The following is a 115343-nucleotide window of genomic DNA, read 5'->3' on the forward strand; positions in this document are numbered from 1 at the left end:
ACAGTTTTTTGATTCGTAACCATAAAGAACCGGATTTTATCCGGTTCTGAACTGTGGTGTTCCTTAACTTAATGACATTGGCCGGTATCCGCTACTATCCCTAACGCTGAGAATTCTGTTAATCCACTCTCCACCACGCCATTGCGAGGCACGAAGATGGAAGCGGAGGTTATTATTATATGTCCGCGTTTGTCTGTAAGCATTTGACACAGGGCTACGGACGGACGGCAACATCCCACCAACTCTACCAGGTAAAGACAAATAAAAACGCCATTGCTACGTATTCCTATGGCAATGGCGTTACTAAGAAATGGCCTTAGCTAAATACTATTTACTTATCTCAATATGCTTAAAGTTTTTGCTAAACTTAAACTCTACCGTTTTATCATCGTTGATCTGGAACTCTTTTACGCTCTTGCCATCTACTGTTATTTTTGATGGTGCAAATGGTAAACCTATCAGGTTAAAGTGGTACCCGTCGTAACGTGGTGTGTACAAACCTTCCAGGCTTTGATCAATAGTAACTGATCTTGAGCTTCCGTTTACCACAAATTTCTTTTCAAGGTAGATATCCTGCTCGTAGGCAAAAGTTTCGCCGTAATCTTCAAACAGGAAGGAGTTTACTTCATAATCTGTATAGTAAATATTCAGCTTTACTTCTTCAATCTCTTTTTGACCAACGTATTGCATTACAGGATATTCAGGAATAACCGAACCTGCTTTTACAAATACAGGCATGGTTTCAAGCGGAGTATCAACTGATACTTCTTTTCCTCCGTCAATAACCTCATAAGTCCAGAAGTTGTACCATTTACCTTTTGGCAGGTATACATTACGCTTAATCTGGCCTGGTTCCATTACCGGGCAAACCAATATCTTATCGCCATAAGTAAACTCATCCTGGCGGAAATGGTTCAGCTGTGTATCCTGCTCATGCATCACTATCGGCCTCAAAATAGGGAAACCGTAGCGGTGATGCTCCCAAAAAGTTGAGTACAGGTAAGGAATCAAACGGTAACGTAGTTCAATGAATTTACGGTTGATAGCAGTGAACGGTTCACCAAAGCTCCATGGTTCACGCTCTTTGGTATCACCTGCGGAGTGTGCACGCATAAAGGGCGAGAAAGTTCCCATTTGGATCCAGCGGGTAAACAGTTCGCCATCAGGCTCACCACTAAAACCACCGATATCTGTACCGCAAAACGGGATTCCGGAGATCGACAGGCGCTGGCACTGGATATTACCCAGTTTCAGGTGTTCCCACGATGCTACGTTGTCACCAGTCCAAACTGACGAAAAGCGTTGTACACCCGAGTAACCCGCCCTTGTAATGGTAAAAGGGCGTTTATTTTTCATGATCTTACGCAAACCTTCGTAGGTTGAGCGTACCATCTGCATACCGTAAATATTATGCGCTTTACGATGCGACCCACGGTGGCCATCATATTGGTGGCGTACATCATCAGGAAAAGTACCTGCGCCAAATACAGCAGGCTCATTCATATCGTTCCAAACACCGGCAACGCCCATCTGCACCAACTCGTCAAACAATCCTCCCCACCACTCACGTACTTCGGGATTGGTAAAATCAGGAAACTGACAGCGGCCCGGCCATACGTGGCCTTCCATAAAGTAGTCATCACTACGGCGGCAGAAATATTTTTTCTCCTTACCTTCTTTAAACACCCAATAGTTATCATCCACGCGGATTCCCGGATCGATAATTACAACCGTTTTAAAGCCATCGGCGGCAAGCTCGCTGATCATCTTTTTAGGATCGGGGAAATACTTGCGGTTCCAGGTGAAGCAGCGGTAACCATCCATATAATCGATATCCAGGTAGATACCATCGCATGGGATCTGGTTTTCGCGGAAACCTTTGGCAATTTTCCTAACCTTAGCCTCGGGATAATAGCTCCAGCGGCATTGGTGGTAGCCCAGCGCCCAAAGCGGCGGCATCGGATGTGTACCGGTTAGAGTATGGTAGCTTTTTACCACGTCCATCATGTGCGGACCGTGGATGTAATAATATTGCAGCTCGCCGCCATCAGCCCAGAAACTTGTTTTAGTCCTGTCTTCGGCACCAAAGTCAAACTGCGCTTTAAATGTATTATCAAAGAAAATACCGTGAGCTATACCATCATTTACACTGATGTAAAACGGAATGCTCCGGTAAAGGGGATCCTGGTTCCACTGGAAGGAATAGGCGTCGGTATTCCAGTTTTTAAGTCTTTTACCACGCAGGTTAAACTCGGTAGGTTTATCGCCTAAGCCAAAAAAGCTTTCATCAGGAGCGCAGGTTTTGGTACAAAATACGTAGTAACCACCTGCCTGCACGTTCTCTTCCCAGTGCATGGGTACGGCGTCCATACTGGTTACATGGTTGTTGCTATCCGAAAAAGAGATAAAAAAATCCTTTTTGCGGATATGGCAATTTACCTTATAAGTTGAAACACGAAACTCGTTTTCATCCTCATGCAAGGTAAAACCTGCGGCCTTGGTTGGCAGCTTAGGTACACCATATGAAAAATCTTCCAGAAAAACGCTGTGCGGTGCAAGCCTTACACGGATGATCTCGTCGGTAACAACTATAACTTCAACCTTGGCATCGCCATCGGTAAAATAGAACTTGTTCCCCAACTGATCGGCGTGGTTGGGTATGCCGAGATACTTTTTTACAACCGGCTTAATACCATCGGCAGGGTTATTAAGGTGGTGAAACTCCTCTTCTTCTTCCAGTAAGTTTTCTACTTCAACTAACTTACTTGTTATCAGCTCAGGATTTGGGGTATTACTTTCCATTCAAATAAATTAGTGGTTCTGCAAATATGTATAAAGTGTCCTTACTACGCAATATACAACAATTGAATTAACGAAAAACCATTAACCGTGCCAAATCCTTAATTTTTATTCAACTTGCAGCCTCAATAATTTGGATTTTCTTACCATCCTGAACAAAAAGTACAGCTATCGCCGCCAAAAACATAAAAACACCCGCCATTACCAGCGCGTATATGGCGTGCCCGCTGTAAGCATACTTAACTATCGGTCCGCCAATGATGCCATTTACAATTTGAGGAAAGGTGATAAAGAAGTTAAAAATACCCATGTACACGCCTATCTTTTTGGCTGGTATTGAGCTTGATAGGATTGCGTAAGGCATGGCAAGGATACTGCCCCAGGCCAGGCCTATACCCACCATTGATAATATCAGCAAATGCGGATCAGAGATAAAGAATATAGAGATCAGCCCCAAACCACCCATAGTTAATGAAAATGCATGTGCTTTTTTACGGCTCAGCTTTTTAACTATGCGCGGCAATAAAAGTGCATACACTGCCGATACTAAATTATATACACCAAATAATACATTTACCCAGTTAGCGGCATCATTATAAGCCGATGACGAGGTATCCCTTGCCGGGATGTGGTAAACATGATCAACAACTGCCGGGGTGGTAAATACCCACATAGAGAAAAGTGCGAACCAGGAGAAAAACTGTACCAAACCCAATTGCTTCATGGTTTTAGGCATATTGGCCAGATCGGAGAAGATCTCCAGCAAGCCTCCCTGATGACCAGATTCGGTTTCGTCCTTTTCATGAAAGGTTGCATAAACCTCGGGAGGGTATTCTTTAGTACGGATCACCGTCCATAAAATAGCCCCTATCAGCACAGCCGCACCGATATAAAAAGAATAAAGCACATTATCGGGCACGATACCCCGGTTGGCTGTTTTGGCTATCCCAAACCACTCAGCAAAAACATAAGGCAACCATGAACCTATCACTGCTCCTACCCCAATTAAACAGGTTTGCATAGAAAAGCCTGTAGTATGCTGGCTATCGGGCAGGTTATCGGCCACCAACGCCCTGAAAGGTTCCATAGCCACATTGAACGATGCATCCATGATCATAAGCATCCCTGCTCCTACTACAATAGGCGGGATCAGCGCTGCCAGCATGGATGAGTTTGGCATAAAAAACAATGCCACGCCCGAAAGGATTGCCCCGGTTAAAAAATAAGGGCGGCGGCGACCAAGACGGTTCCATGTCCTGTCGCTGTAATGACCAATTATAGGCTGAACAACCATACCTGTTATAGGTGCAGCTAACCAAAACCACGACAGATGCTCTACATCGGCACCAAAAGTTTGCAATATGCGACTGGCGTTACCTGTTTGCAGGGCAAAGCCAAACTGGATACCCAAAAAGCCGAAGCTCATGTTAAAGATCTGCCAAAAACTTAATCGTGGCTTTTGCGCGATGGTTGGTTTATTTTTGTTCATTGGTTCATTGGTTCAATAGTTCATTGGTGGCAGCTCGTATATTATCCACCATGTTATTGCGAGCACAGCGTGGCAATCGCATGCTATACAGAGCGGCTCTGTACAGTATGCGATTGCTTCGTTGTTCCTCCTCGCAATGACATATTGTAAGTGGCTAAAACTCCAGCAACAATCCGCTCATGGCCGGAAGGCTTACTTCAACACCATTACGTATATCATCGGTATTAAATTTAGCTCCGCTAAGTAGGTCGGTGAATTGTTTATGGCCGCTTTGGTTTAATTTTGTTAACAGGTCTTCGGGGAGTTTTACGGTTAGTTTACGCTCGCTCCGGTTAAAATTGGTTATTACTAATATACGCTGGTTATTGGTATAACGCACATAGATATACAAACGGGTATCAAATCCCGGCTGACGCTCGTTGGCCATCATCAACTCATAAAACGCGCCCGATTTAAGAGCCTCGCTGTTATGCACCGCCGTAAGCAGATTGTGGTAAAAACCACGGAGCTTTTGCTGATCGGCAGATAACTGCGCACCATCATACTCATGGTTATTCACCCATTTTTGATGCTGAGGTACTCCCCAGTAGTCAAATATAGAGGTACGACCATCATTGCCGCTAAAACCTTCGGTACCGATGGCGGGCTCCCCTACTTCCTGACCAAAATAAACCATTACCGGACCAGTGTTCAGCGTAGCTGTAACAATCATACCCGGAACAGCCAGCCATGGGTTACCTGCAAAATCATTTGAGGCGATGCGCTGCTCGTCATGATTTTCCATAAAGCGGAGCATGTGTTCGTCGATACCTTTGCTATCGTGGTTCCAAACAGCGTTAATTTCCCAGGTTGATGAATTGTGCTCATCGCGAGTTAAGCGCTTGATGGCATCATACAGGCCCACCTTATCATACAGGTAATCAAACTTGCCTTTAAAAATATAATCGGCGTATTTGCCTTTGTCATAAGCTTCGCCAATGAATACCAAACCGGGGTGCTCGGTTTTCAGTTTAGGAATCACCCATCCCCAAAACTCAATCGGAACCATTTCCACCATATCGCAGCGGAAACCGTCAACGCCTTTTTCGCTCCAGTAATGCAGGATATCATAAACCTTGTTCCACAGCGGTGGAATGGGGTCAAAATGACCGTGGCGATGATCCATATAATCAACTCCATAATTCAGCTTCATGGTCTCGAACCAATCATTAATAGATGGCGCAGCGCTGAACACATCGTTACCGGTTGCCTTAGCAGGATTTTCATCAAATTTCCCATCCTTCAGCGCGCTTTTAAATTCGTCGCCACCTGGGTTATATCCCGCCGGTACCACAAAAGGCTGACCGGGCATATAGTAAAAATCGTTAGCAGCGCTGAAAGCTTTGCCTTTATCATCATCCTCACCAAAATCGCGTACACCGGCAGGTTTAACATCCGATCCATAAGTGCGGGCAACGTGGTTAGGCACCAGATCCATCAGTACTTTTAAACCATTGTTATGGGTACGTTTGATGAGCGCTTCATACTCGCCGATGCGGTTTTTAACATCAACCGCCAGATCGGGATCGATATCGTAATAATCCTTAATGGCATAAGGAGAACCTGCCCTGCCTTTCACGATATCCGGATCATCAGCTTTGATACCAAATTGCGAATAATCCGTCATGGTAGCGTGCTCAATTACACCGGTATACCAAACGTAGGTAAAACCCATCTTTTTAATTTCCTGAAGGGCTTTATCGTTGATATCATTCAGCTTGCCAACACCGTTTTCTTCAACAGAACCATTGGTTTTATTAAGCGTTTGCGTATTGCCGAATAGTCGGGGTAGTAACTGGTATATAATGAGCTTGTGATTGGTAGTTTGTTCCATGCTGTTTTTCTTTTTGTGATGTTTTACCTGTGCCAACGTAATATACGGCAATATTGTTGCAGCAATAAAAAAGACAAAAACACAATTCTTTTTCATTATGCTTCAACCAGTAATTCATCATTGGCTTTCACCAACTGCTCTTTTCCGTAAACCAGCACAGTTGTTTCCACGTCAGATGCATTCTTGATCTGTACACCTTCCTTGCTTACTTTAATGTTTAGCAATGCACCACGGAAACCGATATGGAACGAAAACGACGACCATTTTTCAGGAATAAACGGTTGGAATGAAAGCTTATCATTACTTACACGCATACCACCGAAGCCTTCTACTACAGACATCCAGGTACCTGCCATTGATGTAATATGGCAACCATCCTCAGTATCGTTATTATAATCGTCCAAATCTAAACGGGCAGTGCGTAAGTAAAACTCATAGGCACGGGCCTCGTCGCCAAGTTTAGCCGCCAAAATAGCGTGTACGCATGGTGACAATGATGACTCATGTACCGTACGCGGCTCGTAGAAATCAAAATTGCGGCGTATGGTATCTATATCATACTGATCTTCAAAAAAGTAGATCCCCTGCAATACGTCGGCCTGTTTAATGTAGCATGAACGCAGGATCCTGTCCCAGCTCCATTTTTGGTTGATAGGGCGCTCAGAGGCAGGCAGGTCTTTCACCAGGATCTGTTCTTTATCCAAATAGCCATCTTGCTGTAAAAACACCTGACGTTTCTCGTCGTACGGGTAGTACATCTTTTGTACAATATCCCGGAAACGGCCAAACTCAGTTTCTTCATCCAGGTTCACTTTGCTTACCAACGCTGCATATTTTTCAGGATCTGTTGCTTTTATTTTTTCGGCAACATCAACGGTATATTGCATGCACCAGGTAGCGATGGTGCTGGTGTACCAGTTGTTGTTTACGTTATTCTCATATTCGTTTGGCCCGGTTACGCCCAGCATTACATACTGTTGCCTATCATCCGACCAGTTAACCCTTTGCGACCAGAACCTGGCTATACCCAGCAATACCTCAAAACCGTAATCACCAAGGTATGTCTCATCGCCGGTATAACGCACGTAGTTATAAATAGCAAAAGCAATAGCCCCATTACGGTGGATCTCCTCAAAAGTGATCTCCCACTCGTTGTGGCATTCGGTGCCATCCATAGTAACCATAGGGTACAATGCAGCACCATTTTTAAAGCCCAATAGCTGTGCGTTTTCTATTGCTTTACCCAATTGCTTATAGCGATATAGCAGCAAATTGCGGGTAACCTTTTGTGGTGCTGTTGAAAGGTAAAAAGGCACACAGTAAGCCTCGGTATCCCAATAAGTTGAGCCTCCATATTTTTCGCCGGTGAAACCTTTTGGGCCGATATTTAAGCGGTCATCCTCTCCGGTATAAGTTTGGTTAAGCTGGTAAATATTAAAGCGGATAGCCTGTTGTGCCGATACATCGCCATCAATAATGATATCGTTATGTTTCCATTTTTCGGCCCAGGCGGCAGCTTGCTCGTCCAGCATGGTATCAAACCCCTTGGCGATGATGCGATTTAATGTAGCGTTTAACTGATCAACCAGTTCTTCCTGTTTATAATTTTGTGACGACAGGTTAGCTGCATACTTAATTACTGTAATGCTTTCGCCTTGTTTTGCCTCTAAGCTAAACTTAGCGGCCACGTATTTCTCTTTTTCGATAGCCTCGGTAGTTGGTTCAATAGCAACACCATTTTGCAGGATGTTAAACTTCATGCCGGTAGCAACCACAAAACCAGTCTTTTTGGTACGCATCACAATGTAACCACCATCAGCTTGTGTGGCTTTGCTTACCTCATCCCAAAACTTTTCGTCGTAATTAGAGTCTTTGTTCACCACATCACCATCAATAGATGGCGTTAAAGTGATAGCACCGCTGAAGTTTAACGGGGTAAGCGTGTATTTAATGGCGCCTGTTTCGTCATCGGCCATGCTGCAGAAGCGGATGGCTTCTACCTTAACTTCTTTACCTGATGCTGTTTTAGCATGAAAATCGCGTTTCAGGTAGCCATCTTTCATGTTCAGTTCCCGACGGAAGCTCAACACTTCGCATTTAGCAAGGTCAAGTTGCTCACCATCAATTACAACGTCGATACCAACCCAGTTGGCAGCATTCAATACTTTGGCAAAATATTCGGGATAACCGTTTTTCCACCAGCCTACGCGGGTTTTATCAGGGTAGTAAACCCCTGCTACGTAGTTGCCCAACAGGGTATCCCCACTGTAAGCTTCCTCAAAATTGGCACGCTGGCCCATACGGCCATTACCCAAACTGAATATACTTTCAGAAATCTTGTTATAATGAGCGTCGAAACCTTCTTCAATTATCTTCCACTCATCAGCTTTTATGTAGTTTTTCATTTAATCACTTTATTTAACCACGTCATTGCGAGGAACGAAGCAATCGCGAACTGTACAGAGCGAACATACAGAGCTGCTCTACTTATTGGAGATTGCTTCGTTCCTCGCAATGACGTTTCTTTAATAAACATCTTACAACTTATACAATTTATCCAGGGTCATCTCATCCAAACCTTTTATAACCAGGTTGGCTCCTGTAAGTACATCTGGCGAGCCGATGCCTACCACCTTCATGTCACCTGCTACGGCGGCTTCAACCCCGGCAATGGCATCCTCAAATACCACACACTCTTCGGGCAACACGCCCAATGCTTGCGCACCGGCTAAAAACACTTCGGGATCGGGTTTGGCTTTGCTTACTTTGTTGCCATCAATCACCGCATCAAACATATCGGTGATACCGATTTTCTCCAATATGGTCATGGAGTTTTTACTTGCCGAACCCAGTGCCGTTTTGAGGCCTACCTTACGGCAGGTTGTTAAAAACTCTTTAGCTCCGGGCAAAATCTCTTCGGGTTTCATCTGGTTTACCATTTCCATATACCATATGTTTTTTTGGGTAGCCAGTTGCTCCTGCTCAGCTTCGGTTTTGGTAACCCCGCCCCAACCCAATATCAGTTGCAGCGAACGTACCCTACTTACGCCTTTCAGTTGTTCGTTCTGATGCTCGGTAAAATCAAAACCAAGCGAGTTGGCCAGCCTTTTCCAGGCTTTATAGTGGTAAACGGCAGTATCAACAATTACACCGTCCAGGTCGAAAATACAAGCTTTTATAGTATTCATTTTCTTGGGTAAAACACAGGGAATTAGTCCCCTAAAGATATTATTTTAATGAGTAACGCCGGGTATCAATTCTAATACTAAAGTTGTCTTGGCAGGTATTGTTACTTTATCCAGACCAACCATTTCATCTGTTAGTACATTCTTTGCTTTTTTGGCATCGCCAATACGCTCGAAATATCTTGAGGTAGTGGTTTCCTGATCTTTCTCACTGCTGTTAAACATAATCATCACAGTTTTTTGGGCATCGTACCTGAAATAAACATAAATGCCATTTTCGGGTACAAACTGCATCATTTTACCGGTTTGCAGGGCCGTAGTACCTTTACGGTAATTGGCCAGCTTGCTCACATAGCTATAAGCATCATTCTCCTTTTTATCGCGGCCTTCGGCAGTAAACTTGTTTTGTTTATCGCCGGCCCAGCCACCCGGGAAATCCTCGCGCACCAGGCCATCCGGGTTTGAGTAGTTTTTCATCAGGATCTCATCGCCATAATACATTTGCGGTACACCACGCATGGTAAGTAGCATAGCCATAGCCGATTTATATTTGGGAATGTCTTCACCCACCATAGATAGCAAACGGCTCATATCATGATTATCCATAAATATGGTGTTGCGGGTAGCATCCTGGTATAAAAAGTCTTGTGCTACTACAGAGTATAAGCGGCCAACACCGTCTGTCCATCCATCTTTACCGTTGATAGCTTCGTAAATAGCGTCTTTTAAAACTCCGTCGGTCACACCGGGCAGTTGGGTATCAAAGCCGCGGTTAACGGTATTACCCTGTGTAAAAAATGCCTGGTTAGCAGCCGACCATACCAGCGTTTCGCCAAAGATGGAAAGCTTAGGGAACTCGGCTTTAACATCTTTGGCCCACTTGGCCATATAAACAGGCTCATTATAAGGATAGGTATCCAACCTGAAACCATCAATACCAGCATACTCCACCCACCAGATGTGGTTTTGGGTGAGATAGTTTTGCACGTAAACATTGTTCTGATTAAGATCGGCCATGCGATGGTCAAACCAGCCATCCTGCATCAACTTGCGGTCCATTGGCGAAGCATGCGGGTCCATTACCGCCGCATCACGGAAATTTGATTTGGTATACGTTGGCCATTGGTGCACCCAGCTTTTCATCGGCATGTCCTGTATCAGGTAACCTTCGGTACCGGCGTGGTTATGCACCAGGTCTTTAATAACCTTCAAGCCCATGCTGTGGCATTTTTCAACAAACTTTTTATAAAGATCATTGGTGCCGTAACGGGGGTCTATCTTATAATAATCGGTAACCGCGTAACCGTGGTATGAAGCGTGCGGCTCATCGTTTTCAATTTCGGGAGTAAGCCAGATAGCGGTAACACCTAAGTTTTTCAGATAATCGAGATGATTCATGATCCCCTGCAAATCTCCCCCATGACGGCTGAACATCGAATCGCGGTGAATACCCTGCTCACGAAGGTTATTGAATGAGTCATTAGCGGCATCACCGTTGCTAAACCTATCAGGCATAATCAGATAGATCAGGTCTTTGCTGGTAACACCCTGCGCCCGGCCCACCGACTTGTCGCGTTTGTTAAGTGTGTAGCTATAAGTAAGATCTTTTTCACCGGCTTTTTTAAATTTTATCGGGAACGTTCCCGGAACAGCCGATGAAAAAACTTGCAGGTCGACAAATAAATAATTTGAATTTTCGACTTTATGCACTGCTTTAAGCTTAACACCCGGATAGCTTAAGGATACACTGCGCGATGCGATGTTGCTGCCATGAACCACCAGTTGCAGATTAGGATTGCTCATGCCAACCCACCACGACATAGGCTCAACGCGCTCAAGTGCAGGCGTTTGTGCCTTTACACCCAAAGCAGCCAGCAAGCAGCATAAGGTGGATAGTAAGGTTTTTCTCATATAAAAAAATGATAAAAGGATAATTGGTTGGGTTACAGATAAGCCAGCAACCACGCTTCAAATTTATAATAAAATTAATTGCTTGTATGAAAAAGTTACAGATAAGTTAATTGATGTTGTATTCCAACAAACATTGTGCTTTTATAACTTACACCGTCGCCCTCTTGGCCGGGCGGGGCCAGTTACTTTACCTTAGATGCAAAGTAACCAAACATCAAGACAAAAAAATGCTTCCCCCCACAGGCTATACTCCCAGGCCCGCTTTTTTGTCGGGCTCACGCACTTTTGTTTTGTTCTTCATTTTTTGATCTTCAAATATTATGTCATTGAGGAGCGGCATGGGCACGAGCAGGGCACGACGTAGCAATCTCTTAGCTATACAAAGCGGCAATGCATTGGCTGCGAGATTGCCACGCTTTGCATTACATGATTGTAAATCTTACTGTCTTATTTCCTGACTCTTGCCGTCTTGCTTCTTTCCCCGCCTGTTAATAATTTTTTTCTATGTTTATTTGGATTGATTACAAATAATACCAATATTTGTACCCGTTATATGATTGCGACCACCGAACTAACTTTATGGACCGACGTTTTCAGCACCAAAACAGGTGCAGTTTACCAGTGCGATGCGGAGCGTTGCTGGTATGTTGATTTCGCCGGTAAGGTTGCCCGGTTTGACCATCGTAATTTCCTGAAACTGCGCAAAGCAGTTTACGCTATCGACATTGAGGAAAAACTCCTTACTACTACTACCGATCCGGATGTGGAGATCATTTTTATCTGCGCCTGCGATCATTGTTATGTACTTTCCCTTGCTCAGATCATCAACCTGAAAGAGCTTTTAGAAGGTACTTTTGTGATGCTGGAACTCAACCATATTATTCACGACCGCCTTTACAGTAACTCCCTGTAATTTAGACCAATTCTTGTTATAATTTAGATTAATTTCATATTATCTTTAATTTAAACTAATATGCTTTAACTGCATTATTATTGCATTATAATTTACCGTAAAGTCATATAACGTTTAATTTATCGAGATCATGAAAGACCTACTCCGCATAAAAAGCCTGATATCGGCAGATATCGAATTGCTTTTAAACCAGCAAGTTAAGAAAGAAGCACTTTCTTCATCAATATATTTGGCCATGGCTTCATGGTGCAACCGTAATGGTTATGATTTTTCATCCGAATATTTTTTCAAACAAGCCGATGAAGAACGCCATCACCAGTTAAAATTTTATAAATATATTCTTGATATGGGAGGCAATGCTGTATCACCAGAGGTTACCGGCATTAAACAGGAATATAACTCATTCCGCGAAGTGTTTGAAGAGGCGCTTGACCAGGAGATCAGCGTAACTAACGCTATCAAAAACATCTACGCCCGTTGCATGAAAGAGCAGGATTTTGTTACTATGGAGTTCCTGAACTGGTTCCTGAAAGAACAACGCGAAGAAGAATACAAAGCCCGTCGCGCTCTTGAACTATTCGAAGTTATTGGCGAAGAAGGCACCGGCAGATGGCAGATTGACAAGCATGTTGGTCAGATAAAATATGATAGTGAGGCGTAAAACCTCACCCCGCCGCTCTCCAAAGGAGTGAGTTCAATAAAAAAGGGTCCTTTTGCAAGTGCAAAAGGACCCTTTTTTATTATTGCCTATTTGTTGAATTTTTTAATCTATCAGATCCATCAGCTTCAACACCTCTTTTGGATGATATTCTTTTAGCCAGGTATTCCCGGGCTGAATACTGCACACCGGAGCGTATTTGCACCTGTCGGTACATTCGGTTTCAATAACCTCCAACTCTTCACGGCCGTGGTGGTGTTTGATATACGATTTAGCCAGTTTGTACATGTCTTTACCGCCACGTTTGCCACATTTACTGCCTACGCATACGTACAGCACTTTATCAGGTATGGTAAATTTGCTCATGATGCTATTTGTTAAAGTTGCGTTAATAAATAGCAAAGTTAATGCTAAAACAATGCAAATAGTTGTCTGAACCGCGATTTATTGGATTTATGAGATTAAGCGGATTTTTCCTTTTATACTCATGCCTGCTCTCTTAATAAGTTGGCATGCCTCATCGTTCCCATCCTTTATATGAGGTTCGATATTACTATGCTATTCCCTTTCAATTAAGCACACTGCATAAGCTACAACGCCTTCTTCGCGGCCGATAAACCCCATTTGCTCATTGGTAGTAGCTTTAATGGAAATATCTTCTTCACTAATAGCCGCAGCTTCGGCTATATAGGTTTTCATTGCAGGGATATGTGGATTGATCTTCGGGGCCTCAAGGCACACCATGGCATCAATATTGCCAATAACAAAACCTTTTTCTTTGATAAGGGCAACAACATGTTGTAAAAGGATCAAACTGCTGATGCCTTTCCATCTGTCGTCCTTATTTGAAAAGTGAAAACCTATATCACGCAGGTTCGCTGCGCCAAGCAAGGCATCGCAAATTGCGTGTAACAACACATCGGCATCTGAGTGACCGTAAGCACCGGCGTGGTGCTCAAGTTTAACTCCGCCTAAAACAAAGGGGTGATTTTCTTTTAACTGGTGTACATCAAACCCAAAACCTACCTTAATTTTACCCATTATCTTCTTGAAGCATTTGTTGTACCACCAAAACTTGCCGACAAAGTGAAGCGCAAAGTATTGGCCAGGGCACTATTTTGCTGGCTGGCTGCCAGGTATGAAAAATCAAAATCAAAAACACTGTATTTAAACCCTATACCCATGGTAACATAGTGCCTGTCGCCTTTGGATGGGTTTTCATAAAAATAGCCTGCCCTTACAGCAAACTGCTTGTTGTACCAGTACTCAACGCCTGGCGAAAAGCTGATCTCTTTCAACTCTTCGCTAAAGCCACCCGGTGCATCACCAAACGATTGAAAAAGGCCGGCGGGCACAGATACATTATCATCTTTTCCTTTTATAATATTACCATTCACATCGCGCAGCGGCGGAGTTGGTACCAGTAGCTTGTTAATATCGAAGGTTGCTGTAAACTCATTGACATCGTCCAATTGCCAGGTGTTGGCTACGCCTAATTTTAAATTGGCTGGTAAAAAATATTTATTACCAACATCGCTGTAGCTGATCTTTGTGCCAATATTTGAAATGTGTGTTCCAAAGGCAAAAGTGTTGCCATCGCCATATGGCGCTGTATAATATAACGAAACATCGGCAGCAAAGGCATTGCCCGCTTTTGCAGCCTGGCTTGATCCGGTAGCAAACGAGATGCTTGATATGTTAGAGTGAATGTACCGTGCAGTTAAGCCCAATGAAAAGTTATCGCCAAACTTACGGGCAAACGAAACATCAAGCGAATATTCATTAGGTGTGTAAGTACCCTGATCGTTTGTGTTATCGTCTGTAAGCTGAATAGAACCGTAGTTAAAATACCTTAGTGATGCTCCGATGGTATTCCGTTCATCAATTTTGTGCGCATAGCTCAGGTACGACAAGCTGATATCGGGCACGAGATGCCTTAACCATGGGCTGTATGATACCGATAGCGCATCATTACTTTCCAGGAATGCAAGCTTTGACGGGTTCCAGAAGTTTGCATTTACATCCGGCGATAAAGCTACGCCTGCATCCCCCATAGCCCCCGAACGTGAATCTGGAGAAATGTTTAAAAAAGGGACTTCAGTGGGAATTGCATTGACATTACTTCCGTTAGTATTTGTTTGTGCTGCTGCTGCAATTGGCAATAAAAAAGGGGTAATTATAGCAAGGCCTCGAAATGTAAAAAACTTCATTTGTAGGAATTAGGTTATAACAATTTGTATTTTATAAAACAGGATCATGACTTGTTTTACCTTTTCAAGCCTGTGCCTATGCTGAAAGTTAAATCAAAAATTTAAATCAACGCAACTAATTTCATCAATTTTTCGTTAAAACCCCTGATAACTGTACTATTTATTTCTAAATAATGGTTCATAAGCATAAGCACTGTATCCATTTTTTTATAAATTTACCACTTAATATAACTGTAAAAATATGAAAATACTTTTTACTAAAACTGCTTTGGGATTGTTGGCTTTAGGGGCCGTGCTGAGCAGCTGCAGTAAACGTGAACAATCGCAAAAAACGGGTATAACTTATAACGATAAAAACAATGGCGGTTATGAGCGTTTCAGGCAAAGCCACCCATCTCCGGGGCCTGGATTAGTACCTATTGAAGGCGGTACATTTGTTATGGGCGGCAGTGCCGATCAGGACATCACCTACGATTATAATAATGTGCGCCGCAGGGTTACTGTTCCGTCTTTTTACATGGACGAAACCGAGGTATCAAACCAGGATTGGCTTGATTACCTGCACTGGATCAATATTACTTTCCCACAAGATCGCGAGTTATATTATAATGCCGTACCTGATACATTGGTTTGGCGGCACCCATTATCGTATAACGAGCCTTATGTAGATAACTACCTTCGCCACCCGGCTTTTCAGGACTACCCTGTTGTAGGTGTAACCTGGGACCAGGCGCAAGCTTATTGCTCATGGCGTACCGACCGTACCAACGAAAACATTTTACGTGAAACCGGAAAACTGGTAGCATGGAAAGACCAAGGTAAAAAAGGCGGCGGCGGTGACGCGGGTATTGCAGCTAACGGCCAACCTTTCAACACTGATATTTACCTGAACGGTCAAATGACGGGTGCAGGTGTAGATGGTAAAAAAATGATGCCAAACCTGAGCCCTAACGCTCAGGCCGGAACTGGTAAAGGCGGCAAAGCTGTTAGACCGGTACGTATGGAAGATGGTATCCTGAAACAAGCCTACCGTTTACCATCCGAAGCAGAATGGGAATATGCAGCGTTAGCCCTTGCAGGCAACACACAGTTCGAAAACATCGATGATGGCAAAATGTATACCTGGAACGGTTTAGGCGTACGTTCGGCAAAAAGAAAAACACGCGGCTTGATCATGGCCAACTTTAAACGCGGCAGTGGTGATAATGCCGGTGTAGGCGGTTACCTGAACGATAAGGCAGACATTACTGCTCCTGTACGTTCTTACGCACCTAACGATTTTGGTTTGTACAACATGGCAGGTAACGTTAACGAATGGGTTGCCGATACTTACCGTCAAACATCATTTGAAGAATTTGAAGACTTCAACCCTTTCCGTGGTAATGAGTTCTCAAACAAACGTATGGCAGATCCAAGCAAAGGGCTTTATGCCAAAGATAAATACGGCAAGCCTATTAAAGATCCTGCACACTCCAATAAAAAATTAAAATACAGCGAACTTTTAGCGTTACAACAACAAACTACAGCTGCACAAAGTGCTAATCCAAATGCGCCGCTTGCTACTTCGCAAACAGGCTCGCTTCCGGTTGATTCGTTATTACCTAAAAACTCGGGTAAGGCTTACACTCCTGATGCAAGAGGTGAAAAGGATGAAGTTAACAAAGCCCTTTATGGTACAACCACCCTGGTTAACGACCACTCTAAAGTATACAAAGGCGGATCATGGAACGATATGGCATTTTGGTTAAATCCAGCTACACGTCGCTTTATGGATCAGGATGAGGCAAGTGCCGAAATTGGTTTCCGTTGCGCTATGACTTTAGTAGGTGCACCTGAAATTAATCCTAATGGCAAACCTCATTATCCGGTTAAAAAAGCTAAACCTTTTAAAGCAAGATAATTTTCACAACAGATATATAGATAAGGCCTTTCAGCAATGAGAGGCCTTATTTGTTTATAGACAACCAATCCAAATACACTATCACAAATCCGCGTTGATCTTGCAACAACAATGCGCTATCCGTCAATCTGCTCAACCCATTGACTTCGCCAGGCAGGAGCTTCAAAGGGGTCGGCGAAATACTGCGTTTCATGCACTACCTTATCCCCGCTAAATTCCATAATACTCACAGTGAAAGCCTGCCGTTCCTGATAGTTGATAGTATATTCTGTAATCCAGATATCACCTTTTCCGAGGATCCGCCTAACGCGAAAACCTGATGGCTTACCGGGATGATGCCCACGTAAGGCCTGCAAATTACTTCGTCCAAAAATTCGTTCGCCCGACTGCGGATAATCGCAAATAACATCATCATCATAAATGTCATGCTCCGCATTAATATCGCCGGCTGCCGATGCCTGCCAGTGCGCATTCAGGGCGTCAAGTATTTGGTCATCTTCCATGGTTGTTGAAATTTGATATCTTAGTTCTTAGGTTAAACAAAAAATCCCGGTGAATATTAATCACCGGGATATATGTATTTCAAACATTATGACTGTTGTTAATAGCCTTCATTTTGTACCAGGTTTTTATTAGCTAAAAGCTCGCGCTGTGGCACAGGAAAAACCAAGGCCGGCGAATTATATTGGACCGAACCTACCTTTTTAAGTTCTAATCGCTTAGCATCCTGGAGGGCAAACCCTTCAAAATGTAACTCAAGTATCCGTTCCCTGATTATGTCGCCCAGTTTCACAGTCCCAATAGGCGTTGCACCGGCCCTTACCCTTATTTTATTCACATCTGCCGTTGGAGTTGCACCTATAACGGTTCCATTACGAAAATTGCCTTCTGCACGGATCAAATACATTTCTGCTAAACGTACAACATGGGCATTACCTAATGAATTATTATATTTTTTGGTACGATAATATAAAGGATTACCATCACCATCAGTTGTAGCAGTAAAAAACTTGCCCCTGCTGTCATTTGTGGCAAATGAATCGGCCACAAATGTTGTTTTAGCCCTTACATCTCCCCGGCCGCCAAAACCCGACGAAGCAAAATAAGTATTGAATGAGTTTACACCCTGCTGAGAGGTTACCTGTATAGCAAAAATATCTTCAGAAGTATTGTCGAAATGCGCTGCACTGGTACCGTTTGGAAACTCAGCTGCATATGTTGCATTTAAACTATAATTACCTGATGAGATTACATTATTAGCTTCAGTAACCGCTAAAGTATAATTTCCCTGTTGTAAATAAAGCCTCGCTAAAATAGCTTGCGCTGCGCCTTTGGTGGCCCTGAATGAATTCGTTTCGGGAAGTTTGGCTTCTGCATCGGTTAAATCACTTATCGCCTGGTCATATACAGCTTTAACCGTAGCCCGTGAAACATATGATGCATCACTAACCACTGTTGTTGGGGTCAGCACAATTGGCACCGCTAAATTCGAAGAAGGAGTACCATCATTGTAAGCTTTGCCATAAAGCCGTGCCAAATCAAAATACATTAAACCACGTATAAATTTAGCCTCACCCTCTGTCCTGTCCTTATCATCAGCAACAACCTTGTTTAAATTAGCCAACACGTTATTTGCCAAATTAATAACCTGGTATCCTCTGAGCCAGGTGTCTTGCACAAAACCGTTATCAACAAGAATCTTTTGGTTAACCATTTGGGTTAGCTCCTGGAAAGTACCCGTCCAATTGACGATTGTTTGGGTAGCCATAAGATCTGAGTACATAAATATATCACCAGCGTACAGATCTGATTGCGCCATTCTGTTATAGGTGCCTACAAGGGTACTTTGAACATCTTTTGCAGTCAATATAGCCTGGCTTTGATCAATGGAACCAGTAGGCTTTATATCGAGTGCTTTATTACACGCGGCTACGCTTACAGTAAGCGCAATTGCAGCAGTATATAAAAAATATTTTCTTTTCATTTCAGTAATTTTAATGTTATAAACCTACGTTAATACCAAATGTGATTGTGCGTGGCTGAGGAGCCGAGTAAAAGTCAACACCCAGGTTAATATTACCTGCCTGGTAATCGGAGTTAACCTCGGGGTCCCATCCTTTATATTTGGTAATTAAAAATAAGTTATATGCATTTGCAAACACCCTCACTTTTTGTAATCCCAGCTTACTTATCGCTTTTTTAGGTAAGGTATATCCTAATGTTGCCGTTTTTAAACGTACATAAGAACCGCTTGATAAATACCGGCTTGACGGACTAACACCATTACCGTAAAACAACCTTGGCTCGGGTACATCGGTGATATCACCAGGTTTATCCCAATATTTTAACTGATCAACAGTTTGGTTATCGAAACCGTTACCAGCACTTGAGCTCATGTATTGGCCCGCACTATTGTATATTTTATTACCAAAAGATCCCTGAAAAGTGAATGATAAGTCAATACCCATATAACTAAATGAGTTAGTAAAGCCACCAATATACTTAGGTGTTGGATTACCCAATACCACATTTTGTGCAGCATTAAAATCACTTGTTTTGGTGCGATCAAGACTGCCATTGGCTTGTTTGGTATTCAGATAGTACAAAGCATCGCCATTGGCTGGGTCAACACCCGCATATTCACGGCCGTAAAACACACCTATTGGCTGCCCTTCAATTACACGGTTTAAATCATTTGTTCCTAAAACCTGCCCATTAACATAAGTTATTATATTTTTATTATAGGCAGCGTTTAAAGAGCTTGTCCATTTAAATTTACCCACAAAAATATCGCCCGATAACTCAAGCTCAAAACCATGGTTGGATAACTTACCCAAATTTTGAACTTGTGTTGAAGAAGGTATACCTGTTGGGTTGGCTACTCCCAAAGTTCCCGGAAGATTGACATTCAATAATAAATCGCGGGTATTTTTCTTGTAATATTCAAACGTGCCGGACAGGCGATTATCAAAAAATCCAAAATCGACACCAAAATCAAGTTGTGCAGTTGTTTCCCACTTCAAATTAGGATTACTGATCTGTGTAAATTGCTGACCCGCTGTTCCGTTATAATTTGCAGGAGCAAACAAGCCTAAAGAAGGGAAATTACCTATTTCGGCGTTACCTGTTAAACCATAACTGGCCCTTAATTTCAAGTTGCTGATCAACTTACTATCTTTTAAGAAATCCTCCTGAGACAGGATCCATCCCGCTGAACCTGAAGGGAAAAAGCCGTAACGATGATTAGGCCCAAATCTTGATGAACCATCGGTCCTGGCACTTCCCGAAACCAAATATTTTCCTTTATAAGCATAGTTGGCCCTAAAGAAATAAGAAAGGAAACTGAAGCCGGTACTCAAAGAAGAACCATCGGTTTTCACTGCCGCAGCCGACAGCTTTTTATAAGCATCAGACGGAAACTGATTTCCCTGGATGTCATTACCTGTAGTTGTTGATTTTTGGTAACTTGTACCCAAAACCATATCAAGTGAATGATCTGTGCCGAACAGCGTTTTATAGCTGAAATAATTATTAGTGTTATAATTTAAAACCTGTGTAGTTGTGTTTTCGCCAAATCCATTGTCAGTGGCGGTATTACGAAAAGTCAACGCTCCGAAATAGCTATCTTCAGCCTGGTTCAATTGATCTATGCCAAATTCCGAGCGGAAAGTAAGTCCCTTAACTATATCCCAGTTGGCATAAACATTACCTATTGTACGGTAAACGTTAGCTTTGTAAAAAGCATTATTTTTACTGATCAAAGGATTATAATACAGTGGAAAATCTTCTGCTTCGCCTGGTAAGGTACCGCTTATTAAACCGCTACGAGGGTCAATTACCGGCGTAATTGGTGATAGGGCAACGATTTGCAATGGTGTGCTAAATGCGTTATCGTTGGATACCCTGTCGTTGATGGTATTGGCGAAGCTAAGGTTCATACCTATGCTTAGCTTTTTATCCATTTTAGTATCCAGGTTTAATCTTCCCGAATATCTTTTAAAGTGGTTACCTATTAATATACCTGTTTGATCAAGATACTGGCCGCCTAAATAGTAGGTGGTTTTTTCGTTACCACCTGATATATTGAGATCATATTGTTGTTGCGGGGCGCTCTGAAAAGCCTCTCTTTCCCAGTTTGTGTTGATCTTACCGGTTTTCCAATCATCTGTGCCGGCAGATAAAAAAGTAAGGTTATCCTCAACATATGACTTATAATCGGCTAAGGCATCATCAAGTGTATCATAGTCGCCATTTGCAAAGTCCTGTTTAGCGGCACCAACGCCTGCACGTTCTTCAATCTGAACAAATTGCTTTGCGTTCAGGAAATCCCTGTGTCTTGAAGGATTGCTTTTGCCATATTGAGCAGTAAAGTTAATTTTAGCACTGCCGGCCTTTCCTTTTTTTGTGGTGATTACCACTACACCGTTTGAAGCACGTGCACCATATATGGCAGATGCAGAAGCATCTTTCAGCACCTGTATCGACTCTATATCATTAAAGTTAAGATCGGCAAGCGGGCTTGTTGCAGCTGAAGTACTTGAAAGGTCATTAGTGGTGATAGGCACACCATCCATAATATAAAGCGGCTGGGTACCTGCAGATACAGACGACGTACCACGAACACTTATCTTGATACCCTGTCCAAGCTTTCCATTATCAGCCTGAACCAAAACACCAGCCGCCCTACCTTGTATGGCTTGTTCAACAGATGTTGTTGGTATACCTTCTATCTCTTTTGAAGTTACAGATGCAATAGACCCTGTAATATTAGCCTTCTTTTGCGTACCGTAACCAACCACCACAACTTCTGTCAGCTGCTTTGAATCACTTGTTAGCTGAGCATCAACAACGTTACCGCTAATTGGTTGCTCGGCAAGTTTATAACCTAAAAAATTAAATGCTAAAACTTTTGCAGTGGCCGGTACGCTAAGCTTATACCCGCCATTAATATCGGTTTGGGTGCCCAATCCGGTAACTCCTTTTACGGTTACGCTTACCCCTGGTAAGGGCGAGCCGTCTTTCTGATCTGTTACTTTACCTGTAATAACCCGGTTTTGAGCAAAACCAAAGGCAACACAAGTACATAACAACAGGATTGTTAGTAGATGTTTCTTCATAAAAGTTAATATTGTTAATTAAGAAAGTAAGTTCGTAAAAAAAATATGCAGAAACAACAAAAACCTTAAAATTACGTTGCGTTCCTTACAAAAATGTTATTATCGCACATTTAAACAATAACGGTAAGTTAAAACAACATTAAAATCTGCCCTTTTTCAACTTTATCACCGGGCTTTATTAATGTCTTTTCAACTGTTACATCGGCCGGTGCTTTGATAATGTTTTCCATTTTCATAGCCTCAAGCACAAAAAGATTGTCGCCCTTTTTAACGACATCTCCCTTATTTACAAATACTTTAAGAACCAGGCCCGGCATGGGGGCTTTGATTTCGCTGATCCTGGCACTGTTTAAATCACTAAACCCAAGCTTATCAAGCAGTATATCAAACTGATCTTTAGCGGTAACGTTATACAGGTGATTATTAACTTTTATTTCAGCTGTTTTTTCGTTACCGTTAAAATTAATTACCTCCACGTTATACGAACGGTTGTTTTCAATAACATGGTAAACACCTGGTTTTATCTGTTTGATATCAGCGTTTTTCCCTTCCCCGTTAATAAGCAATCCCGCCGCGGCTGTTCTCCCGGTTTCAATACTATAGTGGTCATTAATACTGAATTTATACATAGGCTTTAGATTTGAAGATAAGCGGTTTATATATTATTGTTTAGGGATTGGTATAAAGCTAAACATATTATTATTAACCACAAAGGTTCAATAAGCAAAGCAAACCCTAAATTGACAGTTTTAAGAAAAAATCACCGCGAAGGACGAGAGTAATAAGGATACCTATTGAGTGAAGATATACTGAATTAAATTTGCGCCCATTTTAAGGGCTTTTTGGCGGGCTTCCTGGGTATCGCCTGCGTAGGTACCATAATCTTCCCAACCGTTGCCTAAATCGCACTCATAGGTGTAAAAACAAACCAATCTGCCTTTGTATATCAATCCAAAACCTTGTGCACGCTTACCATCGTGTTCGTGAATTTTGGGCAGACCATTCGGGAAGTCATATTTTTGATGGTAAATGGGATGATTAACCGGTAACTCAACAAAATCCAGCTCGGGGAACACCTTCTTCATCTGCGGGCGAATATATTGATCAAGCCCATAGTTGTCATCGATATGCAAAAAGCCACCACCTGTAAGGTATTTGCGCAGGTTACGGGCTTCCTGATCGGAGAAAATCACGTTACCATGGCCCGTCATAAACGTAAAGGGATAATTAAATAATGAAGCACTGCCTACTTCAACCACCTCATCATCGTCGTCGAAATTGGTTTTCAGGTTTTCATTACAAAACTTAATCAGGTTAGGCAAGGCTGTACGGTCGCCATACCAATCGCCTCCGCCGCTGTATTTGAGGCGGGCAATTTTATAGGCAGGGGCATTAAAGCTGCTCATTGCCATAGCCGCAAACAAAACAACCAATGCTAAGCTTATCCTTTTCATCACCTGTTTAAAAAGTTCGCCTCAAAGCAAGCCTCCAACGCGGCGGTCTCCGTACGCAGGCGGCTTGTGCCTAAAGATATTGGTTTAAACCCATTTTGTAAAGCCTTATCAATCTCTGCAGGAGCAAAATCACCTTCAGGACCTATCAGTATTAAATAACGCCCCTGCGGGGCTATTTCGTCTTTTAAGGCAAATTTCTCACCCGGTTCGCAATGAGCTATAAATTTTTGTCCGTCAAAAGGTTTATCGAGTAGTTGACTTAGTGTTAAAGGCTCGTTTAATAGCGGGTGATACGCTTTCAGAGATTGTTTTATGGCGGCCGTGATAATTTTGTTCAAGCGCTCTACCTTAGCTTCCTTGCGTTCTGATCGCTGCGCAATGATCAATGACACTTCATCGATACCGATCTCTGTAGCTTTTTCCAAAAACCATTCCAAACGTTCGATATTTTTGGTTGGCGCTACCGCGATGTGCAGGTAATGATTGCGTTTTTCAAACCCGGTGGTTACCGATGTTATTTTAAGAATGGTGCGCTTTGGATGTGCATCATGGATCAGGGCGGTATATAACCCTCCCCTTCCGTCAATCAACTGCACTTCGTTGCCTGTTTCCAGGCGCAGCACACGTATAGCATGTTTGCTTTCTTCTTCGCTCAGAAAGTATTGGGGATGCGAGGCATCAATATCAGGAGTGTAAAAAAGTTGCATTATAGATAAGCAGATTAATGTAAATCTACTGTATCTTCTTCATTTATCAGTAATTCGAGTTTAACTGATTCAATATTCTGGTCAGATTTTTTCAGTACGGTGATGTTATAGCCGTTTGATTCCTTTTGTTCGCCAACATCAGGGATTTTACCAAAAATATCCCCAAGCCAGCCCGATACGGTGTCAAAGTCGCCATCTTCAGGTAAGTCATGAGGTAAATGCTCATTCACATCATAAATAGATGCAAGGGCGTTTACAACAAACTCACGCTCATTGATCTTCTCAACTATAGGCTTTTCTTCATCATACTCATCCTGAATCTCCCCTACGAGTTCTTCTACTATATCTTCCAGCGTAACCATGCCGGCGGTACCGCCAAATTCATCAAGCACAATGGCTATCTGAATACGCTTTTGCTGCAGCTCGGCCATCAGATCGTTAATCTTTTTTGTTTCGGGGATGAAATACGGCTTGCGAATAATATCTTTCAGTACAATCTCCTCATTACGGGCCAATAAGGGTAAAATATCTTTGGCATGTACAATACCGATGATCTTATCTATTACATCGTCATAAACCGGCATCCGCGAGTAGCCTTCATTAATGATCATATCCAGCAACTCTTCCTTGGTTGAGGCAATATCCACGCCCGAGATCTTGGTACGCGGTACCATAATGTTTTTTACCACCCGCTCGTTAAAATCAAACACATTCTGGATAAGTTCGTGTTCATTAGAGTCGAGCGCACCAGTTTCTTTACCCTGCTCCAGCAGATATTGCAGCTCTTCAGAACTGTGATGGGTTTCGCCACCTTCAACAGCACTTATGCCCAATAATTTTAAGATAAAATTGGCAAAGTTATTAAGCACCCATATAAATGGCCTGAAAACAACAAAGAAGAACCTGAGCGGCAAGGAAACAGCCATTACCGTACGTACCGATTTTTGGATAGCCAGCGATTTGGGCGCAAGCTCGCCAAAAACTATATGCATAATGGTAATAACGCTAAAAGCTAAGATATGACTGGCCGTAATATAACCCTGAGAAAGTGTGATCCCCACAGCCAGGAAAGCCCGGATCACGAGATTGGTGGCAACCTCTTCGCCCACTACACCGAGTGCCAGTGAAGCAATGGTAATACCCAGCTGCGTGGCAGCCAGGTATCCATCTAAATTATGCAGTATGCCACGGGCAACTTTGGCTACGCCGCTGCCCCCTTTGGCTTTAATTTCAATTTGCGAACCCCGAACCCTCACCATGGCAAACTCTGCAGCTACAAAGAAGCCATTGAGTAAAACCAAAAATATGGTAGCGAAAATGTAAAATAAACTAATCTCGTAATGTGCGGGGTCCATTTATTTTTATGATTGATACACTGGGAACGTCGACTTATACAGCTCCAAACTCTCGGTTATTACTTTATGTGCATAACGTACACCTAACAAATGTTCGATAGTAACGTTTTTGCCTTCCAATTTTTTATAATCTTTGAAGAAACGAACAATTTCAGTCATTGCATGCGGAGGCAATTCATTTAAGTCGTTAATGTAATTTACCGACATGTCATTCTTAGCCACAGCTATGATCTTATCGTCCTGCTCACCATTGTCAACCATGTGCATTACACCTACAACCTTTGCTTCGATGATAGACATAGGGAAAACGTCAATTGAGCAAAGTACAAGGATATCCAGCGGGTCTTTATCATCGCAATAAGTTTGAGGAATAAAGCCGTAGTTAGCCGGGTACATTACAGATGAAAACAACACACGATCAAGCTTTAACAAGCCCGATTCTTTATCTATTTCATATTTCGCTTTTGAACCTTTTGGAATTTCAATGATAGCGTTTACTACTTCAGGAATATTATCACCTGGAGAAACCTGGTGCCATGGATGTAGAGTACTCATTTATCTTTATTAAAATTATAATATATAAAATTATTAACTAATCTGTATTCTCGTTTTTTTCACGAAACTGCTTCTTTACGTAAGCAATAACCAGCGGAATTGTTGTAACTACAATCAACCCAAGTATAATATATTGCAAATAGTCTTTTAATTGAGGAAACTTTCGCCCTAAAAAAAAGCCGCTTAAAGTAAATACACAAACCCAGGTTACGCTGCCGATAAGGTTATAAACCGAAAACTTTTTGATATCAACCTTAACAACTCCTGCAAATATAGGAGCAAATGTTCTAACAATAGGGAAAAATCTCCCTAAAATAAGCGCCATCCCTCCATGCTTGTTGTAAAACTCGCTGGCCAGCACCACGTAGCGGCGCTTGAAAAAAAGCGAGTCGTTTTTATTGAACAATACAGGCCCCGTTCGGTAACCAAACCAATAACCTGTAAAATTGCCTAATATGCCGGCCCCGATCAACGATAATACCAGCGTAGTTATCGAAACATCAACCTTACCAGCGGCGCACAATAAACCAGCCATAAACAGCAGATAGTCGCCAGGCAAAAAGAAACCAAAGAATAAACCAGTTTCAGCAAAAACAACAATAAGCAGGAGATAAAAACCACCCCTGCTTATTATGGATTGAGCGTCCGTTAAATTTTGAAGGTATTCCCAAAAACTTTCCATTCACTATATCTGTAAAACTACAAATATTATATCAATTTGCAGTTATGAATACCGATTATATGAAACGGGCTATAAGATCGGGATAAACACCTATAAGAATTGTAGCCAAAGCCGAAAGTGCAAATACAACTTTGTAGTAAACCGGCACAGTAAGCTCAGCACGTTCATCGGCCCGGAAATACATAGCAATGATAACCCTGAAATAGTAGAAGATACTAATGATAGCATTAATTACAGCTATAATAACCAACCCGATATGGTAGCGGCTTACCGCTCCCGAAAACATAAAGAATTTGCCAATAAAACCTGCAGTAAGCGGGATACCTGCCAACGAAAGCATGGCCACAGTTAATACAAAAGCCAGGAATGGGTTCTTTTTTCCCAAACCGTTAAAGCTTTCAAAGTTATCGCTGCCGCCTTGTTGTTGTACCAGGATCAAGCCGCCAAATGCAATAATTGAAGCAATTGAATAAGCAGTAGCGTATACAAATACCGAATTGCCTGAAGCAGCACCTAACGATACGATTGCAAATAACAGGTAACCGGCGTGCGAGATACTTGAAAACGCAAGCATCCTTTTAAAGCTTTGCTGATACAGTGCAGTAATGTTACCGATAAACAGGGTAATGATAGTAACAACAAGTAATATCGGTGTCCAGAAATCAGATAATGGTTGAAAACAAGCAGAGAACAAACGCAGGAATGCTGCGAAACCAGCCGTTTTAACCACTGTAGACATGAAGGCAGTGATCAACGTAGGGGCACCTTCGTACACATCCGGAGTCCAGAAATGGAAAGGGGCAGCACCTACTTTAAAGCATAAACCAACTATAATAAGGGCTATGCCGGTATAAAACATAGGGTCGATATGCGGATGGTTAATTACATATTCCCTGATGGTATCAATGTTAAATGAACCTGATGATCCGTATAGCAGGGCCATACCAAACAGCAAAAAGCCGGTTGAAAAAGCGCCCATTAAAAAGTATTTCAATGCAGCTTCATTTGAAGCGAAATCGCTCTTTTTAATACCGGCAAGGATGTACAAACTCACCGACATGATCTCGATGCCGATAAACAGCATCACGAGGTTATTAAACGACACCATTACGATTATACCAGTCAGTGAAAACAGGATAATAGCATAATATTCGGCAGTGTGCCTGCTGATGCGCTCAAAGTAACCTTTTGACAATAACAGGATCAGGATTGTAGATATAATGGTAACGCTTGAAAATACAACTGAAAAATTGTTGAACAACAGCATACCGGTATAAATCGGCTCAGCTGTATCTTTTGAAGTCCATTGGCAAATTGCAAAACCTAAAGCAGCCAGTAAGCCTATAACGGTAACAGGCAATAAAGCTTTTTGCGCTTTATATAACCCTAAATACAAAAGCACTATAGGTAAAACAGATATGATGATTATAGTATTCATTCTTTTCTTTAAAATCTTAAACCTACATTGTAAACTTTGAACCTATCTGATTTACCAGTTGCGTTACCGCAGCTTCAGAAATATGCAGAATAGGCTGAGGATAAATACCTAATACAATAACCAGGACACAAATTAAACACAAGGTAAACTTTTCGGTACCGCTAACGTCGGTGAAAGTAGCTGTAAGCGGATTAGTTTCGCCCTGCATTACATTTTTGTAAAGACGTAACATATAAACTGCGCCAAATATAATGGTAAGGCCTGCAACCGCAGCCAGTACCAAATTTACGTAATGCTGTACGCTAAAATCAAATACACCTTTCAGCAATAAAAACTCGCCAATAAAACCATTGGTAAGCGGTAAGCCTACTGTACCTAATAATATGATCAGAAAACCAATTGCAAATTTAGGAGCAACTTTAGCAATACCCCCCAGTTGGCTAATCTCACGGGTGTTTAGCCTGCGGCTGATGATATCCCAGATAAAGAACATACCAACAACGTTGATACCGTGGTTAAGCATCTGAATCATCGCCCCCTGAACACCTGCTATATTCCAGGCAAAAATACCGGCGGCTATTAGCCCAACGTGACCAATTGAAGAATAAGCTATCAGACGCTTGCCATCTTTTTGTTTAAAGGCAATAATTGAAGCATAAACCACTCCTATTACACCAAGGATCATAGCCAAAGACTGGAAATGAAAGAAACCAAGCGGAGCATTAGGGATCATCCAGCGAATAACACCATAAATACCCATTTTGAGCATGATACCTGATAGCATCATGGTACCACCTGACGGAGCTTCCGTATAAGTATCCGGCTGCCAGGTATGGAAAGGGAACAAAGGCATTTTGATGGCGAAAGCCAGGAAAAACGCCCAGAAGATCCAGCTCTGATGTTTAACATCCAAAGTCATTTTATAGAAATTGTGGATGTCGAAAGTTTTATCAGGCGATTGCAGGTACAGGTAAATGATACCAACCAGCATGAACAACGAACCTGCAAATGTGTAGATGAAAAACTTGATGGTAACGCGGATGCGGTTTTCGCCTCCCCAAAGGGCACATATAAAGTAGATCGGGATCAATGCTGCTTCCCATCCAACGTAAAACAAAAATCCGTCGAGGGCAGTAAACACAACCAGCATACCTGCCTGCATAAACAGGATGAGGCCATAAAAGGCACCTTCGTTTTTATATTGGTGCTGATAGGTTGTTAAAATTATTAGTGGTACAAGTACCGTGGTCAATAAAACCAGTACCATGCTAATGCCGTCGATACCGGCACTAAAGTAAATTCCATAACTGCTGATCCATGGCACATCAATAACAAACTGTGTTGATGCATCCGGAACAAATTTGCTTAAAAATATAAGCGCTATTACCAGTTGGGCAACAGAGAAAAATAATGCTGCATGTTTAGCTATCCCGTTTTTAAGCAGGGCAGTTATAACAGCGGCAACTATTGGCAAAAAAAGTAATATACTAACGGTCATTTTTATGTTGCTAAACGCTTATCGTTTATATTTTAGTTAATCCAAATACGCTATACAGAAGTACCGCAATAATTCCCAGTACCATGATGAATATGTAGAAACCTACATTACCTGTTTGCAGCAGGCGAAGGCCTTTACTGGTTTCAATTGTTCCTCTGCCTATGCCATTCACCAGGCCATCTATACCCAAACGCTCTATTATATTATAGAAGAAGTCAGAAAGCCAGTCGAGCGGTTTACGAACAATCAGGTCATAAAGCTCATCAAGGTAAAACTTATGGTATGAAATGCTGGTCAATGCCGGACGCTCTTCAGTATCAGCAACAGGTACACTACCATTTTTAGCATATTTAACATAGGCATAGGCCATAGCAGCTAAAGCAAGTACTACCGACGTACCCATTAATGCATACTCAAGCGATTCAGACAAATGATGCTCGCCCAAAATCTCATTTGATTTATGGAAAACAGGCTCAAGGAAATGTGCGAGTTCATGGTGTCCGTGTAATACTTCCGGCACACCTATAAAACCACCTACTATTGAAAGGATAGCTAACACAATAAGCGGAATAGTCATTGTAGGAGGCGATTCATGCAAATGATGCTCTTGCTCATGGGTACCGCGGAATTTTCCATAAAATGTAAGGTACATCATCCTGAACATGTAGAATGAAGTTAACATAGCGGTTAATACACCTACAGCCCAAAATATAGGGCTATGTGCGTAAGCATGTGCCAGGATCTCATCTTTCGAAAAGAAACCTGCCAATGGCGGGATACCCGCAATTGCAACAGTGCCAATCATCATGGTGGTGAAAGTAGTTTTGATCTTGCCTTTCAAGCCACCCATTTTACGCATATCCTGCTCACCGCTCATAGCGTGGATCACCGAACCTGCGCCAAGGAATAATAAAGCTTTAAAGAAAGCGTGTGTTAACACGTGGAAGAAAGCGCCTGTATAAGCGCCAACACCTAAGCCTAAAAACATATACCCCAATTGAGATACAGTTGAATAAGCCAATACCTTTTTAATATCTGTTTGTGTTAATGCAATAAGTGCTGCAATAAGAGCCGTTGCCAAACCTACATAAGCAATGATCTCCATTGTATCCGGAGATAAAGTATAGAATATGTTTGAGCGGGCAATCATATAAATACCGGCTGTAACCATGGTAGCAGCGTGGATCAAAGCCGAAACCGGGGTTGGGCCGGCCATCGCATCCGGTAACCAGGTGAACAAAGGCAACTGTGCAGATTTACCGCAAGCACCAATGAATAACAATATTGTAATGATAAACAGCGGACCTGCACCTGATTTCATGGTAGCTGCCTTAGGGAAGACCTCCGCAAACTGGATACTGCCGAAAACATAAATAATGGTGAAGATGCCTAATAAGAAACCAAGGTCACCGATACGGTTCATCACAAACGCTTTCTTCGCTGCATCTGCATAGTCAGGGTTAGTAAACCAGAAACCTATAAGCAGGTATGAGCATAAACCTACGCCTTCCCATCCGATAAACATGATGAGGTAGTTTGAACCTAAAACCAACAACAACATGAAAAACACGAACAGGTTGAGGTAAGCGAAAAACTTTCCAAAACCTTCGTCGTCATGCATGTAACCGATAGAGTACAGGTGGATCAGGAAACCAACCCCTGTAATGATCAGCAACATGATTGAACTTAACTGATCAATAAGGAATGCGAAAGGGAATTTCAAGGCGCCAACCGCAAACCATGTAAAGTAGTTAACGTTGATGGCTACACCGGTTGATTTTACCTGAAAGAAAACGGCAAGACTTAAACCAAATGATACCAGTACCAGCAAGCTGCCGATAAAGCCAATTACGCTTTTTGATAATGAATTACGGCCAAGTCCGTTTATAACAAAACCGGCTAACGGTAGTATAGGAATAAGCCAGATATATTTATCCATGTTCGATGTTGTACGTTTTACGTGTTACGTTATACGTTTTTAATTATCTAATCGCCATTGCGGGAAAGGGGCAACAACGTTTGTTTTATTACTAATCAGTTATTACAAATCCGAAATTGAAATTCCGAAATCCGAAATAACTATTACCACTTCAACCTGTTCAGTACGTTGATATCAATTGAATTGGTGTTACGGTAAATCATCACGATGATAGCCAAACCAACTGCAACTTCGGCAGCGGCCAGTGCCATGATAAAAAACACAAACACCTGCCCGGTAGCATCACCCCTGTATACAGAAAACGCGGTAAGCAAAAGGTTAACCGAGTTAAGCATTAACTCAACCGACATGAAGATCACGATAGCATTACGGCGGATCAATACGCCCATTACGCCTATAGCAAAAATGATTGTGCTTAACAATATGTAATGATTAAGCGGCACGGCGTGCATTGTATTTGTTAAACTTTCCATTATGCTGCTTTAGGTTCTTTTTCTTTAGTGGCCAACAATACCGCGCCTACCATTGCTGATAACAACAATACCGACGATATTTCAAACGGCAATAAAAATTCGTTGAACAATACTTTACCTAAGTTTTTTACAAGTCCCAGATCAGGGTTTTGTAATAACACAGGGTTTGATGCGCCAATAAGTTTTAACGATGATGCAACTGCAACAGCTAATATACCACCGCCAAAAACACCGGCTATTTTAACCATGAAAGGCTTTACAGGTTCCGACTCCTTGTTAAGATTGATGAGCATCAGTGTATACAGGAACAATACCAGTATAGCGCCCATGTATACAATGAAATTTACAATCGCCAAAAATTGCGCGTTAAGCAAAATATAGTGGATGGTGAAAGTAAAGAAAGTGAGGATCAGATATAGGATACTATGTACCGGATTTTTGGCCGAGATTACCAATATCGAAAAGAATATGGACAAAAATGCGATGAAGTAAAATGTACTCATGTTTTTATTTACAAAATACCTTTACCCTTTTAGGCAGGGCAAAGGTATAAAACTTCTTTATTGATTTAAGGGCGCTTCTACTAATTTGTCTTTACCGTAAATAAAATCCTTCCTTAAGTAATCGGCAGGTACAATATCTCCGTCAAGATAAATAGCTTCTTTAGGGCAGGCCTCTTCACACAAACCGCAGAAAATACAACGCAACATGTTAATTTCATAAACAGCAGCGTATTTCTCTTCGCGGTATAAATGCTCTTCACCTTTCTGGCGCTCTGCAGCTGTCATAGTGATAGCTTCCGCAGGGCATGATAATGCACAAAGGCCGCAGGCGGTGCAACGCTCTTTACCGTTTTCATCGCGCTTAAGCGAGTGCATACCACGAAAGTTTTCAGAAAACTCGCGCTTTTCTTCGGGATAACTGATGGTTACCGGCTTTTTGAAGAAGTGTTTCATTGTTGTGGCCAAACCGCCAACAATAACAGGCAGGTAAGCACGTTCCAACAAGGTAAGTGGCTTAACTTCCAGTACTTTTCTTTTATTGCTTAATGATTCCATTTGATTAATATCCAAAGTGTGTAAGTAATGTGCTGCCTACGCCGGTAAGCACTATATTGGCAATTGCCAGAGGTATTAATATCTTCCAGCCCAGATCCATCAACTGGTCATAACGGAAACGAGGGATTGTCCAGCGTACCCACATGAAAAAGAAGATAGAAAAGAAGATTTTACCGAATAATATAACAACACCAACTATCGCCGCTGTATTTGGACTGAACCATACAGCCATATCATCCATAAAAGGATAGTTATAACCGCCCCAATAAAGGGTAGCCATTACTGCCGATGAAATAAACATGTTGATATACTCAGCAAAAAGGTAAAAACCTAATTTCATTGATGAGTACTCGGTATGGTAACCGCCAACAAGCTCGGTTTCGCACTCAGGTAAGTCGAAAGGTGAGCGGTTGGTTTCAGCAAAGGCACATACCAGGAACAGGATAAAACCAAGCGGTTGTCTCCAAACATTCCAGTGAAAGCCATGCTGTTGTTCGGCAATTTCTTTAAGGCTCAATGTACCGGTAAGCATCAGCAACGCGATGATGGATAAACCCATCGAAATTTCATAGCTGATATTTTGTGACGCAGCACGGATAGCACCTAACAACGAATATTTATTGTTTGATGCCCAGCCACCAATCATGATGCCATAAACACCTAATGATACTACGCCAAAAATGTAAAGTACACCTACGTTGATATCAGTAACCTGTAAATCAAAAGTACGGCCGCCAATTTGAATAGCTGATCCCCATGGAATAACAGCCGAACCTATACAAGCGGTTAAAATAGCCAGCGAAGGGCCAACAATGAACAGGAAGCCGGTAGCGTTGGTTGGGATGATTTCTTCTTTCAAGAACATTTTACCACCATCTGCAAGGGGTTGCAAAATGCCCCATGGACCGGCACGGTTAGGGCCTACCCTATCCTGGAAAAATGCTGCTACTTTACGTTCGGCATAGGTTGAGTACATAGCCACAACCAGGCTGATTGCAAAAATCACAACGATCAATACGATTCTGAATATTAAATCTGCAGTTTCCATTATAAGCGTGTTTCCCTTTCAAATTGGTCTTTATTTGCTGCCTGCAATACCGGGTTGGTTTTAACAACCGGCAATGGTGTAAACTCGTAATGGTTTGCACTGATCACTGATTGGTGCGATACCTTACGCGGGCCTTCAATAACCCAATCGGCAGTTTTCTTTTTGTCGAAGCGGCAGGTGTTACAGATAAATTCTTCAACCTCGCCATAAACATCTTTACGGCCGGTTACCCTGATCACATCTTCACCTTTGTACCATAAAGTAACTTTACCACAGCATTTATCGCAATCGCGGTGTGCCTCAACTGGCTTAGTGAACCAAACACGGTTTTTAAAACGGAAGGTTTTATCAGTTAATGCACCTACAGGGCAAACGTCAATCACATTACCAGAAAAATCGTTATCAACCGCTTTGCTGATATAAGTAGAGATTTCTGAATGATCGCCCCTGTTCAGGATACCGTGTAAACGGGTATTAGTGATCTGATCGGCAGTGAATACACAACGGTAGCAAAGGATGCAACGGGTCATGTGCAACTGGATCTTATCACCGATATCGATTTTCTCGAATGTACGACGATCGAACTCGTAGCGGGTTTTAGCAGCACCGTGCTCGAAGCCAAGGTCCTGCAGGTGGCATTCACCAGCCTGATCACACACAGGGCAATCAAGCGGGTGATTGATCAACAGCATTTCTACCACACCTTTACGGGCTTCAACAACCTCGGGCGAAGTGATATTTTGTACCTCCATCCCATCCATAACACCGGTACGGCACGAAGCCACCAGTTTAGGCATAGGGCGCGGATCTTTTTCAGATCCTTTGGTAACCTTAACCAAACAGGTACGGCATTTACCGCCACTACCTGCCAGCTTGGAGTAATAGCACATAGCAGGCGGAACAATGTCGCCACCTATTTGCCTTGCGGCATTCAGGATGCTTGTTCCGGGTTCTACATCAACGGTTATTCCGTCTATTGTTACTTTCATTGACATTTAATAATAACGTCGTTTGTTAATTTCTAAACCTTTTGCTTTCATCCTTAAGGCTGAAAACTGCCGTCATTGCGAGGAACGAAGCAATCCCCGATTTGCAGGTACGCCCTGTATAGTTAGGGATTGCTTCGTACCTCGCAATGACGCTTTATTATTTACGCCGTCTCAACAACTTTTAACGGATCAGCATAGTGTGCTATACCGTAATTTCTTGAAGTTGCTTCGCTTGCGTTAGTTACGTGCCACTCAAATTCATCCCTGAAATGGCGGATAGCACTGGCCACCGGCCATGCTGCCGCATCACCCAGCGGACAAATAGTATTTCCTTCTATTTTCTTAGATACATCAACCAGCAGATCCATGTCGCTCATTTTGCCATGGCCATACTCCAGGCGATGCAATACTTTTTCCATCCAGCCGGTACCCTCACGGCAAGGCGAACATTGTCCGCAGCTTTCGTGATGATAAAAACGGGCAAAGTTCCAGGTATTACGTACAATACAGGCATCTTCATCATAAGCGATAAAACCGCCCGAACCCAACATGGTACCGCTTACAAAGCCACCATCTGATAACGATTCATAGCTCATCAAACGGGCTTCGTTATTGATAGTTTTCAGGATCAGGTTAGCCGGCAAAATAGGCACTGATGAACCACCCGCAACAACAGCCTTTAAGCGTTTGCCATTGGCGATACCACCGCAATACTCATCCGAATAAATAAATTCTTCAACAGGTACACCGAGTTCAATTTCATAAACACCCGGCTTTTTAAGGTTACCACCTGCCGAGATCAATTTAGTACCTGTACTACGGCCGATACCTATTTTAGCGTACTCGTCACCACCTTCGTTAATGATAGGCACAACAGCAGCAATTGATTCAACGTTGTTAACTACGGTTGGGCAGCCATATAAACCGGCAATAGCCGGGAATGGTGGTTTAATACGCGGATTACCACGTTTACCTTCCAATGATTCCAGCAATGCAGTTTCTTCACCGCAGATATAAGCACCACCACCAGGTTGAACATAAAGTTCAAGATCGTAACCGGTACCCAATATATTTTTACCTAAAAAGCCTTTCGCTTTTGCTTCGGCGATAGCTCTTTCCAGGATCCTCACCTGTGGCATCATTTCGCCGCGCAGGTAGATATACGATGTACTGGCACCAAGCGCAAAGCTTGATACAATCATACCCTCAATTAATAAGTGAGGGATATAGGTCATCAAATAACGGTCTTTAAAAGTACCAGGTTCCGATTCATCACCATTACAAACCAGGTAACGTGCTACGCCTTCGGGTTTAGCCAAAAAGCTCCACTTCATACCGGTAGGGAAACCTGCACCACCACGACCGCGTAAGCCTGATTTTTTAACCTCTTCAACAATCGCCTCGGGCGACATGGTTTTTAATGCTTTCTCAACAGAAGCATAGCCACCTTTTGAACGGTAAACATCAAAAGTATTGATGCCGGGTACGTTTATATGTTCTAAAAGTAATTTCCGTCCCATAACTTAATTCTTAGCTTTCGCTTTTAAATCACTGATCAATTTATCTACCGACTCGTTGGTCAGGTTTTCATAAAAAGTATATTCAGGGCCAATTTGCAATACAGGGCCAAAACCACAGGCCGCAAGGCACTCCACTCCTCTCCAGCTAAATAAGCCGTCGGGAGTAACTTCACCTTCTTTTACGCCAAGCGTTTCCTCAATATGATCCATGATCTTTTCGGCACCTACCAGGCAGCAGCCGCTTGTACGGCAAACTTCCAGTACGTACTTGCCTTGCGGGCGTAAAAAGTACATGGTATAAAATGTAGCAACCTCATATACCTCAATAGGCAGGATGCTCAAATATTCGGCAACCTTATCCATTGCAGGTGCGCTTACCCAACCAAACTCGGCCTGAACCAGGTGAAGGATTGGCAATAAGCCCGATTTTTGTTTTCCCTGCGGATAACGGCTAACTATTTCATCAAATTTGCTGATCAGTGCCGGCGAAAATTCAACCGGTTCCTGAGCTTCGTCAACTCTAAGCATCTAACTCTCCGGCTATAACGTTTAAACTACTCATGTTAATAATAGCATCTGATAATAACATACCGCGGCTCATTGGGGCATACATCTGGTAATTGATGAAGCTTGGCCTGCGGAAATGCAAACGGTAAGGTGAACGGCCACCGTCATTAACCAGGTAAAAGCCCAGTTCGCCGTTAGTGCCCTCAACCGAATGGTAAACCTCGGTAGTTGGGGTTGGAATTTCGCCCATCACAATTTTAAAGTGATAGATCAAAGCTTCCATGTTATTATATACTTCCTCTTTCGGAGGCAGATAAAATTCAGGTACATCAGCATGGAAAATGTCGCCCGGTTCCTTATCAAGCTTGACAAGCGCCTGCTCAATAATCCTTAAGCTTTGCCACATCTCTTCGTTACGAACCAAAAAGCGGCTGTAAACATCGCCATTGTCGCCAACCGGCACTTCAAATTCAAAGTCCTCGTAAGATGAATACGGGTTCATTGCCCTTACATCGTAATCAACACCGGCGGCACGTAATAACGGGCCTGTCCAGCTATAGCTCAACGCAGTCTCTGCAGTTACAGCGGCTACGTCGCGTGTACGGTCAACAAAAATCCTGTTACGGTTAAACAAGCCTTCAAACTCTTTAAGGGTTTTAGGAAAGCTCTTTAAAAACGCACGTAATTTATCAAATGCACGGCTGTTAAAGTTACGCTCAAAACCACCTATACGGCCTATATTGGTTGTAAGGCGTGAGCCGCAAACCTCTTCGTATATTTCATAGATAGCCTCACGTTGCTCCATCATGTAAAGGAAGCCGGTAAAAGCACCGGTATCTACGCCTAATACACCGTTACAAACAATGTGATCGGCAATACGGGCAAGCTCCATTACAATTACACGCAGGTAATCAACACGTTTAGGAGTTTGGATATTCAGAAGCTTTTCAACCGTCATGTGCCAGCCCATGTTATTGATGGGTGATGAACAATAATTTAAACGGTCGGTAAGTGGGGTGATCTGGTAAAAAGGCCTATGCTCGGCAATCTTTTCAAATGCGCGGTGAATATAACCAATGGTTGATACACCGCTAACGATGCGTTCGCCGTCAAGCTGAAGCACGTTTTGAAACACACCGTGCGTAGCAGGGTGTGTTGGGCCCAGGTTAAGGGTTGATAGCTCGCTTTGCGGATCGTTATCTGTATATACAGGATGATTTTGCATCAGTATTATTAATTAGAGTCAGGAATCAGGAAGACAAGAATCAAGATGAAGCTTATTCTTACTTCTTGATTTCCTGGTTCTCGATTCTCAATTTCTTGATTCTATAGTATGTTATCTTCCGAAATAAAAATCTTTCTTGTCAACACGGTTAGGGTCTTCCAAAGGAAACTCTTTACGCATTGGGAAAGCAGTCATATCGTCAACATTTAAGATACGACGCAAATCCGGGTGCCCGTCAAAAATAACCCCGAAAAAGTCGTATGTTTCGCGTTCCATCCAGTTAGCACCTTCCCAAAGCACAGTAGCTGTCGGTATGTGCACATCGCCATCGGCCAAAAACACTTTAATCCTGATACGGGTATTGGTGGTTAAGCTGTGCAGGTGATATATTACACCTATTTGCTTTTCCTGCTCAGGATAGTGAATACCGGTAATATCTGTTAAAAAAGTAAATTTAAACGAGGGATCGGTTTTCAAAAACGTAAGCAGATCGATGATCTGTTCGCGACCGGATTCAACAGTAAGCAAGCCATATGGTTCACCAATAACTGTTACTGCATCGGCAAATTTATCGCCTATTGCTTTTACTATGTCTTCGTTTGGTATAGCGGCCATTATTGAATCCCGTATTTAGCTAATAATTCCTGGTACTTAGGCTCGTTTCTGCGGCGCAGTGATTCTGTCTTAACCAGTTCCTGAATATTCATAAAACCATCAATAATAGCTTCCGGCCTTGGAGGGCAACCCGGTACGTAAACATCAACCGGAATCACTTCATCAATACCCTGCAAAACTGAGTAAGTATCAAATATACCACCACTTGAAGCACAGGCACCTACAGCCATTACCCAACGGGGCTCGGCCATTTGCAGGTAAACCTGGCGCAATACAGGTGCCATTTTCTTAGCTATGGTACCCATAACCATCAGCAAATCGGCCTGACGCGGTGAAAAACTCAAACGCTCGGCACCAAAACGCGAAAGATCATAGTGAGATGCCATAGTAGCCATAAATTCGATACCGCAGCATGATGTGGCGAAGGGTAAAGGCCACAATGAATTTGAGCGTGCTATACCTATTACTTTATCAAGCGAGGTAGCAAAAAACCCGGCGCCTTCAACTCCGGCGGGGGCATCAACTAATTGAATATCACTCATTGAACTAAATTGATAGAAAAATCATCGTCCACTAAATGTGGATAATGGGAGCAAATTTACAATAATAACGATGTAAAATGTACACTATAGGGGCACAGGGAGTATATTTAGAATCAATCTAAATTTAATCCCAATCTAAAGCGCCCTTTTTTATTACGTAGATAAAACCCAGTAAAAGCGTAGCCATAAAAATGAACATTTCAATAAGGCCGGTGGTACCTAAAGCCTTGAAATTTACCGCCCATGGATACATGAAGATCACCTCCACGTCAAACAGCACAAACAAAATGGCTACAAGGAAATACTTAATGGATATTGGTGTACGGGCATTGCCCACCACCTCAATACCTGATTCAAACGGGGTCAGTTTATCTTTTGTTTTTCTTTTAGGACCTATTTTGTGTGTTACAAACATTGTTGTTACTACAAACCCTAATGCCACCAACATCTGAAATATGATGGGCAAATAATTAACCGGTAAACTTTGTGCTTCCATGCTGCAAATATACTAATGCCTTAATAATAAAAAAGTGTGTTTTGCAAGGTTGTTAATCATTTCTGCTATTCATTATTAATCTTGATAGCTAATTACCTCGGTAAAATCAATTCCCAAAATCCGGCAAACAAAAAAGGCCTCTTTTTCAAGAGGCCTTTTATATCAATTTGATATTTTATTATTTGCTTTTACCGGCTCCGCCTTTGCGTTGGAAGAATGCTACCGCCTGTTTATTGGTAGGATCATTTTCCCTTGCTTTGGTGAAGTTCTCAGTTGCTTTAGCTTCGTCTTTTTCTTTGTACTCATAGTAAGTACCTAAGTAAGCGTAAGCGTTTGCAAGGCTCTTTTTAGTTTTATCGTCTGCGGCACCTTTAGCAGTTACAAGCTCGATGAATTTTTCATAAAATGGTTTAGCATACCCCACGATGTTGTTACGATCTTTCTCTTTCATATCGTTAACATAAGCACGGTAAAGATAGCCATCCGCTGTAGTTGGGCTCTTTTGGTTTACATAGCTAAATGCTGAATCGGCTCTTACAAGCAATGAATCTGCATTTGGTTTCTTTTCGTCGTAACCAAAGTAGTAGCTGATACCTTCGTAAAAATAGTCAGTCAATTTTACGTTACGGCCGGCTTTTAAAGTAACCTGACGGTAAGCATCACCTGCCTGCTCGTATTTTTTCTGATGATATAAAGCTTTAGCAATTTCACCGTAAACATCAGTTTGAGTACTGTCAAGCTCTAACGCTTTTTTCAGGGTATTGATACCTACTGAATCCTGACCGGTAGCCATCTGCAAACGGCCCTGGTATAAATAGTCACGAGGAATGATACGTTTTGGATCAGCTTTCTGGAACCAGGTGTTGATTGCGGTTAAGCCGTTTTGATAATCTTTGTTTTCGAAAGCCGCGTAAGCTAAATAACGGTAAACCCTTGCATTTGAGCTTGCCGATTTTGATAGATCGGTAGTAACCTGCTGTAACGTTTTGTAATCGCCAGCAAGGATCAGGAAGTCGGCATAACGCATTTGTGACTCTATAGACTGATCTGTTAAACTAAGGAATTGCTTGTAATGTTCAACAGCTTCTTTAATTTTAGCTGAAGCCATTTTAGGATCAGTGTACGCCCAACGAAGATCAGTTTCAGCCCATTCGCGGTAAGCCGGACCGTAGTTTGCGTTGATAGCCAATGCATCTTTAAATTGCTGCTCAGAACCATCAAAGTTATTAGCAAATTTATATAATACACCTGTTGCAACCTTAGCAGCTGGGTTTTTCGGATCAAGTGTTGAAGCGTCAGAATAGTTTGAGTAAGCTTCGTTACTTTTTAATACCGAACGGTAAGCGTCACCTAAAGCGATAAGCAAATCAACGTCTTTTGCATTAATAGCCTTTCCTTTAGTAAGCACTGCGATAGCAGCATCTGCATCAGCAGGCGCAATTTTTTTATCGGTAGTAGTAGGCAACAAATATGATAAACCTACATAAGTATAAGGTTTTGCATCCTTACCTGCCAAAGCTACAGCCTGGTTAAAGTTGGTTGTAGCACCGGCATTATCTTTATCTAAACGGGCAACAGCACCTAAACCGGCATAATTCAATGCTGACTTTGGATTTGCAGCAATACCTTTATTGAAAACGACTTTCGCCGAATCAGAATAGTCCTGTTTAATGTACACCCAACCCAGGTAAAAGAAATTTTCGTCTTTAGTTGGTTGAGTTGTAGTAAGCGTTTTGAGCATCGACTCTGCTTTCTGATATTGTTCGGCGTCAATAGCTTTTCTGGCGTCGGCAAGACTCTGCGCAAAAACTGATGATGAACCTAAAAATACCAGTCCGAAAGAAGCCGTAGCTATTTTACTGATCATTTTCATCTTTATTTAGTTATAGTTTACTTTTTAAAATTATTTCTCTTGGCGGAATGGAATCTGGCAATAAACCCGATTTCAATATTATCCGCTGTCCTACATCACTGGCCAAAAATGTAACAAATCCGGCCGCTAATCCATTTTTACTTGAGCTATTAACCATATATAGTGTCCTGCTCAATGGGTACTGTTTTAAGACAAGTGATTCTTGCGAAGGTTTAAAATATTCGTTGGCGTATTGCTTGTTGCCTTCGTCTCTAACTCCTACAATTTTCACTCCATCAACATAACTGGCGTAAGCCTTTTCCGGGTTGTTAAGCCAGCTAAAACCTATGATGCCCAAAGCATCAGGATGCTCGTTTACGTATTTAATAACGTCGACATTCGATTTAAGCGCATAAATGTTTTTTTGCTTAAACTCCTTATTACCAGAGAAATCCTTCAAATATCTTACCAAACTTGAGTTTGGATTATCAAAAACGATAGTTTTATTTCCGGCACCCTGACCGTTAAGTTCCTTCTTTAGTTCGGCAACTGTGATAGCAGTATCGCCCGATGCTTTATTCACTATCAGCGTGATTGCATCTACCGCAAAAGGTACAACCTCAACGCTCAACGAACGACGGGTAATAATATTACGTTCTGCGGTATCCAGTTCACGTGATAGTATTGCAACTCTTACGCTGTCATTTAACAACATATTTACAGCTTGGTTTTCTGTTTTATAAACAAATACCGGGTTAGCGTTGGGAAACCGGCTTCTGTAAACATATTCTTCCTGTGCTACTATGGGCGAAAAAGACTCATCAGCAACAAAAGTTGCCGTTCCTGTGTTGAAGCCATCGGTTGGTACAGATTTTACTTGTTTCTGTTTGCAAGCCTGCAAAGAAGCTATTGACACAAGTAAAATCGATACGTATACAACTCGTAAATTAATCTTCATACTGATCCTTCTTAAACAATCTTGAAAATCTTAAAATCGCGTAACCAATAATAAACGCACCGAAAAGTAAACGTTGGTAATGTTGCAGTTGCAACGGGAGTGCATCCCAAAACATGATCATGAGACCTAAAACCACGAAGCAAATAAATGCAGCGGTTCCTAAAATAAGCAAAAACCGCCTTTTGGGCGATTTTTGCTCTTTATTGTAATTAAATGGCATTACTTATTCTTCAGATGCTAAAGTAAAGCTAATTGGAACGCTGTACTGTACACGAACCGGACGACCGTTTTGTATACCAGGTTTCCATTTTGGTGAATTTTTCAATACACGAACCGCTTCCTCGTCGCAACCGCTGCCGATGCCCCTAACAACTTTAATGTCAGTTAAAGAACCATCTTTTTCAACAACGAATGTACAAATTACACGTCCTTGAGTATTGTTTTCACGGGCAACAGCCGGATACCTGATGTTTTTGCTCAGGTACTGACCAAATTTCTCTAAACCGCCGGCAAATTCTGGAACCTGCTCAACTGAAGTAAAGATCTGGTTAGGATCGGCTTCTACCACTTGTTTTACGTCTGAGTTACCTACTGGCTCATCAATTCTGATGTCCGCGTTAGGATCGCCTTTTTGGTCTTTCTGACCTGGATCTGCAACAGCAAGTTCTTTTACTGTTGGCGGATCTTTCTCCTTAACCTCGTTATCTGGTTTTACAACCGGAGGAGGGAAACGTACCTGGTCAACCTTTGGTTTTGGTGGTTCAGGTGGCGGCGGAGGTGGTTTCTTGGTTTGGTCAACCGGTGGCGGAGGTAACAGAACAACGTCTGTTATCTTCACTTTTTGGTCTTTCTCTGGGATAAGACCTTTGATCTTGTTGATGATAGTTGGCAAAGAAACGATGAATACAAAAACTACGATAGCAATAATCAATGATTTGCTTGTATTCTTTGAATTTTCTTTTCTTAGCTCGTAAGCGCCATAGGCCTTATTACGATTACTAAAAACAACGTCGATCCATTCCTGCTTTAGTATGTCTAATTTTGATCCTAACATCTGTTAAGGCTTTAATGGAAATTAATAACGTTATTTAATACTATTTATTATCGTTGTACAAGCCGTCTTTCTTCAACAATTCTATCTCCGGTGCAGATATATCTACAATGCCGTAGCTCTGAATATTGGCTATGTTAATTTCGTCAAGCGTGCTCACCATATTTTTGTATTTTGACTTATCGCTTGGCTTAATAACAACAAACATAAATTTGCCTGTTTTCTGCTGTACTTCTTTACTTTTCTCAATTAACGTTTTACGTAGTCCATCCGGACCAAAATTGTCAATTGTTGGCGCTGATTTTCCTGGCTCGCCAATATACCACTCCAATTTATCGTCGCTGCCCAATAAAATGGTCATTGAACGTGAAGCGGCAATATCCATCTGATCTTTTGTATGTTCATCTTTATCAGGCATGGCCAAGTCCATCGCTTTTGGTTTAGCGAGTGTAGTGGTCATGATGAAGAAAGTGATCAACAAGAAAGCCAGGTCAACCATCGCGGTTAAGTCGATACGGGTTGATTGCTTTTTACTGCGAACCTTACCGCCTTTGTGTTTCCCTCCCCCGGAGGTATCTAATTCTGCCATGGTCTTTTATTTTTTAGCTGCACCACCGGCGCTGCCCAAATCCGTAATTAAACTAAACTTGTTAACTTTTTGCTTTTGCAAAATACCGATAACATCCTTAATAACCGGATATTCTTCTTTGCTGTCGCCTTTAATAGCTAAACGCAATTCTTTGTTGTGCAAAGCCTTGGTAGCTATACGTGCCTGGCGAATCCAGTTGGTAAGTTCACCAGAAACAGAATCTCTCGGGATACCCGGCTGAGCATATTTCTTTTGCTGATCAGCAGATAAAGCTATAAACTGTTTCAACTGGGTCATTGGTACACCAAATGAGGTGATAGTTGAAAACCTTGTTTGCTCTTCGGGTGTAAAGGTCATGTGATATATTGTACCCATTTGGTTCAACATTTCCTTGCGGATATCAACACCTTCAACGCCAAAAAACGCTTTTTGTTTACCCACTGATACTGTAGCAAAATCAGACTCCGGTACCGGCTGTTGAATTGAAGATTTTGGTATATCAATAGGTACCGGATCTTCGGTTTTTACTTTTGCGGTCATGATGAAGAACGTAAGCAAAAGGAACGCCACGTCACACATCGCGGTCATGTCAATTGCTGTACTCTTCCTTGGAACTTTTATCCTTGCCATATCAATTTTTTCCTATTAAAAATATTAGTGATTAGTATTAAACTATTGCCGCCTTTACTTATTGTGCATTAAGGCATTAGCACTAATATTCTTATTTGTTTTTGTGTGATGAAGCAAATGTTTGAACGATGCTAAAGCCAGTTTCGTCAATAGCATAAGTCAATTTATCAATTTTTGATGTAAACACGTTGTACATTACGATAGAGATAGCAGAAGTACTGATACCAAATGCAGTGTTGATCAAGGCCTCAGAGATGTGAGAAGAAAGTTCAACCTGGTTAGGTACACCAGCAGTTGCTAATGAAGAGAACGCTTTGATCATACCCACAACCGTACCTAACAAACCTGTTAATGTACCGATAGATACCAAAGTAGCGATGATAGTTAAGTTTTGCTCAAGCATTGGCATTTCCAAAGCAGTAGCTTCTTCGATGTCTTTTTGGATAGCTAAAGTTTTCTGGTCAACGTCAAGGTTTGGTTCAGCTTCCATTTCACCATATTTTTTCAATGCTGATTTGATAACGTTAGCAACAGAACCTTTTTGTTTGTCGCACTCTGCAGAAGCACCGGCAATGTTACCAGCGTTTAAAAGAGCCTGGATTTTCCTTACGAAACCATCAACACTGCCAGTACCTGAAGCTTTGCTGATAACGATGAAACGCTCGATAGAGAAAACGATAACCATTAATAAGAAACCCATGATCACGGGTACGATAACACCACCACTATGAACAGTACCGAAAATGTCTGAAGGATAACCGTGCTCTACGTCACCACCTTTGAAGTGGCTTGGATCACCTAAAATGAATATAAAGATACAAGTTGTAACAATAAGACAGATCGGAATAGTTAAAGAAGCAAACATGCCCGATGCACTTGAGCTTTCTTTCTTAACAGGAGTAGTTGGTTTTGTTGGTGCGTTTGCCATTACTTTTGAATTTTTAGTTTTTGTTTTTGTTTATTTTATAAGTTAGTTAAAATGCGCTGTTTGTTGGGAATAACAAAAATAGAATTTTATTGAATTAAAAAAACCATTTATGTTATTCTTTACAATTTTTTAATACAGAATATCATTCTGCGTATTGTTGGTGATTATAAACGCAACAATACAAATTTATTGTGTGTTACCAACACAATTATTTGCAATGAAAACCATTTTTTTTAAAAATAGCAAGTGATAACATATAAAATTTGTGTTACCAAGCTAAAATTGGATACTTTTTTTCAAAGTTTATAAAAAGGTGCCTGTTATATTTAACTGCAATGCAAGCTTTGTAACATATAATACAACACTTTGTTTAAAACACTCTTTTCAAATAATTCTGTTAAACTACGGTTTATAATGTTTAGTTAATATTATCCGCCTGCTTTTTTGGCTTTATAGCCATCTGTTTGGAGTAAAGTTAACACTTTGTCCCTAAAATCGCCCTGGATTAGGATCTCGCCATCCTTAACAGAACCTCCTACCCCACATTTGGATTTCAGTTTTTTCCCTATTGCTTCCAGGTCGGCATCCGCGCCGATAAAGCCCGAAATACGCGTAACCAGTTTGCTTCCGCCCTTGCGATCAAGATATATTTTAAGGTTTTGCTGCTGTGCCGGTAAGGTTCCCTGTTCCCCTCCACCGTTTTCCTGGTATTGAAAATCCGGATCAGTTGAGTAAACTACGCCGGTAAAATTTTTCTTAGCCATATTGATCAATTTTTAAATGATGGGCCAACTATAACTCTTAATGACTTGGGTAGTATATTAATATCTATCCCTGTACCGGCTACCTGGGGCTCTCCATCCAGGTGGATGGGGCCGGTATGCTCCCTTTTTATCAGGATCTGCTTGCCGCGGATAATTTCTACATATTTTGAGCTTTCAGTTGCTTTAACCAGCATGCGCATACTCATCTCTGGAAACCTCCACAACGGGAAAGGCTTTATCACGCAAACATCCAGCAAACCATCCTGCAGGCTTGCCTTAGGCGATATATGTACATTATTACCGTATTGCGACGAGTTTGCTATACTAAGCATAAATGCCTTATAGTCATACTTTTTTCCGTCAATATCTATATGATAGTTTTGCGACTGATAGCCAACCACTTCTTTTATCGACGATTTAATATAACTGATAAAGCCACGCTTTTTGCCATGCGAAAAAATCTCGCTGATGTGGGCATCAAACCCCATCCCTGCCATGTTAAAAAATGGTTGCCCGTTAATCCTGGCCGAATCAATAATTTCGGTACGGCCTGATGCCAGGTTTTTGATAGCACTCTTTGTATCCATCGGAATACCCAAAAACCTCGAAAGCCCATTGCCCGAGCCAAATGGCACTATACCAAGCGAGGTATCAGTATCAACAATAGCCGAAGCTATTTCATTAACCGTACCATCGCCGCCAACCGCAACCACTACATCAAATTTCCCTACTGCTTCGGATGCGATAACCCTTGCATGTGCCACGCCATCACTAAAAGCTATAACCGGCTCCATTACACCGGCATCAATAGTATCTTTAATCAGTTCAGGCACCCCGTCCTTCTTCTTCCCGCCCGAAATTGGGTTTATTATAAATAACGCTTTCCGTTTCAACTATATATATTATTTCAATCGTCAAAAGTAAATGTATTTTCGGCTTTGTGAAATTTGTTTTATTTTTACCGCCCGAATGTGGACTGATTTAATGCTCCTTTTTACAACGGAGCCGGATTGCAACCACGTAAAAAAGTGCTAAAACCATGCTTCTTTTTACTACTCGATCCGTGTTAAGCCCCTCCCAGTCGATTTTAATTTTAATTATTTAAATTTTATGTCATATTTATTTACTTCAGAGTCCGTATCAGAAGGTCACCCGGATAAAGTAGCTGATCAGATCTCGGACGCGCTGATTGATCATTTCTTGGCATTTGATGCCGAATCGAAAGTTGCCTGCGAAACGCTGGTAACCACAGGCCAGGTTATTTTAGCCGGCGAAGTAAAATCAAAAGCCTATCTGGATGTACAGAAGATTGCCCGTGAGGTGATCAACAAAATTGGGTACACCAAAGGCGAATATATGTTTGACGGCAGTTCATGTGGTGTATTATCGGCCATCCACGAGCAATCGCCTGATATTAACCAGGGTGTTGACCGCACCGCCAAAGAAGAGCAGGGTGCCGGCGACCAGGGTATGATGTTTGGTTATGCTACCGTTGAAACCGATAACTATATGCCGCTTGCCCTTGATATTGCCCACGCTTTATTAATTGAGCTTGCAGCCATCCGCCGCGAAAATAATGAGATCAAATACCTTCGCCCGGATGCAAAATCGCAGGTTACTTTGGAATATAGCGACGATAACAAGCCGCAACGTATTGACGCCATCGTTATATCAACCCAACACGACGACTTTGACGACGAGCCTGCCATGCTGGCCAAGATCAAGGCTGATATCATCAGCATCCTGATCCCCCGTGTTGAAGCTAAATATCCTAAATACGCACACTTCTTTAACGACGATATTAAGTACCATATTAATCCAACCGGTAAGTTTGTTATCGGCGGGCCGCATGGCGATACCGGCTTAACCGGTCGTAAAATTATTGTGGATACCTATGGCGGTAAAGGCGCACATGGTGGTGGTGCTTTCTCTGGTAAAGACCCTTCAAAAGTTGACCGCTCGGCTGCTTATGCTACCCGTCATATTGCTAAAAACCTGGTTGCTGCCGGTTTGTGCGATGAGGTATTGGTACAGGTATCATACGCTATCGGCGTTGCACAGCCAATGGGTATTTACGTAAACACTTACGGTACTGCCAAGGTTGACCTGCACGACGGTGAGATCGCGAAAAAAGTAGAAGGCATTTTTAACATGACCCCATACGCCATTGAAACCCGCTTTAAACTGCGTAACCCTATTTACAGCGAAACCGCTGCTTACGGCCACTTCGGCAGACCGAACGAAGTTGTTACCAAAACTTTTGTTGGCCATGACGGCAGCAAATTGGAACGCGAGGTTGAACTATTTACCTGGGAAAAACTTGATTATGTAGACCAGGTTAAAGCAGCCTTCGGTTTGTAATTAGTTACACCTATTATATAGTATAAGATAAGCAATAGCGACGGGGTTTCCTGTCGCTATTGTTGTTTAGAGGTATAATATTATTCTTCTCCGTCAGCAGATAAGTTTCGGGCGAAAGCGGGCAGAACAATGGTGGCCTTGAGCGCAGGAAAGGGCATAGCAAGTTTTTGCAGCAGCGGTGATAAGAGCGGCGGGGCAAAATAATTGCAGCCCGTGGTTTTGCCCGGTTTGCAGGGCAAAGGCCTTGTGCGGCAAAGAAACCTTTCTGCTGACTTGACTTTTGGTTCTTTTTGTCAAGAAAAAGAACAAAGCCAACCCGCGGCGACTGAGCGGGCCGATGTTGTTATTACAACATAAGTTGGTTAGAGACCGCTTTCCTTATTAAATTATAAATACATACATTTATAACCCAAAATCCCCCGAGCCTAATTAATGCCCTCTAATACCCGGAACGCCGTAATGGCTATTATTTATTTTGCTGTATCAGTTATGATAACGGCATGGTTCATTGAACAAAAGTTTGGCTATGTGGTTACGCCCGAAGCCATATTACTATCCAACATTGTTGCGGCTATTAAATGGGTGGTGATAACCATTGCTGCGATGGTTTTGCTTAAAGAGAACAAATGGATATTTATCAGGCGTACAGCGTTTGCCTGCCTGGCCGGGAGCTTTGCCATGTTTTCTATTTATGCATTTAGGTTTATACCGGTGAGCAGCTGGCAACAATTTACCTATACTATGGCTTTGGCATTGCTGGTAATGACAGTTTTGTTTTTTAAAGCCGTGATTGACACCCGGCTTGCGATTAAATGGTTTGCCGTGTGGATGGCTATCCTGATCATAAGCGTAATACTGCAGGTTAAGGTGGTGTTCAATTTGCACCCTTCGCTTGTAACAAATGGGGTGTCCCATTTTTTTGATTCCCGAAAAAAAAGTGAAATTTCCTGACCTCGCTTCTTTTAAAAAAACGCAGATGTTCCATTTTTTGAGAACCGAAACGCGGAACAGTTATTTCATGAAACACACTAATAACCAGCAGTTTAACAATTTCCATGAAACATTGCTAACTATTTGATTATTAAATATTAAACCTTTTTAGAGTAAATTTTACTGTCTGTTGCGCTAACAGCTTAACCGCGTTTTCCGTCGCTTAGTTTTCGTGATTTTTCATTGTTTTTTGAAGATTTTTTATTGGTACCCTGAATTTGAATCCGGGGTACTGACAAAACAGTGCCACCAATATTGCAAACGGTTGCCGGTAAATTTGAACCTCACCCAACCCTCTCCTTCGGAGAGGGCTTACGAAAATCCTTCCGGGTGACGCTTGTTAAGCCAATAGTCCTTAGTCTTAAGTCAATAGTACTAAGCCTTAAGTCTTTTTTGCTTCTGTACCTGGCACTTATGACTTTGGCCTAAAGACTAAGCCTCAATTTATCGATGACATAATACTATGATTGAAAAAAATGGAAGACCACTGGTTGTGGAAATGATCCGCACCAATGTGCGCGATGCGGCGCGCAGAGAAGCTAAAAAAGGGATCCGCCCAAGGGTTTACGACCCGGATGGTATACCCGATCTGTTTATTATTCACCAGGCCAGCGCATGGATGGAGATGGAACGCGGGCACCAGACACCGCACATGCTGTTTGGCGAGTTTTGGCTCGAGGGCGAGCTGTGCATTTTATTTGCCGATACCAATATGGGCAAAAGCCTACTGGCCGTACAACTGGGCGATAGCATTGCCCGCGGCGAAGCCATTACACCTTTTAAAATGGATGCAGAACCCTGCCCGGTGCTATACATTGATTTTGAGTTGAGCGGCAAACAGTTTGAACAGCGCTACACCGACGGCAGCGCTACCCACACTTTTCACGAAAATTTTTACCGGGGCGAATTTAACCAGATGACCGGCCTGCCGCATGATTTTAAAACTTTTGACGAGTTTATCACCCACGGCCTTAGTCGCGCCATTAAACGTACCGATGCCAGGGTACTCATTATTGATAATATTACCTGCCTGCGCAACGGCACCGAGCGCAGCAGCCAGGCCCTCTCGCTCATGAAACAGCTTAAGCTGCTCAAAACCCGGCATGGCCTTAGCATCCTGGTGCTGGCCCATACCCCCAAACGCAACCCGGCCCTGCCCATTACCCGCAATGACCTGCAAGGCAGCAAAATGCTCATCAACTTTTGCGACAGCGCCTTCGCCATGGCCGAAAGCCAAACGCTCCCCGGCTACCGCTATCTTAAACAGGTAAAACAACGCAGCACCGCCGAAATGTACGGCAGCCATAACGTATGCCTCGGCCGACTGGAAAGGCAGAACGGCTTTTTAAAATTTGTATTTTCCCATACCGATAACGAGGTTAAACACCTGCGCCGCTACAGCCAAATCGAACGCCAGCGCCGGGCAGCAGATGTGCTTGCCCTCCATAAACAGGGCCTGAGCCAAAGGCAGATTGCCGGCAGGCTGGAGATGAGCTTATCGGCGGTGAACAGGGTGTTGGGGGTTGTGGGGGGATGAGGGCACATTTGCTACCATTTGCTGCCGCAAGCGTCCTCGCTTGTGGCCTTTTGCTAAGTTATGCGAGCGGCTTTTAAATTGCAGACCTGAACGCGGGCTACAAGCGAGAACGTTTGCGGCAGCGGGTGATGCTATTTCTTAATTCAAAAAGTCACGAGTACGCTAATGTTTTGCCGCTGCTGCGTACCCGCACCGGGTAGTATTAAGTTACAATATTCAATATAAAATTAATCCCTTTAATTTTCATTCATATTGTACCTTTAGCATTATCTTAATATTTAAATATAAAATCTTAGCTATGAGTTGGGTATTAAATAATAAAGAATGGATTTTTAGCGGTATTGGAGTATTCACCTTGGGGCTTCTAATTACCATATTTCAGAAAAGCACTAAGAGCAAATCCATAAAACAGAGTCAGAAATCAGGTTCAAATTCAACAAATATTCAAATTGGTGGGGATTTAAAAAAATGATTTTTGACGGTATGAAGCAAGAGGGGGGTAATGAGTCTACAAACTTTCAAATTGGCGGAAACGTTACCATTGGAGTAACTTACAACGAAGCAAGACAAATTGCATTAGATATCTTCAAAAGTAACTTCTATGAGTTTTCCGAAAAAGCCGCAAAAAAGGCATTAGAGCGAGCTGAAGAAATCACAGAAAAATTTGTTAAAAAATTCCTTACAGAAATTCCTGAATTAATATCAAAACTCGAAGAGCCTTCGGTTCAATCCTCTATGTTTAACGTTCAAAAGGAGTATGCAAAAACAGGAGATAAAGAACTGGAAAAAAACTTATTAGATATATTAATAGAACGCATTAGGTCAGACGAAAGAAGCTTAAAGCAAATTGTTTTAGACGAGGCCATTCTCTTAATTCCTAAGCTAACAACCGATCAAATAAATGTTTTAACACTCATATTTTCACTGATTGTGCTAAATAATACCGACGTCAATAATATACCCTCCTTATTAAATTTTATTGATAAAAGGCTTGTTGAATTTTATCCAGAAGACATCAATAGTTACTCATTTTTTACACATTTGCAGTTCACTGGATGCTGCACTATCTTACCGGAAGGAGGCACTTACAAACCAATCGAAGAAGTTTTCAGAGAACGCTATAAAGGCATATTTTCTAAAGGCTTTTCGGAAACTCAATTTGAAACGGATATTGGCGATAAGACATCCAATTATCCGTCCTTACTCAGAGAATGCTTAAGAAATCCAAATGCTTTACAATTCAACGCACTAACCAGTTCTTATTTTAATGAGATAATAAGCCATTATAATCCTGACCTTCAATTAAAACTAAAAGGCTTATTTGAAAGCAATGTAATGTCCGCCAATGAAATTAAAGAGTGGTTAATAAGTACAAATAAAAGGATGGAAGGGTTATTAAAAGCTTGGAAAGAATCTGCATTAAAATCAATTACATTAACATCAGTTGGAAATGTAATTGCATTAATAAATTACAAAAAACACACTGGAGAAAATCTTCCTATTGACATAATTATATGACCATTCATTTGCTACCGCAACCGTCCTCGCTTATGGGCTTCATGTTAGGTTATGCGAGCGGCTTTTCACATTGCAGACCTAAACGCAGGCCAAAAGCGGGGATCTGGCATGCCAAGTAACACGCTGTATGTATAAAAGTACATGCGACACGCGGGCATCAATTACAGGCCTAAATCTTTTACATTGCGCCGAACTGAGTTCTAAATTCTTTGCAAATCTTTAATACACGTTCTTCGCAGGCGTCAACAAACCAACGATAATGTTGCCAGTATTCTTCCTGGTATTTAATGTTATGCTCATAGGTTTGGTCAGGGGCAACGTTGTAATAAAAGGAACTTAATGTTATTTTAAGATCAAACACCATAGTTCGAATTCACTAAAGGGCGATTTATCATTAATTTCGACATATAGTGACATTTTATAAAATGCGTTCATCAATGCATTTCTTACAGGATTCCATCTGTCATTCATCTGGGTCACAGTAAAAGATTTATTGATCATTTCTTCATTTGAAATACTTCTGAAATACTCAACAATATTGAAATATGCATTTAAAAATTCGCTTGTAGCTTCTGCTCTCCGCGCTTCAAACAAAGTAAATTTCACTTCCTTTCTTTTTGCCAAGCTATTGAAATACCGACTTCCGAAATAACCTATAACAGATACCAAAATCGTTAGCTGGCTCAAGTATTTTAATAGTATTTCCATTATGTGATAGTTGGATTAGATAGGTAACATACTAAAATTTCGTAAAATAAAAAAAAGCCCTCCCCTGCTACCGCAAGCAAATTCAAGACTTAGCATATTTACCACAAGGCACAGCCTTGCGGTAGCAAAAAAATCGGGAACGCTGCCGCAAGGCTGTGCCTTGTGGCCCGCATGCAAGGTATAAAACCGTGCAGACAGTTCAAAACACCAACAGACGACTACTAAAACCCCTGCTACCGCAAGCAAATTCGATACTTAGCATATTCGCCACAAGGCACAGCCTTGCGGTAGCAAAAAAAATCGGGAACGCTGCCGCAAGGCTGTGCCTTGTGGCCCGCATGCAAGGTATAAAACCGTGCATCTGCGCTATATAAAATATAAGCCGTGCATTTGCTTTAAGTAGTTATTACCTCAACCAAACCCTTTGTCCCGGAGTAATCGCGTGCGCTGCTGTGCAAATACTCATAGTCGTTTTCTACCAAACCGGCAACTACAGGGTTATTATGAATGTAATCTATCTTTTGCTGAATTACAGCATTACTCCAAAGTTCGATAGGTTTATTATGCTGCTGCCAAAACTGGTTGCCGGGATTATTGCTATTTTTAAGGCCTGCCTTTTTAAATGCATTCAACATCCACTCCTGCCGGCTTTCCTGGTTATTTTCGTTAATAAGTCTGATAAGTTGTTTCGATGTCTGCGATTTAAAATCTCTCAATAAATCTTCAGGTTTTTGAACTGTCGATCTGAATACTAAGTGAACATGGCTTGACATTATGCAATAGGCATAAACCTCCATTCCTTTATTTGCAACACAATAATTTAAATTTTTTACCAGGCAATCAAAGTATTCCAATCGTACAAAAACATCTATCCAAAATACTGTAGCGAAACTCACAAAATAAAGACCTTCAGCATTATGGAACTTATAATTACGGCTCATGATTTAAAAATACATTTTTCCTGTTCTAATTCAAGACTTAGCATGTTTACCACAAGGCACAGCCTTGCGGGAGCGAACGGGGACACACGGCACGCGTGCACCAGCACTTAGCACAAAACACCAGCACATAGCTTATTGATACCCCAAAGGAAACCAAACACCTCTAACGTTCGGCTGATCCATATTCGACAAAACATGTCCTTCATCTAATGTGGATATATCTACATTCTCTATGCATTGAGCAATATCTGCTAATGGGTTATTTCTGAATACCTTTTCAGTTAGAATTGCGACTGCATCTTCATAATTGTAAGCTGTTATACCACAACCTAATCTTGTCCCATAAGGAATTACTTCACTATTATTAAACCCGAATTTAAACCAAAATCTTGTCATGTTAATTACTTGTTTTAGTTATAACTCTTTAGTAATGTACAAGCAAATAGCCACTTAGCACATTAGTCATAAAATACAGCCTTTCGATAACAATAATAGCAAAAGCTACCCAACAAAAAAGGCTAACCATCTCTGATCAGCCTTTTCACATAATTACCCTGTTTAACCTATTACATTTAACATTCATTTTCGTTTGTACTGTGCGCAACAAAAAAACCGCATAATGCACTTGCGCTTAATGCTATTAATAACGTAATCATAGTGTTTAATTTTTAGGTGAATAATCAATTAATACTATAATTAGTACGCATAACAACTGTTATAGTTTCGTTAAATAGTCGTTTTTTAGCATTGAAAAAGCACTTTTACAAATATTATTTCTTTAAGGTTAAAAAATTAGGAATATTATTAGTAATACCCCAAAACCAACAACAAAGTCAAAATCACTTCACACTTATTTGTGCAGCAAACTACTGCTTATTTAAAGCATTTTCAAAAAACATGCCTGCAACACGTTTAACATGGCCGTTGTTAAATGTTGTTTTATACTTTTGGGCACCTTCCGAATTGGAAGCGATGGTCAATTTAAAAGTTTAACCTTTTAAAAAATCATTGTAACACTCCTGATCATTACAGCGCTGCGGCGTAATTGATCAGTGACCTTAATAAACGCAAAATGGATCTTGTTTTCCTGTACATTTTTATCATAAGTTTTATTGCCACATTGGTACGATCCACCTTTGGATTCGGTGAATCGCTGGTTGCAGTACCCTTATTAAGCATATTTATCCCTATCGGGGTGGCAGTTCCGCTTTCGGTGCTTATCTCAGTTTTAGTTGCGCTGGTAGTTGTGATACAAGATCACAGCAAAATTCAGCTAAATAGTGCAAAATGGCTCATCCTTTTTGCCATACCGGGTATTCCCATCGGCTTACTGATATTGATATATGGCAACGAGCTGTGGGTAAAAACCGGGCTGGGCACTTTGATAATCCTGTACTCATTGTATGCCATGTTCGGTAAAAATACATTCCGGCTGGATACCGACAACAAAGCATGGCTGTTCATCTGTGGCTTTCTGTCGGGCGTTTTGGGCGGTGTCTACGGTCTTAACGGTCCACCGTTAGTTATTTATGGCAATATGAGAAAATGGAGCCCCAAGGATTTCAGGGCAACGTTGCAAGGTTATTTTTTGCCGGCAAGCTTAATTGGGGTAACAGGTTATATTTTTAAAGGGCTAATTACTACCGAAGCATTAAAATATTTCATGGTGTCGCTTCCCGCAGTTTTCCCGGCCATTTTTTTAGGCAGGTACCTAAATCATAAACTCAACAATTCGTCATTTTTTAAATATGTATACGGGGGCTTATTACTTATCGGGATATTTTTAGTAATACTTTGCCTGTTTAACATAAAAACCTGATGTACAAGCCATCAACAAAAAAAACTATCTTTAAAACAATTAAATCCTCCTGAACTTATCTGCCAGCTATGGAACCTATTGCACAAGCTCAAACAATTGATCAAATTATTGAACAGTTAGAGGCCATTATTGCCGATGCTATAAAAACCGACAGCAGGGCCGGGTACTTTGCGGCGCTGTACCATAAGGTTACCTGCAAGGTAAGGGAAGGCATCCAAAACGGCGAATTTGAAAACCCCGCCCGCATGGAGCAGTTGGATGTGATTTTCGCCAACAGGTATATTGCGGCCTACCGCAGCTGGCAGCAAAAGCAACCCTGTTCCAATTGCTGGCAGCTGGCTTTCGACATTTTTAGCAAATCGTCAAAGCTCGTATTACAGCACCTGCTCATCGGCATGAACGCGCATATCAACCTTGATTTGGGTGTTGCCGTGGTAGAAGTAGCCCGTAAGCTCAACCAGCCGCTAAGCGAAGTGCATAAAGATTTTAATTCCATCAACACCATACTTTCGGCACTTACTTACGAGGTGATCAGCGAGCTGAACCAGATCTCGCCCTTGTTATCACTGGCAGGCTTGCATGCGCAAAATAATTCTATCCTCATCCAGTTTGCCCTCAGCAACGCCCGCGACGGCGCCTGGTGCTTTGCCGAAGACTTGTTTACCCGTACCGGGGATGCTTACCCTGAGCAGATAGCCAGCAGGGATAATGACATTAATAAACTTGGTCTTGGTATTGTTAACCCGGTAGGGATGCTGTGTATTACCGTATGGATCATCCACCTGTTTGAAAAACGGGACCCATCAAAAATAACGGAGATCCTGAGCACTTATAAGAAGACATATTTAAAGGTGAATTAAATTAGTGAGGGCAAAAGTTAGGCTATTAAATTCCGACCACTAAAAACCACAAGAGTAAAAAATATTATACTTAAATGCAGGTAGTTACAAAAACAACTTATCGAAAATCATTTTAATTAAATACATTGCGGTGTATTTAATTCCTTATCACAAAAATGAATAAAACCATGCTCCTGTGTGCATGCGCATTGATATTTTTCGGTTGCGGCAGCAAAAACAACAATCCAACTCCCTCAAAACCCGATTACAAAACCCTTATTATTGGCAAATGGGGAAACGCAAAAGATACCATCCGCGAGTATACCAACGATAAACTTACCAAAACACATATAACAAATACCCAGGGTGATTCTTACGATTTTAAAGCCGATGGAACCGGGATTGAAAAATGGACCACTTTGACAATACCCTATACTTATATTTTGAGTGACAAAACACTATCCTTCCACACATTTTCTGTTAAAGATGGGGCCGCTACCTACCCTGGAAACGATTTTTCGTTTGAAATAAAATCACTTACGACTAATGAACTGATTTTGTTTTACCAAAATGTTGACGTTGATTCGAAAGGCAATGTCTATAAAGAAGTCGAGATTGATCATTATTTTAAACTTAGCAATTAAACAATTCTAATGCCTGGTACACAAGGTGTAGCTCAATAGTTACGTCGCTAAAAATTCATTATCTTTGCCGCCTGATCGATCAAAACAAGTCGTCAAAATCAAGGAAAACAAAGTGGAACAGCAAGCAATAACAACCTGGGAAAAAGGCTATAACAATTACGGGCCCTGGCTTAAGGAAAAATACAAAGGCCATCGCGTATTTAAAGTAATTGTTGATGGTGGCTTTACCTGCCCCAATCGTGATGGCTCAAAAGGCTACGGTGGTTGTACTTATTGTAATGTTGATTCCTTTACCCCTTCGGTTAGCCGCAACGCCCCTACTGTGAGGCAACAGGTTGAGGAAGGTATGGAGCGTGCCCGTAAAGGTAACAAGGCCGATAAGTTTATTATTTACTTTCAGCCTAATACCAATACTTATGCCCCGGCCCACTATCTTAAAATGCTTTATGATGAAGCCTTGAGCTATGGTACCGAAGATATTGTAGGCCTTTCGGTAGGTACCCGCCCCGATTGTATTGATGCCGAAAAAATTGCCCTGTTGGAAAGCTATACCGACCGTTTTGATGTTGACCTGGAAATGGGGATGGAAAGTATCTACAACGATACCCTAAACCAGATTAATCGCGGCTGCAGCCACGAGGAGCTGGTGAAAGCGCTTGCTTTGGTCGAAAATTCCAAACTGGATATTTGTGTGCATACCATTTTCGGCTTCCCCTGGGAAACTAAGGAGATGATGCTGAAATATGCCGACGAGATTAACCGTTTTAAACAGATCAAGTTTGTAAAATTCCACCACCTGCATATTGTTGAAGGCTCGGTAATGGGCGTAAAGTACAAACGCGAACCGTTCCACCTGTTTGGCATTGAGGAATATGCCGATTTCCTGTGCGAATTATTACCCCTTGTTCGCCCGGACATCGTGATCCAACGCCTCTTCGGCCTCAGCGACCGCGAACTGCTTATTGCCCCTAACTGGGGATTGAAAAAATCTGAGATCCAGTATTACATTGACCAAAGGATTTTAAGCAAGGGTGTTGTACAGGGAAGTGGGCTGAACCTTGCTTTATAGAATTTTAGGATTAGGAGGATTTTTACACCCCACCGTTATTAAAAAACATGTTATTGCGAGTAGGAAAAATCCGGAGGCATCTGAAGGTGACATGACATTAGACGTGCAGGGCTTGTCATCCTGAGCTTGTCGAAGGACGCGCGCAGAGGCCCACCCCGCTATGCTTCGACTGGCTCAGCATGACACCCATTTTTTAATTATGTCATTACGAGCGAAGCGTGGCAATCTCGTAGCGAATGCATGTCCGCCCTTTATAGCTACGAGATTACTTCGTCGTTCCTCCTCGCAATGACATGGCTTTTTAAAATAACATTATTAAATCCATCAATCCGCCCCCAAATCCCGGTTCTGCCTTAACGAATAAGCAATTCTATTCTCCCAAAACTGCCACTGGTGCTTAAAACTGCAACCTATCTACCCTTACTTATTCAACATTGGTATCCATTTTGCAAACATTTACGTATAATTAAATTGATCTGAAAGTTAAAATACGTCTATTTTGTCACAAAGAGCGCAATCCAATTATATCCCGGCATTAACCGGTGTACGGGCCATGGCTGCTTACCTGGTTTTTATCTCGCATTTTGCATATGTGTTTGATGAAAAATTTCCCCACTCCGTGCAACGTTTCTTTAATGAATTCCATATCGGGGTAACCATTTTCTTTGTGCTTTCGGGCTTTTTGATAGCTTTCAGGTATTTTGATAGCTTTAAATTAACCAAAGCCTGGTTTCTTCAATACCTTAAAAACAGGGTAGCCCGCATCTATCCCATGTACGCACTGCTTACTATTGGGGCGTTCATAGCTTATCATTTTACACAAAACCAAACAGTAACGGCAGGGCAAAACCCGGTGGTTATGTTTTTCATGAACATCGTTTTTGTGCGCGGCTTTTTCGATCAGTTTAAATTTACCGGCATTGCCCAGGGCTGGTCGCTCACAGTTGAAGAATGCTTTTACTTTTCGGCGCCGTTCATTTTTCTTATCGCCACCAGGTACAAAAAGTTTTATATCCAGCCTATCGCGGTAACAGGCTTAGGTGTTATACTCGTATTGATCTTTAGCCACATAAACTGGTTCGGTTTCTTTGGCAACTTTACCTTTATGATGCTGTACACCTTTTTGGGCAGGTGCTTTGAGTTTTTTGCAGGTATTCAGCTGGCACTCATCGTTCGCAAACAAAAACTGAATGGTACAAGCAAAAAGAAATTCACATATCTCGGCTTTTTCATGATCTTCTTTTGTGTGTGGATCATGTCGACCTTAACTATCCCGAATGGATACGAAGCCGGGTTGCATAACCCATGGGGCATTGTCACCAATAACTATTTGTTGGCTACGGCGATTGCCATTTTCTTTTATGGCCTGCTTACCGAAACTACCCTGCTTAAAAAGTTTTTAGCGCATCCTTTTATTGAGCTGCTTGGCAAAAGCTCGTATATATTTTACCTTATCCATTTAGGCTATATGTACAATTTTATACACCAGGGTATGAACAGTCTTAACGATTATGTTTTTGAGCTTTATGATAAGTGGGGGGTCGACTGGCATTCGCCGTTTGAGTACGATAGTTTAAACCTTTTATATGCGTTCATCGTTTTAAATATCGTTTCAATAACGCTGTTTAAATTAATTGAAGAACCGCTTAATCATTATATCCGCAAGTCCGATTTCCTGATTAAAAACAAAGCACGCAATCCCGAAAATGAATCAGCTAAGATTAAAGCCTAAATATAACATGCTGAAAAACACTAATAAATTACTGATCATAGCTTTCGCATTATTGACCATAGGTGCCGTGAGACCGGCCATTGCCCAGGAAACCGAAAAGGAACCGGCGGAAACCAATGACAAAAGCGGCGGTGACGATGAAGTGTCGACAGTATTAACCATCAACAATAAAGATGGCGAATTTAGCTCGACGGCCTCGTTCAGTTTTGAAATTAAGAATACTTATAATACCAACCAGGAAGGCACGATATCATACAATATCACTACCGATAAAGGGCAGGTTGTTAAAACACTGTCGAAACCGGTAAACCTGGCCAAAAAAAGTACATCTAAATATGATTTTGATGTGCCTAACCTAAAAACAGGCTTTTATAAGGTTAATATGATGATTAACGTAAGCGATTATGACGATACCACGCGTCGCGCTTTCGGGATCAGGCCGGATGAGATCAAGTCGCAATATGCCAAACCTGCCGATTTTGATCAATTTTGGCAAACAGCAAAAGACGAGCTGGCCAAGGTAAAACCCAACTATAAAATTACCGAGATACCATCCATGAACACCGAAAACCGCAAGGTTTACGAAATAGAAATGAAATCGCTGGATAACCTTACCATCCGCGGTTATATGACGGTACCTATTAGTAAAAATAAAAATAAGAAATTTTCGGTATTGCTTGGTTTACCCGGCTACCAGGTAAAGTTATACCCCATAGTAGGCCTGGACCCCGACCTGGTGATCATTACCCTCAACACCCGCGGGCAAGGTACCAGTCGCGATGTGATCCATACCGAGCGCGATGCTTTTATCTCCTACCATATTGAAGATAAAAACAAATATGTAATGCGCGGTGTAATTATGGATTGCGTACGTGCCGTTGATTTTATTTACGCACAGCCTAACCTGAGGCATGATCAGATCCTGGCCACAGGTGGTAGCATGGGCGGATATTTATCCATTGCACTTGCAGGGCTTGATCATCGGGTAACGCTTTGCTCGGCGCAAAACCCTATCATGAGCGATATCCGCAATTTGGTTGGCGCTGTTGAATGGCCCATCAACGATATTAAAAAATATACGTTAAGCAAGCCCGGTGTAACTTTCGACCAGGTATTAAACAATCTTGATTATTACGATACCAAAAACTTTGCAACAACCATAAAATGCCCAACTATTCTGGGTTTAGGTCTTTTAGACCCTTATGTACCACCAAGCAATGGTTATGCGGTATTTAATTCAATGCATGGCGATAAACACGTAATGGTATTTAAAAACCTTGCACACGAAGTAAGCCAGGTATATAAGGATTATGAGGGCCGTTGGATGCGTGATACCTTTGGTTTGTTTTAAAACTTTTAAAATCTACACACATGACCTTGAAAAATACTTTATCAAAATATTTGCTCGCGGGGATAGTGATATTGGCCTTAGCTACAGGCAAAAGTTATGCAGGAGGTTTCCCGGTAAGGCCGGGCAGGATCTCGCTGTCGCCGTCGGCAACTTACTTTTTTGCCAATAAAGCCTGGGATGCCGACAGCCATAAAGGGGCCTTTGCCAATAACGGCAAATTCAGTTCATGGAGCTATTCTTTATATTCAGAAGTTGGATTAAGCCGCAAGTTCACCCTTTCGGTACTGGCGCCTTATGTGATGAACACTTTTAGTACCGATTTGGGCACCAGCAAAAGCTCAGGTTTCCAGGATCTGGAAGTGGGTATCAGGTACTACCTGGCCAACATCAATTATAAATATTATTTCAGCTTACAGGGTACAGCTATTGTACCTATGTATACTAACACGGCATTGGGGTATAACCAAAAAGGGGCCGAACTTAAACTGGCCTTTGCAGGTAGCGGGCATCTCTTCGGTAAAAACTCATTCTTTATCCTTGAAAATGGCGTACGCGAATACTTTGGTTACGAAAGCGTATTCCAGGACAGGTACAACGCTACATACGGACTAACGCTCGATAAAAAATTCCGCGAACAGATTTCATTAAGTGTCGGCGGTTTTTATGCCACAAGTATCAACAAGGATTTTAACGTGAACCCAAGCGCCAGTAAAAACTTTGCCTTTAACCAGGTATCGTTGAGCTATGGCCACGCATTCGCCAAAAGCCTGTCGCTGTTTTTAACAGGCGGCACCTTTGTTACAGGGCGCAACACCGGCGCAGGCACCAATTTTTCGGCATCACTCAATTACCGGATAGATACGAAATAAGCCCTCCAGAACTATTTACAATAAAGTGTATTCATAGCCGTTGACTAAAGTCAACGGTAAGGAAGTACCGTTATGGGCTTCAGCCCAATTATTCAAGCGATATTTTGGCTAAAGCCCCTGTTTTTCAGTCATTATCCCGTCGACTAAAGTCAACGGCAATGATTCTTATACAATATTTAAATAATTCTTTAAATAGTTCCTCAGGCTTCCTGCACCTCTTTTTCAAATAGGTTTAATACTTCATCCCAATTGTGGACCCGTATGTGCTGATGTTCATTTTTGTTGTGATGGGCATTGAACATGATCGCCTTACCGCTACAATAGTCGAGGTTCTTACAATGGTCATCTATCATGTAATCGGTATGGATGATGCTTTTATCGCCGCACAGTACAATGTTGCGCCAGTTGATAAACGGGAAATACTCCTGAAGCCATTCCAATTTTTCGAATAACGACAGCGGGAATTCCGTAGCGGCCGATACAATGTAAACCTCGTAATCTTCCATCAGCTTTTTAACGGCCTCAATAGCGCCCGGCATAACCGGCAGCGTACGGAAAAACCCGGGTAAGTTCAGAGATGCCTTCGTTACAGCATCCAGCGGAAAAGCCTCCGCATGGGATAAGCCGTCTATAGCTTCAAGGGTTGTTGTAATGCCATACAACTGTTCGTAATACCTGATCAGTTGCGGCTCGACATCGGCCATAACGCCGTCCATATCGATAGCAATGGTTTTCTTTTCTTGCGTTTTCATGCAACAAAGCAAAGTATAATTGCAATATTTTGCAAATTAATTATAACTTTGCATCATATTGCAAACATGGTAAGAGAAGAAAGACTCCAGATCATATTAGATCACCTATCAAAAGATAACAAGGTTATGCTTGCCGAACTGAGTGAAAAACTCAACGTATCGGAAGATACTGTACGCCGCGACATCAAAGTACTTGCCGATCAGAAGCTGCTAACAGCTGTAAGAGGGGGCGCAGTTGCCCACTCCCCTATCCCGCACCATTACCGGGCAAGGGAAAAGCACGATGTCGCCTCTAAGAAAGTAATCGCATCCAAAGTACTAAGCTTTTTAAAAGACGGCCAGGTTGTACTTTTTGATGGTGGCACATCGACATTGGCAGTTGCTGAAAGTTTGCCCGATGACTTAAGGATCACTGTAGTTACCAACAGCTTCCCGGTTGCAAATGCACTTGAAGATCATCCAACCGTTGAAGTAATATTTGCAGGAGGTCGCCTGTATAAATCATCGTTTACCACCATCGGTCACGAAACCATCAATGCGTTCAGGAACATCCGCGCCGATCTTTGCATTTTTGGGATCTGCAGTGTACACCCTACCATCGGCATCACCACCAGGGATTATGAAGAGGCCGAGATCAAGAAAACGATGATCGAGGTATCGAAAGAAACCATCGCCCTATCCACCTTAGAAAAAATAAACAAAGCCGATCCTTACTACATAGGGCCGGTGACACAACTGGACACCATCATTACCGATGTATCTCCCGACGATGAAGAACTTTCGGCATACAGAGAAGCAGGCATCAACATCATTTAATATAACAACAACGTGAAAAAAAGTTTACTACCACTGACTTTGGGTGGCCTCGGCATTGGAACTACCGAATTTGTAATGATGGGCATGCTGCCGGATATTGCCAATGATTTCCATACCAGTATCCCTGTTGCCGGTCATCTTATTTCGGCATATGCATTAGGTGTGGTTATTGGTGCACCATTATTGGTTGCTTTTACCAGCAGTTATCCGCCTAAAAAGATCCTGACTGTATTGATGATTATTTTTACAGTTTTTAATGCATGTTCGGCCTTTGCTCCCAATCATTACGTTTTATTGTTTTCAAGATTGTTGGCCGGCTTACCACATGGCGCGTTCTTTGGCGTGGGCTCGGTAGTAGCTACCCGCCTTGCCGAGAAAGGTAAACAGGCCCAGGCCATATCTGTCATGTTTGCCGGGCTTACCATTGCCAACCTGCTCACCGTTCCGCTGGGTACTTATATCGGTCACCATTATTCATGGCGCTATACTTTTGGGATGATAGCAGCAATAGGCTTAATTACATTAACATTTATCCAGTTATGGCTGCCACAGTTGGCCCCTAATAATGCAGGAAACATACGTTCGGAGCTTTCATTTTTCAGAAAAAAACAGGCATGGCTCATCATCGGTTTAACTGCCATTGGTACAGGCGGTCTTTTTGCCTGGATCAGCTACATCGCCCCGCTCATGACCGAGGTTTCAAAGTTTTCGGCCAGCAGCGTGCCTTATGTGTTGGTATTAGCAGGCCTGGGCATGGTGGTAGGCAATTTTGTTGGTGGTAAACTGGCTGATAAAGTTTCTCCGGTAAAAGCCTGCCTGATATTGATGATCACCATGGCCATATCGCTGGTTGTGATCTTCTTTGTGTCGCAAAATCAAATCCTGTCGCTTGTCATGACGTTTATAACAGGCGGGCTTTCAATGGCCGCGGGATCGCCTATTCAAACCTTAATGATCAACACTGCCAAAGGTGCCGAAATGCTCGGCGCAGCAGCTACACAGGCTGCCTTTAACATCGGTAACGCCTTGGGTGCGTTTTTGGGTGGCCTGCCCATTGCCTGGGGATTAGGCTTTACCTCTCCTGAAATTGTCGGCGTGATCATGGCCTCGACAGGCGCAGTGTTTGCATTGACGCTGAGCAGGCAAAAAGTTAAGGTAGTTGAAGAAGAGGCTGTGTTGGTGGGGGAGTAAAATGATAATCTACCGCGGGCTTTCAGCCCGTGGTGCGCATCGTTTCAGCTTTCAGCTGAACATATTGTAAGCTGAAAGCTTACATCATACTTCACCACGGGTTACGCTGCGCTAAACCCGCGGCAGTTACTTGTATTTCCCAAACAGTTCCTCAATAGCCTTAACCCGGTAATCAAATATCTGCTCTACCTTACCTTTAACAAAAACGGTATTCGCTAACCGGCCAAACACGCCATAAGGAATGGCGTAATGCAAAAGATCGGTCATGAGTACGCCGCCTTCAATAATTTTAAAATGGTGCTGATGGTGCCATAAAGCGTAAGGGCCGAAACGCTGCTCATCAACAAAATATTTTTTATCATCAACATGGGTGATCTCCGTCATCCAGTTCATGTTGATGCCTAACAACGGTGATATTTTATAGGTAATGATCATTCCCGCATACATTTTGGTTGTTTCGGTATAATCAGAAGTCACCACAAAACGCATATCATTCGGAGTGATCTTGGCCAGATTTAATGGCGACGAGAAAAAATCCCAGGCCTGATCAATGCCAATGGGAATAGATTGTTCTCTTTTTAAAACGTATGTTTTCACAATGGGGTAACAGGGGGGAATGATAAGTGTTTTGACATTGAATTATACCGCAACCCGGCGATAAAAACAAAGAGATAAAATCATGTCATTGCGAGCGCAGCGTGGCAATCGCATGCTATACAGAGCGACCTTGCTTCCGTGCGATTGCTTCGTGCCTCGCAATGACATACTTTTTTTATCCTACCTCTCTTCCTTCCCTATCGGCAAATCCCTTCTCGACCATTCGCTCCAGGAGCCAACATAAAGCTTAGGGCCGCTGATACCTGCGTAATCCATACCCAGCAGGGTATGGCAAGCTGTAACGCCAGATCCGCAGTGAACAATCACCTGGTCATGCGCTACGTCACCAATTGCTGCATCGTATGCCTTTCGTAACTCATCAGCAGATAAGTACTTACCGTCAGCACCCAGGTTGTTGATATAAGGCAGGTTTAATGCACCGGGGATATGACCGGCTATCAAATCCAAAGGTTCAGTTTGGCCTAAATAACGTGGCGTTTCGCGCACATCAATAACTAATCTTGAAGGATCCTGTGCGGCTTCGCCGGCCTCAGCAATTTCAACAGTATTTGCATACTCGTGCGTTACCGGGTACGGATCAACCGCAACCGGGGTGTAAGCCTCGGTGCTTAGCGCTACACCGGCATCCTTAGCGGCCTGTAACCCACCATTTAATACCTGTACGTTTTCATGGCCAATTGCCCTCAACATCCACCATAAACGTGATGCGCTGAAAGCACCCGATTTGTCATCATAAACCACAACGTGGCTCTTAGGTGTAATACCCCAGTTACCTAACAGTACAGCAAACTCCTGTATATTAGGTAGCGGATGCCTGCCGCCAAAGGCGGGATCATCGGGTTTAGTGGTAAGGTGCTGATCAAGGTCGGCGTAGATGGCGTGGTTTAAATGACCTGCCAGGTAACGCTGGTAAGAGTCCTGCCCTCCGCGGGCATCAATAAGAATAGTATCCTGTGCGGCTAAAGCCGGGTCGTTGATTTCAATAAGTGGCGACATAGGTATATCTGATATGTTTTAATATCAAATATAGATACACCGCTTTAGTTTCGGCAAATTTACTGTACTATTTTGTTTGCACAGTATGAACTTGCGAAAGCTTCGGGCTTGGCCTTAAACACAAAGCCCATGCTCAGGATGTAACCCATAGCCTCATGCAGGGCAGCGTTACTCTTAAACATCGGGTTAGTGTTAATGTCGGCATGCACCTCAAGCTCCACATCATACAGGTCAAGCAAATCGCAAAGCTTATAAGCAATATCGATAGACTTCTGAACCTCGCTCAGCATCCTTTCTTTAATGCTCATTTTTTGCGAAGTACGCTCCTGGTGTATGAACATGAAAGCGCCGCGTTTTTCGCGCAGGAACACGATCACGGTTGCAAAATCTGTTACAGATCCTTTAACTTGTGAGTCGGTGCCAATACATACTTTTAGCTTGTTACCAAGGAGGGCTTCGCGTTCAATTGCCTTTTCAACCTCTTCCATAATGGGCGATTGGATTACTTCGCCGCTGAATTTTCTCCAGGTCATAAAAATTATTTTAGGTAAATTTTAGGCGACCTCTTTTATGGGTCTATAAAAATAAGCGATAACGTTTCATATTAACGTAAATATGATATGATTTATTTGTTAACATTTAACTGATTATTAACAGATTAATTGTATTTCGGATTTGGGATTTGGGATTTCGGAAGTGAGAGGAAGGCGTTTCTACTATAACTCAATTACTGGTCGAAGTTTAGCGATAGCGTAACTTCGTCCTAAAACAAGGCAAGCATTCTGCTTGCGGGATAGAAAAGCAAGTCGAAGTACAGTTAAGCTGAAAGCTTAACACATTCCAGGACAAAGTTACGCTGTCGCTAAACTTCGATCAGCAAAAGGAATGTGCATAAGTTGAACCCCTCTGGGGTTCAGGTAAGGGGTAGAATGTTATTTCTACAAACCTTTTCTCCCTCTGGGAGATTTCTATAATTTAATAAACAAGTATTAATTAAGATATACTTAAGGACAGGTGCACCAGAGGTGCAAAAGGTTTGTAGCATAAAAAAGTACAGCAATACCCTTTGCACCAGAGGTGCAAAACAAAATGCCTTGTTGATTAAACGACAAAACAATTTTGTAGGCTAACTTAAATCTGCGGGAGACCCTGGGGAGACAGGGAATAAAAAATCCGAGATCGAAATTCCCAAATCCGAAATCCGAAATTAAGATAACGCAGCCTTGATCCTGTTCTCGGCTTCAAGTACTAGGTCGCCAACCGGGGTTTTACCGGGCTCAATGGGTTCAAGTACTGTCCAGGTCATGGATATAAAGGTATTAAGCGGATAAAAGCCATACCGTACAACTTTCCAGCTGTCTTTTATCGCGATAGGTACCAGCAATGCCTCAGGACATTTTTTCAAAAGCATAGCAACACCTCCCGGTTGAAAAGACCGCACTACACCGTCTTTAGAACGGGTACCTTCGGGGAAAATCACTGCCGACCAGTTATTGGCTTTCATTCGTTCGCCCAGCTTCATCATTTCTGTAGTAGCCTGCCTATGATCCTTCCTGTCGATATTGGCCCCACCACCATGTTTCAGGTTATAGCTGATAGAAGGAATGCCTTTGGTAAGCTCTATTTTAGAAACAAACTTAGCGTGATATTTGCGCAGGTAATAAATCAACGGCGGTATATCAAGCAAACTCTGATGATTGGCTAAAAATATGATTGGCCTGCCCACGGGCAAATTTTGCTTATTGATAAAAGTTACTGTATCGCCCGTGATATAAAAAGTGCGAAACAGGCATAGGTTCAGGATATCAACAGTACGTTTATGCGCTGCATAGCCAAAAAAACGAAAAGCGATCCACTGGATAGGCTGAAAAACAACCAGGGCTAAAAAAAATGCAATTATGGCAAAGGGCGACAGGATATAGCCTAATAACTTCTTCATCAATGGGCAAAGTTATATTTTTTTCAATAATGCTGTAGTTACAAACGGTTTTCTGTTAATAGCAGTTGCACTTTAAGTACCGCAGCTACAGTCATGGAATCTGTAATTTCACCATCGCAAACCATACGATAAATTTCGGTAAAAGGTACTTTTTTAACAATAAGTTGTTCGGTTTCTTCGGGTTCAGCCTCAAACTGCTCAAGGCCGCGGGCCAGGTATAATATACTCAACTCATCGCTTACCGAATTACTGAGATGCAGGCGCTGAATTTCTGTCCACTCTGAGGCTTTTAAACCGGTCTCTTCCAGCAATTCACGTTTGGCCGATTCAAGCGGATCGGTTCCTTCGGGACCGCCACCTTCGGGCATTTCCCAACTGTACTGATTTAGTGCAAAGCGAAATTGCCCTACCAGGTAGGTATTCAAATCAGCATCTAAAGGTAAAACGCCGATAGCCATGTTTTTGAAGTGGATCTTACCATAAATGCCGGGATTACCGGAGGGATTAATAACCTGGTATTCGGTTAAGTTGATCCAGGGGTTATCGTAAATGTTTTTTTGGGACGTTATTTTCCAGGGGTTATCTTCAGGGTGATGCATGGCCTAAAAATAAGCGATTATGGTTAGATTGGGGAATAATTGGCCTGGAAAAGTTTATCTACTCCGCTATATACTCCAGTTTTACCTGCACGTTCAAATCTTCATGCATACGGGCAAACTGCCGCGGGTTACGGGTAAAGTCGGGATCGGTATCCATATAAATGTTTATGATCTTAACCATTTCGGGGTGTTTATCGGTGCCTATATTATAAGTAAGTCCTTCGCCGCTTTCTAAATTTTGTTTTAGCTCAAGGTATTGCTTACCGGTTACAATGATCATTTTTTCGGCAGTCATGGCTCCTAATTATTATAAGTTATAAATTATTTCAAACCGTGCTGTTATACCCTGTAAAATGCCGGCGATACAAAATTATCGCTTATCCGGGTTCTGCCTGCGGTTTATTATATTTACCTCAAATATAACTCATATATATATCAGCATACATGATCAGTATTAAAAAATTACTGCCTTTTATTTTAATCATTGGCAGTACAACCACATTTGCCCAGCAAACCTTACCCATAGCCGTAAACCTGCAAAACACCTATACCAAAGGGACAAGGACAGCAGCCGGCGCCCCCGGAAAAAACTACTGGCAAAATACTGCCGACTATAAGATCAAGGTAAATTTTGATCCCAAAACGCGCCTGGTGAGCGGTACAGTTGGTATAGATTATTTTAACAACAGTCCTGATACATTAAAGCGGGTACAATTTAAACTATACCCTAACTTATATAAAAAAGGATCGGTGCGCCAAATGGCGGTTTCTGCAGATGACCTTACCGATGGCGTACATATCAGCAGTTTGAGCATTGATAATAAAACGCAGGATAGTACCAAACGCCGTATCAATGGCACAAATATGACGCTGCGGGTATCTCCCATCGCTCCCAAACAAAAAGTACACTTCGATATCAGTTATGCTTACACTTTAAACAAGGGCTCTCATATCCGCACAGGCCAGGTTGATACAGGGGCGTTCTTTATCGCCTATTTCTTTCCTCGCGTAGCAGTTTATGACGATATTGATGGCTGGAATGATTACCCGTACGTTGGCGCACAGGAGTTTTATAATGATTTTTGCCACTTCAGTGCTGATATCACTGTGCCCGGAGATTATAAAGTTTGGGCAACCGGCGATCTGAAAAATGCTGCAGAAGTTTATGACAGCCGTATAGTTAAACGGATTGCAGATGCCGGCGCAAGCGATAAAGTAACAGATATCATTACCGAAGATGATGTTAAAGCAGGCAATATCACCAAAAACAATCCAACCAATACCTGGAAGTTTGAGGCCGACAGTGTGACCGATTTTGTTTTCGCTACCAGCAACCATTATTTGTGGAAAGCATCGAGCCTGGTGGTTGATCCTAAAACCGGCAGGCGTACCCGTGTTGATGCCGTGTTTAACGAAAAGCACAAGGATTATTATGCCGTGGTTGATTACGCCCGCAAAACGGTAGAAGTAATGAGCTACAAATTCCCGAAATGGCCATATCCATACCAGCATGAAACCGTTTTTGACGGTCTGGACCAGATGGAGTACCCTATGATGGTGAATGATAACCCGCTCGAAGATAAAGCAGACGCCATTGAGCTTACTGATCATGAGATCTTCCATACCATGTTTCCATTTTATATGGGTATTAACGAAACCAAATATGGCTGGATGGACGAGGGCTGGGCAACCATAGGCGAGTGGCTGGTTAGTCCGGAGATAGATCCTTCAATTGTTGACCCTTACGGCGTTTCGGCTGTTGAGCAAAGTGCCGGCCATGAGGTTGATGTGCCTGTGATGACGCTTACGCCTATGCTTACGGGTACGGCCAGCTTTACCGACAGTTATCCTAAACCGGGCCTGGGTTATTTATATGTAAAAGATATGCTTGGCGATGAGCTGTTTACTAAAGCCCTGCACTATTACATTGCACAGTGGCACGGCAAACACCCTATGCCATACGACTTTTTTAATTGTATGAATACCGGCGCAGGCGTAAACCTTAACTGGTTTTGGAAAGCCTGGTTCTTTGATAATGGGGTAACCGACCTGGCGATAAGCAAAGTAACTAACACCGGGTTAAAATACAGTGTTACTGTTACCAAAGTTGGCAGCAAGCCAATCCCCGTTAACTTAACCCTTAGCTATGCCGATGGCACTACCGAACTGGTGCACAAAAGCATAGCTGTTTGGGCTGCCGGTAACAAAACAACTTCTGTTAACTTCACCGCAAAACAAACAGTCAAAAAGATAGTACTTGGCACCACTTACGATCCGGATAGCAATAAAAAGGATAATGTGTGGGCAAGTAAGTAAAAGCGAAAAGCTGAATGCAGAAAGCCAAAAGCTAATAATGTAACAACGTTAAAAAAAGCGTCATTGCGAGGTACGAAGCAATCCCTAATAAGCAGAGCAACTATGCATATTTGCCCTGTAAAGTCGGGGATTGCTTCGTACCTCGCAATGACGCTTTTCTTATTAGGTTTTAAACAGCTTCTTATAGTTCCCCCTATTTCTGTTGATATACCCTGATCAGCTCCGCCACATCAATCCCATTAATTTTCATGCCGCTCAGGTTACAGTCCGTAATATTCACATTGCTCAGGTTACAATCGGTTATGGTGCTACCCTGTAAATCGCAGTTCTCAAATTTAAGCGGCCGTTGTTTTGCGGTGGGATCATATGCGGGATGACCTTCGGGCGGCATACCAATATCATGGATGTAAGCGCCGCCAAGCTGCGCATATTTTATCTCCAGGTCGCTCAGGTTAGCATCTTCAATTTTAAGGTTGATGATGCATACATCCTTAAAACTTGCATTGTTCATCATCATTTGCTCAAAGGTTGAACCGTTGAGCATGGCACATTTAACATCAAGTATCTTTTGAGCTTCTTTTATGGCGATCACTTCGGTGCCGTTAGTTGCTGAATTTTCCATGATTTGCTGTTGGTTTAATCAAATATCTTAAAAATGATCATCATCGCAGAGTTACATACGCGACAAATAAAGGGTGCATTTGCGACAAGCAACCGTATACCTTTCCACTCAAAATTTAGGATAAAGCCATTTTTAAATATCTTAACTAACCGTTGGTTAAAACCAACGGCAATGAATTTAAAAGCAGATCTAAAATTGGCATATTCAGTATTCAGTTTCATTGCCGTCACTTTTAAGTGACGGATCAGTTATAAACCAAGCCCGGCTTTAGCCACACCCGACATGCAGGTTTATATTTGATTTGCCCCTCTTAATTTGTAATTTCAATTAATATTCTCCGCTCATGATCCTGTCCCGCCATTTTAAATCGCAGTTACTTACGTTAGCCTGCGTTACACTTGCTTATACCGGCTCTTATGCCCAACAAAAATCCAGCCCTATCGCACAAGCCAAATGGCTTATCGGCAGCTGGAGAAATCAATCGGCAAAAACACTGGACACCGAAACCTGGAATAAGCTTAATGATTCCACATTTCTTGGCAGAAGCTATTCATTAGCAGGCACAGACACGGTATCATCCGAGCATATCAGATTGGAACAACACGTCGGCAAACTTTACTATATCCCAACAGTAAAAAATCAAAACAACGGCAAAGCGGTAACTTTTACTCTTACTTCAGTAAACAAAAAACAACTGGTGTTTGAAAACCCGGAGCATGATTTCCCGCAAAAGATCACCTATACCCAAATAACTAAAGACTCTTTACTCGCCGAAATATCAGGGCTAAGAAAAGGAAAGCTAAAGGCGATACAGTTTCCGATGAAAAGGGTTAAATAGCCAATGAGCTACTTTTATATTATTGCAGTAATTCAGCTACATCGCGGCCATAAAATTCTTTAAACAGTTTCCTGAAATAAGCAGGAGTTTCAAAGCCGGCAATATATGATATTTCGGCCACGGTGCGGTATTTACCGCTATTGATCGCTTCCATCGACATCTGTAAACGGATCCTCCGGATGTAATTATTAGGTGTAACCCCCGTGGTATTTTTTATACGCCGGTGCAACTGCCTTTCACTTAAGCCCATTTCGCTGCTCAGCAATACAATCCCCAAATCAACTTTCCCAATGTATTTTCTTACCAGCGTTTCAAGTTCGTAAAGCCATAGCTGATCGGCAATGGAAAGCTCACTGATCGGTTTGAGGAGATGTGTACGGGTAAGATCTCCCCCTTTTAATATTTCGCTGTTTTGGGCCGATACAAGCGATGTCCTGCTAAATTCTTCCAGCTTCTTTTTATCGGTAATATTTTTGGCGATGGCAAAAACCAATTCCTGGCTTTTTACAGGCATCGATGTCCACGAAAGCCATACTATTTCCCCGCTTTTAGTTACGTACCGGTTCTCAAAATTATATAGCGGATTGTTTTTCTTGATGCTCTCCCGTTTACTGGCGGTGATGCTCCTGTCTTCAGGATAAACAAACGAATCGATAGGTTTTGCAAACAGTTCAACTTCGGTATAGCCTAAGGTTCTTGAAACAGCCGGATTAATTTTTTTAAAGTAACCGTCGAACCCGGCCACACACAACCAATCGGGCGACAGGTGAAAAAAGTACTCCAAGTCAAAAATCTCTTTCAGGTTTTCCATGCAAATTGTCGTTCCTATTTTGCCTGGCGTTGTCATATGCCCGGCAAGCAATATCATATAGCCACAGGTTGTGAAATGGCCGATTCAAAAGAAACCATTTTTTATGATACAAGCAGCCATTTATTTCATACTGGCAGGATTGTTTAATAAAATGTCAGTCTTGTCAACTTTCAGAAACCTATTTACCGATTCCTGGCAATATCGTCAACTGCAATATCGTGTTTTGCTGATCCTGTACGATGGCAGATTTCATCGTTTTTTTATATCATTACGGGTAATATGAAAACCCTATACCCAAACACAATTAAACTCATTTCCTTTGCCTTACTGGCTATATCATTACAAAGCTGTATCAAACAGCCCGGAGCCTGGCGAAACGACCAGATCCCCGGCGGTAAACGCGACGATTTTCACAAACTTAATGAACAACTGCTTCGCAACCTGCGCACCAACAATGCCGATGATATCAGCAACATGGAATCGCAGGAGATGCTGGAGGATAAATCAAACCTGAGGCAAATTGAACTGGTAGGCAACGCAGCGAAAACCACCGATTATGATATTTACGATGAATATTATATCGTAAACAAACATCGTAATACGGATACAATAAGCAATTTATCGGCCGGCATTAACAGCTATAAAATGGTTTATAACGGCATTACCCATGAAATGTACATTGCCTTATTTTTACCAAAAGATAAAAATCTGCCCAACCAGGAGATGATCACCGCCATGTATGCCAAATACGATTATGGCTGGAAATTAACTTCAGTAAACGTAAACACTTATAAAATCAACGGCAAAACGGCGCCCGAGCTTTACCAGCAAGGGCAAGAGAAATACGACAAACAGCACTTTGCCGATGCCCGTTTAACGCTCGAACTGTCTTTACAATGTACCGCCCCTAATGATTACTGGCAATATCTGCATGATACCGATGCAGGTAAATTATTTCAGGATGCTGCCGAAGCAACTGTAAAACAATACCATTTTCCGGTAGTAATTGATGGTGTTGCAGGAGAACCGCGGGTGTTCCGGTTAGGCAATCAAAAGAACAGTCATGGTTGGTTCCCGGTAATTTATTATGTTACCAAGGTAAACATTGCCGATACCAACGCGGTAAAAAGCGAAAACCTGCAGATTGGGAAGGTGATCAACAAATTGCTTCCCGGCATTACTGAGGATAAGGATTATATTTTTTACTCTGCCTGCAGTAAACTACCGTTGACTTCGGCGAGGGTTGAGCATTTTGATATCACAGATAAGTTGAGGTAAGTTATTTTTTTATGTCATTGCGAGGAGGCACGACGAAGCAATCTCGTAGCTATACAGGGCGAACATACATTGGCTACGAGATTGCCACGCTGCGCTCGCAATGACATGGTTTTTATTAGGCTATTACTGGTCGAAGTAAGTCGTGAATTACGATCCAACAGAAATAACATCAATAAAAACGTCATTGCGAGGTACGAAGCAATCCCAAACTATACAGGGCGGACCTGCTTATAGGGGATTGCTTCGTACCTCGCAATGACGTTTCTTTTTTAACTCTTATTGTTTGCCTTTCGTCGCCGCTATCAAATTGCTTCCAGCTGCAGCACCACACTGGTATGGTAAGCACTGGCTTCAGGATTGATACCTACGTTCATCAGGAAATCGCCGGTAAAGGTTAAATCTTCGTTTCCTAATACCGAACCTGTGCCCGGGTAAAGGTTGATCTCTTTTACACGGTATTTCTTGTTAGGGTCGAGACCTTTCAGGCGTACAGGTACTTTGCTGCCTGAGCCGTAACGGTTATTCACCAAATAGTTAAACATAACCGCTTTTGATTTATCAGTATTCACATACATGATAGAAGCAGCGTCGTTATCCCATGGAGAAGCTAAACGGTACTGATCGCCGTGCCAAATCACATCTTTCAGTGCATCATAATTTTTCAGGGCCGACTGGCAAAAGCTCAGATCGTTTTCGCTTAGCTTACCTATCACAATATCAAAGCCCATTTTACCCATCATAGCCACATCCACACGGTATTTAATGGGTTGTTTGCCCCAATCGGTTACGTGGTTTGAGCTGGTAATAGCCGGGTAGAAGAATGAATATTCCCATTGTATAAACACACGCTCCAGCGGGTCGGTATTATCACTTGGCCAAAACTCGGTGAAGTATTGCAGTGCACCGTAGTCAACACGGCCACCACCGCCTGAGCAAAGCATTAAAGGGACTTTAGGATATTTAGCGCGAACGCGTTTTAATACGTTGTACAAACCATTTACATAATCAACATAAATGTGCGACTGGTCTTTTTTCAAATAAGCCGAGTAAGCATTGTAGATAACCGCATTACAATCCCATTTAATATAAGCCAGATCAGGATTTTTAGTGAACAGGTTATCAACTACGCCAAATACAAAATCCTGTACTTTAGGGTTAGCCAAATCAAGCACCAGTTGATTACGGAAGTATTTTTCAGGACGGTTTGGCTGTTTAATAACCCAATCAGGATGGGCTTTGTACAGATCGCTGGCAGGGTTAACCATCTCCGGCTCAATCCAGATACCGAATTTTACACCGTTGGCCTGCGCTTCTTTCACTAATGAGCTGATGCCGTTAGGCAGCTTTTGTTTGTTCTCTTGCCAATCGCCCAAACCTGCATTGTCGCCGTTGCGCGGGTGGCTGTTACCAAACCAGCCGTCATCCAACAAAAACAGGTCGACACCCAGTTTTTTGGTATCTTTTAACAAGCCTGCAAGCTTACTTTCATTAAAATCAAAATAGGTTGATTCCCAGTTATTCAACAATGTAAGCCTTGAGCCTTCGCCATCAACAATTTTATATTTGCGGGCCCAGCTTTGCAGCTTGCGGCTGGCGTCACCCTTGCCATGGTCAGAGTAGGTATACAGGAAAGCAGGCGTAGTAAATTCAGCACCCGGTTTTAAATGATACTCGGATGCAGCATTATTAATACCTGCAATAATTTTCAGGTTGTTGGCTACATCCAGCTCAAAATCAACCCTGAAATTGCCCGACCATTCCATAGCGCCATAAAATACCTTTCCTTCATCTTCGGTAGCAGGTTTATCTAACGATATGGCAAACATCGAGTGCTCGTACAGGTTGGCACGGGTACCCAGTTTGCTATCGATAGTTTTAATACCGTGGGTTAAACGGGCTTCTTCCGGCTGCACTTCCATGGCCCAGTTACCATGGTATTGTTTTAACCAGAAACCACCTGTAGTATTACCTTTTAAGTTCAGGTTGGCCGAAGCATATTTGTTAAGCGTTACTACGCCCTTCTCGTTGTGTTTAATCACCGACCATTGTTCGGTAACATCCTCTTTAAAATAGGTTTTGTAATAAAGTTTTACCTCAAAATCATAAACAGGATCTTTAAGGGTAACCACCAACAATGAAATATCATCATCAACCTTACTTACGGTATGGCTGACATAGGTTAAATTTAATGATTTATTACCGTCGGCATGGGTAACGGTAATGGCTGGTTCGCCGAGGCTGGCCGATCCTGATGGCGTATAAACATCATTTTGTACGCCTGAATCATCGGCCTGTTTGTACATTTTCTGGATGCGGGAATACTCTGACGTATTGGCAAGCTTTGCGCCCAGGTACACCATGTTCAGGTGTTTTTCAGCATCAGTTTGCAGCACTATAGCGTTGTGCTGGGTTTCAACAGGGATAGTGGTTACATCCTGTGCTGCTGCCCTGCCGGCCAGCAGCATTGAGCCTGCAAAAAGCAGGCCCAGTGGTAAAGTTTTTCTTTGAGTAGTTCTCACGTGTGATTTTTGGTTTAACCGGCTACTTCGGTAATTTGGTTTATCATATTTTGATGGATCCTCGCCCCAAAGTGCCCGGCATCAAGTTTCAGAACTTCGGTAAAGGCCTTTTGTGCCTGCTCAAAATCATGTAAACCGAGGTGTCCCAGTCCCTGTAAAAAGTAGCAATGCACCCTGTTCCTTACCTGCAGATCATCTTCAAAAATGAGCAAATTTGGCAGCGAGACGGCAAAGTAATCAATTTTTACGTTATCATCCATGTGCCCGATACCATAATTAAGCAGTTTTTTGAAGATACGCTCTGCTGATGTACTGTCACCCAGACATTTTTTAGATAAACCCTGATAAAAGATCTTATCAGGCTGTTGATCGTTATAAAAAACTGCCGCTGTTGGGTCTTCCAAACCGATGGCTGCCTTTTCAAAATAAGCCTTAGCTTCTTCTGTTTGCTGCAGGTTTTCATAAGCCTTACCTAACCAGTAAAAGATGTCGTTTTCCTGGGTGCCGAACAGTTTGCCTTCGCCTAAATTATGGGGATAGCTTTGTGCCTGGGTTAGCTGTTCAATAGCTTCATTATTTTTACCCTCGCGGATGTTTTGCTTGGCCATTTCAACCAATGATGCAACATACTGGCCGGAAGCCTTGCCTTCGCCACCCTCCCATGGGTGGAAAGTTCTTTGCGTTATCTGCTCAAAAGCAGCCTGGTGTTCGCCTAAAAAGTTATATAACGTTGCGCGCTCCAGGTAAACATCATCACGCAGTTTGGCGGTTTCCAGGTTAGCTTCAACAAATTTCAGGCGTGCATCAGCAGGGCGATTCAGCTTTTTGTATAGTTGATCAAGCTCCATCAGGATGCGTGCATCCGTTGTATCCAGCGCAAAGGCTTTTTCAAAACATGTTAACGCTTTTGCCGGATCATTACGCTTGTTGTAATAAGCTATACCCAAATTCCTGAACACGGTTGGGAAAGTATCATCCAATTGTGCCGATGTTTCCCAGGCTGCAATGGCATCATCATATTGCAGTTTATCGTAAAACAGGTTGCCTAAGTAATAAGGCGCTTTGGCATCTGCTGACACCAGGGCAGCGGCCAATTTCAACACGCTGATATCTTCCAGCCTGTCGGGGAAACACAGGTATGAATCAGCCGCCGAAGCCAGTTTAAAGTACACTGATGCCTGTTCATTATTGCCCAACTGGCAGGCAAAATAACCCAGGTAATAATATACCATAGGACTGGTGGCATCGCCATTAACAACATAATTCAGCAGATCGGCAGCTTCCTGGTACAGGCCTGCATTAGCGTAATCAAGCGCGTATTCAATGTAGTTTTGATAATAACCACGTGATAGTTTAGTCAGTTCATTAAGGCTGTCCAAGGCTTTTTCTTCATTGCCCAAAGCTTTGTAAGCATAAACCAGCTCAAACAACGCGCCTAAGTTAAACGCATCCCTTTTGATAGCTGCAATGCTTACTTCAACAGCCTCTTCAAACCGTTCCAGTTTACGGAAAGCCACCGAACGTAAAACATAAGCTTTGCTGTTGTTGGCGTTCCTGTCTAAAGATGACAGAGAATGATCAAGCGCCAATTCATAACCGCCGTTTTCCAGGTCGATCTGTGCTACCGAAAAGTAGCCGCTGTCTTTCCAGGCATTGCTCCAGGTGGCTTTGTAAAAGGCCTTGTAAGCTTCATCTTTTTTACCGAGGAATTTCAAGGCCAAACCTAAATTGTAATAGCACTCGCTATCGTAAGGGTTAGGGTTGCGCTGAGTAATGGTTTCAACCGCCTTGCGGAAATATGGCTCGCTTTTAGCAAATTGCCCGCGGCGCAGGTACCATAAGCCTAAAGCATTGTTATTGCGGATATCCTTGGCGTCGCGGCGTAAAGCTTCTTCATAATATGGTACCGGGCTGTAAGTAGCATGACGGTACTGCTCCAAATGCTGGGCGGTTAGAAACAACTGTTCATTATTTTCCACATCGGCAGGCAGCAGGGCCGGTTTGGCCGGTTCCGGGATGTTATTGAGTTTGTTGCTTGCCGCATCATACTTAATTAATTCTTTGCCTGCTGCTGAGTGCACAGTAAGTAATAGAAGATTCTCGTTAACATCTTTAATGGCTATCTCGCGGGTAAATACCTGCTCGGGTACAATACAAACCTGCTCGCTTAGTAGCACCTTACCATCGTGTTGTAGTTTAATGTTCAGGTTGTTTTGCTCACCGGTTACGTATACTTTTAACAGCAGCTTGCCATCTTCATAATTCAGCGCCAGCAAGATATCTTTGGTAGCATTTTTAATTACACCAAGCTCGCGGTATGGCATAAAGTATTGGGTAAAATGCTTTTCTTCATGCGGCATCAGCCAGGTAAAATCGGGCTGGTTATCGGTAAACATTCCTGTCATCAGCTCAATATATGGGCCATCTTCGTCGGTCAGGTTCCTGTCCCAGGCAACACCGAAATCGCTGTGGCCCCAGGTCCACTGTTTTTTGCCGGGCGATACATGATGGTTGGCAACATGCAGTAAGCCAGCTTGTGAATCATGCTCATATCCCCCCACAAAATCGTAGTTGGAGTTGATAGCCATGTATGATGTTGGCACCGGGATATTTTTATACCTGGAGATATCTGTACCCGGCGAATAATCAACCTTATAATAAGTGCCTGTAGCAATTGGAAAGGTAGATACATCACGCTTGCCGTGATCAAATACCGCATTCACATCAGGCGGGAAAACCGACTGGTAATCGTCATTAACCTTTACAGCCGGGTTTGCCCACCATAAAAAGGTTTGCGGAAGTGCCGAGCGGTTGTACAGTTTGGCTTTTATTTCGATATAAGCCTTATCCGGGTGCAGGGTAAAGCCTGCCATGCCCTTGGTATGGAACATGCGCTCCACCTCGTTAACCCAAACAGTTTTGCTGCCGTCGGAGTTTTCTTCAATTTTATAATCAACCGGCTCAAAAGTGCTTGGGCGGTGGTGCTGCGGCCAGTTAAACTCAATACCGCCCGAAATCCAGGGACCGGTTAAACCTACCAGCGCCGGTTTAATTACCTGGTTGTGGTAAATAAAATGACGGTCTTTGATCTTGTCATAAGCCATCTGAATGCGGCCGCCAAGCTCAGGCAGGATCAGCACTTTAAGGTATTTATTTTCCAGGTACAGGCCTGTGTATTCCTTATCTTCTTTTTCGTCGTAAATTTTTTCGATAACGGGGTTAGGGTACACCTTGCCGCTGCTGCCCTGGTAAACCCGCTTTTCAAAAAACATGGGGTTTTTATCGGGCTTGCCTATACCGTAGGTTGGGATAATTACCTTTTCCTCCCAAACATTTACATCCAAATTATTCATGTAGCTTATAATTATTAATGTCTTATTAAATTCTCTTCTAACTCTTCAAGGGTCTGGCCTTTGGTTTCTTTCACTTTCCGCAGTACAAACAAAAAGCCCAAAAAGCAGATCACCGCGTACATATAAAACGGTCCGTAAGTACCCAACACCTTAGCCAGTATCGGGAAGGTGAACACCAGTATAAAATAGGCACCCCATAAGGACACGATGGCAACTGTTGATGCCGCGCCGCGGATCTTATTAGGAAAAATCTCCGATATAAGCACCCAGGTTATAGGTGCAAGCGAAAGCGCATAGGTACTGATGGCCAGCAATACAAAAACCGACACCAGTTTTGCCGACAAGTGATTTTGCAGCAGGTAGGCCAACACGATATAAAATATAGACAAACCTAAGGAGCCAATGAGCATCAACGGCTTACGGCCAAGCTTATCAACCTGCCACATAGCCAGCAGCGTAAATACCAGGTTAACTATACCGATAGAAACAGTTTCAAAAAGTTGCTGGTTCAAACTTGAACCCACCGAAGCGAAGATGGTTGACGTATAATTAAACACCACGTTAATACCGCAAAACTGCTGAAACACCGCCAGCGTGATACCTATCAGCACAGCAGGACGTACAGCTTTTTCAAATACCGCGCGGTATGATTGCTTGCCTATCCCTCCTTTCAATGACTTTTCAATGGCTTCTTTGGTAGAGACAACAAATTCTTCGGAGCCTATTTTGTAAAGTACCTTTTCGGCATCTTCATTCCTGCCTACTTTCATTAGCCACCTCGGGCTTTCGGGCAAGAACAATACACCCAGCATAAAAACTACTGCAGGCACGGTACCTAAACCAAACATCCATCGCCAGGCGTTATCGCCGGTATCGGCCAAAAAGTAATTACACAGGTTGGTGATCAGGATGCCCAGTACTACCGTAAGCTGATTGATGGCCACGTTACGTCCGCGTACTTTGGCCGGCGAAATCTCGGCAATGTACATGGGGCAAAGCATGGATGCCATCCCTACGCCAACGCCGGCTGCAAAGCGCATGGTAATAAAATAGGCAAGCCATGTTGATACCGAAATGGCTAATGACGATACCGCGAAGATGAACGCGGCAATCATCAGGCCCGGTTTACGCCCAAATTTTTCGGCAATGCTGCCAGCAATGATACAGCCCACAATACAGCCCAGGGCCAGTGAGCCGGTCAGGAATCCTTCCCAAATAGGATCGAGCCCAAACTCTTTGCGGAGGAATGGTAATGCACCCGATATTACGGCAAAATCAAAGCCGAACAGGTAGCCGCCCAGCGCCGAAATAAAGGAGATCCCTATAATATAGCTGCTGTTAAACTTAACTTCTTTTTTTAAATCAGTGATCATTTGATAATTGGTTGTCTTCTTCTCTTTATAAATCTACTTTAATTAAGTTTTAATGTAGAGACGCATAATTGCGTCTCTCGCATGCAATTTAAGTTTGCCTATCCACCTTAAAATCTGCTTGTCCTACGGGAGACGCAATTATGCGTCTCTACAAAAACATTTTTTCAATCGCTTTTAAATAACTTCTAACAATCTATTATTCATATAAAACTACGTTATACTTTCACCTCTACCTCCCGTGCAGGTGTACAACCGCGCCGCCGCCTGGTGCCAGTTTCAGGTTTAGTTTGGTTGACCGGTTAACGGTGATAGTTTTATGCTCATATTTTTCTGCATTCTTATCTGCGTCGGCGGCATCACTGTATAGGTCTGCTGTATAACTAACGCCTGCAGGCAGGAAAGAGAAATCAACATTGACGTCCCTTGCATCCCAGTTGTTCATGGCACCAACATACCAGTCGCCGCCTTTCTTTTTTGCTATCGCGATGTATTCGCCAACTTTGGCATCCAGCGGTTTAGTTTCATCGAAAACGGTTGGCACGGCCGATAAATAGGCTTCGATATCCGGGTACTTTTCATACTCGGTCGGCGAATCACAGAATACAGCCAACGGCTGATCAAACACCACAAACATGGCCAGCTCATGACAGCGGGTACCTTGTGTTGAAGGTAGTCCCTCAGCTATAGGCTTAAAAGTATCTTTTGATTTGTTACGCATAGAACCCGGCGTATAATCCAGCGGACCGCCCAGCATCCTGATGAAAGGGAAGGTAGTATGATGTACCGGATTGGTGGTAAAATCCCATTTCGAGCATTCCTGTCCACGTACAGCCTCGTAGTTCACAATATTGGGATAAGTGCGCTGCAAACCGGTTGGCTTTGAGCAACCATGAAAATCAACCATTAAATGTCTTTTGGCAGCACCTTCGGCAATTACCTGCAGCCATTTGATAGCCTGCTGATCATCCCGGTCAAAAAAATCGACTTTAATACCAACCGCGCCAATCTCTTTCAGATAATCCAAATTGGCATCCAGGTCTTTCAACAAAGGCGAAGCAACACACCAAACAAAAATGCCTACATGTTTTTCATTAGCATGCTGAATTACCGCCCGGATATCGGTTTTTTGAAGACGTTTTTTAACATCATAATTATCGCTCCAACCGGCATCTATCATCATGTATTCCAGCTTGTTTTTGGCGGCGAAATCGGTATAAAAATTATACAGCTGCGTGCTCCTGTTTTCCATCCCCGATGGAATTGGCGCACCGGGCAGGATAGCATCATGCCACCACTCCCAGGCCGCTTTACCAGGCTTTATCCATGCAGTATTTTCCAATACCGACGGCTTCGATAACTTGTAAATAAGCTGATTATTTAATAAATTTTTGTCATCATCGGTAGCGATAAGCACGCGCCATGGGTATTCTTTTTTACCGGGTTCTTTGGCGATATAATTTTCGCGCGAGGTTACTACCGAAACAAAATCACCCCAGCTGCCCATTTTGGTAGTAGCCGGGTAGCCTGCCCATTCGCCAATAATATTGCCGTTTTTCTTTTTAACGTACATGCCGGGGTAATCAAACAGGTCGGCTTCGGCAATAACCAGTTTTACGCCATTGTTGTAACTGTACAACGCTGGGGTGATGGCATGTTTATCTTCTTTTACTTCGCTGATGGATTTGTATTGGTTATAAGCCAGTTCCCAAGCGGTGTAATTGTCGGTTTCGGCAATAGTTGTGCCGGGCGCACCTTTCAGGTTAAAGCCAGCCTGCTCGCTTATTACTTTCACCGAATCTTTTAAATCGGTAACAAAGCGATAAGCAACACCTTCATTATAAGCGCGTACCAGTAATTTGTAATTACCTGCAAAACTGATAGCTAATTCGTTATAATTATCGGTAAGTACAGCGGCTTTGCCGTACAGCGGGCGGATGGTTTTATTTACTGCCGATGGTTTGACGCTTAAAACTTTGGCGCTTGCACCAAGGGTAGTTTTATCCAGCTTAAGGCCAATGGCCGATGGCGAGATCAGCTGGTTGTTTTTATAAGTCAATGAATAGCTAATACTGTCGTTCACGTTGAGCTCCAGTTTCAGGTTATTATCGGGCGATTTAACTGTGTAGGTTTGCGCCGACGCCGCAAGGGCAAAAGCAGATAGCATAGAAAATATCAGGGCGTGTTTTTTCATATAGTGCCGAACTTGTATAAAATGCTTTGATCGTAAACATCGCCTGCCTGTAATGTGGCCTGCGGGAAATTAGGGTGATTAATGCTATCCGGATAATGCTGGCATTCCAGGCAAAGGGCATCAAACGGTTTTGCCGACTTACCGGTATGGGTTGGCGAGGTACTGCTTAAATAGTCGCCAGTGTACAGGAAAACGCCCGGATAATCTGTATAGACTTTAAGCGTACGACCCGATTCTTCGTCGGTTAAAAGAGCGGCATAAGCCAGTTTGTTCTCTTCCGTTTCTGTATCGATGATATAAAACAGGTTAAGCCCTTCAACCTTGCTTTCATCTATTTTAAATTTATCACTTAACTTGTTATTGCTGAAAGCCTTTTGCCGGGCAGGAATAATAGCTCCGCTTGGCGTATAATCTTCGTACGAATCCACAATGTATTCCGACGATATGGTAAGCTTATGGTTATAGATCTTACTCTTAAATGCCGACAAATTAAAATAGGCATGATTGGTAAAATTGGCTATGGTAGATTTATCGGTAGCGGCTTTATAATTGATCAGCAGTTCATTATCATCGCTCCAGGTGTAGGTAACCGTAAGTTCTAATGTACCGGGGTAGCCGCCATCTCCATCAGGGCTGGTCAGCGTCATGATTACGCCATTATCAATAGCTTCGGCAGCGAATACGCGATAGTTAAAGCCGCTTTTGCCTGCATGATTGGAGTTTTTTCCGTCGTTAGTGTCCAAATAGTAGATTTTGCCATCCAACTTGAACCGGGCATTGCCAATGCGGTTGGCGTACCGACCTATGGTTGAGCCTATATAACAGGTATCATTTAAATATCCATCCAGATCAGGGAAGCCCACCACCACGTTTTCGAGCTGTTGCTGCTTGTCGGGCACCACAATGGATACAATGGCTGCACCATAATTGGTAAGCTTAACATAAGCCCCATTTTCGTTTTCGATCCTGAAAAGGAACACATCGGCACTGTTAAGCTGCCCCCATAAACTGGATGAAGTTTTAACAGCCATGCGCGTATTGATATTTAAATTGATATTTCATGTATTTATCTGTCATTAAACAGGCGGTTACCTGTTTTAGTCCCTAATTGGTTTTGGTAAACCTACTATGAAACAGCGGTTAAAAAAATGGATATTTTTCAAAAAGTGATGGATAATACTATCATTATGCCACAGCAATTGAAAACTTGCTTTGATCAAAAAAATAAATACCTTTAAGCACCAATTATGCTGTAATGTTATGAATGCGATAGCCGAGCCCAAAAAGCGGATCAAAGAAGGCTTTATAGGTCAAAAAATGATCGTATTGCCGCCAAACATTAAAAAATCCATCACCAATAATGCTTTGATCAAGGGCTTTTACCTTACCGCCATAGGCTATTACCCCAAGGCTGCTTATCACGACCGGGAGCGCCGCACCGGCAGCAGCGAATATATTTTACTTTACTGCATTGATGGAGAAGGCTATGTTTATTTAGGAGGGCAGGACCATGTGCTTAAACCCAATACTTTTTTCATCATTCCGCGCAACGTGGCGCATCGTTACAAAAGCTCCGAAACCAATCCCTGGAGTATTTACTGGGTACATTTCAGCGGCTTAAATTCGCAGCTCATTTATGAACGTTCACTTGATAACGGGCAGCCCGTGGTGCAATCCGTTCCGTATGATAGCAGCCGGATAAAGCTATACGAACAGATCTATGCCGTGCTTGAACACAGCTATCATGAAAAGGAAATGGAGATCGTAAATATCAACCTGCTCAGCTTCATCTCCTCGTTGGTGTATTACAAACAAACCAACCCGGTTGATTATGATAATGATTTTGTGAGCAATTCTATCGCTTACATGAAAAAGCATATCAGCCAAAAGTTTGAGGTAATGCACCTGGCTAAGCAACAGGGCATTTCGGCATCGCATTATTTGCGGTTGTTTAAACAAAAAACAGGCTCATCGCCTATCAACTATTTTAACCTGCTCAAAATCCAGGCTTCCTGCCAATATCTTTATTTTACCGACAGAAGTATCAAGGAGATTTGCTCAGACCTGGGTTTTGATGATCCTTATTATTTTTCGAGGTTGTTTACCAAGCTGATTGGCATGTCGCCGTCTAAGTATCGGAAAACACATAAGCGGTAGACGGGAGGAGATTTCGGCTGAAGCCGGTTAGGTTGATTAGCCTTTATCCGTCGGTTAAAACCGACGGCAATGAAGTCTTTTCTCTTTTGGGCTTTTTTTTCAAAAACTGGGATTTAAGAATCACTTCCAAGCCGAATTTGCTAAAAATTTTCATTGCCGTCGGTTTTAACCGACGGTCATAAACAGATAAGAAACGGCTTTAGCCAAAACCCGTGTTGATTACAACAGGACGATTAAACTTTCCAAAAACTTCGTAAGTTTGGCTATGCACCCGCCCAAACCCCGACTTTTCCATATCAGCGAACAGCCCGGCATCAGCATATTTACTCCCCGTCCTTCCCCATCGAATTTTGATAATATTACCGGCGATGTTGTTTTCGCTATCAGCGATCAGTTGCTGCATAACTACCTGCTGCCCCGCGATTGTCCGAGGGTTACATTTTATGCAGGAACTAATACTATTGATGCGAATAAGCAAAAGTTCATGGGTAATACAACGGCCAGTCATATTGTTGCTGTGGAAAGCGGCTGGTACCAAAAGATCAAAGAAACAACCCTGTATTGTTACGAGTTTTTGCCGGATGATTTTATGCTGATAGATGAATGCGCAGGCTATTACGTATCCTATAAACCGGCTTTGCCAATAGCGGTTACCGTTATTGGTGATATCATGGCTGCATTGTTAAACCGGGATATTGAACTGCGGTTTATGCCGTCGTTAACTGACATTGCTGATGCTGTTCGCAATTCAAGCCTTCGGTTTTCGTTGATCAGGATGCGGAATGCGAAGGGGTGAATAGAAAATGAACAACCATATCATTACGAGCGATAGCGTGGCAACCGCACGGAAGAGTGGCCGCCCTGTATAGCATGCGATTGCTTCGTCGTTCCTCCTCGCAATGACATAGCTTTGATACTGCCCCCTAAAAACTACAAATCCCGCTGCTTCAATTGAAACAACGGGAATTTGTCATTATTAAACCAAACCAAGGTTTTACTTATCAACTTTATACATAGTTAGTTCTATGAGGTGGAAATAATTTGTTCCGCCCCAGGTTTCCAGTACTTTGAACCTGATGTAACGGTATGCAGGCAGGTCGGCAGGGAAGTTGAACGGCTCGCCGGCTGCGGCAAAGTCGGCATCAGCCTGGGTGGTTTGTCCTGTCGGCAAACCAGATGGCTTAACCGAGGTGAAACTTGCCAGTTTTGTCCAGCTATCGTAGCTACCGTCGGCATTAGGGCTGTTGCTGCCGTAGATCTCGAAGCGCTTAGGATTGCCATAATTGTACAAGGCCGAAGTACGCTGCCAGATTTTCATTTTAGCCAGCGACGCCTGCTGCCCCATATCAAACGTAAACCATTGCGGCATGCTTGTTCCCGGGGTATGGAAGCCCGGCTCATTGGTGCTCTTATCCCACAGGTAATAAGTTTCCCAGCCATATGCCGATGGAATATCGGTAGGTAAATTATAGGCTTTGAACAGTGATTTGTCGCACTCCACTATCCCGTAGATCTTTGGAAAATCATCGAACGATGTAGTATTAAACACATCAACCGCATCGGCCGTTGGTTTATATGATGAGCGGTACTGGATAGCTGTTCCCAATTTAAGATCGGTCAATGTTATGCCGCTGCTATCTACGCTAAGCTCTTTTGTTGCCTCGGCCCCGGCTGTATTGGTGTACTTGATGGTAGTTGAAACGTTTCCGGTATCGGCCTTAATAAAAAATAACCTCACCGAACCATTATCATTTACCTGAAAAGGATTGGCAGTATTGTACGAACGGTTTAACAATGCCGACTGGTAAGCCGGACCATAAACACGCACATTGTTAATATCCTGCCCTACTGATGAATTGCCCGCATCATCACGTGCAACCAGCCTGAAGCTGTACACATACTCCTTTAAATTGGGGATGGATACACTGATGGAATCGGCCGGGCTGTGGCTTGTGGCATCAACAATCACCGAGTCGGTGGCGTTGTTCCAGGTGATCTTATAGTTTTTAATACTCGGATCAGGGCTTGGGTGCCAAACCAGCACCGCCCTTAAATTACCGGGATGGAAAGTTACTTTACTTGCCAAACCCGGATAAGTTACCTCATGGTTATCTAAAAACGCCTTATAATCCTTATCGTACTTTTTACAGGCAAATATTGCAATACTCGCCAAAAAGAAAGCAGCTATACTGTATCTGATCTTCATGTCTTTAATTTTTAATTGTATTACAATGGGTTACCATATAATGAGATCTCCAGCGCGTTCACATAATCCAAACCGCCCCAGGTTTGTGTACACTCCAACCTGATAAATTTGGTAGCAGGCGCGTTTATGCCGATCTTGAAATTAACACCTGCGGCTACAAAAGCTATATCAGAAGCATTGGCCTGGTTTGGTGGTAAGCCCGATGGCGGGTTAGGGTAAGTAAAGTTGCCGAGGTTAACCCAGTCGCCGGATACGGTACCCGGAGCCGAGTTTTTAGGCAGTACCGAATCTTTTGGCGCATCGCTACTGGTACCCCACAAAGTAAGCTGCCTGATATTTTGGTAACCAAACACGCCGCTTAACCTTTCCCATAAAACAAAACGGCTTAGTTTAGCATTTACGCCCAAAGCAAAGGTGCCCTGTTTGGTAGGCGCGCTCAGGGTATGCCAGCCTGGTTCGCCGGTGTTACCGTCAAACAGGTACTTGAACTCCCAGCCATAACCAATAGGGCTATCGCTATCCAAATGGTAGGTATAAAATTTGCTTTTATCCAGCAGGGTTTCAAACAGCGGCGTAAGCGTTTTATACACCGTATCCGACACATTGCCAAACCTATCGGTAGTATACACACCAAACTTTTTAGGCGTGGCATCGTATCCACGAACCGAAAAATTTACCGAATCGGTATTGATATACTGCGGGTCCTGCTCGTCGTATTTATTGGTTTTATCATTTAACGACAGCACATGCACAGCAATTGGCACTTTATTAGGGTTTAACCCGAAGAAATTGGCGCCGCCAAAATCAGGGGTAATATCCAGGTTATCGTTGATGAGCAAATAATTGGGTGTTTTAGGGCTAACCTTTACCACAACCGGATCTGATTTAACGTTGGCACGGCTCACCGCATACAGGGTAACTTCATAATCTTTTGCCCTTGCAAAACCATCAACCGTAATGGTATCGGTATAATAGCTGGCCTTGGTTTCCCTGGTTGTTTTATCGTTGATGTTATAGCTGGCTAAAACGTACAGCAGGTTTTTAGAGTTAGGCAGCGTATAGGTAAGCCTGGCCGCGCCGTTTAAATTCTCAACCTTAACATTGGTGACCACGCCGGGCTTGGTAGTATCATTCGATACCACCTCGATGTTTGATTCGCCCTTTTTACAGGAAACGATAAGCATGATCAGCAAAACCGGCATAAGCATTAAACCGGTAAGCCATCTGCGGTTATTAATCTTTTTCATAATTTATATTTCTATATTAATTATCTAATCTTTTCAGTAAACAGATGCTCCTACCAGTAAGGATTTTGGGTAAGGTTATTATTCACTATCAGGTCGTTGGTACTGATAGGCCATAAATAATCCTTAATGCCAAACACCGGCTGTATGATGGTTTGCGGGCGATAATAGTTAACCGCAGTGCCCTCATAAATATTCCATCCCTGGATCGGCTTACTCAGCACATCCTGCAGTTCTTTCCAACGGCGCAGGTCCCAGCCGCTTTGTGCTTCAAAACAAAGCTCGATCCGGCGTTCCTGGTGAATAATAGCCCTTAAGCCATCTTTTGAACTGGGTTTGGATGGATTTTTCGAATAATTGCTCCATGAGGCCTGCACACCATCTAAACCGGCCCTCGCACGCACCTTGTCAATGTAGGAGTAAACCTCGGCTGTTGGGCCCTGCACTTCGTTCAATGCTTCGGCATATAACAGGTATAAACCTGACAGGCGCATTACCGGTAAATGGTAATTTTCGGTAGTGAAGATGTTATCATAAACCGACAGGTAATTGGCCAGCTTTTTAGGCCAGTAACCGGTGATATTGGTGGCGCTGATACTTTTGGGACCGGCCAACGCATATGGGCCGCGGGCCTGTACATAATAAGCAGTACTTTCATCGCGTTTACCGTTACCAAACCAGATGCCGCCATCAAAACCGATATCGGCATAAAACCTCAGCTCCCGGTTAAAGTGGGCTTTAGCAGTCTCATAGCCGCTCATGATCAACGGGGCGCTTGAATCATCGCCGGTTTGGGTTGAGTTACGGTTGGTGTAATCCCAGGTTTTGTCCTCGTTGATCGGCACGCCTTTGTCAGTATAAAACAGATCGGCAGTTTGGATAGGCACTGCGAAAGTACCGGGGTTGGTTGATGCCAAACCTACCGCTGCCGAGGTCATCCTTGGGATGGTGAAGTTTTGGTAAGTAAAACCATAGTTCAGCGCCCAGATCAGCTCGGGGTTTTGCTCCCATTTTTCAGTGATATCGTTTTGCAGGGTTAAAGCTTTCTTCAGCTTGTCGGATACATTGCCTACGCCAACTGTTGGTGGTGTAGTATACAGTTTAAGCCCCTGCGCTTCACATTCGGTTATCGCTGCTTTACAGGCATCGGCAGCTTTTTGCCATTTACCTGCATCATAAGTGGTTGAGAAAAGGCTTTTACCATCGTGATCTTTAAAACCTGCATAATCCGGGTTACCATTAAACAGCGGACTTGCAGCCGTTGTCAATATCTCGGCCTTAACCGACATCGCTATAAACTTGGTAATACGGCCAAACTCGGTAGCCTGGTTATCAATAACCGGTGGCAGATCAGGAATGGCTTCATCAAGCAGGGATACCACATATTCAAATCCTTCATCAACCGACGACCGTTTGCGTTTCACCTCCTCGGCCGACGCATTGATCGGGAAATTTTCCTTGATCAGCAGCATGGGGCCATACATACGGATGAGGTAATAGTGATAGTATGCTTTCAGAAATTTGGTTTCTGCAATCCACCTCTTTTTTTCAGATGCGCTTAGGTCAATGGGCTTATCAATGTTTTCCAGCATGATATTGCATCGCCTTAAAGCCTGGAAAATTGCCTGGCCGCCGTTAGCGCCATCCCAATAGTTAAGGCTTACGTTCGAGTTGCTTTGCAGCCCGCGGATCAGGTTAAAGCCGGCCTCGTTAAAGTAATGATCATTCAGCGTGTTAGGGTATACGATCTCTGACGAGTACACGAATCCCGGGTTGTTAACCACATCATTTAAATGCTGCATGGTTGAGTAGCAGGTAAACAGGTAATCTTCCGCTTCGTTACGGTTACGGAAGGTATAGTCTATCGTGGCCACATTATCAGGAGTGATATCCAGGTATTTTTTGCACGACTGGCCCATGGTAACCAAGGCGGCCAGCATAACAATTTTATAATATGATCTTATATTTTTCATCTCTCTAAATCCGTTTACGGTTATAAATTCACGTTTAAGCCCAGGTTAAACACCTTTTGTATCGGATAAGCAAAGCCGTTACCGCCCTGCTCAGGATCCCACATTTTGAAGGGGCTCCAGGTAAGCAGGTTAAGGCCGTTAAAGTAAATGCGGCAATTGGTCAGGTGCATTGCCTTTGATAAATTCTTTGGCAGCGTGTAACCTATCTCAACCGATTTAAGCCTCATGAAACTTCCATCGCGCAGCCACCAGGTACTTGGCTGTAAATTGTTAAGCACGGTAGTTGAGGTAGTACCCAAACGCGGATATAAGGCGTATAAATCCTGGTGTTCCTCGCTCCAGTGGCTATCGGCAAAAGCCTGTAATACTTGTGTATTTCCGTAGATGTAGGGGTCGTTACTTGGGATGAATGGGCTAACCTTATTCGGGTCGATAAAAAACGATACCCTTGCCTGCCCCTGGAAGAAGGCCGAAAGGTCGAAGCCTTTGTACCCGGTTGAGAAACCGAAGCCGTAAACAATTTCGGGTGTTTGCGGATAGCCTAAAAAGGTTTGGTCGAGGTAGTCGATCTTGCCGTCGCCGTTCAGGTCGCGGTATTTAATATCGCCGCCCTGTGGCAGGATACCGTTTGTACCGTTAGCACTGAAGATCTGGGTTGGCGAGTTTCGGGCTTCCTGGTCGTCAACAAACAAACGCTCGGCTATGTAGCCATAACCACGGCTTATAGGCTGACCGATGAAGTGCCTCCACGACTCTTTGTAATCAGGTTCTTCAATATATTTATACCTGTTGGTTGAATAAGTGAAGTTACCGCGGATGGATGCCCAGGCTCCATTGCTGAAGCTCTGCTTATAATCCATCGAAAGATCAACACCTTTTGAATCTACTTTACCCAGGTTGGCGCTGGTTGATGATTCCAAACCTTCGCTGGTTGGCGTGTTAGTACGTTCCTGCAAAATATTATAGCGGTTGTTGCGGTAAAACTCGGCCACTACATTGAAGTTTTTCAGGAAGGTAGCTTCAACCGCAATATTGGTTTGCTTTGATGTTTCCCAGGTAACATCAGGGTTGGCATAGTTGTTAATGAACACACCTTTACGCTCGTACTGGTTGTTGATACCAAACTGGGCATAGTTAGGCCCGGCATTAAGGGTAACATCCGACTGGTAGAAGAACCTTTGATTGCCAATGGCGTCGTTACCCACCAAACCATAGCTGGCGCGGATCTTCAAACGATCGAGGATATTAGGGTTCCAGAATTTCTCGTTTGATACCACCCATGAACCGCCAATGGTTGGGAAGAAACCATAACGGTGATTTGCAGAGAAACGCTCCGAACCGTTATAGCCAAAGTTGGTTTCAATAAAATACCTGCTCAGGTATGAGTAAGTTAACCTGCCTGCCAAACCTAAGTTGCGGAAAGGTAACGAATACGGCAAGGTGGTAGTACCTGTTTTAGGATCTTTGGCGCTTGAATAAAGCGTTTGCTGTGCAGTACCAATTAAGGTTGAGCTGATGTTATGCCCTTTACCAAAAGGCTTGTTATACTCCAACGCTGTTTGCAGGTAAAAGAAAGTATTGGCATTAGGCTCATTACGGCTGTAATTCAAGTATTCGGTCGCTACGTTGTTACCAGTCGGCTGCGGGTTAAGCCAGGTTAAAGTGTACTGGTTGCTATCCTTATCGTAGCTACCTACGTTATAATAAAAAGGCGAGTAAGCCAGCTGCGAATCAAAGTATGAATACCTGTTGGTATTGAAAATGCTTTTAAACTTTAAACCATCGGTAATAAATTTCAAATCCTGGTTTAACTCAAACTGTGCCGACATTCTTGACTCTGATGAGTTTTTATGGCCCCTTAACAAAGCAGCATACGGGTTATTGTACTGGATGCTGTTGCTGGTGGTACCCGATGCTAAGCCTACGTTACCAAACAGGATATGCTGCGCATTGGCATTGGCAGCATCGGGCTCAAAATAGGCCGGGAACAAAACCGGGCTGGTATGAATAGCAACATTGTAAAGGTCAGACGCGAAAGAACCATCGGAGGTAATAGGTCCGTTATACTCGCTGAACGTACCCGATAACCTTACTATGATCTCGGTGGTTTTGGTTAGGTTCACATTTACGTTTGAACGTAACTGGTAATTTTTGAACTTAACGTTATTGTTGTTGTTGTTGCGGATATCCTCGCGTAAAACACCGTTATCAATGTTGTACGAACCGGCAATGTAGTAGCGCGCTGTTGGTCCGCCTCCACTAACACTCAAATCGTTACGCTGTGTGGTAGCTTGTTTTTTAAATAACAATCCCAGCCAGTCAACCGCCGGGTAAACGTAAGGGTTGCTGCCCGGTGTGTGGTTAATAGTGTTAATGGTATTGTTTATTTTAGTTTGAGGGAAAGGGAGCGGCAAAGAAGGATCACGTGTTAACGATGCCTCGTTGTATAGGTTCATGTACTGGATAGGATCAACCAGTTGCGGCGTTTGTGTTGATTGCGATGAGGAAAACTCCGACCGGAAGTTTACTTTGGCCGGGCCTTGTTTACCCTCTTTAGTGGCAACCAAAATTACACCGTTTGCACCACGTGCACCGTATAAGGCTGTGGCACTCGCATCCTTCAATATCGAAAAGCTGGCGATATCATCAACGTTTAAGCGGGCAAGATCATTGGTTGAAAGCTCCACGTTATCTATCAAGATCAACGGATCGCGTTTGTAGCCGAAAGTAGTTACACCCCTGATGAAGAAGGAAGCGTTATCCTGCCCCGGCTGGCCACTGCGCTGATAGGCAATGATACCTGCCGCCTGGCCTGCAAGCGCATTGGTAAGGTTACTTGCCGGAATCTTCAACTCGCCGGGCTTAATACTGGTAACCGAACCTACAAGGGCTTCCTTGCGTTCCTTTTTACCAAAGGCGGTTACTACCACCTCTTCGGCAAGGAGCTTTTGTTCTTTAAGCCTGACAGTAACATGCTGATTATCGGCTGTAACTACAACGTGCTGGTCAATGAAACCAACAAATGAGATTTTGAGGCTGGTACCAGCCGCTACTTCAAGTACAAACCTACCGTTGATATCAGACGTTGTACCTACATTCTTAACATTTTCGGCAATGATGTTGGCGCCGGGAATTTTTACGCCAAGGGTATCGGTTACCTGCCCTACAACCGTGATCTTGTTTTGCGCATGCACATTAACGGCAAAACATGACAGTATCAGAAGCATTAATAACCGACCAACGAAAAGATGGCTTTGCTGCCAGCCCCTCTTCACAGAAGATTGATCGTAATTGTAAAATGGTTTCATAAATTTTGGTTCATATAAATTATTTAGGGTTAACCGGATTTTTTTAAAATCACTTTTGCTGTTGGCTTAAGGTCATAGCATTTGCATGCCGGTTAGTTTAACCAGCAATTAAATTGTTTAGCAACCAGCACTAAAGGAAAAGTCGAATAATAGCTAATAATATCATTTGATCGGAATGATTCAATAAGCTATAGGGTTTACTCGGGTTTGGTGATTTTTAATTGTAGCAACGACAGTTTCGCCGTATTGAGGGAGTAGAGCTTCTTTTCATAATTCTTTACGTTTGATTTTACTAATTGGTTTTGTAAATGTATAAGGGGACAGCAAAATTTAAAATGGATAAAACATATAAAAAGATGGATAATATTATCAATACTTCTATTCCATTTTGAAGTAAATAACAGGTATCTAAGCCCGCCTTTTAAACAAACCTATCAAACTGGATTAGTAGATATTAAAACCATTACTTATACCGAAAACAACAGAAAAAGGCCGCATCACGGCCTTCTCAAAAAAATGAACAATACTGCTTTTTACTATTGCAAAACCTTTTAATTGCCCTTAAGCCGCTCGCGCTCCTCTTTTGAGCCGTTTTCCTGTTTACTCCGGTTTGCGGAACCCGTGCCACCAAATGACTTTGTATAAGTAAGCTTGATTATTGGGAAACGCCGGGTTTCGGTATTGACAAGCACGTTGCTTTTTATGTCAAAAGCCTCGCGCGTAAGCGTGCCGTACCGTACATGAATTTGCGAGGCGCTAAACACATCGGCCACCGCTAACTGCAGGCTGCCACCGTTATTTTTTAGTTCTTTTTTGATACCGGCATTGATCACCCCAAAACCATCAATCCGGGTTGTGCCATTGTAGAAAAGGGAATTATATTGCCCCGATACCTCTGCCGAAAAGCTGTTGGGCAATTTAAACAGCTGGTTAAAATTGAAAGAATAACCGAAATATGATTTGGTTAGAGGATTCAAAGTATAATCCTCCTTAAACTGCCTCAAACCGCCAACAAAGCTGTAGGTCATCTCCCACCAGTTGCCTAATTTAAACGGTGCATTAACCTGGAAGGTAAGATAGTTTTGATATGGTAAATTTTGAGGGGAGATAAACAGGATATCATGCGCAGGGCTTTCGCTGAGCTGATAGCGGGCAATGGCGTTATCGTCCCGGCTGTAAAGCAGGGAAAAACTATAATCACCATAATTATAGCCCAGCTTTATATTATTGGTGATGGTGGGTTTAAGAAACGGGTTGCCGGTGTAAACTGCTGTAGGATCGCTGTAAGCAAAGTAAGAAGCCAGGTCATCATATGAGGGCCGGGCTATCCTTTTGGTATAGGATAATTGCAACTCAGAACGGTCAGTCAGCTTTTGGGTAAACAGCACTGTCGGGAACAGCTTGCCCAGTTTGCGGTTCACGATATTGCTGCCGGTTTGCGGATTATCCATATTGGTGTATGAATACTCATAACGTGCGCCGGTATTCAGGCTTGTACCTTTGCTTAGTTGCCAGTTAAGCGAAAGATATGCAGCGCCGATATCCTCTTTCATGTAAATATTAGCTGCGGTTTGCATATTGCGCTCCCAAACCCCATTATTAAAACTTTCGATGCCTGATGAACTTGAGCTGCCGGTATGTGTGCCCTTAATACCGGTTTCCAGCTTCAGCAAAGGCGATAGCTGGTTGATATAATCGGCTTTAAACACACCTACGTTGATAGTGGTATTGGCAAATCCACGCTGCTGCTGGGCGCTTACGCTGTTATTGGCATACACCTGTTCGCCATGTTTATTTACAAAGGATGTATTAACCACCGTTGGGCCATCGCTGCTGTAATGGATATAATCGCCCTCCATGCTAATCTTCTCCCCTTCTTTCAGCACCCGCTCAATATTGATTGAGCTTATGAGATTACTAAGGCGATCGTTACCATTGATATGCCCGATATACCTGAGCAATGAATCGGGCAGGATATTGTACCCGGCATTACTATAAGTAAAACTTGGTGAGTGGATATTGTTATAGCTTACATTGCCGCTCAGCGTGGTTTTGGCATCCAGCTTAATATCTGCACCCAAATTGGCATTATGATTATTGCTGATCCGTTTGGTTTTGGTGTAAAATTCAACCTCGGCATTACGCCGATGAAGGGCATGTACTGGCTTCCGGTGATAAAAAGATCGGTATAGGTCCGGTCGTGCTGGAAAGTGTAAGAGCCGTACAGGTTAATATTTTTGGTGTTATGATTGAGGTTGAAGCTAGCCGTACCTTTTTCGCCCATGCCGTAGCCTCCCGTTAAGGAGTAGGAGCCGTTGGTACCCTGCTTTTTACTTTTCTTCATTACGATGTTGATGATCCCGGCGCTGCCTTCGGCATCATATCCGGAGGGCGGCGTACTCAGCAGTTCTATCTTTTCAATATTATCGGCACTGGTACCGTTAAGCAGGTTGGTAACCTGTGCCAGCGGCATGCGCACCAGCTTTCCGTTTATCATAATCGTAGCACCGCTTTTCCCGTTTAATAAGATACCATTATCCCGGTGATCAATGGCCACCCCCGGCGACCGCTCTAACACCTCCAAAGCGGTGCTGCCTTTGGTAAGCACACTGTTCTCAACATTCACTACTAACCCATCGCTTCGCTGCTGATACAGTGGCTTGCTGGCCTTTACCACTACTTCTCCTAATTGCCGGGTATCTTCTTTCATCACAATAACGGCAAGGTATTTTGCCTCCTTGTTTCCGCTGATTTTAAAAGGAGACGAAGACCAGGTTTGATAACCCATACTGCTTAATTTAAGGCGATAATTGCCGGCGGGTACATCTGCAATGCTATAAGCGCCCTCTTCGGTGGTGAGCATACTTTTAACTGATGATGAATCTGCCGCTTTGATAAGCGATACGGTTACATATGCTAAAGGCTGGCCATTGGCTGTAGTTACCCGACCTGATACCTGCGCTTTTACACCCTGTAAAAGGCAAATAAATAACAGACTGATGCTTAAAGTTTTCATATGCTTTCACAACCTTTTTAGCGGTTATGCCAGCAAATAAAAACCGGTTCGCGAACTTTAAAAAACTTCAGTGATGAGCAGCTGCGGATAATTGACGAGATACACAAAAGCAGGCTAATACACTTAAAATCAAAACCATATTAGCTTTTTTACCATTTATAAGTTAAGCGTTGCATTTGGTCAATTATTTGTGCCGGTTGGTATAATGACGGTGCATAAATCATTGCAATTGCTGTATCTTTAGGTATGATGTTGGAAATCATTATATAAAACACGTCATTGCGAGGAACGAAGCAATCCCCGATGAGCAGAGCCGCTCTGTATAGTTTGGGATTGCTTCGTTCCTCGCAATGACGGATTTTTGAACGCATCCTCGGGGTAACATGGCGTACAGTCGACTCACCCGGTCTACGCTTCGCTGGACCACCCTCTCTCCGGCTACGCCGCAAAGAGGGTTAGAAAAATAAAAGAATCCCCTCTTTACGCTTGCGTAGAGAGGGGTGACGAGCGCAGCGATGTCGGGGTGAGTCAATACCGTAGCTGAGATGTAATATCTCAACAATTAAAGTAATATGAACAGGCTATCAGTAGATACATTAAACCAAAACTGGCTGTTTAAATACAAGCTGTATCACATCCCTTTTTGGTGTGTGTACCATTATTTTTGGTTTACTATTGCGGTAGCTAACCCTGTGGCCGCGGCTAAATCAATGTTCTTTTCGGCGTATAGTGTCAAGATCCTGGCTTACGTTATTTTTCAGGCCCTGTCGGTGTATTTTAACCTTTACTTTTTAATGCCGCGGTTCATGAAAAAAGGTCATCTTACCCAATATGTAATTTACCTTTCGCTAACCGTTATCTGTGCATCGTCCCTTATTAATGGCGGCTATTATTTAAGCGCTTTTTTCGCGGGCTGCTCGGTTAAAAAAATGTTCGGGGTTGAACCTTCCGACTTCGCATCATTTTATAATACGTCGTTCCCGTCTACCGTGGCCAGCATGACTTTAGGTATGAGCATCAAACTCACTAAAAACTGGTTGCAAACCCAGCACCGCCAGCAACTGCTCGAAAAAGAGAAACTGGAAACCGAGCTTAAATTCCTGAAATACCAGTTTAACCCGCATTTTTTGTTCAATAGCATCAACTCCATATTTTTCCTCATCCATAAAAATCCGGGCATGGCATCAGCTTCGCTGGCTAAATTTTCGGAGTTACTGAGATATCAACTGTACGAGTGTAACGACCATCAAATTCCCTTGGGAAAAGAACTCACCTATCTCGAGAACTTTATCGAGCTGGAGAAACTGCGGCAAAATAATAATGTACACGTCTCTTTTGATGTAGATGAACAGATGCCAGGGCATTTAGGCATAGCGCCCTTTATCCTCATGACCTTTGTAGAAAATGCTTTTAAGCATGTATCAAAAGATGCAGAATATTCCAATTGGATTGATATCAAGTTGAAGCTGACAAACAACCAGCTTGATTTTTATGTTGCCAACAGCACATCCAATGAACCAGAAACCGAAGCAGTGAATTATGGCGGCATCGGCCTTAAAAATGCAAAACGCAGGCTCGATCTGATTTATCCTGATCTGCATAAGCTGGAAATCCAAAATGCTGATAACCGGTTTGAGGTGCACCTCCAATTAACCCTGGCCGAACTGGAACAACCGGCCGCAACCCTACAAATGGCTTCCCTATGATGAACTGCGTAATAATTGATGATGAACCATTAGCCCGCGAAGGGTTAGCCAGCTATGTACGCGAGGTTGATTTCCTGAACCTGACAGGCACCTGTGAAAACCCGCTCGAACTGATCAAACTGCTTGACCATCAGTCCATCGACCTGATATTTTTGGATATCCAGATGCCGAAGATGAACGGGATCGATTTTTTAAAGATCATGCAAAAGCCTCCCATGGTGATCATCACCACAGCTTATCCAAGCTACGCTTTGGAAGGCTTTCAATTGAATGTGCTTGATTACCTGCTGAAACCCATTACTTTCGACCGCTTTTTTAAATCGGCCAATAAGGCTAAAGATTACCACCGCCTGCTCAACAATTCGGCCCAGCCGGGCGCGCCGAAAATCGAGGCTGAAGAAAATTACTTCTTCATCAAATGTGGTAACAAGTATGAAAAGATCTATTTTGATGAGATCCTTTATGTAGAAGGGATGCAGAACTATGTCACTATTTTTACTACAAAAGGCAAATACATTACGCTGCTCAATCTTAAAAGTTTGGAGCAAAATTTAGATAGTAAATTGTTTATCCGTGTGCATAAATCATACATTGTATCAACCAATAAAATTGATGGTATTGAAGGGAACGATATTTTTATCGGGCAGCACCGGATCCCCATCAGCCGCAACTACCGCGAGCAGGTGATACAGCAGGTTGTTGCCAATAAACTATGGGATAAAATAAAATTTTCGTGATATATTTATATCAGTTTTAAACCTTTATCCCGCATAAAGTCATGGCCAAAAACACCAACAAAACTACCGAAACCGTAGCAAGTGTAAGCGATTTCATTAATACCATTGCCGATGAAACCAAACGCGCCGACAGTTTTAAGCTGACTGAATTGATGGAAGAAGCCAGCAGCCATAAAGCTAAAATGTGGGGGCCTGCTATTATAGGTTTTGGCAGCTACCACTACAAATATGATAGCGGCCGCGAAGGAGATGCCCCGCTCATTGCTTTTTCGCCCCGTAAAAGCTCCCTTACGCTTTATTTACCAGGCTTTGAGAGTAAGGAACAACTGTTGCAAAAATTAGGAAAGCACAAGCAAAGCGGCGGCTGCACACATATTGTAAAACTAACCGATGTAGATAACACTATACTAAGGCAATTACTTAACGAATCATTTAAACACGCCGAAACAACGCATTGCAAATAACACTGCTTTAAATCATCTTCGTCACAAAAAATCAATCAGATTCAAGGGTGGTTTTACGCCGCAGCTCTTCTATTTGAAACTCAATAGCAATAGTTACCCCTGCTAAACCTTTAATAGTAAACGAACCGCCCAACTGTTTACTTAGCGCCTTCATCATTTCCATACCCAATGAAGTGGCCTTTCTAAGATCAAAATTTTCAGGCAGGCCCTTGCCATTATCGGCAATAGTTAATAACACACTATTATTATTTGAGCGGTGTAAGCCTATATTGATTATTCCGCCGCCATCTTGGAAAGCGTATTTTATGGCGTTTGTAATAGCTTCATTAAGTATAAGGCCGAAAGGCACAGCCTGGGTAAGATCAAGTTCAATAGGATCAATTAGTAATTCGAAGCGGATACGCCGTTTCCCGGTATCAAAACAATCCCTGAGATTATCGACCAGATCGGCCACATAGGTTGGCATTTTTATAGCGGCCACGTTACTTGAACTGTATAACTTGTGGTGAATAAGTGCGATGGCGCTAACACGGTTTTGACTTCCGGTAATAGCCTCCAGCGCAGCGGCGTTATTTTCAAGATATGCCGATTGTGTGCTTAGCAGGCTCATTACAATTTGCAGGTTATTCTTCACCCTGTGATGCACCTCTTTCAACAGCCACTCCTTTTCGGTCAGCAATCCTTCCTGTTTGCTGTTGAGCTGTTGCAGCGCATGGTTTTGCTTATTGATCTCATCCTGCTGGACCTGCAACTTCATATTTACATGTTGTTTTAACCTGTAACGGTTATACCCTACAGCAAGGAGCAAAGCAAGCATACATGACCCTCCAATAAACATGTTACGGCTTGTTTGCGCCGCCAGTACCTGGCTGCGCTGCAGCTGCTCTGTATTTTTAAGTAACTGAATATCTTTAGCCTGCAATTGCAGGTCATTGTTCTTTTTTTCGGTTTCAAACTCTATTTGCAAAAAGGCTGTATGTTTATTATTTGCAAACCGGTAATTGGAGTCAACAAGCATTTTATAGCGTTGATAATGCTTAATGGCACTTGCGTATTTACCCAGCCCCGAATCGGCTTTAAACCAATACAACTGATTTTGCGCCAAAAAGGGCAATAGTTTGCCATCTTTTAAAGCATCTTCATTTTTTTGGAGGTATGCATAGGCTTTCTTATACTCTCCTGTTGCAACATGATAACTTATATGGCCTCTGTAAATCTCGGTTATTTGATTACCAGCATCTTTAGCTAAAAGATCCAGTTTATCCAGGTAAACTTTAGCCATCTTGTACTGCTTCAGCTGAATATATACCAGGCAGTAGACGTAATACATCTCTATTTTTTTATCCGGATTATTAATTAGTGAAGCATAGTTATTAAGGATTTTCAGTTTGCTTAAAGCGGCAACAGGCTGCTCAAGTTTGTAATAGGCCATCGCCTCGTTACCTGTAATAACCACAATAGAAACAGAATCTTTATATTTTTTTGCGACGGCAATGGCTTTATCAAAATAAATTAAAGCCTGGTCCCATTTACGTAATGTGTAGTATGACAATGCTAAACGATTATATATAGTACACATTTGCAGGGAAGTATCCCTGTGACCTTCAGCCAGCCTGATAGCCATGAGTTCATATTTCAGGGCATTGTCGGCATCACCCAGATAAGTTAAATCGGTACCAAGCAAATCATATAAACCCTGAAGATCTTTAAAACCAATACTGTTATATAAGTTAAGCGCGGCACGAAGATTTTTAACCGATTCTTCGTATTTTCCCTGTAGTGTTAACAAGTCGCCAAGATCGGTCATGGTTGTTGCCGCCCGTTCTGTTATGCCTAACTTCAAAAAAATATCAATAGCTTTTTTATAATAGGCCATTTTTTTATCCAGATCAGCCCCATCATTGGTGTAGTGTTGCCCAATGATGATATAGGCTTCGGCCATGCCCGGTTGGTCGTCAATGCTCTTGAAAAGATCAAAGCCTTTTTGTGCAATATCAGCACCTGCCTTATGATCGCCTTTCTTATTACTGATCATGGCGGCCATTAACGCGGTATGCCCCTGTCCTTTAATATCATTTAGCTGAACGCTTAATTGTTCAGCTTGCTTCATAAAACGATATGAGCTGTCAATTTCTTTTGGCCCCGCACCCGATTTAAGCAGGATGGTACGACTTAAGGCAAGCAATAGTTTTACTTTGCCGGTATCTGCCTTACTTTTTTGAACCTGTGTTAATAAAGTTGTTGAGGATTGAGCATTTATATTGCCTGTAATAAATAAAGCTGCAAAGCATAACAGCAAAAGTTTAAATTTCATGATAAAGGGGGATTGCTTATGATACTTCAGTTACTACCTGAACAGCACACTACAAAAACACAAAGCTTTAATATAGAGAAAATTAACTATTTACCTGTATTAATAACAATAATAATCCAAAACTAAAAACAAAAGGCAAATAACCTAAAATTATCCGCCTTTAAATTGCAAGCTCCGGCCGTAAGTCTTTAATACATTTTTATCAAATAGCTGTATATATCTTATCGAAAAACTAAACTGCTCACTAATTTTCCTAACACTCTAAAACTCTCCTCCACCAAATCGTCAAAAGCTAAACCAAAGCTAATGCGGATAAAATTGTTAAAACGCCCGTCTACACTAAAAATCTGGCCGGGTGCTATGCTGATGTTATGCTCCATGGCCAATTGGTAAAGCTCAAATGCATTAACCTTTTTATCCAGCTCAATCCAAAGGGCATAACCGCCCTGCGGCCGGCTTATTTTGGTTCCTGGCGGAAAATGCGTTGCTATAGCCTGCGTATATCGCAAGCATTGTGTGTATAGCGCTTTGCGCAGATGCCTCATGTGCAGATCATATCGCCCCGTTTCAAAAAAATGACCGATTGCTGCCTGCGTGGGCGTTGCTGATGCTATAGAATGCATCATTTTGATATTCAATATTTGCTCTTTAAACCTTGCCGGTGGTATACACCAGCCCACCCTGTACCCCGGTGCAATTGACTTGGAAACCGACGAACACAGGATTACCAACCCTTCCTTATCATAACTTTTGCAGGTACGCGGACGGCTTTTGCCAAAATAGATCTCGCCGTAAATATCATCCTCAATTAAAGGCACCTGTCTTTTAGCAAGCATATTCACCAGTTGCTGTTTGCGCTCATCTGTCATGCAAACACCTATGGGGTTGCTGAAATTGGTAACAAACAGGCATACTTTTACAGGCTCTTCATCCATAGCACGCTCCAAGTATTCCAGGTCGAGGCCGGTATCCGGGTTAACCGGAATCTCTAATACTTTCAGGTCGAGGCTGAGCATCACATTGAAAATACCGAAGTAGGTAGGACTTTCAATAGCGATGGTATCGCCGGGTTTGGTGAGCGCCCGCAGGCAAAATATCAAAGCTTCCAGGCAGCCTTGCGTGGTTACAACATCATCTTCGGTAATATTGCCTCCCCAGTTAAAGGCATTTTTGGCAACCTGTTTGCGCAAAGCGATATTACCCTGGGGGTTTTCATAAGTGATATTACCAGAGGGGCTATTACGGATAGATTCCATCATAGATTTGCTGAGCTTGGCCAGCGGGATCAAACTTAGCGGCGGCGATGAGCGCGACAGTTGCAGTACGCTGTCTTCAGACATGTTGCGGTAAACCATGGCTATCATTTCGGCAACGCTGGCTTCCCCTGCTTTTTTTACCGGCAGCTTTGCCTCGGGTACACTCGTAAAACGGGCCGGCAGGTATTTTACATAATAGCCAGATTTAGTACGGGCTTCAATCAGCCCCATATTCTCCAGCTCAACATAAGCTTTATAGGCTGTACTTAGGCTGATGCCCTGCTCCTGGCTCAGCATCCTTACCGATGGCAGCTTGTCGCCCGGCTTAAGCAGGTTTTGTTTGATCTGCTTTTCAATGCGGGAGGCTATCTGGGCATATAAGAAATCATTATCTGTATTGAGTACCGGGCTTTCCATACAAAAATCTGTTATGCTCAAAATTAATAAAACTGCATCTGTTTTGCTATTGTGTTATGCTTTTATTTTGTATTGATCAAAATAATTAAGCACATGGAACTACAGGTTATCGATTACCAGCCGCAACACGCCCCCTACTTTGAAAAGTTTAACAAGGCATGGCTTGAAGAATATTTTACCGTTGAACCTTTTGATAAATGGGTTTTGGAAAATCCCGAAGAAGCCATCATTAAGACGGGTGGTAGCATTTACTTTGTGACCTCAAATCAAAAAATTATTGGCACCGTAGCGCTGCGATATATTGAGGACGGTGTTTACGAGCTTACCAAAATGGCGGTGGATAAAGAAAGTCGCGGAGCGGGTGCCGGTCAGTTTTTATGCCAGACCGGTATTGACAAAGCGCGCGAGTTGGGCGTAAAAAAACTGATCCTGTTTTCGAGCCGGGTGCTTGAAAACGCAATTCATATTTACCGCAAACTCGGCTTTACCGAAATACCAGTTGAACCGGGCACCTACAAACGTGCGGATATCATGATGGAAATAAATTTCACTAATAACTAATAGCTTTTTTATTGTTCCTTAGAGAGATGCATGTGATGCATCTCTCTAAGGAACAAGTCGCTTAGCATGCGGGAGACGCATGTGATGCGTCTCTACATTAAAAATCAAATTAACCAGCCTATCAACTTTATGGAAAATATACTAAGCGAACAGGAAGTACAGCAGCTAAGGGCCGAAACCCGGGGCACAACAAAAACTATCCACTTTAACAATGCGGGCTCCTCCCTGCACCCCGATGTGGTGGTTGATACAGTAATTGACTATCTATACGAAGAAGCTCAAAACGGCGGCTACGAAACCGAGTACACTTACCGCGAAGAGCTTGAAAACACCTATAGCCTCATAGCCCGGCTCATCAATGCCCGCAAAGATGAAATTGCCATTGTTGAAAATGCCAGTATTGGCTGGTGGCTGGCCTTTAACGGCATTGACTTTAAACCCGGCGACGAGATCATTACCTGCGAAATGGAGTATGTAACCAACCTGATTGGTTTACTGCATGCTCAAAAAACACTGGGTGTTGAGTTTAAAGTGATCCCTAATGATGAGCATGGTAATTTTCAGCTCAAAGCTTTTGAAGATGCCATTGGCCCAAAAACAAAGCTAATAACGGTTACGCATATCCCATCAACTGCCGGCAGCATGATCCCCGTTGAGGAAATAGGCAGGATAGCACGTAAACATAATATTTTGTACCTGCTTGATGCCTGCCAAAGCGTGGGCCACGTACCGCTGGATGTACAAGCTATTGGCTGTGATATGCTGGCCGTAACCGGCCGGAAGTATTTGCGCGCACCAAGGGGGACAGGGTTTCTGTATGTCCGCAAAGAAATTCAGGATAAACTGAAGCTGTTTTTTATGGATGGCTTTACCACGCAATGGGTAACCGAAACAGATTTTAAACCGCGTGATGATGCCCGCCGTTTTGAGGTGTATGAAAAAAGTCGCGCTTTAACCCTTGGTCTGGGCAAGGCGGTTGAATATGCGCTCAATATTGGTGTCGACCGTACCTGGCAGCGCGTTCAATATTTAGCCGGCCTGCTGCGCAGTAAACTAAAAGAAGTTAACGGGGTAACTGTTCATGATGTTGGCGATCAGTTATGCGGCATCGTAACCTTTTCTACAGATGGGATAGACAGTGCGACAGTAAAAACCCAACTGGCCGAAAAGCATATCAATGTATCGGTTGGTAAAGCGGTATCTACACTCATCTATATGAATAAAAACCACCTGAGCAATATTGTAAGGGCTTCGGTACACTATTATAATACCGAGGAAGAGATTGGCGTTTTGTGCGGGGCTTTGGAGGAGATACTTAGAGTGAGTGTTTAACATTTGCACGTTTTAGCGTTTTTTGGGGCTCCGTAGGTGCCTTGTATCGAAATTCAGGCTGGTGAATTTTGTGGGTAAACTTAAACCCCAGGGAGGGAATTAAAAAATCTTCCGAAGGCCCATGGTGATAATACCGACCACGGGCTTCGATTAAAAATTCGTGTAATTCGATTAATTGTAGATGCCTTGAAAAGCAGTCGTGTGGGAATTTTCGGTATAAAATTTCAACGGGATCGAATTATTTCAAACGCGGCTTCCCTGTAAAAATCAGATGACTTAGGTGCATTTTTCGCGGAAATATGTAAATTGTCATCAACCAAAAAACATACCTATGAATTCTCGTCGTGATTTTTTGCAGAAACTGGGCTTATCTGCTCTGGCCCTGCAGCTTGCCCCGCTTTCCGGTTGGGCAGCAGGAGCAGATAATGTTGAACCTCATTATGACGGCCCGCTATTGCGTGTAGCAATTTTGGGGCTTGGAGGCTACGGAACCATGGTTGCCGAGGCTATGCAGAAGTGTACCAAAGCTAAACTGGTAGGCGTGGTAAGTGGTACGCCATCAAAAGTTAAGGCATGGCAAAGTAAATATGGCATCCCCGAAAAAAATTGTTACAACTATGAGAATTTCGATAACATAAAAAATAACCCGGATATAGATGCCGTATATGTTATCACCCCAAACGGGCTGCATCATGATTTTGTGATCAGGACAGCAGCGGCTGGTAAACATGCTATATGTGAAAAGCCAATGGCGGTTAATGCGCAGGAGGGACAGGCAATGGTTGATGCCTGCAAAAAGGCCAATGTAAAACTGCTGGTAGGCTACCGCATGCATTTTGAACCCAAAACCCTTGAAGTGATCAGGATGAGGCAAAGCGGTGAGTTTGGAAAGATCAGGTTTTTTCAGGGACAATGTGGGTTTACCATTGGCGATCCTACACAGTGGCGATTGAATAAAAAACTGGCCGGCGGCGGCTCCATGATGGATATTGGCATTTATGCTATCAATGGCGCACGTTACATGACAGGGGAAGATCCGGTATGGGTTACCGCCCAGGAAACTAAAACTGATACGGTGAAATTCAAAGAAGGCGTTGACGAAACTATCCAGTTCCAGTTTGGCTTCCCGAGCGGGGCGGTGGCTTCCTGTTTATCTACCTATAATATGAATAACCTCGACCGCTTTTTCCTTGATGGGGAAAAGGGGTTTGCCGAGATGCAGCCTTCTACCGGCTACGGGCCAATCAGAGGTCGTACCCACTTGGGAGAGCTTAACCAGCCAATCACTACACACCAAACAGTACAGATGGATGAAATGGCCGATATCATATTTAAAAACAAACAACCGGTAGTACCTGTAAATGGTGAGGAAGCGGTAAAGGACCTGAAACTTATCGATGCTATTTATCTTGCTGTTAAAACCGGTAAAAAGGTGGAGGTAAGTTTGTAAAGCAGGACAACGATCCACTGCAAATCACATCGTCATATTTAGCAAAACCTGTAACAAGGCGATATCAAGCTCATCTAAATATAAAAACTTAAAAAAAACATGAGCACCAAAGAAACATTTTCAATTAACGGCGAAGCGTTATTGGGAAAGATAAAAGAGATAATTAATGAAGGTAAAGCCAGCAGGATCACCATTTCGGATAAACATGGCAAAGAGTTAATGACCTTTCCGTTATCCGTAGGCCTTTTTGGGGTGATACTGGCACCGGTATTTGCTGCTGTAGGTACCCTGGCCGCCCTGGTTACAGAATGTACCATAACGGTAGAGCGGGAAGAGGAAGATAAAGAAGATACCCCGAAAGAATAAGGTATCTTCCTGTATACAATATTACTGAATAACAAAAAGGCCGGGTATCCGGCCTTTAGTTTAAATATTCGGTAAAAAAATCAATTGTCCTTTTCCATGCTAATTCTGCCGCGGCTTTGTCATAGCGGGGAGTAGTATTGTTATGAAAGCCATGATTGGCGTTTTCATAAATAAAAGCCTGGTATTTTTTTCCATTCTCTTTTAAAGCTTTTTCATATGCCAGCCAGCCATCTGTGATGCGGGTATCCAGTGATGCATAGTGCAGCTGTAGCGGCGCTTTAATTTTAGGAACATCTTCAAGGGCCGGCTGACTTCCGTAAAATGGAACAGCGGCGGCCAGGTCGGGAACACGTACGGCCATCATATTAGCAATCCCTCCGCCATAGCAAAAACCTACAACACCCACTTTACCATTGCAGTCTTTATGGTTTTTCAGGTATTCATAAGCTGCTATAAAATCTTCTTCCATTTGGCCCTTGTCCCTTTTGGCTTGCATGGCGCGCCCTTCATCATCATTGCCGGGGTAACCACCCAATGGACTTAGCGCATCTGGCGCAAGTGTAATAAAGCCGGACAGGGCAGCGCGTCTGGCTACATCTTCTATATATGGATTTAGTCCCCGGTTTTCATGAACAACTACAATGCCACCCAACTTTTTCTTTGCGTCGGCAGGCTCTGATAGCAGGCCTTTAATTGTTCCGCCACCTTTGGGCGAAGGGTAGTTGATATAGCCTGATTTCAAATGCGGATCATCAGATTTGACTTCTGCTGTCGAATGGTAATCGGGCATCATGAAACTCATCAATGCAGTTACTGTTAAACCGCCTACTGCATACAAGGACAGTTTTTGCATAAAAGCGCGCCTGTCGAGGCGGTTATGGGCATAATCATCATACAGGTCAAACACTTCCTGTTTGATGTCTTCTCTTTTAATTTGGTTCATATTGCTGGAGGCTTTGTTCAAATTTACCGGTTAGGTTTTGCTTAGGGTGTAACAGTGTCGTTACCAGTAATGTTTTGTGTCGAATTTCCGGGCGCGTCCATGTATTGCATTTTACGTCTCTCCCCCAAGCAGAGGCTATCAGATTGATACCCCAAAGCTTACTGTAACTGCCGGGCTGCCTGTCGGGTAGTGCTTAGGTAACAGATAATCAATAATAAGCCGGGGGCAATCAGTACGGGTAAGCCAAAGTTTTTCGCCATCAGGGCACCGGTGAGGCAGCCACCTAAAAAGCCCGCTATGGTTATTGTTTGGTTTTTTAAAGCGCCGAGGCTAACTGTGTTTTTGAATAGAGAAAAAAGCAAGCTGCCAAGGTCAAGCGAAGCCTGGGTTACGTTACCGGTCATCATGGTTGTAGGGCCATAGGTTTCTTTGGCATAAAGTTTACCGAAGGCGTTTTGAAGACCCATGGCAAATACCACCATCATTGCTGTAAAGTGTACGCTCCAGTAGGCTATTGAATAGAACTTCGCGGATATTGCAAAGATGCCGCTTATGAGTAGCAGGATCCCTTCAATAAATAACAACCGGTACCTTTTACCCGCTTCTGCTCCTATTTGACCGCCGGTTATTACCGCTGCAACAAAAACAGGGAAGGAGAGTAATTTAATCCAGGCTTGCGGATCAGACCCGTTAATGATCTGGTAAGCAAATACTATAAAATTGCCGGTAACATGCGCCGAAAACATGGAGTTTGCTGCCACGAAAGTTACGGTATCACAATAGCCGGCAACAGCACTTAGCAGGATGGTTACATACCAAATGTTATTTGAGTTTTCCATTGATGTATTAAAAAGGCAGATCGTTGCTTCTATTGGCAAAATAGCCAATATTTTCTGCAAACGAATAGTTAACAGAAAGGTTCGTGTCTCCGCAGGGTTTCTCGTAGATTTAAGTTTACCCACAAAATTGCTTTGTAGCTTAATCAGTAAGGCGTTTTGTTTTGCCTCTCTGAGGCAAAGGGTATTTCTATACTTTTTATGCTACAAACCTTTTGCACCTCTGGTGCATCTGTCCTTAAGCAGCTCAATTAATACCTGATTATGTTGTAAAACCTTGCCGGTCCCAGCGGGGCCACGTGTTTCTAACCAAAAGAGGATATTCTTTGGCTCTGTAGGTGCCTCCTATTGAAATTTCAGGTTGGTGAATTTCGTTGATAAACTTAAATCTGCGAGAGACCCTGATGTATACGTTAATTTTTTAAAATCATTTTATGGAAATGCTTAAATCTCTGCATCCAGTAGGAAATAAGCATCCATGAAAAAGATAATTTCCTTTCCCTTATTAGTAATTATGCTGCTTGCATTGTGCATAACAACAGTTTGTGCGCAGAGCCCTCAGCTTACTGTTGATGGTAAAAGCAATAGCGGCGTTAAGCTGCAGCAGTTAAAGGTTGATGTTGCTATTTACGGTAACATTAGCCGCACCACCTGGCAAATGACTTTCTTTAATTCAACTTCGCGCATTTTAGAAGGCACATTGGTGTTTCCGTTAAAGGATGGTGTTAGCGTTAGCCGTTACGCCCTCGATATTAATGGCAAAATGCGGGAGGCCGTACCTGTTGACAGGGGCAAGGGAACCGTAACCTTTGAGGCTATCGAACGTCGCAGGGTTGATCCGGGTTTGCTTGAAAAGGTGGAAGGTAATGCATTCCGTACGCGCATTTATCCTATTAATCCTAACAGCACCCGTACGGTGATTATTGGTTACGAAGAAGAGATTCCCCTGGCTGATAAAGGTAACCTGAAGTTTACGCTGCCGCTTAATGTTAAAGATACTGTCGAAAAGTTTTCGCTCAATGCATCGGTTATTCAAAATGCCGAAGCCCCGGTTGCCGAAGGGGAAGGCGATATACTGCATTTTGACAACCATCAAAATACATATTCGGCATCTGTTGAAAAAAGCAATTATGTGCCAGATCATGCGCTGTCGTTTTTAATCCCTAAACCTGCCGGGGCAAATGAGGTGATGTTGCAGGCCCAGGGCAACAAGTACTATTATTTTATCAATACGTCGTTACAGTCGCAGCCGGTGAGCAAACCACTTCCTCATCGTATTGGTTTGCTGTGGGATGCTTCTTTAAGCGGGGCCAATCGCGATAGCAAAAAGGAGTTGGCGCTGCTGGATGCCTATTTTAAAAAAGTAAATAATGCAGAGGTAAACCTTACCATATTCAGCAACAAAGTGATCAGTACTAAAAGTTATCCTGTACGTAACGGCGACTGGGCCGAACTGAAAAATGTGCTTGAGCATGTTACTTATGATGGTGCCACCAATTTTGGCAATATCAACCTGGCTCAATATCCGGCAGATGAATTTCTGCTCATGAGCGATGGTCATCAAACCTTTGGCGAAAAAACTTTGAAATTGATCAATAAGCCGGTTTATTGTATTAATTCATCTTCAACAGCCGACTATAGTAATCTTAAACTCATCGCCCTTAAAACACATGGAGAACTGGTTGACCTTACCGGGGGCGATACCGATAAAGCGCTGAACAAACTAACCTCCCGCTCGCTGCATTTCCTGGGGATCAAAGCCGGGGCTACAGTAGAAGAAACTTATCCCTCATTGCCTGTTGCGGTTGGTAATTCATTTTCGATAGCGGGTATCACCCGTACCCCCAATCAAACTATTACGCTGCAATACGGCTATGGCGATAAAGTTAGTTTTGAAAAAACGGTTACACTTGATTTGGCTACCAACGCCGTTGAAGGGGTAGATGTAGCCAAACTATGGGCGCAAAAAAAGATCGGTGAGCTGGATATTAACTATGATGCCAACCGGCAGGAGATTGAATCGCTTGGTAAACGTTTTGGGATCATCACCCGCAATACTTCGCTCATTGTATTAGAGAATGTGAGCGATTATATACAATATGGCATTGAGCCACCTGCCGAATTACAAGCCCAGTACGATGCCATTATGAAGCAACGCGGTCCGGTTAATGAGCCGGTACGCGAAAACCTTACCGCAGCTTATACCACGGAAACCGAACTTGCTAAATGGTGGGATACGAAAGTTGAAACGGAGGCGAAACCCAAATCAAAAAATAAGAACGACAAGGCTCGTACCCCACATGCAAATGCTACTTTGCCGGTTGCAGAGGCTGTGGCAAATCCCCCGGGCACGGCGCAGCCATCGGCAGCTGCCGGATATTCTGCAAATGCGGCCCCGCCAAATTCCAATCAGCTTAGTGAGGTTGTTGTGGTAGGATACGGTGTGCAAAGAAAGACATCGACCACCGGTTCTGTTACAACAATACAAAACGACCAGGTTAATACACAGCTTGCCGGCAGGGTAGCAGGAGTCCTGGTAACCACCTCTGGTTCGCCCGGTTCAAATGCTGATGTACGGGTCCGAGGTACGGCGAGCGCTGATGCGCCTGCGCCATTGTATATTGTTGATGGAGTAGCAACTTCGTCTATAAATAATATAAATCCTAACGATGTTGGATCGGTACAGGTTTTAAAAGATGCCAATGCAACAGCTATTTATGGTGCAAGGGCCGCCGGTGGAGTTGTAGTGATCAATACGCGGACCGGCCATGGCAGCGCTGTTCGTGCAGATTCTGTTGCCAGGCCTGCAAATGCAAACGGTGGCATCAGCGTTACATACAATCCAGCCGCCGCCGATTACTTAAAAATTATCCAAAAAACAGATAAGGCTGCGCAGTACCAAAAATACCTGGAGTTACGGGTTGCATTGAGCGGTAATCCTGTCTATTATTTTGATGTGGCCGATTATTTTATAAAAACAGGCAATACAGAACTTGGTACGCGGATCCTGAGTAACCTTGCCGAGCTTGACCTGGGGAGCTATGAACTATATAAAATGTTGGGGTACAAACTAAAACAGCTTGGCGATTTTGAAGGTGAAGTGTTTGCCTTTAAAAAAGTCACCGAACTGCGCCCGCTCGATCCGCAAAGCTATCGTGATTATGGTTTGGCCCTTGATGATGCCGGCGAACATCAAAAAGCACTTGAGATACTTTATACTGCCACGACCAAAAGCTATACCGGCGAAGCAGATAATTTATATCGTGGCATTCAGGAGGTGTTTCTGCCCGAAATAAACAGGATTATATCTCTCAATAAAGGCAAACTTAATATTTCAGCTATTGACAAAAAGCTGATCAAACCTTTGCCGGTTGATATCCGCATTGTAATGGATTGGAATATGAACAACACGGATATTGATCTTTGGGTAACGGACCCTAATAATGAAAAGTGTTTTTACAGCCATAACCGCACAGCAATAGGCGGCAGGATCTCGCACGATATGACACAGGGTTTTGGCCCGGAGCAATTTTTATTGA

Annotated in this window: 97 protein-coding genes (1 of these 97 running past the window's edge); 30 read left to right on the plus strand and 67 right to left on the minus strand. The window is 42.8% G+C overall.

From position 1 onward, the window contains the following. Positions 1-327 precede the first annotated feature (327 nt). From BMX50_RS25960 to BMX50_RS25985, 6 genes are all read right to left on the minus strand, one after another. Positions 328-2802: a glycoside hydrolase family 31 protein gene (locus BMX50_RS25960; RefSeq protein ID WP_091217041.1), complete on the minus strand. Its 2475-nt coding sequence runs from the start codon at positions 2800-2802 to the stop codon at positions 328-330. 109 nt (positions 2803-2911) lie between these two features. Continuing rightward, positions 2912-4288, minus strand: coding sequence for an MFS transporter (locus BMX50_RS25965; RefSeq protein WP_091217048.1), 1377 nt, complete (start codon positions 4286-4288; stop codon positions 2912-2914). Between the two features lie 154 nt (positions 4289-4442). Beyond that, complete coding sequence (locus tag BMX50_RS25970; protein WP_244281104.1) at positions 4443-6257, minus strand: alpha-amylase family glycosyl hydrolase; 1815 nt, start codon at positions 6255-6257, stop codon at positions 4443-4445. After that, positions 6257-8566: a glycoside hydrolase family 65 protein gene (locus BMX50_RS25975; protein ID WP_091217052.1), complete on the minus strand. Its 2310-nt coding sequence runs from the start codon at positions 8564-8566 to the stop codon at positions 6257-6259. Before BMX50_RS25975 ends, BMX50_RS25970 begins: the two co-directional genes overlap by 1 nt. Positions 8567-8698: 132 nt before the next feature. Further along, positions 8699-9349: a beta-phosphoglucomutase gene (gene pgmB, locus BMX50_RS25980; RefSeq protein WP_091217056.1), complete on the minus strand. Its 651-nt coding sequence runs from the start codon at positions 9347-9349 to the stop codon at positions 8699-8701. A 45-nt stretch (positions 9350-9394) separates the two neighbouring features. Continuing rightward, the gene (locus BMX50_RS25985; RefSeq protein WP_091217705.1) at positions 9395-11257 is read right to left on the minus strand and encodes a glycoside hydrolase family 13 protein; all 1863 of its coding nucleotides are present in this window, start codon (positions 11255-11257) and stop codon (positions 9395-9397) included. A gap of 553 nt (positions 11258-11810) precedes the next feature. Between BMX50_RS25985 and BMX50_RS25990 the strand changes: the two genes are divergently transcribed. Further along, entirely contained in the window at positions 11811-12170 is a 360-nt protein-coding gene (locus tag BMX50_RS25990) for a hypothetical protein (RefSeq protein WP_091217061.1), read from the plus strand. Positions 12171-12300: 130 nt separating this feature from the next. Next, positions 12301-12831, plus strand: a complete 531-nt coding sequence (locus BMX50_RS25995; RefSeq protein WP_091217065.1) for a ferritin — start codon at positions 12301-12303, stop codon at positions 12829-12831. A gap of 102 nt (positions 12832-12933) precedes the next feature. On the opposite strand, the gene BMX50_RS26000 is transcribed toward BMX50_RS25995, so the two are convergent. The 3 genes from BMX50_RS26000 to porV form a co-directional block, all read right to left on the minus strand. Continuing rightward, positions 12934-13194 carry a (2Fe-2S) ferredoxin domain-containing protein gene (locus tag BMX50_RS26000; protein WP_091217070.1) on the minus strand — a complete coding sequence of 87 codons (261 nt, stop codon included), beginning with the start codon at positions 13192-13194 and terminating at the stop codon, positions 12934-12936. A 192-nt stretch (positions 13195-13386) separates the two neighbouring features. Further along, positions 13387-13869 carry a 2-C-methyl-D-erythritol 2,4-cyclodiphosphate synthase gene (ispF, locus tag BMX50_RS26005; RefSeq protein WP_091217073.1) on the minus strand — a complete coding sequence of 161 codons (483 nt, stop codon included), beginning with the start codon at positions 13867-13869 and terminating at the stop codon, positions 13387-13389. Then, positions 13869-15038, minus strand: a complete 1170-nt coding sequence (gene porV, locus BMX50_RS26010; protein ID WP_091217077.1) for a type IX secretion system outer membrane channel protein PorV — start codon at positions 15036-15038, stop codon at positions 13869-13871. Before porV ends, ispF begins: the two co-directional genes overlap by 1 nt. 241 nt (positions 15039-15279) lie before the next feature. Here porV and BMX50_RS26015 point away from each other — a divergent pair, with 241 nt between their 5' ends. Further along, complete coding sequence (locus tag BMX50_RS26015; protein WP_091217082.1) at positions 15280-16938, plus strand: SUMF1/EgtB/PvdO family nonheme iron enzyme; 1659 nt, start codon at positions 15280-15282, stop codon at positions 16936-16938. A 116-nt stretch (positions 16939-17054) separates the two neighbouring features. Here BMX50_RS26015 and BMX50_RS26020 read toward each other — a convergent pair whose 3' ends face one another. The 31 genes from BMX50_RS26020 to BMX50_RS26175 form a co-directional block, all read right to left on the minus strand. After that, positions 17055-17441 carry a nuclear transport factor 2-like protein gene (locus BMX50_RS26020; RefSeq protein WP_091217085.1) on the minus strand — a complete coding sequence of 129 codons (387 nt, stop codon included), beginning with the start codon at positions 17439-17441 and terminating at the stop codon, positions 17055-17057. A gap of 98 nt (positions 17442-17539) precedes the next feature. Beyond that, positions 17540-18922 (minus strand): RagB/SusD family nutrient uptake outer membrane protein, encoded by a 1383-nt coding sequence (locus BMX50_RS26025; RefSeq protein WP_091217089.1) that lies wholly within the window; start codon positions 18920-18922, stop codon positions 17540-17542. Between the two features lie 16 nt (positions 18923-18938). Next, entirely contained in the window at positions 18939-22055 is a 3117-nt protein-coding gene (locus BMX50_RS26030; protein ID WP_091217092.1) for a SusC/RagA family TonB-linked outer membrane protein, read from the minus strand. Between the two features lie 128 nt (positions 22056-22183). Then, complete coding sequence (locus BMX50_RS26035) at positions 22184-22684, minus strand: acyl-CoA carboxylase biotin carboxyl carrier protein subunit (protein WP_091217096.1); 501 nt, start codon at positions 22682-22684, stop codon at positions 22184-22186. A gap of 162 nt (positions 22685-22846) precedes the next feature. Further along, on the minus strand, positions 22847-23509 hold the full coding sequence (locus BMX50_RS26040; RefSeq protein WP_091217099.1) for a DUF4159 domain-containing protein: 663 nt from the start codon (positions 23507-23509) through the stop codon (positions 22847-22849). Further along, the gene (locus BMX50_RS26045) at positions 23509-24216 is read right to left on the minus strand and encodes a 16S rRNA (uracil(1498)-N(3))-methyltransferase (protein ID WP_091217104.1); all 708 of its coding nucleotides are present in this window, start codon (positions 24214-24216) and stop codon (positions 23509-23511) included. Before BMX50_RS26045 ends, BMX50_RS26040 begins: the two co-directional genes overlap by 1 nt. 14 nt (positions 24217-24230) lie before the next feature. Continuing rightward, positions 24231-25571, minus strand: a complete 1341-nt coding sequence (locus BMX50_RS26050; protein WP_091217107.1) for a hemolysin family protein — start codon at positions 25569-25571, stop codon at positions 24231-24233. 6 nt (positions 25572-25577) lie between these two features. Then, positions 25578-26126 carry an inorganic diphosphatase gene (locus BMX50_RS26055; RefSeq protein WP_091217112.1) on the minus strand — a complete coding sequence of 183 codons (549 nt, stop codon included), beginning with the start codon at positions 26124-26126 and terminating at the stop codon, positions 25578-25580. A 37-nt stretch (positions 26127-26163) separates the two neighbouring features. Then, positions 26164-26808, minus strand: a complete 645-nt coding sequence (locus tag BMX50_RS26060) for a DedA family protein (RefSeq protein ID WP_091217115.1) — start codon at positions 26806-26808, stop codon at positions 26164-26166. A gap of 55 nt (positions 26809-26863) precedes the next feature. Beyond that, the gene (locus BMX50_RS26065; RefSeq protein WP_091217118.1) at positions 26864-28246 is read right to left on the minus strand and encodes an NADH-quinone oxidoreductase subunit N; all 1383 of its coding nucleotides are present in this window, start codon (positions 28244-28246) and stop codon (positions 26864-26866) included. Between the two features lie 22 nt (positions 28247-28268). Then, positions 28269-29744, minus strand: coding sequence for a complex I subunit 4 family protein (locus BMX50_RS26070; RefSeq protein ID WP_091217122.1), 1476 nt, complete (start codon positions 29742-29744; stop codon positions 28269-28271). Positions 29745-29769: 25 nt separating this feature from the next. Continuing rightward, positions 29770-31683, minus strand: a complete 1914-nt coding sequence (gene nuoL, locus BMX50_RS26075; RefSeq protein WP_091217126.1) for an NADH-quinone oxidoreductase subunit L — start codon at positions 31681-31683, stop codon at positions 29770-29772. Positions 31684-31826: 143 nt separating this feature from the next. After that, a complete protein-coding gene (gene nuoK, locus BMX50_RS26080; protein WP_090533902.1) occupies positions 31827-32156 on the minus strand; it encodes an NADH-quinone oxidoreductase subunit NuoK in 330 nt (109 codons plus the stop codon). Next, entirely contained in the window at positions 32156-32659 is a 504-nt protein-coding gene (locus BMX50_RS26085; RefSeq protein WP_091217130.1) for an NADH-quinone oxidoreductase subunit J family protein, read from the minus strand. The genes nuoK and BMX50_RS26085 overlap by 1 nt, the downstream gene beginning before the upstream one ends. A 57-nt stretch (positions 32660-32716) precedes the next feature. Then, on the minus strand, positions 32717-33214 hold the full coding sequence (locus BMX50_RS26090) for a NuoI/complex I 23 kDa subunit family protein (RefSeq protein WP_091217133.1): 498 nt from the start codon (positions 33212-33214) through the stop codon (positions 32717-32719). Positions 33215-33218: 4 nt separating this feature from the next. Beyond that, positions 33219-34262 (minus strand): NADH-quinone oxidoreductase subunit NuoH, encoded by a 1044-nt coding sequence (nuoH, locus tag BMX50_RS26095; protein ID WP_091217137.1) that lies wholly within the window; start codon positions 34260-34262, stop codon positions 33219-33221. Further along, positions 34262-35251, minus strand: a complete 990-nt coding sequence (locus tag BMX50_RS26100; protein ID WP_394332327.1) for an NADH-quinone oxidoreductase subunit G — start codon at positions 35249-35251, stop codon at positions 34262-34264. Before BMX50_RS26100 ends, nuoH begins: the two co-directional genes overlap by 1 nt. Before the next feature lie 161 nt (positions 35252-35412). After that, positions 35413-36771: an NADH-quinone oxidoreductase subunit NuoF gene (nuoF, locus tag BMX50_RS26105; RefSeq protein WP_091217144.1), complete on the minus strand. Its 1359-nt coding sequence runs from the start codon at positions 36769-36771 to the stop codon at positions 35413-35415. Between the two features lie 3 nt (positions 36772-36774). Next, entirely contained in the window at positions 36775-37299 is a 525-nt protein-coding gene (locus tag BMX50_RS26110; protein ID WP_090533912.1) for an NADH-quinone oxidoreductase subunit NuoE family protein, read from the minus strand. After that, on the minus strand, positions 37292-38503 hold the full coding sequence (locus tag BMX50_RS26115; RefSeq protein WP_208864805.1) for an NADH-quinone oxidoreductase subunit D: 1212 nt from the start codon (positions 38501-38503) through the stop codon (positions 37292-37294). Before BMX50_RS26115 ends, BMX50_RS26110 begins: the two co-directional genes overlap by 8 nt. A 111-nt stretch (positions 38504-38614) precedes the next feature. After that, positions 38615-39118, minus strand: a complete 504-nt coding sequence (locus tag BMX50_RS26120; protein WP_091217152.1) for an NADH-quinone oxidoreductase subunit C — start codon at positions 39116-39118, stop codon at positions 38615-38617. Continuing rightward, positions 39118-39660: an NADH-quinone oxidoreductase subunit B gene (locus BMX50_RS26125; protein WP_091175781.1), complete on the minus strand. Its 543-nt coding sequence runs from the start codon at positions 39658-39660 to the stop codon at positions 39118-39120. Before BMX50_RS26125 ends, BMX50_RS26120 begins: the two co-directional genes overlap by 1 nt. Before the next feature lie 124 nt (positions 39661-39784). Next, positions 39785-40156 (minus strand): NADH-quinone oxidoreductase subunit A, encoded by a 372-nt coding sequence (locus BMX50_RS26130; protein WP_091217156.1) that lies wholly within the window; start codon positions 40154-40156, stop codon positions 39785-39787. Positions 40157-40334: 178 nt separating this feature from the next. Further along, complete coding sequence (locus tag BMX50_RS26135; protein WP_244281105.1) at positions 40335-42023, minus strand: tetratricopeptide repeat protein; 1689 nt, start codon at positions 42021-42023, stop codon at positions 40335-40337. A 16-nt stretch (positions 42024-42039) separates the two neighbouring features. After that, complete coding sequence (locus tag BMX50_RS26140) at positions 42040-42966, minus strand: PstS family phosphate ABC transporter substrate-binding protein (RefSeq protein ID WP_091217166.1); 927 nt, start codon at positions 42964-42966, stop codon at positions 42040-42042. 223 nt (positions 42967-43189) lie between these two features. Further along, positions 43190-44020 (minus strand): energy transducer TonB, encoded by an 831-nt coding sequence (locus BMX50_RS26150; protein ID WP_091217170.1) that lies wholly within the window; start codon positions 44018-44020, stop codon positions 43190-43192. A 40-nt stretch (positions 44021-44060) separates the two neighbouring features. Continuing rightward, positions 44061-44606 (minus strand): ExbD/TolR family protein, encoded by a 546-nt coding sequence (locus BMX50_RS26155; RefSeq protein ID WP_091217173.1) that lies wholly within the window; start codon positions 44604-44606, stop codon positions 44061-44063. Positions 44607-44612: 6 nt separating this feature from the next. Beyond that, on the minus strand, positions 44613-45236 hold the full coding sequence (locus BMX50_RS26160; RefSeq protein WP_091217177.1) for an ExbD/TolR family protein: 624 nt from the start codon (positions 45234-45236) through the stop codon (positions 44613-44615). Between the two features lie 91 nt (positions 45237-45327). Continuing rightward, positions 45328-46164, minus strand: a complete 837-nt coding sequence (locus tag BMX50_RS26165) for a MotA/TolQ/ExbB proton channel family protein (protein WP_091217180.1) — start codon at positions 46162-46164, stop codon at positions 45328-45330. 428 nt (positions 46165-46592) lie between these two features. After that, positions 46593-46928 (minus strand): translation initiation factor, encoded by a 336-nt coding sequence (locus tag BMX50_RS26170; RefSeq protein ID WP_091217185.1) that lies wholly within the window; start codon positions 46926-46928, stop codon positions 46593-46595. A 5-nt stretch (positions 46929-46933) separates the two neighbouring features. Beyond that, positions 46934-47821 (minus strand): diacylglycerol/lipid kinase family protein, encoded by an 888-nt coding sequence (locus BMX50_RS26175; protein WP_091217188.1) that lies wholly within the window; start codon positions 47819-47821, stop codon positions 46934-46936. A 217-nt stretch (positions 47822-48038) separates the two neighbouring features. Here BMX50_RS26175 and metK point away from each other — a divergent pair, with 217 nt between their 5' ends. The 5 genes from metK (at position 48039) to BMX50_RS26195 (ending at position 53334) form a co-directional block, all read left to right on the plus strand. Then, positions 48039-49289, plus strand: a complete 1251-nt coding sequence (gene metK, locus BMX50_RS26180) for a methionine adenosyltransferase (RefSeq protein WP_091217191.1) — start codon at positions 48039-48041, stop codon at positions 49287-49289. A gap of 432 nt (positions 49290-49721) precedes the next feature. Beyond that, entirely contained in the window at positions 49722-50240 is a 519-nt protein-coding gene (locus tag BMX50_RS26185) for a hypothetical protein (protein ID WP_091217194.1), read from the plus strand. A 502-nt stretch (positions 50241-50742) separates the two neighbouring features. Further along, a complete protein-coding gene (locus tag BMX50_RS26190; RefSeq protein WP_091217198.1) occupies positions 50743-51816 on the plus strand; it encodes an AAA family ATPase in 1074 nt (357 codons plus the stop codon). 298 nt (positions 51817-52114) lie between these two features. Further along, on the plus strand, positions 52115-52288 hold the full coding sequence (locus BMX50_RS34655; RefSeq protein ID WP_167668118.1) for a hypothetical protein: 174 nt from the start codon (positions 52115-52117) through the stop codon (positions 52286-52288). Continuing rightward, on the plus strand, positions 52285-53334 hold the full coding sequence (locus BMX50_RS26195) for an LPO_1073/Vpar_1526 family protein (protein WP_091217200.1): 1050 nt from the start codon (positions 52285-52287) through the stop codon (positions 53332-53334). Before BMX50_RS34655 ends, BMX50_RS26195 begins: the two co-directional genes overlap by 4 nt. Before the next feature lie 342 nt (positions 53335-53676). Here BMX50_RS26195 and BMX50_RS26205 read toward each other — a convergent pair whose 3' ends face one another. The 3 genes from BMX50_RS26205 to BMX50_RS26215 all read right to left on the minus strand — a co-directional run bounded on the left by BMX50_RS26205 (position 53677) and on the right by BMX50_RS26215 (position 55379). Continuing rightward, positions 53677-54042 (minus strand): hypothetical protein, encoded by a 366-nt coding sequence (locus tag BMX50_RS26205; RefSeq protein ID WP_091217206.1) that lies wholly within the window; start codon positions 54040-54042, stop codon positions 53677-53679. A 395-nt stretch (positions 54043-54437) separates the two neighbouring features. Further along, positions 54438-54983, minus strand: a complete 546-nt coding sequence (locus tag BMX50_RS26210) for an REP-associated tyrosine transposase (protein ID WP_091217210.1) — start codon at positions 54981-54983, stop codon at positions 54438-54440. Positions 54984-55115: 132 nt separating this feature from the next. Then, positions 55116-55379: a hypothetical protein gene (locus BMX50_RS26215; RefSeq protein WP_091217214.1), complete on the minus strand. Its 264-nt coding sequence runs from the start codon at positions 55377-55379 to the stop codon at positions 55116-55118. A gap of 676 nt (positions 55380-56055) precedes the next feature. On the opposite strand from BMX50_RS26215, the gene BMX50_RS26220 reads away from it, so the two are divergent. The 7 genes from BMX50_RS26220 to BMX50_RS26250 all read left to right on the plus strand — a co-directional run bounded on the left by BMX50_RS26220 (position 56056) and on the right by BMX50_RS26250 (position 63306). After that, positions 56056-56802: a sulfite exporter TauE/SafE family protein gene (locus BMX50_RS26220; RefSeq protein ID WP_091217220.1), complete on the plus strand. Its 747-nt coding sequence runs from the start codon at positions 56056-56058 to the stop codon at positions 56800-56802. Between the two features lie 68 nt (positions 56803-56870). Beyond that, positions 56871-57662: a DUF5995 family protein gene (locus tag BMX50_RS26225; protein WP_091217225.1), complete on the plus strand. Its 792-nt coding sequence runs from the start codon at positions 56871-56873 to the stop codon at positions 57660-57662. Between the two features lie 155 nt (positions 57663-57817). Further along, entirely contained in the window at positions 57818-58285 is a 468-nt protein-coding gene (locus BMX50_RS26230) for a hypothetical protein (RefSeq protein WP_091217228.1), read from the plus strand. A gap of 112 nt (positions 58286-58397) precedes the next feature. After that, positions 58398-59354 carry a tRNA modification radical SAM protein MnmL/YtqA gene (locus BMX50_RS26235; RefSeq protein ID WP_208864806.1) on the plus strand — a complete coding sequence of 319 codons (957 nt, stop codon included), beginning with the start codon at positions 58398-58400 and terminating at the stop codon, positions 59352-59354. Between the two features lie 499 nt (positions 59355-59853). Beyond that, positions 59854-61086, plus strand: coding sequence for an acyltransferase family protein (locus tag BMX50_RS26240; protein WP_091217231.1), 1233 nt, complete (start codon positions 59854-59856; stop codon positions 61084-61086). Further along, positions 61061-62437, plus strand: coding sequence for an acetylxylan esterase (locus BMX50_RS26245; protein WP_091217235.1), 1377 nt, complete (start codon positions 61061-61063; stop codon positions 62435-62437). The genes BMX50_RS26240 and BMX50_RS26245 overlap by 26 nt, the downstream gene beginning before the upstream one ends. A 20-nt stretch (positions 62438-62457) precedes the next feature. Next, positions 62458-63306 carry a hypothetical protein gene (locus BMX50_RS26250; protein WP_091217238.1) on the plus strand — a complete coding sequence of 283 codons (849 nt, stop codon included), beginning with the start codon at positions 62458-62460 and terminating at the stop codon, positions 63304-63306. A gap of 200 nt (positions 63307-63506) precedes the next feature. Here the strand turns inward: BMX50_RS26250 and BMX50_RS26255 are convergent, their stop codons facing one another. Further along, on the minus strand, positions 63507-64058 hold the full coding sequence (locus tag BMX50_RS26255; protein WP_091217241.1) for a 5' nucleotidase, NT5C type: 552 nt from the start codon (positions 64056-64058) through the stop codon (positions 63507-63509). A 66-nt stretch (positions 64059-64124) separates the two neighbouring features. Between BMX50_RS26255 and BMX50_RS26260 the strand changes: the two genes are divergently transcribed. Then, positions 64125-64874 carry a DeoR/GlpR family DNA-binding transcription regulator gene (locus tag BMX50_RS26260; protein WP_091217244.1) on the plus strand — a complete coding sequence of 250 codons (750 nt, stop codon included), beginning with the start codon at positions 64125-64127 and terminating at the stop codon, positions 64872-64874. A 12-nt stretch (positions 64875-64886) separates the two neighbouring features. Continuing rightward, positions 64887-66065, plus strand: a complete 1179-nt coding sequence (locus BMX50_RS26265; protein WP_091217247.1) for an MFS transporter — start codon at positions 64887-64889, stop codon at positions 66063-66065. Between the two features lie 126 nt (positions 66066-66191). On the opposite strand, the gene BMX50_RS26270 is transcribed toward BMX50_RS26265, so the two are convergent. The 6 genes from BMX50_RS26270 to BMX50_RS26295 all read right to left on the minus strand — a co-directional run bounded on the left by BMX50_RS26270 (position 66192) and on the right by BMX50_RS26295 (position 70512). Then, positions 66192-66662: an SRPBCC family protein gene (locus tag BMX50_RS26270; protein WP_091217251.1), complete on the minus strand. Its 471-nt coding sequence runs from the start codon at positions 66660-66662 to the stop codon at positions 66192-66194. Between the two features lie 180 nt (positions 66663-66842). Continuing rightward, a complete protein-coding gene (locus BMX50_RS26275; protein ID WP_091217256.1) occupies positions 66843-67679 on the minus strand; it encodes a sulfurtransferase in 837 nt (278 codons plus the stop codon). 59 nt (positions 67680-67738) lie between these two features. After that, positions 67739-68212, minus strand: coding sequence for a ribonuclease H-like YkuK family protein (locus tag BMX50_RS26280; protein WP_090533971.1), 474 nt, complete (start codon positions 68210-68212; stop codon positions 67739-67741). 674 nt (positions 68213-68886) lie between these two features. Next, complete coding sequence (locus BMX50_RS26285) at positions 68887-69618, minus strand: lysophospholipid acyltransferase family protein (RefSeq protein ID WP_091217261.1); 732 nt, start codon at positions 69616-69618, stop codon at positions 68887-68889. Between the two features lie 38 nt (positions 69619-69656). After that, a complete protein-coding gene (locus BMX50_RS26290; protein WP_091217266.1) occupies positions 69657-70217 on the minus strand; it encodes an NUDIX domain-containing protein in 561 nt (186 codons plus the stop codon). Between the two features lie 58 nt (positions 70218-70275). Next, entirely contained in the window at positions 70276-70512 is a 237-nt protein-coding gene (locus tag BMX50_RS26295) for a hypothetical protein (RefSeq protein ID WP_091217269.1), read from the minus strand. Between the two features lie 149 nt (positions 70513-70661). Here BMX50_RS26295 and BMX50_RS26300 point away from each other — a divergent pair, with 149 nt between their 5' ends. Continuing rightward, positions 70662-72533, plus strand: a complete 1872-nt coding sequence (locus tag BMX50_RS26300; RefSeq protein ID WP_091217273.1) for a M1 family metallopeptidase — start codon at positions 70662-70664, stop codon at positions 72531-72533. Positions 72534-72726: 193 nt separating this feature from the next. Here BMX50_RS26300 and BMX50_RS26305 read toward each other — a convergent pair whose 3' ends face one another. Further along, positions 72727-73155 carry a pentapeptide repeat-containing protein gene (locus BMX50_RS26305; protein ID WP_091217276.1) on the minus strand — a complete coding sequence of 143 codons (429 nt, stop codon included), beginning with the start codon at positions 73153-73155 and terminating at the stop codon, positions 72727-72729. Positions 73156-73498: 343 nt separating this feature from the next. Here BMX50_RS26305 and BMX50_RS26315 point away from each other — a divergent pair, with 343 nt between their 5' ends. Further along, complete coding sequence (locus tag BMX50_RS26315; protein ID WP_091217283.1) at positions 73499-73993, plus strand: DUF6265 family protein; 495 nt, start codon at positions 73499-73501, stop codon at positions 73991-73993. A gap of 19 nt (positions 73994-74012) precedes the next feature. On the opposite strand, the gene BMX50_RS26320 is transcribed toward BMX50_RS26315, so the two are convergent. After that, positions 74013-74804, minus strand: a complete 792-nt coding sequence (locus tag BMX50_RS26320; protein ID WP_091217287.1) for a helix-turn-helix domain-containing protein — start codon at positions 74802-74804, stop codon at positions 74013-74015. Between the two features lie 279 nt (positions 74805-75083). On the opposite strand from BMX50_RS26320, the gene BMX50_RS26325 reads away from it, so the two are divergent. Continuing rightward, positions 75084-76082 carry a hypothetical protein gene (locus BMX50_RS26325; RefSeq protein WP_091217290.1) on the plus strand — a complete coding sequence of 333 codons (999 nt, stop codon included), beginning with the start codon at positions 75084-75086 and terminating at the stop codon, positions 76080-76082. A gap of 302 nt (positions 76083-76384) precedes the next feature. Here BMX50_RS26325 and BMX50_RS26330 read toward each other — a convergent pair whose 3' ends face one another. From BMX50_RS26330 to BMX50_RS26350, 5 genes are all read right to left on the minus strand, one after another. Beyond that, the gene (locus tag BMX50_RS26330; protein WP_244281106.1) at positions 76385-78601 is read right to left on the minus strand and encodes an alpha-galactosidase; all 2217 of its coding nucleotides are present in this window, start codon (positions 78599-78601) and stop codon (positions 76385-76387) included. 14 nt (positions 78602-78615) lie between these two features. After that, entirely contained in the window at positions 78616-81954 is a 3339-nt protein-coding gene (locus BMX50_RS26335; RefSeq protein WP_091217299.1) for a DUF5107 domain-containing protein, read from the minus strand. Between the two features lie 14 nt (positions 81955-81968). Next, the gene (locus BMX50_RS26340; protein ID WP_262494048.1) at positions 81969-83360 is read right to left on the minus strand and encodes a sugar porter family MFS transporter; all 1392 of its coding nucleotides are present in this window, start codon (positions 83358-83360) and stop codon (positions 81969-81971) included. Positions 83361-83556: 196 nt separating this feature from the next. Continuing rightward, entirely contained in the window at positions 83557-85518 is a 1962-nt protein-coding gene (locus BMX50_RS26345; protein ID WP_091217307.1) for a glycoside hydrolase family 97 protein, read from the minus strand. After that, a complete protein-coding gene (locus BMX50_RS26350; protein WP_091217310.1) occupies positions 85515-86549 on the minus strand; it encodes an aldose epimerase family protein in 1035 nt (344 codons plus the stop codon). Before BMX50_RS26350 ends, BMX50_RS26345 begins: the two co-directional genes overlap by 4 nt. A gap of 229 nt (positions 86550-86778) precedes the next feature. Between BMX50_RS26350 and BMX50_RS26355 the strand changes: the two genes are divergently transcribed. Together BMX50_RS26355 and BMX50_RS26360 are read left to right on the plus strand one after the other, a co-directional pair. Further along, positions 86779-87675: an AraC family transcriptional regulator gene (locus BMX50_RS26355; RefSeq protein ID WP_091217313.1), complete on the plus strand. Its 897-nt coding sequence runs from the start codon at positions 86779-86781 to the stop codon at positions 87673-87675. Between the two features lie 265 nt (positions 87676-87940). Next, positions 87941-88471, plus strand: a complete 531-nt coding sequence (locus tag BMX50_RS26360) for a DUF6886 family protein (RefSeq protein WP_091217315.1) — start codon at positions 87941-87943, stop codon at positions 88469-88471. Between the two features lie 198 nt (positions 88472-88669). On the opposite strand, the gene BMX50_RS26365 is transcribed toward BMX50_RS26360, so the two are convergent. The 6 genes from BMX50_RS26365 to BMX50_RS26390 form a co-directional block, all read right to left on the minus strand. Next, on the minus strand, positions 88670-89881 hold the full coding sequence (locus tag BMX50_RS26365; RefSeq protein ID WP_091217320.1) for a DUF5000 domain-containing lipoprotein: 1212 nt from the start codon (positions 89879-89881) through the stop codon (positions 88670-88672). 20 nt (positions 89882-89901) lie between these two features. Further along, positions 89902-91128, minus strand: a complete 1227-nt coding sequence (locus BMX50_RS26370; protein WP_091217323.1) for a DUF4959 domain-containing protein — start codon at positions 91126-91128, stop codon at positions 89902-89904. A 50-nt stretch (positions 91129-91178) separates the two neighbouring features. Continuing rightward, entirely contained in the window at positions 91179-93098 is a 1920-nt protein-coding gene (locus BMX50_RS26375; RefSeq protein WP_091217327.1) for a RagB/SusD family nutrient uptake outer membrane protein, read from the minus strand. Positions 93099-93118: 20 nt separating this feature from the next. Next, on the minus strand, positions 93119-96406 hold the full coding sequence (locus tag BMX50_RS26380) for a SusC/RagA family TonB-linked outer membrane protein (RefSeq protein WP_244281107.1): 3288 nt from the start codon (positions 96404-96406) through the stop codon (positions 93119-93121). 551 nt (positions 96407-96957) lie between these two features. Next, on the minus strand, positions 96958-98487 hold the full coding sequence (locus BMX50_RS26385; RefSeq protein WP_091217332.1) for an outer membrane beta-barrel family protein: 1530 nt from the start codon (positions 98485-98487) through the stop codon (positions 96958-96960). Next, entirely contained in the window at positions 98448-99422 is a 975-nt protein-coding gene (locus tag BMX50_RS26390) for a TonB-dependent receptor (protein WP_091217335.1), read from the minus strand. The genes BMX50_RS26385 and BMX50_RS26390 overlap by 40 nt, the downstream gene beginning before the upstream one ends. A gap of 572 nt (positions 99423-99994) precedes the next feature. Between BMX50_RS26390 and BMX50_RS26395 the strand changes: the two genes are divergently transcribed. From BMX50_RS26395 to BMX50_RS26405, 3 genes are read left to right on the plus strand one after another with little or no spacing between them, the layout of a single operon-like run. After that, positions 99995-101128 (plus strand): sensor histidine kinase, encoded by a 1134-nt coding sequence (locus tag BMX50_RS26395; protein ID WP_091217338.1) that lies wholly within the window; start codon positions 99995-99997, stop codon positions 101126-101128. Continuing rightward, a complete protein-coding gene (locus BMX50_RS26400; protein ID WP_091217343.1) occupies positions 101125-101865 on the plus strand; it encodes a LytR/AlgR family response regulator transcription factor in 741 nt (246 codons plus the stop codon). Before BMX50_RS26395 ends, BMX50_RS26400 begins: the two co-directional genes overlap by 4 nt. A 41-nt stretch (positions 101866-101906) precedes the next feature. Then, complete coding sequence (locus BMX50_RS26405) at positions 101907-102329, plus strand: DUF1801 domain-containing protein (protein WP_091217347.1); 423 nt, start codon at positions 101907-101909, stop codon at positions 102327-102329. 31 nt (positions 102330-102360) lie between these two features. On the opposite strand, the gene BMX50_RS26410 is transcribed toward BMX50_RS26405, so the two are convergent. Together BMX50_RS26410 and BMX50_RS26415 are read right to left on the minus strand one after the other, a co-directional pair. Continuing rightward, positions 102361-104643, minus strand: a complete 2283-nt coding sequence (locus BMX50_RS26410) for a histidine kinase dimerization/phosphoacceptor domain -containing protein (protein WP_091217352.1) — start codon at positions 104641-104643, stop codon at positions 102361-102363. Between the two features lie 221 nt (positions 104644-104864). Next, positions 104865-106316, minus strand: a complete 1452-nt coding sequence (locus BMX50_RS26415) for an aminotransferase-like domain-containing protein (RefSeq protein ID WP_091217356.1) — start codon at positions 106314-106316, stop codon at positions 104865-104867. A gap of 93 nt (positions 106317-106409) precedes the next feature. Here BMX50_RS26415 and BMX50_RS26420 point away from each other — a divergent pair, with 93 nt between their 5' ends. The 4 genes from BMX50_RS26420 to BMX50_RS26435 all read left to right on the plus strand — a co-directional run bounded on the left by BMX50_RS26420 (position 106410) and on the right by BMX50_RS26435 (position 110025). Next, complete coding sequence (locus tag BMX50_RS26420) at positions 106410-106877, plus strand: GNAT family N-acetyltransferase (protein ID WP_091217359.1); 468 nt, start codon at positions 106410-106412, stop codon at positions 106875-106877. Positions 106878-107006: 129 nt separating this feature from the next. Further along, positions 107007-108209, plus strand: coding sequence for an aminotransferase class V-fold PLP-dependent enzyme (locus tag BMX50_RS26425; protein WP_091217716.1), 1203 nt, complete (start codon positions 107007-107009; stop codon positions 108207-108209). A 331-nt stretch (positions 108210-108540) separates the two neighbouring features. Further along, positions 108541-109659 carry a Gfo/Idh/MocA family protein gene (locus BMX50_RS26430; RefSeq protein ID WP_091217362.1) on the plus strand — a complete coding sequence of 373 codons (1119 nt, stop codon included), beginning with the start codon at positions 108541-108543 and terminating at the stop codon, positions 109657-109659. A 99-nt stretch (positions 109660-109758) separates the two neighbouring features. Continuing rightward, the gene (locus tag BMX50_RS26435) at positions 109759-110025 is read left to right on the plus strand and encodes a DUF4342 domain-containing protein (RefSeq protein WP_091217366.1); all 267 of its coding nucleotides are present in this window, start codon (positions 109759-109761) and stop codon (positions 110023-110025) included. Positions 110026-110080: 55 nt separating this feature from the next. On the opposite strand, the gene BMX50_RS26440 is transcribed toward BMX50_RS26435, so the two are convergent. Continuing rightward, positions 110081-110968 (minus strand): dienelactone hydrolase family protein, encoded by an 888-nt coding sequence (locus BMX50_RS26440; protein WP_091217370.1) that lies wholly within the window; start codon positions 110966-110968, stop codon positions 110081-110083. A gap of 158 nt (positions 110969-111126) precedes the next feature. Further along, positions 111127-111807 carry a YoaK family protein gene (locus tag BMX50_RS26445; protein ID WP_091217374.1) on the minus strand — a complete coding sequence of 227 codons (681 nt, stop codon included), beginning with the start codon at positions 111805-111807 and terminating at the stop codon, positions 111127-111129. Between the two features lie 475 nt (positions 111808-112282). Between BMX50_RS26445 and BMX50_RS26450 the strand changes: the two genes are divergently transcribed. Further along, positions 112283-115343 carry the 5' portion of a VIT domain-containing protein gene (locus tag BMX50_RS26450; protein WP_091217381.1) on the plus strand. 200 nt of this gene lie beyond the right edge of the window, so only the first 3061 of its 3261 coding nucleotides appear in the window; the start codon lies at positions 112283-112285; its stop codon lies off the right edge, out of view.

Origin of the sequence: Mucilaginibacter gossypiicola (assembly GCF_900110105.1) — a bacterium.
Classification (GTDB): Bacteria; Bacteroidota; Bacteroidia; order Sphingobacteriales; family Sphingobacteriaceae; genus Mucilaginibacter; species Mucilaginibacter gossypiicola.

Bases quoted from the DNA above. Each gene is read 5' to 3' on its own strand.
- BMX50_RS26420 (WP_091217359.1), top strand. From the start codon at position 106,410: ATGGAACTACAGGTTATCGATTACCAGCCGCAACACGCCCCCTACTTT.
- BMX50_RS25975 (WP_091217052.1), bottom strand. From the start codon at position 8,566: ATGAAAAACTACATAAAAGCTGATGAGTGGAAGATAATTGAAGAAGGT.
- BMX50_RS26025 (WP_091217089.1), bottom strand. From the start codon at position 18,922: ATGAAAAGAAAATATTTTTTATATACTGCTGCAATTGCGCTTACTGTA.
- BMX50_RS26215 (WP_091217214.1), bottom strand. From the start codon at position 55,379: ATGACAAGATTTTGGTTTAAATTCGGGTTTAATAATAGTGAAGTAATT.
- BMX50_RS26070 (WP_091217122.1), bottom strand. From the start codon at position 29,744: ATGACCGTTAGTATATTACTTTTTTTGCCAATAGTTGCCGCTGTTATA.
- ispF (WP_091217073.1), bottom strand. From the start codon at position 13,869: ATGGGTAAAATTAAGGTAGGTTTTGGGTTTGATGTACACCAGTTAAAA.
- BMX50_RS26295 (WP_091217269.1), bottom strand. From the start codon at position 70,512: ATGACTGCCGAAAAAATGATCATTGTAACCGGTAAGCAATACCTTGAG.
- BMX50_RS26100 (WP_394332327.1), bottom strand. From the start codon at position 35,251: ATGAAAGTAACAATAGACGGAATAACCGTTGATGTAGAACCCGGAACA.
- BMX50_RS25985 (WP_091217705.1), bottom strand. From the start codon at position 11,257: ATGAGAAAAACCTTACTATCCACCTTATGCTGCTTGCTGGCTGCTTTG.
- BMX50_RS26055 (WP_091217112.1), bottom strand. From the start codon at position 26,126: ATGAGTACTCTACATCCATGGCACCAGGTTTCTCCAGGTGATAATATT.
- BMX50_RS26050 (WP_091217107.1), bottom strand. From the start codon at position 25,571: ATGGACCCCGCACATTACGAGATTAGTTTATTTTACATTTTCGCTACC.
- BMX50_RS26060 (WP_091217115.1), bottom strand. From the start codon at position 26,808: ATGGAAAGTTTTTGGGAATACCTTCAAAATTTAACGGACGCTCAATCC.
- BMX50_RS26325 (WP_091217290.1), top strand. From the start codon at position 75,084: ATGAAAACCCTATACCCAAACACAATTAAACTCATTTCCTTTGCCTTA.
- BMX50_RS26440 (WP_091217370.1), bottom strand. From the start codon at position 110,968: ATGAACCAAATTAAAAGAGAAGACATCAAACAGGAAGTGTTTGACCTG.
- BMX50_RS26350 (WP_091217310.1), bottom strand. From the start codon at position 86,549: ATGGCTGTTAAAACTTCATCCAGTTTATGGGGGCAGCTTAACAGTGCC.
- BMX50_RS26150 (WP_091217170.1), bottom strand. From the start codon at position 44,020: ATGTTAGGATCAAAATTAGACATACTAAAGCAGGAATGGATCGACGTT.
- BMX50_RS26165 (WP_091217180.1), bottom strand. From the start codon at position 46,164: ATGGCAAACGCACCAACAAAACCAACTACTCCTGTTAAGAAAGAAAGC.
- BMX50_RS26445 (WP_091217374.1), bottom strand. From the start codon at position 111,807: ATGGAAAACTCAAATAACATTTGGTATGTAACCATCCTGCTAAGTGCT.
- BMX50_RS26040 (WP_091217099.1), bottom strand. From the start codon at position 23,509: ATGAAAAGGATAAGCTTAGCATTGGTTGTTTTGTTTGCGGCTATGGCA.
- BMX50_RS25965 (WP_091217048.1), bottom strand. From the start codon at position 4,288: ATGAACAAAAATAAACCAACCATCGCGCAAAAGCCACGATTAAGTTTT.
- BMX50_RS26125 (WP_091175781.1), bottom strand. From the start codon at position 39,660: ATGAGTGATATTCAATTAGTTGATGCCCCCGCCGGAGTTGAAGGCGCC.
- BMX50_RS26160 (WP_091217177.1), bottom strand. From the start codon at position 45,236: ATGGCAAGGATAAAAGTTCCAAGGAAGAGTACAGCAATTGACATGACC.
- BMX50_RS26030 (WP_091217092.1), bottom strand. From the start codon at position 22,055: ATGAAGAAACATCTACTAACAATCCTGTTGTTATGTACTTGTGTTGCC.
- BMX50_RS26255 (WP_091217241.1), bottom strand. From the start codon at position 64,058: ATGAAAACGCAAGAAAAGAAAACCATTGCTATCGATATGGACGGCGTT.
- BMX50_RS26185 (WP_091217194.1), top strand. From the start codon at position 49,722: ATGCCCTCTAATACCCGGAACGCCGTAATGGCTATTATTTATTTTGCT.
- BMX50_RS26370 (WP_091217323.1), bottom strand. From the start codon at position 91,128: ATGAAAAAGATTAATAACCGCAGATGGCTTACCGGTTTAATGCTTATG.
- BMX50_RS26375 (WP_091217327.1), bottom strand. From the start codon at position 93,098: ATGAAAAATATAAGATCATATTATAAAATTGTTATGCTGGCCGCCTTG.
- BMX50_RS26345 (WP_091217307.1), bottom strand. From the start codon at position 85,518: ATGAAAAAACACGCCCTGATATTTTCTATGCTATCTGCTTTTGCCCTT.
- BMX50_RS26155 (WP_091217173.1), bottom strand. From the start codon at position 44,606: ATGGCAGAATTAGATACCTCCGGGGGAGGGAAACACAAAGGCGGTAAG.
- BMX50_RS26285 (WP_091217261.1), bottom strand. From the start codon at position 69,618: ATGAAGAAGTTATTAGGCTATATCCTGTCGCCCTTTGCCATAATTGCA.
- nuoF (WP_091217144.1), bottom strand. From the start codon at position 36,771: ATGGGACGGAAATTACTTTTAGAACATATAAACGTACCCGGCATCAAT.
- BMX50_RS26020 (WP_091217085.1), bottom strand. From the start codon at position 17,441: ATGGAAGATGACCAAATACTTGACGCCCTGAATGCGCACTGGCAGGCA.
- BMX50_RS26205 (WP_091217206.1), bottom strand. From the start codon at position 54,042: ATGGAAATACTATTAAAATACTTGAGCCAGCTAACGATTTTGGTATCT.
- BMX50_RS25995 (WP_091217065.1), top strand. From the start codon at position 12,301: ATGAAAGACCTACTCCGCATAAAAAGCCTGATATCGGCAGATATCGAA.
- metK (WP_091217191.1), top strand. From the start codon at position 48,039: ATGTCATATTTATTTACTTCAGAGTCCGTATCAGAAGGTCACCCGGAT.
- BMX50_RS26390 (WP_091217335.1), bottom strand. From the start codon at position 99,422: ATGAAAACTTTAAGCATCAGTCTGTTATTTATTTGCCTTTTACAGGGT.
- BMX50_RS26275 (WP_091217256.1), bottom strand. From the start codon at position 67,679: ATGTCGCCACTTATTGAAATCAACGACCCGGCTTTAGCCGCACAGGAT.
- BMX50_RS26305 (WP_091217276.1), bottom strand. From the start codon at position 73,155: ATGGAAAATTCAGCAACTAACGGCACCGAAGTGATCGCCATAAAAGAA.
- BMX50_RS26085 (WP_091217130.1), bottom strand. From the start codon at position 32,659: ATGAGTACATTTTACTTCATCGCATTTTTGTCCATATTCTTTTCGATA.
- porV (WP_091217077.1), bottom strand. From the start codon at position 15,038: ATGAAGTTTTTTACATTTCGAGGCCTTGCTATAATTACCCCTTTTTTA.
- nuoH (WP_091217137.1), bottom strand. From the start codon at position 34,262: ATGGAAACTGCAGATTTAATATTCAGAATCGTATTGATCGTTGTGATT.
- BMX50_RS26000 (WP_091217070.1), bottom strand. From the start codon at position 13,194: ATGAGCAAATTTACCATACCTGATAAAGTGCTGTACGTATGCGTAGGC.
- BMX50_RS26035 (WP_091217096.1), bottom strand. From the start codon at position 22,684: ATGTATAAATTCAGTATTAATGACCACTATAGTATTGAAACCGGGAGA.
- BMX50_RS25990 (WP_091217061.1), top strand. From the start codon at position 11,811: ATGATTGCGACCACCGAACTAACTTTATGGACCGACGTTTTCAGCACC.
- BMX50_RS26300 (WP_091217273.1), top strand. From the start codon at position 70,662: ATGATCAGTATTAAAAAATTACTGCCTTTTATTTTAATCATTGGCAGT.
- BMX50_RS26115 (WP_208864805.1), bottom strand. From the start codon at position 38,503: ATGCAAAATCATCCTGTATATACAGATAACGATCCGCAAAGCGAGCTA.
- BMX50_RS25960 (WP_091217041.1), bottom strand. From the start codon at position 2,802: ATGGAAAGTAATACCCCAAATCCTGAGCTGATAACAAGTAAGTTAGTT.
- BMX50_RS34655 (WP_167668118.1), top strand. From the start codon at position 52,115: ATGAGTTGGGTATTAAATAATAAAGAATGGATTTTTAGCGGTATTGGA.
- BMX50_RS26425 (WP_091217716.1), top strand. From the start codon at position 107,007: ATGGAAAATATACTAAGCGAACAGGAAGTACAGCAGCTAAGGGCCGAA.
- BMX50_RS26400 (WP_091217343.1), top strand. From the start codon at position 101,125: ATGATGAACTGCGTAATAATTGATGATGAACCATTAGCCCGCGAAGGG.
- BMX50_RS26225 (WP_091217225.1), top strand. From the start codon at position 56,871: ATGGAACCTATTGCACAAGCTCAAACAATTGATCAAATTATTGAACAG.
- BMX50_RS26260 (WP_091217244.1), top strand. From the start codon at position 64,125: ATGGTAAGAGAAGAAAGACTCCAGATCATATTAGATCACCTATCAAAA.
- BMX50_RS26335 (WP_091217299.1), bottom strand. From the start codon at position 81,954: ATGAATAATTTGGATGTAAATGTTTGGGAGGAAAAGGTAATTATCCCA.
- BMX50_RS26315 (WP_091217283.1), top strand. From the start codon at position 73,499: ATGATCCTGTCCCGCCATTTTAAATCGCAGTTACTTACGTTAGCCTGC.
- BMX50_RS26135 (WP_244281105.1), bottom strand. From the start codon at position 42,023: ATGATCAGTAAAATAGCTACGGCTTCTTTCGGACTGGTATTTTTAGGT.
- BMX50_RS26210 (WP_091217210.1), bottom strand. From the start codon at position 54,983: ATGAGCCGTAATTATAAGTTCCATAATGCTGAAGGTCTTTATTTTGTG.
- BMX50_RS26120 (WP_091217152.1), bottom strand. From the start codon at position 39,118: ATGGCCGCTATACCAAACGAAGACATAGTAAAAGCAATAGGCGATAAA.
- nuoL (WP_091217126.1), bottom strand. From the start codon at position 31,683: ATGGATAAATATATCTGGCTTATTCCTATACTACCGTTAGCCGGTTTT.
- BMX50_RS26220 (WP_091217220.1), top strand. From the start codon at position 56,056: ATGGATCTTGTTTTCCTGTACATTTTTATCATAAGTTTTATTGCCACA.
- BMX50_RS26365 (WP_091217320.1), bottom strand. From the start codon at position 89,881: ATGAAGATCAGATACAGTATAGCTGCTTTCTTTTTGGCGAGTATTGCA.
- BMX50_RS26140 (WP_091217166.1), bottom strand. From the start codon at position 42,966: ATGAAGATTAATTTACGAGTTGTATACGTATCGATTTTACTTGTGTCA.
- BMX50_RS26430 (WP_091217362.1), top strand. From the start codon at position 108,541: ATGAATTCTCGTCGTGATTTTTTGCAGAAACTGGGCTTATCTGCTCTG.
- BMX50_RS26380 (WP_244281107.1), bottom strand. From the start codon at position 96,406: ATGAAACCATTTTACAATTACGATCAATCTTCTGTGAAGAGGGGCTGG.
- BMX50_RS26090 (WP_091217133.1), bottom strand. From the start codon at position 33,214: ATGGAATCATTAAGCAATAAAAGAAAAGTACTGGAAGTTAAGCCACTT.
- BMX50_RS26395 (WP_091217338.1), top strand. From the start codon at position 99,995: ATGAACAGGCTATCAGTAGATACATTAAACCAAAACTGGCTGTTTAAA.
- BMX50_RS26110 (WP_090533912.1), bottom strand. From the start codon at position 37,299: ATGCTTAGAGTTGACGAAGCTCAGGAACCGGTTGAATTTTCGCCGGCA.
- BMX50_RS26130 (WP_091217156.1), bottom strand. From the start codon at position 40,156: ATGGAAGCACAAAGTTTACCGGTTAATTATTTGCCCATCATATTTCAG.
- BMX50_RS26045 (WP_091217104.1), bottom strand. From the start codon at position 24,216: ATGCAACTTTTTTACACTCCTGATATTGATGCCTCGCATCCCCAATAC.
- BMX50_RS26280 (WP_090533971.1), bottom strand. From the start codon at position 68,212: ATGACCTGGAGAAAATTCAGCGGCGAAGTAATCCAATCGCCCATTATG.
- BMX50_RS26065 (WP_091217118.1), bottom strand. From the start codon at position 28,246: ATGAATACTATAATCATCATATCTGTTTTACCTATAGTGCTTTTGTAT.
- BMX50_RS25970 (WP_244281104.1), bottom strand. From the start codon at position 6,257: ATGAAAAAGAATTGTGTTTTTGTCTTTTTTATTGCTGCAACAATATTG.
- pgmB (WP_091217056.1), bottom strand. From the start codon at position 9,349: ATGAATACTATAAAAGCTTGTATTTTCGACCTGGACGGTGTAATTGTT.
- BMX50_RS26360 (WP_091217315.1), top strand. From the start codon at position 87,941: ATGCACCCGCCCAAACCCCGACTTTTCCATATCAGCGAACAGCCCGGC.
- BMX50_RS26015 (WP_091217082.1), top strand. From the start codon at position 15,280: ATGAAAATACTTTTTACTAAAACTGCTTTGGGATTGTTGGCTTTAGGG.
- BMX50_RS26290 (WP_091217266.1), bottom strand. From the start codon at position 70,217: ATGCATCACCCTGAAGATAACCCCTGGAAAATAACGTCCCAAAAAAAC.
- BMX50_RS26190 (WP_091217198.1), top strand. From the start codon at position 50,743: ATGATTGAAAAAAATGGAAGACCACTGGTTGTGGAAATGATCCGCACC.
- BMX50_RS26170 (WP_091217185.1), bottom strand. From the start codon at position 46,928: ATGGCTAAGAAAAATTTTACCGGCGTAGTTTACTCAACTGATCCGGAT.
- BMX50_RS26250 (WP_091217238.1), top strand. From the start codon at position 62,458: ATGACCTTGAAAAATACTTTATCAAAATATTTGCTCGCGGGGATAGTG.
- BMX50_RS26245 (WP_091217235.1), top strand. From the start codon at position 61,061: ATGAATCAGCTAAGATTAAAGCCTAAATATAACATGCTGAAAAACACT.
- nuoK (WP_090533902.1), bottom strand. From the start codon at position 32,156: ATGGAAAGTTTAACAAATACAATGCACGCCGTGCCGCTTAATCATTAC.
- BMX50_RS26320 (WP_091217287.1), bottom strand. From the start codon at position 74,804: ATGGAAAACCTGAAAGAGATTTTTGACTTGGAGTACTTTTTTCACCTG.
- BMX50_RS26415 (WP_091217356.1), bottom strand. From the start codon at position 106,316: ATGGAAAGCCCGGTACTCAATACAGATAATGATTTCTTATATGCCCAG.
- BMX50_RS26410 (WP_091217352.1), bottom strand. From the start codon at position 104,643: ATGAAATTTAAACTTTTGCTGTTATGCTTTGCAGCTTTATTTATTACA.
- BMX50_RS26355 (WP_091217313.1), top strand. From the start codon at position 86,779: ATGAATGCGATAGCCGAGCCCAAAAAGCGGATCAAAGAAGGCTTTATA.
- BMX50_RS26435 (WP_091217366.1), top strand. From the start codon at position 109,759: ATGAGCACCAAAGAAACATTTTCAATTAACGGCGAAGCGTTATTGGGA.
- BMX50_RS26195 (WP_091217200.1), top strand. From the start codon at position 52,285: ATGATTTTTGACGGTATGAAGCAAGAGGGGGGTAATGAGTCTACAAAC.
- BMX50_RS26230 (WP_091217228.1), top strand. From the start codon at position 57,818: ATGAATAAAACCATGCTCCTGTGTGCATGCGCATTGATATTTTTCGGT.
- BMX50_RS26405 (WP_091217347.1), top strand. From the start codon at position 101,907: ATGGCCAAAAACACCAACAAAACTACCGAAACCGTAGCAAGTGTAAGC.